The 114,134-nt window shown below is 69.5% G+C and carries 104 protein-coding genes (1 of these 104 running past the window's edge); 47 read left to right on the top strand and 57 right to left on the bottom strand.

Annotated features, from left to right (window positions below):
- Positions 1–496, bottom strand: the 5' portion of a protein-coding gene (locus IT184_04050; protein MCC7007967.1) for a 3-oxoacyl-ACP reductase FabG. 251 nt of this gene lie to the left of the window's left edge; the window shows 496 of its 747 coding nt (coding positions 1–496); the start codon lies at positions 494–496; the stop codon falls past the left edge of the window.
- 126 nt (positions 497–622) lie between these two features.
- On the bottom strand, positions 623–1,753 hold the full coding sequence (locus IT184_04045) for a hypothetical protein (protein ID MCC7007966.1): 1,131 nt from the start codon (positions 1,751–1,753) through the stop codon (positions 623–625).
- A 209-nt stretch (positions 1,754–1,962) separates the two neighbouring features.
- Between IT184_04045 and IT184_04040 the strand changes: the two genes are divergently transcribed.
- Positions 1,963–3,288 carry an NnrS family protein gene (locus tag IT184_04040; GenBank protein ID MCC7007965.1) on the top strand — a complete coding sequence of 442 codons (1,326 nt, stop codon included), beginning with the start codon at positions 1,963–1,965 and terminating at the stop codon, positions 3,286–3,288.
- Here the strand turns inward: IT184_04040 and IT184_04035 are convergent.
- Complete coding sequence (locus tag IT184_04035) at positions 3,280–4,359, bottom strand: 1-acyl-sn-glycerol-3-phosphate acyltransferase (GenBank protein MCC7007964.1); 1,080 nt, start codon at positions 4,357–4,359, stop codon at positions 3,280–3,282. The genes IT184_04040 and IT184_04035 overlap by 9 nt on opposite strands.
- Before the next feature lie 127 nt (positions 4,360–4,486).
- Positions 4,487–5,635 carry a c-type cytochrome gene (locus tag IT184_04030; GenBank protein MCC7007963.1) on the bottom strand — a complete coding sequence of 383 codons (1,149 nt, stop codon included), beginning with the start codon at positions 5,633–5,635 and terminating at the stop codon, positions 4,487–4,489.
- Positions 5,636–6,008: 373 nt separating this feature from the next.
- Here IT184_04030 and IT184_04025 point away from each other — a divergent pair, with 373 nt between their 5' ends.
- The 7 genes from IT184_04025 to IT184_03995 all read left to right on the top strand — a co-directional run bounded on the left by IT184_04025 (position 6,009) and on the right by IT184_03995 (position 12,084).
- Positions 6,009–6,443: a cupredoxin domain-containing protein gene (locus IT184_04025; protein ID MCC7007962.1), complete on the top strand. Its 435-nt coding sequence runs from the start codon at positions 6,009–6,011 to the stop codon at positions 6,441–6,443.
- Positions 6,440–6,910, top strand: coding sequence for a hypothetical protein (locus IT184_04020; GenBank protein ID MCC7007961.1), 471 nt, complete (start codon positions 6,440–6,442; stop codon positions 6,908–6,910). The genes IT184_04025 and IT184_04020 overlap by 4 nt, the downstream gene beginning before the upstream one ends.
- A 14-nt stretch (positions 6,911–6,924) precedes the next feature.
- Complete coding sequence (locus IT184_04015) at positions 6,925–7,803, top strand: hypothetical protein (protein MCC7007960.1); 879 nt, start codon at positions 6,925–6,927, stop codon at positions 7,801–7,803.
- Between the two features lie 270 nt (positions 7,804–8,073).
- Complete coding sequence (locus IT184_04010; protein MCC7007959.1) at positions 8,074–9,876, top strand: HAMP domain-containing protein; 1,803 nt, start codon at positions 8,074–8,076, stop codon at positions 9,874–9,876.
- A complete protein-coding gene (locus IT184_04005) occupies positions 9,854–10,489 on the top strand; it encodes a response regulator transcription factor (GenBank protein ID MCC7007958.1) in 636 nt (211 codons plus the stop codon). Before IT184_04010 ends, IT184_04005 begins: the two co-directional genes overlap by 23 nt.
- Positions 10,490–10,554: 65 nt before the next feature.
- On the top strand, positions 10,555–11,703 hold the full coding sequence (locus IT184_04000) for a tellurite resistance/C4-dicarboxylate transporter family protein (protein MCC7007957.1): 1,149 nt from the start codon (positions 10,555–10,557) through the stop codon (positions 11,701–11,703).
- A gap of 30 nt (positions 11,704–11,733) precedes the next feature.
- A complete protein-coding gene (locus IT184_03995; GenBank protein MCC7007956.1) occupies positions 11,734–12,084 on the top strand; it encodes a hypothetical protein in 351 nt (116 codons plus the stop codon).
- A 38-nt stretch (positions 12,085–12,122) separates the two neighbouring features.
- On the opposite strand, the gene IT184_03990 is transcribed toward IT184_03995, so the two are convergent.
- The 8 genes from IT184_03990 to IT184_03955 form a co-directional block, all read right to left on the bottom strand.
- Positions 12,123–13,499, bottom strand: a complete 1,377-nt coding sequence (locus tag IT184_03990; protein MCC7007955.1) for a NarK/NasA family nitrate transporter — start codon at positions 13,497–13,499, stop codon at positions 12,123–12,125.
- Between the two features lie 19 nt (positions 13,500–13,518).
- The gene (locus IT184_03985; GenBank protein ID MCC7007954.1) at positions 13,519–15,018 is read right to left on the bottom strand and encodes an alginate export family protein; all 1,500 of its coding nucleotides are present in this window, start codon (positions 15,016–15,018) and stop codon (positions 13,519–13,521) included.
- Positions 15,019–15,103: 85 nt separating this feature from the next.
- Positions 15,104–16,447: a NarK/NasA family nitrate transporter gene (locus IT184_03980; protein ID MCC7007953.1), complete on the bottom strand. Its 1,344-nt coding sequence runs from the start codon at positions 16,445–16,447 to the stop codon at positions 15,104–15,106.
- 12 nt (positions 16,448–16,459) lie between these two features.
- Positions 16,460–17,161 carry a respiratory nitrate reductase subunit gamma gene (narI, locus tag IT184_03975; GenBank protein ID MCC7007952.1) on the bottom strand — a complete coding sequence of 234 codons (702 nt, stop codon included), beginning with the start codon at positions 17,159–17,161 and terminating at the stop codon, positions 16,460–16,462.
- Positions 17,154–17,696, bottom strand: a complete 543-nt coding sequence (narJ, locus tag IT184_03970; GenBank protein MCC7007951.1) for a nitrate reductase molybdenum cofactor assembly chaperone — start codon at positions 17,694–17,696, stop codon at positions 17,154–17,156. Before narJ ends, narI begins: the two co-directional genes overlap by 8 nt.
- The gene (gene narH / locus IT184_03965; GenBank protein ID MCC7007950.1) at positions 17,693–19,183 is read right to left on the bottom strand and encodes a nitrate reductase subunit beta; all 1,491 of its coding nucleotides are present in this window, start codon (positions 19,181–19,183) and stop codon (positions 17,693–17,695) included. The genes narJ and narH overlap by 4 nt, the downstream gene beginning before the upstream one ends.
- Positions 19,184–19,201: 18 nt before the next feature.
- Positions 19,202–22,849: a nitrate reductase subunit alpha gene (locus tag IT184_03960; GenBank protein MCC7007949.1), complete on the bottom strand. Its 3,648-nt coding sequence runs from the start codon at positions 22,847–22,849 to the stop codon at positions 19,202–19,204.
- On the bottom strand, positions 22,846–23,706 hold the full coding sequence (locus IT184_03955; GenBank protein MCC7007948.1) for a cytochrome c: 861 nt from the start codon (positions 23,704–23,706) through the stop codon (positions 22,846–22,848). The genes IT184_03960 and IT184_03955 overlap by 4 nt, the downstream gene beginning before the upstream one ends.
- A gap of 271 nt (positions 23,707–23,977) precedes the next feature.
- Between IT184_03955 and IT184_03950 the strand changes: the two genes are divergently transcribed.
- Genes IT184_03950 through IT184_03940 form a run of 3 tightly spaced genes read left to right on the top strand, consistent with a single transcriptional unit; the run spans position 23,978 to position 26,357 of the window.
- On the top strand, positions 23,978–24,709 hold the full coding sequence (locus tag IT184_03950) for a DUF542 domain-containing protein (GenBank protein ID MCC7007947.1): 732 nt from the start codon (positions 23,978–23,980) through the stop codon (positions 24,707–24,709).
- A 42-nt stretch (positions 24,710–24,751) separates the two neighbouring features.
- Entirely contained in the window at positions 24,752–25,441 is a 690-nt protein-coding gene (locus IT184_03945) for a Crp/Fnr family transcriptional regulator (protein ID MCC7007946.1), read from the top strand.
- Positions 25,442–25,484: 43 nt separating this feature from the next.
- Positions 25,485–26,357 (top strand): universal stress protein, encoded by an 873-nt coding sequence (locus tag IT184_03940; GenBank protein ID MCC7007945.1) that lies wholly within the window; start codon positions 25,485–25,487, stop codon positions 26,355–26,357.
- A gap of 72 nt (positions 26,358–26,429) precedes the next feature.
- On the opposite strand, the gene IT184_03935 is transcribed toward IT184_03940, so the two are convergent.
- From IT184_03935 to IT184_03910, 6 genes are all read right to left on the bottom strand, one after another.
- Entirely contained in the window at positions 26,430–27,113 is a 684-nt protein-coding gene (locus IT184_03935; GenBank protein ID MCC7007944.1) for a DUF1080 domain-containing protein, read from the bottom strand.
- Between the two features lie 99 nt (positions 27,114–27,212).
- On the bottom strand, positions 27,213–27,539 hold the full coding sequence (locus IT184_03930) for a c-type cytochrome (GenBank protein MCC7007943.1): 327 nt from the start codon (positions 27,537–27,539) through the stop codon (positions 27,213–27,215).
- Positions 27,540–27,748: 209 nt separating this feature from the next.
- On the bottom strand, positions 27,749–28,795 hold the full coding sequence (locus IT184_03925; GenBank protein ID MCC7007942.1) for a DEAD/DEAH box helicase: 1,047 nt from the start codon (positions 28,793–28,795) through the stop codon (positions 27,749–27,751).
- Positions 28,796–29,030: 235 nt separating this feature from the next.
- A complete protein-coding gene (infA, locus tag IT184_03920; protein ID MCC7007941.1) occupies positions 29,031–29,249 on the bottom strand; it encodes a translation initiation factor IF-1 in 219 nt (72 codons plus the stop codon).
- A 96-nt stretch (positions 29,250–29,345) separates the two neighbouring features.
- Positions 29,346–31,928, bottom strand: a complete 2,583-nt coding sequence (locus IT184_03915; GenBank protein MCC7007940.1) for an AMP-binding protein — start codon at positions 31,926–31,928, stop codon at positions 29,346–29,348.
- 17 nt (positions 31,929–31,945) lie between these two features.
- Positions 31,946–32,590 carry a hypothetical protein gene (locus IT184_03910; GenBank protein MCC7007939.1) on the bottom strand — a complete coding sequence of 215 codons (645 nt, stop codon included), beginning with the start codon at positions 32,588–32,590 and terminating at the stop codon, positions 31,946–31,948.
- A gap of 48 nt (positions 32,591–32,638) precedes the next feature.
- Between IT184_03910 and nagB the strand changes: the two genes are divergently transcribed.
- The gene (nagB, locus tag IT184_03905; GenBank protein ID MCC7007938.1) at positions 32,639–33,436 is read left to right on the top strand and encodes a glucosamine-6-phosphate deaminase; all 798 of its coding nucleotides are present in this window, start codon (positions 32,639–32,641) and stop codon (positions 33,434–33,436) included.
- Positions 33,437–33,839: 403 nt separating this feature from the next.
- On the opposite strand, the gene IT184_03900 is transcribed toward nagB, so the two are convergent.
- The gene (locus tag IT184_03900; protein MCC7007937.1) at positions 33,840–36,503 is read right to left on the bottom strand and encodes an ABC transporter permease; all 2,664 of its coding nucleotides are present in this window, start codon (positions 36,501–36,503) and stop codon (positions 33,840–33,842) included.
- Positions 36,504–36,667: 164 nt separating this feature from the next.
- Positions 36,668–37,006, bottom strand: coding sequence for a PadR family transcriptional regulator (locus IT184_03895; protein ID MCC7007936.1), 339 nt, complete (start codon positions 37,004–37,006; stop codon positions 36,668–36,670).
- Positions 37,007–37,224: 218 nt separating this feature from the next.
- On the opposite strand from IT184_03895, the gene IT184_03890 reads away from it, so the two are divergent.
- Both IT184_03890 and IT184_03885 read left to right on the top strand, forming a co-directional pair.
- The gene (locus IT184_03890; protein ID MCC7007935.1) at positions 37,225–37,644 is read left to right on the top strand and encodes a MarR family transcriptional regulator; all 420 of its coding nucleotides are present in this window, start codon (positions 37,225–37,227) and stop codon (positions 37,642–37,644) included.
- 55 nt (positions 37,645–37,699) lie between these two features.
- Entirely contained in the window at positions 37,700–38,194 is a 495-nt protein-coding gene (locus IT184_03885; GenBank protein MCC7007934.1) for a DoxX family protein, read from the top strand.
- Between the two features lie 306 nt (positions 38,195–38,500).
- Here IT184_03885 and IT184_03880 read toward each other — a convergent pair whose 3' ends face one another.
- The gene (locus IT184_03880) at positions 38,501–39,709 is read right to left on the bottom strand and encodes a hypothetical protein (GenBank protein MCC7007933.1); all 1,209 of its coding nucleotides are present in this window, start codon (positions 39,707–39,709) and stop codon (positions 38,501–38,503) included.
- Between the two features lie 187 nt (positions 39,710–39,896).
- Between IT184_03880 and IT184_03875 the strand changes: the two genes are divergently transcribed.
- Entirely contained in the window at positions 39,897–40,580 is a 684-nt protein-coding gene (locus tag IT184_03875) for a type 1 glutamine amidotransferase domain-containing protein (GenBank protein ID MCC7007932.1), read from the top strand.
- A 104-nt stretch (positions 40,581–40,684) separates the two neighbouring features.
- Here IT184_03875 and IT184_03870 read toward each other — a convergent pair whose 3' ends face one another.
- The 4 genes from IT184_03870 to IT184_03855 are packed head-to-tail and all read right to left on the bottom strand — an operon-like array spanning position 40,685 to position 44,915.
- Complete coding sequence (locus IT184_03870) at positions 40,685–42,043, bottom strand: HD domain-containing protein (GenBank protein MCC7007931.1); 1,359 nt, start codon at positions 42,041–42,043, stop codon at positions 40,685–40,687.
- Positions 42,024–42,848, bottom strand: coding sequence for an SDR family NAD(P)-dependent oxidoreductase (locus IT184_03865; GenBank protein ID MCC7007930.1), 825 nt, complete (start codon positions 42,846–42,848; stop codon positions 42,024–42,026). The genes IT184_03870 and IT184_03865 overlap by 20 nt, the downstream gene beginning before the upstream one ends.
- Positions 42,849–43,790: a proline dehydrogenase family protein gene (locus tag IT184_03860; protein MCC7007929.1), complete on the bottom strand. Its 942-nt coding sequence runs from the start codon at positions 43,788–43,790 to the stop codon at positions 42,849–42,851.
- A complete protein-coding gene (locus IT184_03855) occupies positions 43,791–44,915 on the bottom strand; it encodes a 1-acyl-sn-glycerol-3-phosphate acyltransferase (protein MCC7007928.1) in 1,125 nt (374 codons plus the stop codon).
- Between the two features lie 52 nt (positions 44,916–44,967).
- On the opposite strand from IT184_03855, the gene IT184_03850 reads away from it, so the two are divergent.
- On the top strand, positions 44,968–47,775 hold the full coding sequence (locus IT184_03850) for an insulinase family protein (protein MCC7007927.1): 2,808 nt from the start codon (positions 44,968–44,970) through the stop codon (positions 47,773–47,775).
- A gap of 73 nt (positions 47,776–47,848) precedes the next feature.
- On the opposite strand, the gene IT184_03845 is transcribed toward IT184_03850, so the two are convergent.
- The gene (locus IT184_03845) at positions 47,849–48,340 is read right to left on the bottom strand and encodes a DUF4149 domain-containing protein (protein ID MCC7007926.1); all 492 of its coding nucleotides are present in this window, start codon (positions 48,338–48,340) and stop codon (positions 47,849–47,851) included.
- Positions 48,341–48,493: 153 nt separating this feature from the next.
- Between IT184_03845 and IT184_03840 the strand changes: the two genes are divergently transcribed.
- A complete protein-coding gene (locus IT184_03840) occupies positions 48,494–49,795 on the top strand; it encodes a beta-lactamase family protein (protein MCC7007925.1) in 1,302 nt (433 codons plus the stop codon).
- Positions 49,796–49,879: 84 nt separating this feature from the next.
- On the top strand, positions 49,880–50,311 hold the full coding sequence (locus tag IT184_03835; GenBank protein MCC7007924.1) for a hypothetical protein: 432 nt from the start codon (positions 49,880–49,882) through the stop codon (positions 50,309–50,311).
- On the opposite strand, the gene IT184_03830 is transcribed toward IT184_03835, so the two are convergent.
- On the bottom strand, positions 50,210–50,482 hold the full coding sequence (locus tag IT184_03830; protein ID MCC7007923.1) for a DUF3079 domain-containing protein: 273 nt from the start codon (positions 50,480–50,482) through the stop codon (positions 50,210–50,212). The genes IT184_03835 and IT184_03830 overlap by 102 nt on opposite strands.
- 118 nt (positions 50,483–50,600) lie before the next feature.
- On the opposite strand from IT184_03830, the gene IT184_03825 reads away from it, so the two are divergent.
- The 3 genes from IT184_03825 to IT184_03815 all read left to right on the top strand — a co-directional run bounded on the left by IT184_03825 (position 50,601) and on the right by IT184_03815 (position 52,026).
- A complete protein-coding gene (locus IT184_03825) occupies positions 50,601–51,149 on the top strand; it encodes a pyridoxamine 5'-phosphate oxidase family protein (GenBank protein MCC7007922.1) in 549 nt (182 codons plus the stop codon).
- A 96-nt stretch (positions 51,150–51,245) separates the two neighbouring features.
- Entirely contained in the window at positions 51,246–51,449 is a 204-nt protein-coding gene (locus IT184_03820; protein ID MCC7007921.1) for a hypothetical protein, read from the top strand.
- 70 nt (positions 51,450–51,519) lie between these two features.
- On the top strand, positions 51,520–52,026 hold the full coding sequence (locus IT184_03815) for a hypothetical protein (protein ID MCC7007920.1): 507 nt from the start codon (positions 51,520–51,522) through the stop codon (positions 52,024–52,026).
- On the opposite strand, the gene IT184_03810 is transcribed toward IT184_03815, so the two are convergent.
- Complete coding sequence (locus IT184_03810) at positions 51,974–52,423, bottom strand: hypothetical protein (protein ID MCC7007919.1); 450 nt, start codon at positions 52,421–52,423, stop codon at positions 51,974–51,976. The two genes, IT184_03815 and IT184_03810, sit on opposite strands and share 53 nt — an antisense overlap.
- A 68-nt stretch (positions 52,424–52,491) precedes the next feature.
- Here IT184_03810 and bla point away from each other — a divergent pair, with 68 nt between their 5' ends.
- From bla to IT184_03795, 3 genes are all read left to right on the top strand, one after another.
- Positions 52,492–53,349, top strand: coding sequence for a subclass B3 metallo-beta-lactamase (gene bla, locus IT184_03805; protein MCC7007918.1), 858 nt, complete (start codon positions 52,492–52,494; stop codon positions 53,347–53,349).
- 18 nt (positions 53,350–53,367) lie between these two features.
- Positions 53,368–54,843, top strand: coding sequence for a M20 family peptidase (locus IT184_03800; protein ID MCC7007917.1), 1,476 nt, complete (start codon positions 53,368–53,370; stop codon positions 54,841–54,843).
- 155 nt (positions 54,844–54,998) lie between these two features.
- Positions 54,999–55,811 carry an isocitrate lyase/phosphoenolpyruvate mutase family protein gene (locus IT184_03795; GenBank protein MCC7007916.1) on the top strand — a complete coding sequence of 271 codons (813 nt, stop codon included), beginning with the start codon at positions 54,999–55,001 and terminating at the stop codon, positions 55,809–55,811.
- Between the two features lie 18 nt (positions 55,812–55,829).
- Here IT184_03795 and IT184_03790 read toward each other — a convergent pair whose 3' ends face one another.
- Genes IT184_03790 through IT184_03780 form a run of 3 tightly spaced genes read right to left on the bottom strand, consistent with a single transcriptional unit; the run spans position 55,830 to position 59,146 of the window.
- On the bottom strand, positions 55,830–56,141 hold the full coding sequence (locus tag IT184_03790; GenBank protein MCC7007915.1) for a hypothetical protein: 312 nt from the start codon (positions 56,139–56,141) through the stop codon (positions 55,830–55,832).
- On the bottom strand, positions 56,134–57,159 hold the full coding sequence (locus tag IT184_03785; GenBank protein ID MCC7007914.1) for a hypothetical protein: 1,026 nt from the start codon (positions 57,157–57,159) through the stop codon (positions 56,134–56,136). The genes IT184_03790 and IT184_03785 overlap by 8 nt, the downstream gene beginning before the upstream one ends.
- Before the next feature lie 22 nt (positions 57,160–57,181).
- Positions 57,182–59,146 (bottom strand): M1 family metallopeptidase, encoded by a 1,965-nt coding sequence (locus IT184_03780; protein MCC7007913.1) that lies wholly within the window; start codon positions 59,144–59,146, stop codon positions 57,182–57,184.
- 110 nt (positions 59,147–59,256) lie between these two features.
- Between IT184_03780 and IT184_03775 the strand changes: the two genes are divergently transcribed.
- Positions 59,257–60,261 (top strand): dihydrodipicolinate reductase, encoded by a 1,005-nt coding sequence (locus IT184_03775; GenBank protein ID MCC7007912.1) that lies wholly within the window; start codon positions 59,257–59,259, stop codon positions 60,259–60,261.
- Between the two features lie 83 nt (positions 60,262–60,344).
- Here the strand turns inward: IT184_03775 and IT184_03770 are convergent, their stop codons facing one another.
- The 4 genes from IT184_03770 to IT184_03755 form a co-directional block, all read right to left on the bottom strand.
- Positions 60,345–61,544 (bottom strand): MFS transporter, encoded by a 1,200-nt coding sequence (locus IT184_03770; GenBank protein MCC7007911.1) that lies wholly within the window; start codon positions 61,542–61,544, stop codon positions 60,345–60,347.
- A 285-nt stretch (positions 61,545–61,829) separates the two neighbouring features.
- Positions 61,830–63,365: a uroporphyrinogen-III synthase gene (locus IT184_03765; GenBank protein ID MCC7007910.1), complete on the bottom strand. Its 1,536-nt coding sequence runs from the start codon at positions 63,363–63,365 to the stop codon at positions 61,830–61,832.
- Positions 63,362–64,297 (bottom strand): VWA domain-containing protein, encoded by a 936-nt coding sequence (locus IT184_03760; GenBank protein MCC7007909.1) that lies wholly within the window; start codon positions 64,295–64,297, stop codon positions 63,362–63,364. The genes IT184_03765 and IT184_03760 overlap by 4 nt, the downstream gene beginning before the upstream one ends.
- The gene (locus IT184_03755) at positions 64,282–65,160 is read right to left on the bottom strand and encodes a VWA domain-containing protein (protein ID MCC7007908.1); all 879 of its coding nucleotides are present in this window, start codon (positions 65,158–65,160) and stop codon (positions 64,282–64,284) included. The genes IT184_03760 and IT184_03755 overlap by 16 nt, the downstream gene beginning before the upstream one ends.
- 167 nt (positions 65,161–65,327) lie before the next feature.
- Here IT184_03755 and IT184_03750 point away from each other — a divergent pair, with 167 nt between their 5' ends.
- The 6 genes from IT184_03750 (at position 65,328) to IT184_03725 (ending at position 68,894) form a co-directional block, all read left to right on the top strand.
- Positions 65,328–65,576 carry an AtpZ/AtpI family protein gene (locus IT184_03750; protein MCC7007907.1) on the top strand — a complete coding sequence of 83 codons (249 nt, stop codon included), beginning with the start codon at positions 65,328–65,330 and terminating at the stop codon, positions 65,574–65,576.
- Positions 65,573–65,929: a hypothetical protein gene (locus IT184_03745; GenBank protein MCC7007906.1), complete on the top strand. Its 357-nt coding sequence runs from the start codon at positions 65,573–65,575 to the stop codon at positions 65,927–65,929. The genes IT184_03750 and IT184_03745 overlap by 4 nt, the downstream gene beginning before the upstream one ends.
- A gap of 30 nt (positions 65,930–65,959) precedes the next feature.
- Positions 65,960–66,886 carry a F0F1 ATP synthase subunit A gene (gene atpB, locus IT184_03740; protein ID MCC7007905.1) on the top strand — a complete coding sequence of 309 codons (927 nt, stop codon included), beginning with the start codon at positions 65,960–65,962 and terminating at the stop codon, positions 66,884–66,886.
- Between the two features lie 27 nt (positions 66,887–66,913).
- Positions 66,914–67,183, top strand: coding sequence for an ATP synthase F0 subunit C (locus IT184_03735; GenBank protein MCC7007904.1), 270 nt, complete (start codon positions 66,914–66,916; stop codon positions 67,181–67,183).
- A 143-nt stretch (positions 67,184–67,326) separates the two neighbouring features.
- The gene (atpF, locus tag IT184_03730) at positions 67,327–67,830 is read left to right on the top strand and encodes a F0F1 ATP synthase subunit B (GenBank protein ID MCC7007903.1); all 504 of its coding nucleotides are present in this window, start codon (positions 67,327–67,329) and stop codon (positions 67,828–67,830) included.
- 158 nt (positions 67,831–67,988) lie between these two features.
- Positions 67,989–68,894, top strand: a complete 906-nt coding sequence (locus tag IT184_03725) for a DMT family transporter (protein ID MCC7007902.1) — start codon at positions 67,989–67,991, stop codon at positions 68,892–68,894.
- A gap of 21 nt (positions 68,895–68,915) precedes the next feature.
- Here the strand turns inward: IT184_03725 and IT184_03720 are convergent, their stop codons facing one another.
- Entirely contained in the window at positions 68,916–70,049 is a 1,134-nt protein-coding gene (locus tag IT184_03720) for a DUF2029 domain-containing protein (protein ID MCC7007901.1), read from the bottom strand.
- Positions 70,050–70,222: 173 nt separating this feature from the next.
- Between IT184_03720 and IT184_03715 the strand changes: the two genes are divergently transcribed.
- From IT184_03715 to IT184_03700, 4 genes are all read left to right on the top strand, one after another.
- Positions 70,223–70,606 (top strand): hypothetical protein, encoded by a 384-nt coding sequence (locus tag IT184_03715; protein ID MCC7007900.1) that lies wholly within the window; start codon positions 70,223–70,225, stop codon positions 70,604–70,606.
- A gap of 256 nt (positions 70,607–70,862) precedes the next feature.
- Entirely contained in the window at positions 70,863–71,528 is a 666-nt protein-coding gene (locus IT184_03710; protein MCC7007899.1) for a hypothetical protein, read from the top strand.
- Entirely contained in the window at positions 71,525–71,713 is a 189-nt protein-coding gene (locus IT184_03705; protein MCC7007898.1) for a hypothetical protein, read from the top strand. Before IT184_03710 ends, IT184_03705 begins: the two co-directional genes overlap by 4 nt.
- A 204-nt stretch (positions 71,714–71,917) precedes the next feature.
- The gene (locus IT184_03700) at positions 71,918–72,433 is read left to right on the top strand and encodes a pyridoxamine 5'-phosphate oxidase family protein (GenBank protein MCC7007897.1); all 516 of its coding nucleotides are present in this window, start codon (positions 71,918–71,920) and stop codon (positions 72,431–72,433) included.
- A gap of 26 nt (positions 72,434–72,459) precedes the next feature.
- Here the strand turns inward: IT184_03700 and IT184_03695 are convergent, their stop codons facing one another.
- Positions 72,460–72,915 carry a ferritin-like domain-containing protein gene (locus IT184_03695; GenBank protein ID MCC7007896.1) on the bottom strand — a complete coding sequence of 152 codons (456 nt, stop codon included), beginning with the start codon at positions 72,913–72,915 and terminating at the stop codon, positions 72,460–72,462.
- Positions 72,916–73,266: 351 nt separating this feature from the next.
- On the opposite strand from IT184_03695, the gene IT184_03690 reads away from it, so the two are divergent.
- The 4 genes from IT184_03690 to IT184_03675 all read left to right on the top strand — a co-directional run bounded on the left by IT184_03690 (position 73,267) and on the right by IT184_03675 (position 79,831).
- Positions 73,267–73,479, top strand: a complete 213-nt coding sequence (locus tag IT184_03690; GenBank protein MCC7007895.1) for a hypothetical protein — start codon at positions 73,267–73,269, stop codon at positions 73,477–73,479.
- Between the two features lie 526 nt (positions 73,480–74,005).
- Positions 74,006–74,635 carry a PEP-CTERM sorting domain-containing protein gene (locus IT184_03685; GenBank protein MCC7007894.1) on the top strand — a complete coding sequence of 210 codons (630 nt, stop codon included), beginning with the start codon at positions 74,006–74,008 and terminating at the stop codon, positions 74,633–74,635.
- 13 nt (positions 74,636–74,648) lie between these two features.
- Positions 74,649–75,476: a hypothetical protein gene (locus IT184_03680; protein MCC7007893.1), complete on the top strand. Its 828-nt coding sequence runs from the start codon at positions 74,649–74,651 to the stop codon at positions 75,474–75,476.
- A 131-nt stretch (positions 75,477–75,607) separates the two neighbouring features.
- Positions 75,608–79,831 carry a PQQ-binding-like beta-propeller repeat protein gene (locus IT184_03675; protein MCC7007892.1) on the top strand — a complete coding sequence of 1,408 codons (4,224 nt, stop codon included), beginning with the start codon at positions 75,608–75,610 and terminating at the stop codon, positions 79,829–79,831.
- An 88-nt stretch (positions 79,832–79,919) separates the two neighbouring features.
- Here the strand turns inward: IT184_03675 and typA are convergent, their stop codons facing one another.
- Positions 79,920–81,758, bottom strand: coding sequence for a translational GTPase TypA (gene typA / locus IT184_03670; GenBank protein MCC7007891.1), 1,839 nt, complete (start codon positions 81,756–81,758; stop codon positions 79,920–79,922).
- Positions 81,759–81,998: 240 nt separating this feature from the next.
- On the opposite strand from typA, the gene IT184_03665 reads away from it, so the two are divergent.
- Positions 81,999–83,657 (top strand): NAD+ synthase, encoded by a 1,659-nt coding sequence (locus IT184_03665; protein MCC7007890.1) that lies wholly within the window; start codon positions 81,999–82,001, stop codon positions 83,655–83,657.
- A gap of 50 nt (positions 83,658–83,707) precedes the next feature.
- Here the strand turns inward: IT184_03665 and IT184_03660 are convergent, their stop codons facing one another.
- Positions 83,708–84,397 carry a class I SAM-dependent methyltransferase gene (locus IT184_03660; GenBank protein MCC7007889.1) on the bottom strand — a complete coding sequence of 230 codons (690 nt, stop codon included), beginning with the start codon at positions 84,395–84,397 and terminating at the stop codon, positions 83,708–83,710.
- Between the two features lie 119 nt (positions 84,398–84,516).
- Between IT184_03660 and IT184_03655 the strand changes: the two genes are divergently transcribed.
- Positions 84,517–84,861: a cupin domain-containing protein gene (locus IT184_03655; protein ID MCC7007888.1), complete on the top strand. Its 345-nt coding sequence runs from the start codon at positions 84,517–84,519 to the stop codon at positions 84,859–84,861.
- 29 nt (positions 84,862–84,890) lie between these two features.
- Here IT184_03655 and IT184_03650 read toward each other — a convergent pair whose 3' ends face one another.
- Positions 84,891–85,598: a DUF542 domain-containing protein gene (locus IT184_03650; GenBank protein MCC7007887.1), complete on the bottom strand. Its 708-nt coding sequence runs from the start codon at positions 85,596–85,598 to the stop codon at positions 84,891–84,893.
- A 114-nt stretch (positions 85,599–85,712) separates the two neighbouring features.
- Between IT184_03650 and IT184_03645 the strand changes: the two genes are divergently transcribed.
- On the top strand, positions 85,713–86,417 hold the full coding sequence (locus IT184_03645; protein ID MCC7007886.1) for a Crp/Fnr family transcriptional regulator: 705 nt from the start codon (positions 85,713–85,715) through the stop codon (positions 86,415–86,417).
- A 3-nt stretch (positions 86,418–86,420) separates the two neighbouring features.
- Here IT184_03645 and IT184_03640 read toward each other — a convergent pair whose 3' ends face one another.
- Positions 86,421–88,583, bottom strand: a complete 2,163-nt coding sequence (locus tag IT184_03640) for a dehydrogenase E1 component subunit alpha/beta (GenBank protein MCC7007885.1) — start codon at positions 88,581–88,583, stop codon at positions 86,421–86,423.
- Between the two features lie 129 nt (positions 88,584–88,712).
- Between IT184_03640 and IT184_03635 the strand changes: the two genes are divergently transcribed.
- Genes IT184_03635 through IT184_03625 form a run of 3 tightly spaced genes read left to right on the top strand, consistent with a single transcriptional unit; the run spans position 88,713 to position 90,640 of the window.
- Entirely contained in the window at positions 88,713–88,973 is a 261-nt protein-coding gene (locus IT184_03635) for a cupin domain-containing protein (protein ID MCC7007884.1), read from the top strand.
- Positions 88,974–89,004: 31 nt separating this feature from the next.
- Positions 89,005–89,571, top strand: a complete 567-nt coding sequence (locus tag IT184_03630) for a LemA family protein (GenBank protein MCC7007883.1) — start codon at positions 89,005–89,007, stop codon at positions 89,569–89,571.
- A gap of 40 nt (positions 89,572–89,611) precedes the next feature.
- Positions 89,612–90,640: a M48 family metallopeptidase gene (locus IT184_03625; protein ID MCC7007882.1), complete on the top strand. Its 1,029-nt coding sequence runs from the start codon at positions 89,612–89,614 to the stop codon at positions 90,638–90,640.
- An 81-nt stretch (positions 90,641–90,721) separates the two neighbouring features.
- Here the strand turns inward: IT184_03625 and IT184_03620 are convergent, their stop codons facing one another.
- The 8 genes from IT184_03620 to IT184_03585 all read right to left on the bottom strand — a co-directional run bounded on the left by IT184_03620 (position 90,722) and on the right by IT184_03585 (position 98,968).
- Complete coding sequence (locus tag IT184_03620) at positions 90,722–91,690, bottom strand: hypothetical protein (protein ID MCC7007881.1); 969 nt, start codon at positions 91,688–91,690, stop codon at positions 90,722–90,724.
- A gap of 136 nt (positions 91,691–91,826) precedes the next feature.
- The gene (locus IT184_03615) at positions 91,827–92,564 is read right to left on the bottom strand and encodes a rhomboid family intramembrane serine protease (GenBank protein ID MCC7007880.1); all 738 of its coding nucleotides are present in this window, start codon (positions 92,562–92,564) and stop codon (positions 91,827–91,829) included.
- A 58-nt stretch (positions 92,565–92,622) separates the two neighbouring features.
- Positions 92,623–94,197 carry a murein biosynthesis integral membrane protein MurJ gene (gene murJ, locus IT184_03610; GenBank protein ID MCC7007879.1) on the bottom strand — a complete coding sequence of 525 codons (1,575 nt, stop codon included), beginning with the start codon at positions 94,195–94,197 and terminating at the stop codon, positions 92,623–92,625.
- Positions 94,198–94,419: 222 nt separating this feature from the next.
- The gene (locus IT184_03605) at positions 94,420–94,866 is read right to left on the bottom strand and encodes a GatB/YqeY domain-containing protein (GenBank protein ID MCC7007878.1); all 447 of its coding nucleotides are present in this window, start codon (positions 94,864–94,866) and stop codon (positions 94,420–94,422) included.
- Between the two features lie 17 nt (positions 94,867–94,883).
- Positions 94,884–96,050 carry a glycosyltransferase gene (locus IT184_03600; protein MCC7007877.1) on the bottom strand — a complete coding sequence of 389 codons (1,167 nt, stop codon included), beginning with the start codon at positions 96,048–96,050 and terminating at the stop codon, positions 94,884–94,886.
- A gap of 8 nt (positions 96,051–96,058) precedes the next feature.
- Entirely contained in the window at positions 96,059–97,057 is a 999-nt protein-coding gene (locus IT184_03595) for a hypothetical protein (GenBank protein ID MCC7007876.1), read from the bottom strand.
- Positions 97,057–98,100: a GNAT family N-acetyltransferase gene (locus IT184_03590; protein MCC7007875.1), complete on the bottom strand. Its 1,044-nt coding sequence runs from the start codon at positions 98,098–98,100 to the stop codon at positions 97,057–97,059. The genes IT184_03595 and IT184_03590 overlap by 1 nt, the downstream gene beginning before the upstream one ends.
- A 31-nt stretch (positions 98,101–98,131) precedes the next feature.
- Positions 98,132–98,968 (bottom strand): class I SAM-dependent methyltransferase, encoded by an 837-nt coding sequence (locus IT184_03585; protein MCC7007874.1) that lies wholly within the window; start codon positions 98,966–98,968, stop codon positions 98,132–98,134.
- 47 nt (positions 98,969–99,015) lie between these two features.
- Here IT184_03585 and IT184_03580 point away from each other — a divergent pair, with 47 nt between their 5' ends.
- Positions 99,016–100,554, top strand: a complete 1,539-nt coding sequence (locus tag IT184_03580) for a hypothetical protein (GenBank protein MCC7007873.1) — start codon at positions 99,016–99,018, stop codon at positions 100,552–100,554.
- Between the two features lie 8 nt (positions 100,555–100,562).
- Entirely contained in the window at positions 100,563–101,351 is a 789-nt protein-coding gene (locus IT184_03575; GenBank protein MCC7007872.1) for a polyprenol monophosphomannose synthase, read from the top strand.
- A 10-nt stretch (positions 101,352–101,361) separates the two neighbouring features.
- Here the strand turns inward: IT184_03575 and IT184_03570 are convergent, their stop codons facing one another.
- The 8 genes from IT184_03570 to IT184_03535 form a co-directional block, all read right to left on the bottom strand.
- Entirely contained in the window at positions 101,362–103,071 is a 1,710-nt protein-coding gene (locus IT184_03570) for a glycosyltransferase family 39 protein (protein MCC7007871.1), read from the bottom strand.
- Position 103,072: 1 nt separating this feature from the next.
- Positions 103,073–104,680, bottom strand: a complete 1,608-nt coding sequence (locus IT184_03565; GenBank protein ID MCC7007870.1) for a hypothetical protein — start codon at positions 104,678–104,680, stop codon at positions 103,073–103,075.
- A 31-nt stretch (positions 104,681–104,711) separates the two neighbouring features.
- Positions 104,712–106,193: a radical SAM protein gene (locus tag IT184_03560; GenBank protein ID MCC7007869.1), complete on the bottom strand. Its 1,482-nt coding sequence runs from the start codon at positions 106,191–106,193 to the stop codon at positions 104,712–104,714.
- A 10-nt stretch (positions 106,194–106,203) separates the two neighbouring features.
- Positions 106,204–107,421 (bottom strand): radical SAM protein, encoded by a 1,218-nt coding sequence (locus tag IT184_03555; GenBank protein MCC7007868.1) that lies wholly within the window; start codon positions 107,419–107,421, stop codon positions 106,204–106,206.
- A complete protein-coding gene (locus IT184_03550) occupies positions 107,421–109,100 on the bottom strand; it encodes a glycosyltransferase family 39 protein (GenBank protein ID MCC7007867.1) in 1,680 nt (559 codons plus the stop codon). The genes IT184_03555 and IT184_03550 overlap by 1 nt, the downstream gene beginning before the upstream one ends.
- A gap of 64 nt (positions 109,101–109,164) precedes the next feature.
- A complete protein-coding gene (locus IT184_03545) occupies positions 109,165–110,667 on the bottom strand; it encodes a lipopolysaccharide biosynthesis protein (protein MCC7007866.1) in 1,503 nt (500 codons plus the stop codon).
- A 9-nt stretch (positions 110,668–110,676) separates the two neighbouring features.
- Positions 110,677–111,417 carry a class I SAM-dependent methyltransferase gene (locus IT184_03540; protein ID MCC7007865.1) on the bottom strand — a complete coding sequence of 247 codons (741 nt, stop codon included), beginning with the start codon at positions 111,415–111,417 and terminating at the stop codon, positions 110,677–110,679.
- 75 nt (positions 111,418–111,492) lie between these two features.
- Positions 111,493–114,134: hypothetical protein (locus tag IT184_03535; protein MCC7007864.1), on the bottom strand; the 2,642-nt coding region annotated here is incomplete at its 5' end.

The following is a 114,134-nucleotide window of genomic DNA, read 5'->3' as shown; positions in this document are numbered from 1 at the left end:
CCTTCGACGCCGCGTAGTGCGGGCCCACGACGCCTCCGAGCTGAGCGGCGACGGACGAGAGATTGACGATGCGCCCCCAGCGCTCCAGGCGCATGGCGGGCACGACGCGTTGCGTGACGAGGAACACCGAGGTGAGATTCGCCGCGATCAGGTCGTGCCAGTCCTGATCCGTGATCGACTCGAGCGGCCGCGGCCGCGTGATGCCCGCGTTGTTGATCAGCACCGACACGCTGCCGAGCGTGGAGGTGACCTCCGCAACCAGCGCGCTCGCCTCGCTGCCTTGCGAGAGATCGGCGCGCACCGCCATCGCCCGGCGGCCCAGCGCTTCGATCGCCCGTTGCACCTCGACGGCGTCGGCGTGGCGCTCACGGAAGCTCAGTGCGACGTCGGCACCGGCGTTCGCGAGCGCGATCGCGATCGCACGCCCGATGCCGCGGCTTCCACCGGTGACGAGCGCGACGCGACCGGCCAGCGGCGGCGGATCCAGAGCCGTCATGACACGCGATCATAATCTCGGATTGACGCGCGCGTCGCTCGGACGCGCCCCAGCGTGTGGCGTGCGGCGGCAGGGCCGCACGTCCGAAGCAGGCGTGCGATCCGTGCACGGGTGCGTCGACGGCCGTCAGCGATTGCCCTGCACGCTGCCTTCTGCGGTGGTGCCGGCGAGCGGCCGGCCGGCGATCGGGGCGAAGAACCCGACGACCAGCGCGTTGATGGAGAACGTGCCGGTGTTCTTCGACTGGAGACGTCCCGCGTAGGTGTACGGCCCGCTGGCGAAGTCCGTGCGCGTGAGCCGCGTCGCGTAGGACTGGTCTTTCGACGGCGACATGGAGACCGTCCCTCGGGATACGTTGTCGACACGGAAGAACAGCACGCCAGGCTCTCCAGGTCGCGGGGCCTTGAAGTCGCCGAACATTTGCCGCACTTTGGCCAGGTCGACCGTCTCGGAGACCTCCCCCGCCGTCCAGGCGGACGCGGGCATCTGGTCGGGGCCGTACACCGTCACGCGCAAGCCGGTGGACTGCCCGCGCAGCAGGTGGAGCTGGTCGGCCGACATGCTGATGCCAAGCGCGAACTCGGAGAACGCCGCGCCGTTGTCGCCGTTCCGCATCGTGACGGTCACCGGTCCCGCCGGCGCATTCGGCGGCAGCATCCAGTAGAGCGCTCTCGGCGTCTGCGCGAGGACCACACCTTCGACGCCGTTGACCTCGACGACGGACGGCCCCGAGAACGGCCCGCGAATCACCTGTACTTCGCCGGGCAACAAGACCGGCGACATCAAGTACGGCGACGCCGCGTCCGCAGGCGCCGCGAACGGACGCGCCGGACGCGACGTGGGCGTCAGGCGGATCGTGCCGATCGGCAGCTCGTCGCGGAGAAACGTCAGGGGCTGTTTCAGCACGTCGAGGCTCTCGACGCAGAAGGGCGCTCCGGCCGGCTGCGCAGGGCCGTCGCCGAACCGCAGCGTGATGCCATCCAGGAGCGACGCCCCACGAACGGGCTGAGCCGGGCGCTCGATCGGCAGCTCACCGTTCGTCATGTCGAGGGCTGGCGTCGGTGGCACGACCAGATCGGCCAGGACCCTGCCGCACGTCGGCAGCCGCTCGAGATCCGTGGCCGTGACGACGGTGACGGCCGTCACCGCTCGCGTGTCGATCTCGCGTTGGGCGAGCGCAGGGCGGCCGATGGCGAAGACGAGCAGCACGCCGATGGCAGCCGGCTGGCGAGAACGTGACGACGTGAGCGGTTTCATGCAGGTGGCGGCCTCCTGCCGCATCCGATCTATCGGCACCTGTCGCCGAAGATCGCGGGTTTGTCCTCCAGCAACGACCGGCACTCGGCCGCGGAGGATCCTGATCGTGGACGCCATCGACGCGACGTGAGTGCCGGTCAGCGGCGGCGCCATTCCGGCGCGCCGGCACGTGCGATCGTCCGCTCGACCGGCCATCCTGGACCTGACACATGCCGTCTCTCGTCGCCCGCTCCGCCTCCATCCGCGCGTCATCGTCGGCGCTGGCAAGGGAAACCGCACAGGCGCGGTTGCTCGTCGCCTACGTCGCAGTCGGCGTGTTCTTCATGCTGCTGCCGGGCACGCTCTTCGGCGTGATCAGCCTGCTGCAGGTCAGCGCGCGACAGAGCGTGTCGCTCGTGTCCGCTGCCCAGCTCCAGGCCCACGGCCACGCGCAGATCTTCGGCTGGGTCGGGACGTTCATCCTCGGCATCGGTCTCTATTCAGTTCCGAGGGTTCGAGATGGCCTCCGCACCGTCATCCATCTCGGCTGGACGGCCTGGGCGCTGTGGACTGCTGGTGTGACGATGCGCTGGCTGGCGACGGCGTACGGCTGGCAGTGGCGAGCGTTGCTGCCCGCGTCCGCCGCGATGGAGCTCGCGGCCTTCCTGATCTTCGTTCACCTCGTGTCCTCGCATCGCCCGCCGGGTGGCGGCGACGGCCGCCTCGCACCGTGGGTTCGGGTGGTCATCGTCGCGACGGCCGGATTCGGCCTGACGCTCGTCGCCAACGTTGCCGCGACCGTGTACGTGGCCCGCTGGGGAACGTCCGCCGCGATGCCACACGGCGCGGGACAGCGCGTGCTGGTGCTGGCGACGTGGGGCTTCCTCGCCCCCTTCATCTGGGGATTCAGCGCCCGCTGGCTGCCGATGTTTCTCGGAACGCGCCCGCCCATGTTCGCGCTGCTCTTCGCCGGCTTGTTCGTGACCTGGTCGGGTATCGCTCTGGCGATCGCGGACTCGATGCTTGCCGCGGCCACGCTGCTCGCCGCCGGCGCCGGTCTCGCTGTCGCCGCGCTTCGCCTCGTGGAGCGTCCGATCGAGGCGGCCAGGACGCGCGGCGTGCACCGCTCGTTCCCGTCGTTCGTGCGCGTCGCGTACGGCTGGCTGATCGCCGCGAGCCTGCTCGGGATCGCGGCGAGCGTCTGGGATGTCTCGGGCGGCATCTGGGGCGCGTCGCGACATGCGTTCACCGTGGGGTTCGTGTCCACGATGGTGTTCTCGATCGGGCAGCGCGTGCTGCCGGCATTCGCGACGCGTGTGCTCTGGAGCCCGCGGGTCATGTTCGCGGGGCTGCTGCTCCTGAACGCCGGCTGCCTCGTCCGGGTCACGAGTGAGGTCGTCGCCTACCAGCGCGATGCGGCCTGGGCCTGGGCCGTCCTGCCGTCGTCCGGCATCCTCGAGCTCTCGGCGATCGTGCTCTTCGCCGTCAACATGGCTGCGACGATGGCGTCGCCGGCAATCGGCTGCGCGCACGGCGCGGCGCCGCGTTCATCCTGAATCGTCCGGGCGCTCCTGGAGCGCGCCGCTGGCGCCAGCAGCGGTCACATCGCCGTCGCGTCCCATGGCCGCCGGCGCGACGATCTGTCGATACTCCTCCCGGACCGCGCGCCAGATGTGCTCGGCCCGCGCCGTCCGCCGCGCGTGCTTGTCCAGCGCGGCATCGCCGATGTGCTCCATGTCGATCTCGGGGCCAATCGCCAGGTGAATGCCGGCGCGCCGGATGTGGCGAGCTTCGCCAAGCTCGATCTGAATGCTCTCGGGAGGCGGGAGGAAATCGTAGGTCGCGAGCGCCATCGGGTAGAAATGGGACGGCCGGTGCGCCCGCCGCGCCATCAGGAAGTACATTTCGATGCTCTGGGGATCGAACGGCGCGATCTCGATGGCGCCGGCGGTCATGCGGTCGCGGCCGCCGCTCGGCGCCGCGTAGACGCACCGTCCGCCCGCGCCCAGCAGCTCTCGCATCCGCTCCATCGTCTTCTGGTTGTGGCGTTGCTTGATCGCTTTGCGATCGGGCGGATGCTCGATGTACCGCTTCGAGTAGATGCAGAGCAGGTTCCGGCCCATGCTGAACGGCACCGCGAGAGGGTCCGTCGTGACGCGTTCGCCCGCGACGAAGATCATGTCGCGCGCGATGGCCGGATAGGTGTCCTCGAGCAGGAGGCTGATGGCCTGCGGATCGCCTTCGGTCTGATGGTTGGCGAGCAGGATGACGTTCTCGCCGGCCGCGAGCTGAGCGGCGATCCGGTCGAGCTCGGGGAGCCCGCGAACGGAGGAACGCGAGCGATCGACGAGAGGGCGGAGGAACTCGAGGCCGAATCGATAGTGGTCGAACGGCGCGGTGATCTGCCCGTGATAGGGCTCGAACACGAACGGTGATTCGATCTGCGCCTCCAGTTGCTCGATGAACGTGCACCAGAGGTCGTCGGCCCGATCGCGCGGCAGCCCTGCGTTGGCCAGCGCCTCGTGATACTGGTCGTAGAAATGCTGGAGGATGGACCCGAACTGGGCAGGAAACCGTGGATCGGCAACGAGCGTCGAGAGACGTCGACGACTCGAGAGTCCGTCCACGGCGGCCATGCTACTCGCGAGCGATCCCTGCTACGCGATCACAGAGCTCGGCAGGTGGTTCCGCTCAGCCACGTCAGAGCAGCCCACTCGATGCCCAAACAACACGTCTCCAGATGTCCAGAGGTCATCAGGGTTCGAGCGTTGCGAGATACGCGAGCATGTCGACGATGTCCTCGTCGGTCAGGTTGGCGACGACCGGCTGCATGAGCGCCGAGTTCGTGCCGTGCCGGCTGCCGCTCTTGAAATCGTAGAGCTGCCGTCCCATGTAGCTCGGGGATCGTCCCGCGATCGACGGCACGACGCCGACGCCTTTCATGTTGGCGCCGTGGCAGATCCCGCAGGCGACGGTCTTGCCATTTCCGCCGGTCTTGACGAGCGCCTCGCCCTTCTTGACCGCGCCGGTCGGGACGTACGCGAGAAACGGCGTGCCTCCATCGCGAAGCTCCGTGGCCTCGTAGTTGGTCGACACCTCGACGATGCGGTTGCCGACCGGCTCGGTGCCGGCACCCTCCACGACCGCGTACATGACGCCCGTGTTTCTCGTCACCGGGACCATGTCGGCTTCGATGACCTTGATCCAGGGCTTCCGCTTGACCGATGCGAAGTACTCAGCCGCCGTGTGGATCTCCTCTTCCGTCGCGGCCTTGGAGATCGTGACCATGAGCGCCGGGCCCACGACCCTGGGCTCCGAGCCGAGCCGCTTGCCGTCGCGGAAGTCGTGCATCTGCTGGATCAGGTACTCGGCCGGCTGGCCCGCGAGCGGCGCGTTCTCAGGCTTGCCGAAGCCGTTGGCGAGATGGCAGTACCCGCAGGCTCTCACCTCGGGCCGCCGGCCGTGCTCGACGACGTCGGGCAGCGGCGGGTGCTCGTCGGGGTGCCAGTCCGCGATGCTGAACGAGTCGCGCGTCTGTGCCGCGGTGTACTGGCGCGGGCTGTTCGGCACGCTGCGGGGCGTCGGATCGACGGCGCCGCGGCCGCGCGCCGGCGCCGGAGCGCCTTGCGCCGCCGCCGGGCCCGGCGTCTGAGCGCCGGCCGCGCCGGCAGGCGCCCCAGCGGCTGGGCCGGAGGCCGCCCCGGCGGCAGAGCCAGCGGCTGGGCCGCGTCCGCCGCCGCGACTCGGCGGAATCGGAAACGCCCATGCGGGCACGGTCGATGGCGCGGCGGCCGCCGCCGGGGTGGGCGCGGACTGCTGCCGGGCGGCAGTCGGAACGGCAAATGGCGCCGCCGCGAAGCTCAGCGCGACGACGAGGATTCGACAACGTGGGGAGGCTGTCATGAGGCGACTCCGTTTGATCGACGTGCCGCGCGCGGCACTGCGTCGTACTGGATGAATCGTGGAAATGATACTCCTGTACCGGTCGGTCCGGCTGCCGCTTCCGATCATCTGTGCCGCCGCTGTCGCGTGCGCTGGGCCCGATGCTCGGCTCGCTAGAAGGCAGCGGGCCCTGTCCGGCCGCCCTCGGCCGATCGTCGTCGACTGCACCTGCCGTTCGCCGAGGCGGAACTGCGTAAGCGGCTTTCGCCGGCCGTAAGCGCGCGGCAGCTCTGGCGATCGATTTCACGTTTCAATTCTGGTACTGCAGTTGCTCCGTGATGCGGCGGAGCCTCCCGCGTGACGCGCGTGCGGGCGCCGCTCGAGGATTGCGGTCATGAGATCGACGTTCGCACCAACGGTTGCCGTGGAGCGCGCTGGTCTTCGCGCGCGGCCGCGGCTTCGTGTCGTCGCGCTGCTCGGCCTCGCGACGCTCGCCGGCGGTGTCCTGTCGCCGCCGATCACGGCGCGCCAGAAGAGCGAGCCGCGCGAGATCGCCGTCACCGCCAAGCGCTACACGTTCGAGCCGTCGCTGATCGAAGTCGAGCAGGGCGAGCCTGTGCGGCTCGTGGTCACGGCCATCGACGGCGTGCACGGGTTCGCGATCAAGAAGGTGAAGGTGGACAAGGAACTGATGCCGAACAAGGCGATGGCGATCGACTTCGTCGCGAAAGACGCCGGCGAGTTCCCCATCATGTGCACCGTGATCTGCGGCGAAGGGCACGCGCAGATGACCGGCACGCTGCGCGTGGTCGCGAAGGCGGCGCCGTGACGGCGAAAGGACTCGTGATGCTGCGAAAGACGCTGGCGACCGCTGTCCTGGGCGCGGCGCTCGTCGCGACGGGATGCGACGAGACGCTCGAGGACATCGCGGGGCCCTCGCCCACGCTGACGAAGACGTTAGCCAGCATCCAGGCGGAGATCTTCGAAGCGAGCGACAGCTCCGGTCGAGCCGCGTGCGTGCAATGTCACACGGATGTGGGACGGACGCCGCCGGCTGGATTGAACCTGACACGGAACGCCGCGTACAACGCGCTCATCGACGTGGCGAGCACGGAGAAGCCCGGCGCCGTCCGCGTCGTCCCGGGCGATCCCGACAACAGCTATCTCGTGCAGAAGCTCGAGGGCGCTCCGGGCATCGTCGGGCAGCGGATGCCTCGAGGCAGCGGTCCGTACCTCACCGAAGGACAGATGCTGATCATTCGCCGCTGGATCGCCGAAGGCGCGGCCAACAACTGATGAAGGAGCCCGTGATGCGTCGTCTTCCGCTCCTGACGCTCGTCGCGGCCGCCGTCGTGGCCATGTCGGCGCGCGTCGCGGCCGCACCTGCCGGCGATCCGCCGTCGCCTCAGGCCCCTGCGGCTGCACAGGCCGCACCAGGCCCGGCATCCGATCCGGACCTCGACTTCCAGCCGCTGCAACCGGACTTCACGCTCGTCAACCTGCCGACGACGCTGCGGCTGGCCCGGAATGCGAGCGCGTTTCGCGTCACGCACCGCTTCACGCGTCCGCTCAACCAGGGCAGCGTCGGCAGCCTGTTCGCCGACGCGCTCGGCATCGATTCCTCGGCGCAGATCGGCCTCGAGTACCGCTACGGCATCTTCCGCGGCACGCAGATCGGGTTCCGCCGGACGAACGACCGCACGATCGAGCTCTTCACGCATCAGAGCGTCGCAGAGGAGCGTGATGGACGCCCGGTCAGCGTCGCCGTCTTCGGCAGCATCGACGGCACGAACAACTTCCGCGGCAGCTACAGTCCGGCGCTCGGCGCGATCGTCTCGCGCCGCCTCGGCAGCGCGGCGATGGTCTACGTCACGCCGATGTGGGTGAACAACTCCAACAGCTTGCCGGCCGAGGTCGTCGACGACAACGACACGACCTTCGTGGGCATCGCGGCGCGGATCCGTTTGCGGCGAACCGTGTACGTCGTGGCGGAGGTGATGCCGCGGATCGCCGGCTACGACCCTGGCGACCACCAGGCGTCCATCGCGATCGAGAAGGTCGTCGGCGGCCACGCCTTCCAGTTGAACGTCTCGAACGGCATCGCGAGCACGATCGGATCGATGGCGCGCGGCGCGGGGACGAACGGCGACTGGTTCCTGGGCTTCAACATCTCTCGGAAGTTCTTCTGAGCGGCGGCGTCCGCCGCCGGACGAACGCGAGGCGCACGAGCCTCGCGCTTCCACCCGTATGACGTCGATCATAGCGGCGGCACACGTCGTTCTCTATGATGGCGGGGACTGCGCCACGCGCTTTCGGCGATGCGGCCGGCGTGCCGGCGTGCCGGCGGCGCTCGCGCGGGGCCGCGCGGCCAGGCATCGGCGGGCGGCCAGCCGCGCCGCCGAACCGAGGCGTGGTCGTCGGATCGGCGCATCGAGGCTCGGGCCGGAAGGGGAGATCGCATGCGCCGGACACGGAGGTCGCTCTGGCCGTTCCGGTCGCTTCGCGGCAAGCTGCTGTTCCTGATCTGTCTTGCGACGCTGCCGGCGGTGCTCTTCACGGCCTACGCCGCGGAGAACGAGCGTGAGGCGGCGCTCGCCCGAACCGAGAGCGATGCGCTGCACCTGGCGGGGCTGACGAGCCGAGAGCACGCGCACCAGATTCGCGGCGCGCGGGAGCTGCTCGCCTGGCTCGGCACGAGGCTGGCCCGCGAGGGGCCGCAGTCGAGGATCATCGGCGATCCGGACTTCCTGCCGGCGCTGCTCGCCGGCCATCCGCAGCTCGCGAACATCGGCGTGCTCTCTCCCGAGGGCACCGTGATCCGGAGTGCCTACCCGTTGGCGAGCCGCCGAAGCTGGCGCGACAACCCTGCATTCGCCGCCGCCCTCCAATCGACCAGCGTGGAAGCCGGCACCTACACGATTTCGCCCATTCTCGACCGGCCGACGCTGAACCACGCGTACGCGGTGCGCGACGGCGACGGGCACGTCACCTCCGTGGCGTTCACGGGGCTCGATCTCGATTGGCTGTCGGCGGTGGCCCGAGAGAGCGGACCTCGGGATGGAGGTTCGGTGATGATCACCGATCGGGCCGGTCGCGTGCTCGCCTACGGCGGCGACGAGATCGGCGGCGGCGCGCGCGCGCTCGACGTCCAGGGCGCGGCGGACATCGCGCAATCGGGGCATGGACGGATCGTCCCGATCGGCGGCGAGCACCGGTTCGTCGTCGCTGCACCGCTCGACGGCGCGCCCGGGCTGTTCGTCGCCGTCGCGCTTCCGTACGAACAGGTCCTCCAGGACGCCAACGCCGCGTTCTATCGCACGCTCGTCGGCCTGGGGGTGCTCACGCTCGTCACGATTGTCGCTGCCTTTGCGGCCGCGGAGGTAGGCTTCTTGCGGGCGCTGCGGTCGCTCGCCCGCACGGCTCAGCTCTTCGGCGCCGGCGATCTCACGGCGCGCGCCGTGGTGCCGCGCGGGCACAACGAGTCGGCGCTGCTGGCCGGCGCCTTCAACACGATGGCCGATTCGCTCGCCCGCCGGCATCAGGAAGCACTCGACGCGCAGGCGGCCCTCCGTGGCCTGACGGGCGCGCTCCAGGATGCACGTGAAGCCGAAGCGGCGAGAATCTCCCGCGAGCTGCACGACCAGATCGGCCAACTGCTGACCTCCATGAAGTTCGACCTCGTCGGCCTGACCGCGTCGTGCCCCGTCGACGAGCGCGATCGGCCCTGCGCGACGAAGCTCCGCGACGGCGTGGCGGCGATGAACGAACAGATCGCCACCGCGCTCGAGTTCGTGCGCCGCATCTCGTCGGAGCTGCGTCCAGGCGTCCTGGACAAGCTGGGATTGATTCCCGCCCTGGAGTGGCAGGCTCGTGAAGTCGAAAGCCGAACCGACCTCATCGTCCAGATCGAGGCGGACGGCGTTCCCGCGAACCTCGACGAGACCATCGCCGTCACGCTGTTTCGCATCGCGCAGGAGGCCTTGACGAACGTCGTGCGCCACGCGCACGCCCGGGTGGCCGATGTGCGCCTGTGCGCCATTCCCGGCGGCCTTCGCCTCGAGGTCCACGACGATGGCATCGGGGCCGACGCGGGGGCGCTCCAGAGCCCCACATCGCTCGGGATCATCGGCATGCGGGAGCGCGCGCGGCTCGTGAGCGGCGTGCTGGCGATCCAGAGCGCGCCCGGACAAGGCACGACGCTGACCGTGACGGTTCCGGTACCATCCATGGCGAGGGCCGATGCGCATCCTGCTGGCGGATGATCATCCGGTCGTGCGGTCCGGCCTGCACCGCATCGTCAGCCAGGCGTTCCCGACCGCCGAGATCGACGAGGCGAGCTCGTGCGAGGAGGTGCTCGAGCGCCTGCGCTCGTCGCCGGTGTCGGTGCTGGTCCTCGACATCGCGCTGGGCGAGCGCAACAGCCTCGACTGGGTCGACGAGTTCAGGCGGCTGCAACCCGGCCTCGCGATCGTCGTGCTCAGCATGTACGGGGAGCGGCAGTTCATCCTGCGCGCGCTGCGGATCGGCGTCTCGGCCTACCTGACCAAGGATCGGGCGCCCGAGGAGCTGCTGCGGGCGATTCGAAGCGTGCTGCAGGGGAAGCGGTACCTCGGCGAGAACGTGGCGGAACAGATCGCGGACTTCGTGGCGATCGGAGGATCGGGCGCCGACGCACCCCACGAGCTGCTGTCTCCGCGCGAGTACGAGGTGCTCCTGCTCCTCGCGGCGGCGCGCTCGGTCTCCGACATCGCGGCCACGCTCGATCTGAGCGTCAAGACCGTCAGCACCTACCGCACGCGGATCCTCGAGAAGATGGGCCTGACCTCCAACGCCCAGCTCATGCGCTATGCGCTCGAGCACCGGCTCGTGAAGTAGGGCGTGTAGGACGGACACCGACACGACGCCGCCGATCCTCCGACGATGGCGGCGGACGAACGCGGATGTTCGCGCCGCCGGGCGCGCGATACGCTGCTCTCGTGACGCGCGGCATTGCCGTCCGGAGCCATCTCGACGCCCGCCTGGCCGACCTGCACCCGGCGTATTTCGCGCTGGTGATGGCGACCGGCATCGTGGCGATCGCGTGCCGGGCGTCCGGACTGCAGGCGTTCGCGACGCTGCTCTCTCGAATCAACCTGATCGCCTACCCGGCGATCTGGGTCCTGTTCCTCGCGCGCGTCGTCCGCAATCCCGAGCGCGTCCGCGAGGACTGGGCGAGTCACCAGCGTGCGCCCGGCTACTTCACGCTCGTCGCGGCCACCGGCATGCTCGGCATGCAGGCCGTGCGGCTCCACGGGAACATCGCGGTCGCGACGGTGCTGTGGTGGGCGACCGTCGTGTTCTGGGCGGCCTGCACCTACACCGTGTTCACGCTGCTGACGATTCGGGAGCACAAGCCCGGCCTGGCCGACGGCATCAACGGCGGATGGCTGCTGGCGGTCGTGGCGACCCAATCGGTGGCGACGCTCGGCTGCGCGCTCGACGGCCGCCTCTCGATCGACCGCGATACCCAGTTGTTCGTGCTGCTCTCGTTCTGGGCGGGCGGCGGCATGCTGTACTTCTGGATCATCGCGCTGATCTTCTACCGCTACATGTTCTTCGGGTTCTCGCCGCGCGATCTGATGCCGCCCTACTGGATCAACATGGGCGCCGTCGCAATCTCGACCCTCGCCGGCGCGATGCTCGCCGATGCGGCGCGAGGGTCGGCGCTCGTCGGCCCGCTCCGTCCCTTCATCCTCGGGATGACGGTGATGTTCTGGGCGACCGCCACCTGGTGGATCCCGATGCTGCTCGTGCTGTGGATCTGGAGACACCTGCGTCATCGCGTGCCGGTCGCCTACGACCCGCTCTACTGGGGCCTGGTGTTTCCGCTCGGGATGTACGCGGTGAGCACGTACCGGCTGTCGGCGGCCCTCGGCGCGCCGTTCCTGGTCTGGATTGCGCGAGGCTTCGTGGTGGCGGCTCTTTCGGCGTGGTTGCTGACGGCGTTGGGGTTCGCGGGGCGGATGGTCTACATCGTGGTGCTCGGGCTGAAGCAGCGCGGCCGGCATCCGATGCCGCGCGCCCGCGCGTATCCGGCCATCGACTTGTAACGGGTTCGATTCCTGACTGGAGGCACACACATGGCGGCTTTCGGCAAGACCGATGCACAGGCTGACTCGTTCGTCGCCGTGGGACTGTCCACGACGGCCGATCTGCACGCCGAGGCGGAACGGCGCATGAGGCGCGGCAAGCGTCTCGTCATCGGCGGATGCGTGCTGTCGGTCGTGGGCGTGATCGCGTACTCGATCGCCTGCCTGACCGCGGGCGTGAACGAGAACGTCGGACTGATCCTGCTCGACCACCGCGCGCCGCTCGTCGCGCCCACGCTCGGCGTGATCGGTCTCGGCACCCTGCTGTGGCTCGTGGGCTCCGTGATGTACCTCGACGGCGTCATGGAGAGCGATCCGGACGGCCCGGACGGCACGTTCTGATCGCGGGCCGGACGAGGACGCGCGTGCCGAGACCGCGACTACGCCGGCCGGCTGCCGGGCGCCAGCCGATCGCCCGGCGACTCGAACTTGTGCTCCAGCTCCGGGCTCGCAGAGCGCAGGATGCCGAGGACGGTCCAGTGCATCCAGATGAACGACGCGGCCGTGACCACGAGCAGAATGAAGAACGTGGTCTGTGGAATCCCGGCGAGGCTGTAGCTGTAGGCGAAGAACGGCGGCAGGAAGAACCCGCCGAGCGCGCCGATCAGCCCGACCAGACCGCCAACCGCCCCGACGTCCTTCGGGAAGTACTCGGGAATGTGCTTGTAGACGGCGGCCTTGCCCACGCCCATGCCGACGCCGAGCAGGAACACGAACACAGTGAACCATCCGACGCCGAGCTGGAACTGCATCACCTCGCGGGTGCCGTCCGATTCGAACTGCTGCGGCACGTACAGCACGATGTGCCCGCTCGGCGCAGCGAGCATGATGAGCGACAGCGTCATGACCCAGAAGACGCCGTACATCACGCGCCGAGCGCCGAACCGGTCGCTCATCCACCCGCCGAACGGGCGCAGGAGGCTCGCCGGGAAGATGAAGAGCGTCGTCAGCAACGCGGCCGTCGCGAGCGGCAGGCCGTAGACGTCGACGTAGTACTTCGGCAGCCAGGCCGACAGCGCCACGTACGCGCCGAACACGACCACGTAGTAGAGGCTGAAGCGCCACACGCGCACGAATCTCAGCGGCCGCAGCAGCTCGTGAAGCGGCCGGCCGGCGCCCGGCTTGCGATCGTGGCTGGGCGTGAAGAACCAGATCAGCGCGGCCATCACGACGAGCATGGCGGCGTAGAGCACCGGCACGAACCGCCAGCCTCCGGGCACGAGCCCGCCCATCACGCCCGCCACCGGCACCATCGTGATGAGCGCCGGGCCGATGAGCTTCGTGACCGACGCCCCCACGTTGCCCGCGCCGAACACGCCGAGCGCGAATCCCTGACGATGCTTGGGGAACCAGGCGGAGTTCCAGGAGATGCCGACGTTGAACGAGTTGCCCGACAGGCCCAAGAGGAAGGCGTAGACCAGAAGTTGCGTGAAGCTCGTCGCCGTGGTGACGAGGTAGGTCGGGATCGATGTCAGCAGCAGCAGGGCCGCCATCACGCGCCGGCCGCCGAACTTGTCCGTCAGGATGCCGAACGCGAGCCTCCACACCGATCCGTTGAGGATCGCGACGGCCGCCAGCCAACTGAGCTGCACGTCCGACAGGCCGAACTCCTTCCGGATCGGAATGCCGAGCACGCCGAACTGGAGCCACACGGCGAACATCAGCGTGAAGGCGGCCGTCGAGAGCGTCAGGATGCGGTTTCGGGCGTGGACCTCGACGGGAGACTCGGTCGGGTTCAGAAGCTGGGGAGCAGTCATGGCGTGTCCTCTCGTGCAGTCAGAACTGCAGGACGTGTTCGAGATACCCGAAGGTCAGCGGCCGGGTGCCGCCCGTGAAGTTCTGCTTCACGACGTCGCCGCCGTTGAACACGCCGAAGTACCCGTTGACCGACCAGCGTGGGCTGAACCGGTAGTCCACGGCGCCCTCGGCCACGGTGCCGAGGTCCGTGAACCCGCGCGATGGCCGGCCGGCATAGCCGAAGACCGTACCGGCCTTCTGCGTCGCGCCGCTGCCGTAGTACCAGCGGTCGGCGGCCGTGGCGAGCGACAACCGGTGGACGTCGAGCCGCAGCGAGACGTTGGGCCGCGGGGTGGCGAGGATCTGCACGAAGCCGTCGTTGAGGTTCATGACGCTGTAGGTCGCCGACAGCGAGTACTTCCGCACCGTCGGCAGCACCTGGAAGAACGTGCCGTGCCGCGCGTCGGCCGCGTCCTTGTCACCGGTCGCGTGCGTGAAGCCGCCGCGGATCCACGGCTTCCACCGCGGGCTCGTCCACTGGACGCCGCCTTCGACCGTGATGGCACCGGCTCGATGAGCCTGGCCGTACCAGTCGCCGGTCTGCCACGCCGTCCAGACGAGGACGTCCATTTGACGCGCGGGCGACAGCGGATACGCCCCCACGAGCATGGTGCCGAGCGTCGTGATGTGCGCGTCCACCTGGGACGCCGCCTGGCCGGAGTTGTCGGGGCGCGCCGCGACCGCGCGGCTGTCGTCGTATCGGACGACGAACGTTTCCCAATCGCTGTGCCTGAGATGCGGACCGGGTTTGACGGCGACGGTGCCCGTCACCACGTTGACGCGACGGATGTGCACGCCGGCGTTGTCTTCGAAGCCCCCCTGCGTCGGCCGCATCACCGCTGCCGTCACGTGGTAGCCCTTCCGATCGACGTCCGTCCGGATGCCGTCGTATCCGCGCTGATAGTGGGACCACTCGAACTCGCCGAGCAGCTTCGAATCGACGCGCTGGCGTTTGACGGCTTCGATCTTCGCGTTGCCCGACGGCGACTCGGCGCCCGACGTGTACGCCATTCGTCCCGCCTGGATGGACCAGCCGGGCGACAGATCCTTGAGCCGCACGTTGAGGTAGCGCAGGTACAGGTGCCGGCTCGCCGCCGTTTGGCCACCCTGTGCGTAATAGAGCGCGCCGGTCCCCATCGGTCCAAGCGGCGCCGGCGCCCCCGCGTCCGCGGGCAGCCCCCCGAACTGAACGTACTGCGCCGCGGCGACGAAGTCGTACCGGCGGGTGTGCCGTTCGGCGCCGAGCTGCAGACGGTTGGCGACGAACGTGTAGTCGGGATCCGCCGCCGTGCCGGCGGGCGGTTGAAAGAAGCGCCAGGACTCCACGCGCGTCCAGTTGCGCACGTAGACGGTCAAGGCTTTCGGCGGTGTGCTGCCTCCGGTGCCGGCTGCTTGACCGGCCGCGGGCGAAGGCACGACGAGTGCCGCGGCCAGCGCCAGGGCGCCGGTCGCAAGCGTCGAACCACGACGGACTGACATGAAACCTCCGAGAGGGACGCGGAGCGCGCCGCGCAGGCCGGCGCTCGCCGGCCCGCCTCCCGCGGCACGCGTGCGGGCGCAGCGTTCAGCAGGACACTTCAGCGCCGCGCCGCGCGTAGAACCACCAGCAGAGCACCAGGTTGCAGGCGTAGAACGCCGCGAGCACGTAGAACGCCTGGTTGACCGATCCGAACCTGCCGAGCGACCAGTTGAACAGCATCGGCAGCACGAACGATCCGTACGCCGCGATGGCGGCCGTCCACCCGAGCACGGGACCCGCTTCGTGTCGCGGGAAGATCACCGGAATCATCCGGAACGTCGACCCGTTGCCGACGCCAGCGGCGAAGAAGATCACCAGGATCAGTGCAAGAAAAGGACCGAACGTGTCGACCGTCGTCGGCGCCGTGAACCAGGTGACGCCGATCGAGCCGATCAGCAAAAGCACGCCGCACGCCATGGTGACGCGCGCACCGCCGATCTTGTCCGAGATCCAGCCGCCGGGCGGCCGGGTCGCCGATCCGATCAAAGCGCCGAGAAACGCGTACTGCAGCGGATCGGGCGCGCCCTCGAGCTTGCCGAAGACCTCCCGGATGAGCAGCGCGAACACCGCCGACATGCCCGAGAACGTGCCGAAGGTCATGATGTACAGCGACGTCATGATCCAGTTGTGCTTGCGCCGGAAGATCACGGCCTGCTGGGAGAACGACGCTTTCACGGGAATGGATCGCAGGCCGATCGCCGCCGCCACCGTGAAGAACACGACCGGCAGGACCCAGATGAACGCCGCGTTCTGAATCCAGAGCTGCGCGGTCTGCGTGCCCTTTGTCCAGGTCAGCGAATCGCCGCCGAGGTGCCCGAACATCGGCACCGTCATGACGAGCGGCGTGAGGAACTGCACGAGGCTGACGCCGAAGTTGCCGATGCCCGCCTGCACGCCGAGCGCCGTGCCCTGGCGCGAGCGCGGGAAGAACAGGCTCGTGCTCGACATGAACGCCGAGAAGTTGCCGCCTCCGAATCCCGCGGACACCGCCAGCAGCGCCAGCGTCCAGAACGGCGTGTTCGGGTTCTGCACCGCGAGCCCCACGCCAATCGACGGAATCAGGAGTGACGCCGTCGCCAGCGTGATGACCGCCCGCGAACCGAACATCTGGACGACGAACGAGTACGGGATTCGGAGCGTGGCGCCCATCAGCCCCGGCAGCGCCGCCAGCCAGAACCGCTGGCCGACCGTGAGCGGGAACCCCAGCTCCGGCAGCCTGACGACGAGCGCGCTCCACATGAACCAGGTGCTGAACGACAGCGTGAGCGCGCCCGTGGTGATCCACAGCGTTCGGCGCGCGAGGCGCGCGCCGCCAGCCTCCCATTGACGCGCGTCTTCAGGATTCCAGATCACCGGAGCATCGAGCGCGCGCGTCGTGGAGTTGGCCATGGGGAGGCTCCGTCAGTGAGCAGTCGGCCCGGCGGCGCGGCGGTACCAGCGAACCACCTGCGGTTTGCGCCAGAGGTACGGATTGGGCACGACCAGCGCGTGCACGAGCCGGGTGAACGGGAAGAACAGGATCAGCAGGAAGGCGTTGATGACGTGCAGCTTGATCGCGAGCGGGAACACGGCGACGGCGGTCAGATCCGGAGTGAGCCGAACCAGCGACCACAGGTAGGGCGTGAGGATCGACGCGAACCACGACGAGCCCCAGGGATGGACCACGGCCGTGTAGACCCCGGTCAGGACCTGCAGCGCGAGCAGCGCGAGCACGACCCAGTCGGCCTTCGACGTCACGACCCGCACCGGCGGCGACGTCCGGCGCCGGCGGATGATCATGACCAGGCCGGCCAGCGTCAGCAGGCCGAACGCCAGGCTCGTGACCTCGAGGACGTAGAGTCTGAGCGGCTGCCGGTTCCAGGCCAGCAGGGCCGACGGCGTGAGAAACGCGACGAGATGACCGGCCAGCACGACGAGGATGCCGTAGTGGAACGGCACCATGCCGTAGAAGTGCTGCCGGTTCTCGAGAAACTGGGACGACAAGCTGGAGTAGGTGAAGGGCTGGCCCCGATACCGCTGGATTGACGCCAGCGTGAACGTGAAGAGCGCGACGTACGGCAGGACGCCGAAGAGCACGCCGTCGAGATAGATCGCATCAAGCATGGCTGACCTCCGGTGAGCCCGGCGCGTAGGCCGTGAGGACCTGCCGGATCGCGTCCATGGCGGCGACGAACGGGCTGCCAGCTTCGCGGAGGCCCGTGAGCATCTTGTCGATCGCCGGGAGCAGCGCCTTGGACACGAGCGTCGCCGCCCGTCCCGGTTCAACCCGGATGACCAGCGCGAGCAGCGACCCGAGATGATCCGGCAGCTCGGTGCCCTCGGGAATCGCATGGGTGCGGAGCTCGTCGCGCATGTCGACGAGGAACGCTCCCCGTTCGTACTCTTCGCCGAAGAGATGCCAGCCGACCTCGAGCGCGCAGCTCGGCGTGAGGTCGAACGTCTGCGTGAACAGCTCCTGCAGTTCGCCGACCGACCGTCCGTCCAGCGCCGCGACGAACGCCTTCAGCTCCGACATCGTCTCGACGCCGAGCTGCCGTGCCAGCTCGGCGAACGCCCGCACGTCGTCGAGGTAGTCGTCGCCGGGGTAATGGAGGAGCCGTCCGGCCAGCACGATCGCGCCCGCGCGCACGCCGCTCATAGTCCCCTCCGCGGGCCGGAAAGGAAGCCGAAGCCTGCCGCCTGTTTGTGCTCGTGCGGATCCTTGAGCATCTCGATCGCCTGCTCGCGGTGCATCGGCGGGATGACGAAGCGGTCGTCGAACGTGCAGAGCGACGTCAGCCGGTAGATGGCTTCGGCCTCGTCGGGCGTGCAGTCGGCTTCCCGCAGCATGCGTTCGGCCGTCTCCATGGTGATGTCGCCGACCGTGACCGCGCGCCGGTACCAGCGCACGGCCTTCTGCTTGCGCAGGGCGTAGCGGACCTGGCCGTCGTGCCCCGCTCCGAACAGGTTGGCGAGGAACTTCATCGGCACGCGTGCGGAGTCGATGTCGTGGAAGAAGTCGCCCGGCACGTGCTCGACGACCCCGTTCGTGCGCTGGGCCATCACGGGTGACATCGGCGGAACGTAGAACAGCATCGGCAGCGTGCGGTACTCGATGTGCGGAGGCAGGGCCACGCGCCAGACCTTCACGAACTTGTAGACGGGCGACCGCTGGGCGGACTCGATGACGTCGTCCTGGATGCCGTTCGCGCGCGCGGCCGCGATGACCGCCGGGTCGAACGGGTCGAGGATCATCGACCGGTGCCCTTCGACCAGATCCTCCTCCTTCATGGACGCGATGGCCTCGATGCGCGAGGCGTCGTAGAGCAGCACGCCGAGGTACCGGATCCGGCCGACGCAGGAGTGGAAGCAGGCGGGCGCCTGGCCGGTCTCGAGCCTGGGGAAGCAGAGGATGCACTTCTCGGACTTGCCGGTCTGCCAGTTGTAGAACGTCTTCTTGTACGGGCAGGCGGAGATGCACGACCGCCAGCCACGGCACCGCGTCTGGTCGAGCAGCACGATGCCGTCCTCGCCGCGCTTGTACAGGGCGCCCGACGGGCACGAGGCCACGCACGACGGGTTCAGGCAGTGATTGCAGATGCGCGGAAAGTAGAAGAAGACCAGCCGCTCGATCGCGAACAGTTGTTGCCGCTGGTCGGGCGAGAGCCCGTCGAGGTTCCGATCGTGCTCGGCGTACACGTTCGATCCGCCGAGGTCGTCGTCCCAGTTCGGGCCGGCTTTGATGTCGATCGGCTGGCCCGTGACCATCGACACGGGGATGGCCGTGGGCTGATCGTCACCCTCGGGCGCGTTGAACAGGTGCTGGTAGTCGTACGTCCACGGCTCGTAGTAGTCGTCCATCGTCGGCATGTGCGGATGATGGAAGATGTTCGTGACCGTGCGGGCCTTGTCGGTGGAGCGGAGCTGCAGCTTGCCGTCGACCACGTGCCAGCCGCCCTGGTACGACTCCTGGTCCTCCCACCGCGTGGGGAACCCCGTGCCGGGCTTCGTCTCGACGTTGTTCCACCACATGTACTCGGTGCCCTTGCGATCGGTCCAGATGTTCTTGCACGCGATGCTGCAGGTGTGGCACCCGATGCACTTGTCGAGGTGGAACACCATGGCGATCTGAGAACGGACGTCCATCATCCACTCCTTCGCGGACTACCACTTCAATTCCGGCAGCTTCCTCACGAGCACGTGCGTGTCCCGGTTGCAGCCGAGCGGTCCCCAGTAGTTGAAGTGGTAGGTGAACTGCCCGTAGCCACCGCAGAGGAAGTTCGGCTTGAGACGCGTGCGCGTCAGGCTGTTGTGTCCGCCGGCGCGCCGGTTGCCGCGCAGCGGCGATTTCGGCACGCCGTAGGTGCGTTCCGGCGAGTGGTACTGGATGCAGACCCCGCGCGGAATGCGGGCGCTGACCGCCGCCCGCGTGACCACGACGCCGTGATCGTTGTGGACCTCGACCCAATCGTTGTCGTGAATCCCGATGTCGGTGGCGTCCTTGTCGTTCATCCAGAACGGCTCGCACCCGCGCGAGAGCGTCGTCATCCGCTGGTTGTCACCGTAGGTCGAGTGGATGTGCCACTTGCCGTGCGGGGTGAGGTAGTTGAGCATCAGCGTCGGCCCGACTTCCTGGCTGACCCGGATGTCGGCGTACTCCGCCGGCTTCGGCTTGGGCTTGTAGCACGGCAGGTGCTCGCCGTACTGCAGGTACATCGGGTGATCGAGATAGAAGTGCTGGCGGCCGGTCAGCGTCCGGAACGGGACGAGATGCTCGATGTTGTACGTGAACGGCGAGTACGCCCGCCCGTCGGTCACGAGCCCCGACCACATCGGACTGTTGACGAACCGAGTGGGTCGGGCCTGGAGCGTCTTGTAATCGACGCGCACCGAACGACTGCCCTGGACGAGGTGGGCCAGCGGCAGGCCGACCCGCTTCTCCATGTTGGTGTAGGAGCGATGGGCCAGCTCGCCGTTGGTGACCGTGGCGAACTCGAGGATGATGTTGCAGGTGTGTTCGTCGTCCGCCAGCGAGAGGAACTTGCGCCCGCCCCACGCGTAGGTCGGCAGGCGCTTCAGCGCGTCGTCGTAGACGTCCTGGATGGCGTAGCTCGTGCCGTGCGCGCTCAGCCCGCCTTCGCGCGCGAGCGGACCGAACGAGCAGTACTGATGGAAGACGTCGCGGTACGTCCGATCCACCACGCGCAGCATCGGCATCGTCTTGCCGGGAATCGCGTCGCACTCGCCCGCGCGCCAGTCGGCGAGCGTCACCTGCGCGACCTCCGCCGCCGAATCGTGGGCGAGCGGTGAGGCCATCAGGTCCTTGACGACCTCGGGGAAGTGCGCCGGCGCCAGCTCCGAGAACTTCCGGGCGAGCGCTTTGAAGATCTGCCAGTCCGACTTCGATTCCCAGGCGGGGGGCACCGCGGCCGACAGCGGGTGGATGAAGCTGTGCATGTCGGTCGAGTTCAGGTCGGCCTTCTCGTACCAGGTGGCCGCCGGCAGCACGATGTCGGAGTACAGCGCCGACGTGTCCATCCGGAAGTTCAGGTCGACGACGAGGTCCATCTTGCCGACGGGCATCGTCTCGTGCCACACCACTTCCTTGACCGAGTCCTTCGCCAGCTCCTCCGCGATCGCGTTCGAGTGCGTCCCGAGGTAATGGCGCAGGAAGTACTCGTGGCCCTTCGAGCTGGACATCAGCGCGTTGCCGCGCCAGATGAACCACACGCGCGGCCAGTTCTCGGCGGCGTCCGGATCGTCGACCGCGAACTTCAGCGCGCCGGACTTCAGATCGCCGACCACGCGGGAGACGATCTCGGCCGGCGTCGAGGCGCCCGCCGCTTCGGCGTCGCGCACGACGTCGAGCGGGCTCCGGTTGAACTGCGGATAGAAGGGCATCCAGCCGCTGCGCACCGCACGAGCCTGGATGTCGATCGTGTGTCCTTGGGCCAGCGATCCTTCTCGCTGCCGGCGCGGCACCGTGTGGTAGTCGGTGAAGTCCTTCTCGTACCGCCACTGATCGGTGTTCACGTAGTGCCAGCTCGGCGCGTTCTGCAGGCGAGCGGCCGGGTACCAGTCGCGGCCGAAGGCGATCGAGCTCCACGACTCACCCGGCGCCAGCTTCTCCTGGCCGACGTAGTGGGCGAGGCCGCCGCCGTTCACGCCCACGCACCCGCAGAACATCAGCGCGTGGATGCCGGCGCGATACATCAGGTTCGCGTGGTACCAGTGATTGACGCCGGCGCCGATGATGATGGTGCACTTGCCCTTGGTGTACTCGGCGGTCGTGGCCCATTCCCGCGCGAACCGGATCAGCGTCTCGCGGCCCATGCCGGTGTACTTCTCCGACCAGGCCGGCGTGTACGGCTGCGACTCGTCGTCGTAGTTGGCGGGGTACTGACCCGGCAGGCCGCGGTCGACGCCGTACTGCGCCATGAGCAGGTCGTAGACGGTGGTCACGAGCACGGTCGATCCGTCCGCGAGGGCGACGCGTTTGGCCGGCACGCCCCGGCGCAAGGCCGACGCCTCGGCGAAGTTGTCGAGCTCGACCTCGATGACGGCGTCGGACCCGCCGAGAAACGTCAGCGCCGGATCAATCGCCGAGCCGTCGACGCCGTCCTGCAGGACCAGGTTCCACTTGCCCTGTTCCTGGCCCCAGCGGTGCCCGACGCTGCCCATCGGCATCTTCGGCCGGCCGGCGGCGGCGTCCCACATGAGGAACTTCCAGTCCTTCTGCTCGACGTCCTTATACGCGTCCATCCGGCCGGCGCGCAGGTACTGACCGGGGCGATGGAGGCCGCCGCCGACCTCCTCCAGCTCCACGAGGATCGGCGCATCGGTGTAGCGCTTCGTGTAGTCGATGAAGTAGGGCACCTGCCGCTGGTGATGCCACTCGGTCAGCAGCACGTGATTGACCGCCATCCACCAGGCGCCGTCCTGGCCCGCGTTGACCGCGACCCATTCGTCGGCGTACTTCGCGACCTGGTTGAAGTCGGGGGAGAAGACCCACATCTTCGTCCCGTTGTGGCGCGCTTCGGCAGCGAAGTGGCAGTCCGGCGTGCGCGTCATGTTCAGGTTGGAGCCCATGACGGCCAGCATCTTCGCGTTGTACCAGTCGGCCGATTCGTTGACGTCCGTCTGCTCGCCCCACGTCTCGGGCGACGCCGTCGGCAGGTCGCAGTACCAGTCGTAGAACGAGAGCGAGAGCCCGCCGGTGAGCTGCAGGTACCGCGCGCCGGCGGCGTAGCTGATCATCGACATCGCCGGAATGGGCGAGAAGCCGGCCACACGATCGGGACCCCACTTCTTGATCGTGTAGATCTGGGCCGCCGTGATCAGCTCGAGCACCGTCTCCCAGTCCACGCGCCGAAAGCCGCCCTTGCCGCGCGCGCGCTGGAAACGCGCCCGCTTCACGGGATCCTCGACGATCTGGCGCCACGCCTCGACCGGGTCCGTCGTGCCGGCGCGCGCCTCGCGCCAGAGATCCAGCAGCGCACCCCGGCCGTACGGATACTTCACGCGCAGCGGGCTGTAGAGATACCAGGAGTACGAGATCCCCCGCTGACAACCCCGCGGCTCGTAGGGCGGCAGCGTCGACTCGAGCAGCGGGTAGTCGAGCGCCTGCATCTCCCAGGTGACGATGCCGTCCTTGACGAAGATCTGCCAGGAGCAGCCGCCGGTGCAGTTGACGCCGTGCGTGCTGCGCACGGACTTGTCGTGCTGCCACCGGTTCCGGTAGAACTCCTCCCAGCTCCGGAGCTCCGGTTTCGACTCGTCCTTGATCCAGGCGAGGACTTTCTCCGCACTCATCGTGTGCCTCCCGACGTCGCCGTCTCGACGAGCCGGCGGCGGACCGCGCGGAGCCGGCCGCGCCAGTGAAATGCGAACAGCACGAGCCCGGCGATCGCGCCCACGCTCCCTGCCGCGAGAAACGCGAGCGACGGCCCGCTCGGCGACGCCGGCCGCGTGGCGGCGTCCTCGAAGTACGCCAGGAGCGCTTCGATTTCCTCCGGCGTGAACGCGCGTGCGGCGAAGAGGGACCGCATCGTGGTCGTCGCCGGAGCCGACAGCCACATCCCGAGCGCCTTGCGCCCCTTCAGCCGGTCGTAGACGGTCGTGAGATCCGGACCGAGCCGGCCACCGCCCATGCCCTCACCCGCGCCGGCGTTGTGACAGGCCAGGCACGCCGGTCCGCCGTTCTGGAGGCGTTCCGTGCCGTTGAACAGGCGCCGGCCGTGCTCGACGTCGGCGGCCGTGAAGGCGCGATCGGTGACCGACGGCCCGGCTGGCGCCTGGCTGGCGCCTCCGGCAATCATGTCGACCAGCGCCTCCGCCATCTGCGGCGTCATGCCCGCAATCTGCGGCATCACCAGGCCACCGGCCGCGTCGACCATCGCCTTGGCCGCTGGATCGCCGGCGTCGACGACCGCCTTCGGGTTCTCGATGAAGCGGATGAGCCACGCGCGCTCGTGACGCTCCGTGGCACCTTTCAAGTCCGGTCCGACGAGCGCGCCGCCGCCGATGGTGTGGCAGGCCGCGCAGTTCTGCTGGAAGAACGTCGAGGCGGGAGGCATCTGCGCCGCGGCGCTGTGTGCCACGCCGAGCGCCAGTCCGGCAGCCAGCAACGCCCGCCACCGCCAGAGGATCGTCACGTGAGGTGCGGTCACTCGTCGCTCCTTCCGAAGGGCTGCGATCACCGCGCTCGCGTGCCGCGTGTCGCGAATCGCCAGCACTGTAGGATTCCCTGGCGCGCCGCGATATGACGCCTGTCATATGAATCGCGAATCGCCCGTGCGTTTGCGGCCGGCCGGAAGATTCCTCGGCGACGCCGGAGGATTCCTCGACGAATATGACGGCCGTCATAACGCCCGTGCCGGCTCGCCCGTACCCTTCGCCCATGCCCGTCATGCACATCGGCGACGGCTGGCCGGGACTGCCGTGAACACGAGCTCCTCGGACCAGACGGAGCTCGCACGCCGGACGCTCGGAGAGCTCGTCGCCCGCGATTTCCGCGCGGCGACCGTCTTCGAACAGTTGGGCTTCGACTACGAGCGGTCAGGGCACCAGACGCTGCAGGAGGCCGCCGCTGCCAGGGGTGTCGGCGTCGATACCGTGGTGCAGGCGCTCCAGTCGGCCGGCCTGCGTGCCACGGGACGCGCCGGCGAGGGGCTCGACGAGCTGATCCGGCACATCGTCGAGCGTCATCACCAGTACGTCCGCGAGAGCACGCCGCGCATCCGCGGCTGGCTCGACAGCCTCGTCGAACAGGAGATCGACGCGCACCCCGAGTTCGCCGACGTCCGCGAGATCTTCCGCAGTCTCAGCGACGCACTCGGACCGCACATGGTGAAGGAAGAGCACATCCTCTTTCCGTTCATCCACGAGATGGCGGCCGCAGCCCGGGCGGGCACCCGGCCGTCGGCCGGCCCCTTCGGCACGCTGCTCAACCCGATTCGCGTCATGGAGGCGGACCACTTCGAGGCGGAATCGCTCATGACGAAGCTGAGCGCGCTCACGCACGGGTACGCCGTGCCGGCGGGGGCGAGCCCGACGCACAGCCGCTGCTACGAGGAGCTCGCCCGCTTCGAGCAGGATCTCGTCCAGCACGTCCGGCTCGAGAACGACGTGCTGTTCCCTGGTGCGATCGCGCTCGAAGGTTTGGCGAACTGACGGTTCGCCGGGCGGCCGCCATTCGCACTATGATCGGCGGGCGTGCTGCGCCCAGAGCCGTCCGTTCTCGCCCAGATTCCGCTCTTCCGCCGGGTGTCGGCCGAGGATCGGGCCCGCGTCGCCGCGGTGTCGTTCGTCCGCAGCTACGAGCGCGGCGACGCCGTCTTCGAGGAGGGGGACGCCTCCGACTACTTCTTCATCGTCATCACGGGACGGGTGAAGGTGTTCAAGCACAGCATGTCGGGCAGCGACGTGATCCTCGAGATGTTCGGACCCGGAGGGCCGCTCGGCGCCGTCGCCGCGTACGAGTCCCGGCCGTACCCGGCCTCCGCGCAGGCCATCGAATCGACCAGTTGCCTGCTGATACCACGCCAGGACTTCTTCCGGCTGCTCGAGGATCACCCGTCGCTCGTGCGCGGCCTGCTGGGCAGCCTCTCGATGCGGCTCGTCGAGTTGACGACAAGGCTCACCGACCTCACCGGCGGCCGGGCTGAGTCTCGGTTCGCACGGCTATTCCTGAAGCTCGCCGATCAGCTCGGCCGCCAGCAGGACGGCGCGCTCTTCATCCCGCTGCCGCTGTCGCGGCAGGAGCTGGCGGACCTCACGGGGACGACCGTCGAGACGTGCATCCGCATCATGAGCCGCTGGGGCAAGGAAGACCTGCTGCGCACGGAGAAGGACGGGTTCGTGCTCGTGGACCGCGCGTCGCTCGAGAGCCTGGCGGCCGGCTAGGCGCTGGCGGCGGCACGGCGCGCCGCCGTGGATGACACACCACATGGCTGGATCCAAGGCATTCAAGCTCCTCGTCGCCACTGATGGGTCCGATCGTGCGCGCGGCGTCCTCGCGACCGCCGCGAACTTCCCGTGGCCGGCACGAACGCACGTGCGCGTGGTGGCGGCGCGGCGAACCGGCGCGGCGTACACGTCATCGATGCTGCTCGCCGCGCTCGATCGGAGCGCCGAGATCGCGGCCGAGAACGCCCGGCGGACGCTCGCTCGCCGCTGGCCCGACGTCGAGGCGGCTGTCGTCGACACGCTGCCCGTCGAGGGCATCCTCGACGAGGCCAAACGATTCGCGGCCGATGCGATCGTGCTCGGCTGGCGTGGCCACGGCGCGCTGCAGCGGTTGCTCATGGGCAGCGTCTCTCGCGGGGTCGTCCGAGGCGCCACGTGTCCGGTGCTCGTCGTCCGTCGTTCGACGCGCGTGCGGAGAATCGTCGTGGCGTTCGATGGATCCGCCATGGCGAAGCGCGCGCTGGCGTTCGTGGGGAGGCTGACGCCGCCCCCGCACGGGCGCGTCGTGCTCGCGCACGCCGTCGAGTTGATGCCCGTGCCGTCGCGGACGTTCGTGCCCGGTGCCCGCATCGTGGTGCGCGAAGTGAAACGCACGAACACCCGCCGAGGCAAGGCAGCACTGCGGGCGCTCGAACAGGCCGCCGCAGCGCTCGAGCGGGCCGGATGGCAGACGAGCACCGTGCTCACGAGCGGCGAGCCGCTGCGGGATCTGCTCCGCACCGTGGCCAGCACGCGGGCGCAACTGCTGGTGGTCGGCGCGCGGGGCACGAGCGGCGCGCGCTACCTGCTGCTCGGCAGCGTAGCGGAGGGAGCCCTCAATCGGTGCCCCGTTCCCGTCCTCGTCGCGCGATAGCGCGACGGGTGATCTCGTCGCGCGATAGCGCGACGAGCGATCCCATCGCGCGATAGCGCGACGCGCCAGCCGTTACCGGAGCACCCGGATGCCGATCTCGCGCACCTGCACGAGCGCCTTCGCGCCGCTGTGGATCTGGATGCCGAGCTTACCCGCGAGCGGGATCGCGGGATCGGTTTCGCGGTAGTCCGTTCCCATCACGCCGTTGATCCAGGTCGTCATGCGCGGACCGTCGGCACGGATGATGTACTCGTTCCAGTCCTGCCGGCGGATGACGGGCCCGAGCGCGTCCATGTTGGACGGCGACAGCACGCGGTTGCGCCGCGATTCGTCGTAGAGGGCGCCCCACCAGTTCGGATCGCCGAAATCGCACTGGAAGCCGATCATCTCGGTCGACCCCGGCTGCCGCTGCGAGCGGATCTGGAAGCCGGAGTTCACGAACCCTTCGGTGCCGGTGAGCTTGATCTGGAAGCGGAGCACGAAATCCGAGAACTCGCGCGTCGAGGCGAGGAAGTAGTTCACGTCGACCGTTCTCGTGAGCGACCCGCCGGTCAGCGCGCCGTCCTGCACACGCCAGATGGCTGCGTCGCCTTCCCAGCCGGTGAGCGTCCGGCCGTCGAAGAGCGGCGTGAGCGTGCCGAGCGCCGGTGGCGGCTCGCCCTGGCTCGCGCTCAGCCGTCCGACGCCGCCGGCGATCACGAGCGCCAGCGCCGACGCGATGAGCAGGGCACGCACGCGAACGCGATACTCACGCATCGTCACCTCCAGCGGTGCCGGACAGCTTACCCCGACAAACACGACCGGCGTGGCGCGATGCACGCGCCACGCCGTCGGAACGACCGGAGCCCGAGTGCGTCAGGCCTTGGAGAGGATCCACTCCACGAGCGCCTTCAGGTCGGCGTCGTTGATCTTGTCGGGAGGGTTCGGAGGCATCGGAATCGCGCCGTAGACGCCCGTGCCGCCCTTGCGGATCTTGTCGGGAAGCGTCGCCGGTGCCGTCTTGTCTCCCTTGTGCTTCTTCGCGACCTCGAGATAGGACGGGCCGACCAGCTTCTTGTCGACGCTGTGGCAGATCGTGCAGCCGGCCTTGGTCAAGATCGCCGTCGCCTGCGCGTCGGTAATCGGCGCGGCCGCCGCGGACGACGCCAAGGCGAGCGCCCCGGCCATGGTGAATGCGAACATCCGAACTCTCATCGTCTTCTCCTTGTCGCCAGCCGTCCACGCGACCGGGCGCCCTTGCCTTGGGTGGGGCGCGATACCCATCGCCCGATCATACCGTGCGCGCCGGCACGTCGAACAAGGTCAGGAACGGTCGCCTATCCACGATGCCATCGGCGGCCGCGACGGCCGTATGATGGCCGTCATACGACGCGCGGCGTTCCTGCCGCCGCTCAGTCGCCGAGCAGTTGGAGGCCGAAGGCTTTCTCGATCTGCTCGAGATCCCGGCGCTCGTGAGGGTCGGCCAGCGTCAGCGCGTGCCCGGTCGCGTCGTAGCGCCCGGTCCGGCCGACGCGATGGACGTAGCTGTCGAGCCCGTGCGGCACCTCGTAGTTGACGATGAGCCCCACGTTGTCGATGTCGAGGCCGCGCGCGGCGACGTCGGTCGCCACGAGCACCCTCGTGCGGCCCGCCCGGAAGCTCTCGATGACCGCCGTCCGATCCTTCTGCGACCGATCGGCGTGAATGGCGGCCGCGCGCAGGCCGTACGACGCGAGCTGGCGCGCCAGCCGGTCGCAGCCGATCTTCGTGTTCACGAAGACGATCGCCGGCTCGTGCGCCCGCCGCAGGTAGCGCGCGAGGAACTCGGTCTTCTCCCGCGACGGCAGCACGCGCGCCTCGTGCGAGATGTTCTGCGCGGGCCCGCGGCGCGACCCGACCTGGAGGAACACGGCGCCTGGCGCGAGCGCGTCGGCGAACTGCATCACCTCGGCCGGCATCGTCGCGGAGAAGAGCAGCGTCTGCCGCGACGAGGATGGCGGCAGCGCCTCGGCGATCCGCCGCACATCCGGCCAGAAGCCCATGTCCATCATGCGGTCGGCTTCGTCGAGCACGAACATCTCGAGCTTCGAGAAGTCGCCGACGTGGCTGCGCATGTGATCGAGCAGCCGGCCTGGCGTCGCGATCACGACGTCTACGCCCGCCTTGAGCGCCCGCTCCTGCGGCTCGATCGGCACGCCGCCGTAGACCGCCACGCTCGTGATCGGCGAGTGATACGCAAACCCCTGCAGCTCGTCGTCGATCTGCGTGACCAGCTCGCGCGTCGGCGCGAGGACGAGCGCTCGCGTGACGCCCTGCGGCGTGGGGTGACCCTCGCGATGCTCGCGCAGCAAGCGAGCCAGCATCGGCAGCAGATAGGCCGCCGTCTTGCCCGTGCCGGTCTCGGCGCAGCCGATCACGTCGCGGCCGGCGATGGCGTAGGGCAGCACCGCGCTCTGCACGGGCGTCGTGCGCTCGAAGCCGCGCTGGTCGAGCGCGTCGAGCAGGCCGGGTTCGTCGAGCAGTGAGGAGAACGGGACGGGGGCGGGGTCGAACGAAGCGGACTCTCTGGCGGGAAGCGACGTCGTCTGAGCGGGCGCCTGAGGCCGTGGAGTCTTGGGGCCCCCGCCGCCGCGGCGTCGCCGCCGGCCGCCGGGAGGTGTGGGAGTGTGGGTACCGGTATTCAAAGGGAAGTAGCTATCGAGCGCGGAATGTGATGATGCCCCGAACCGGGTCATAGGGCGAGACGCCCACCGTGACCCGATCGCCCGGAACGACCTTGATTCTGAAGCGGCGCATCCGGCCGCTCAACTGCGCAAGCACCTCGTGACCGGAGTCGACCTGCACGCGATACAAGCCGCCGCTGTGGACGGCCACCACCGTGCCCTGGACGTCTATGAGGTCATCCTTGCTCAAGCCCTTGAACCCGCCAGCAGAAACGATTCCGCTTCATTGCGGAATCTAAATCTGCTGTCCTCTCATCCTATACAGCATAGCAGGTCCGGCCGGGCCTCAGAGCGCCCGGACGGCCGCTTCTACCCGGCGTGCCTCCGCGGCGTAGTCGTCGCCGGAGAGGGGCATGGCCGCGCCGAAGGCGATGCGCACCGGCCCGCGGCGGGGGAATCGCATCTTCTGGTGCAGCACGTTCTCCAGGCCTTCGATTCGAACCGGCACGACCGGCACGCCGAGCCGGACGGCGATCATGCCGACGCCGGGCATGAAGCGGCCGATCTCGCCCGACTGGGTCCGCTTGCCTTCGGGAAAGATGAGGATCGAGTAACCGTCGGCCACGATCTCGCCGATGTACCGCAAAGTCTGGCGCGTGCCGGCCTCGCGCTGCGGCAGCGGAAACGCGTTGAAGAACTCGCAGGAGAGGTAGTAGTTCAGGCTGTTCGTGAACCACTCGCGCCGCGAGTACTGGCCGGGGTTGAAGTGCGCCTTGAAGAACTCCTTGGCCATCGCCGGCGCGACGCGATACCGCCAGCGCGGCGGCAGCGCCAGCAGGATCGCCGGCGTGTCCATGTGGCTCTGATGGTTGGCGGCGAAGATGACCGGACCTCGCAGCGCGGCGAGGTGCTCGAGACCCTCGACCTTCATCTGCATGAAGATCCGTCCGAGCGGCAGGATCCACGTCGGCAGGCTGAGCCGGCGGAGCAGCCACGCGGGCCGGCTGCGGTTCCAGGACGGAAAGGCGATGGACGTCGACGGCGGGGCCGCCTGCGTGCCTGCCTCGGACGTGCGCGCCTCGAGCGATGCGCCGGGCACCGGCGCGTCGCTCTTCACGACGGCTTCGATCGATCCGACGGTCTTCGATCCGGCGAGCGCTCCCTCGTCGAGCGTGGTCTGAAACGCTTCCTCGAGCGCCATCATCAGCTCCACGCGGTCGAGCGAGCTCAGCCCCAGTTCCTCCAGCGTGGTCTCGGCGCGAACCTCGCGGCCCGGTGCGAACCGCTTGACGACGTCCGCAACCGTCCTCGCTTCGGCGGCCGAAGCCGGGACGAGCCCGCGCTCACCGGCCGCCCATCGCTGGATCTCGCGGCGCTTCAGCTTCTGCGTCCCTTCGGTCCGCGGCAGCGCCGGGCCCGGCCAGATCGACCAGCTCCAGACGCGCTGATGGTCCTCGAGGCCGGCGTTCGCGTCGCGTACGATCCGCTCGGGCGAGGCGCCGGGCGCCAGCACCAACACGGCGTGGATCCGTTCCTCGCCGCCGGCGCGCACGCCGACCGCCGCGGCATCGCTCACCTGCGGCAGCGCGCGCAGCGCGCGCTCGACGTCCTCGGGGAAGACGTTGAGCCCCTGCGCCGTGACGATCATCTCCTTCTTGCGACCCTTGATCACCAGCCGGCCCGCCGCATCCAGCTCGCCGATGTCGCCGGTGTGGAACCAGCCGTCCTCGAACGGCGATTCGGTCGCGCCGCCTGCGGCTCCGCCGTCGGGCGAGTGTTCCGGAACGTAGTACCCGGACGTGACGTTTTCGCCGCGGACGAGGATCTCGCCGTCCGGCGCGATCTTCACGTCGACGCCGGCGATCGGCGTCCCGACGGTGCCCTGCGATGCGCGGAACGGGTGGTTGAGCGTGACGATGGGCGCCGTCTCGGTGAGACCGTAGCCTTGGACGACCAGGAAGCCGAGCTTGCGCCAGAAGGCCTCGAGGTCGGGCGGTAACGGCGCCGCGCCGCAGACGATGCACCAGAACTTGAAGCCGAAGAGGCGATGGACGTCGCGGTACTGCCACCAGCGCCACAGCCAGTGTTTGCCTTGCAGCGTGTCGGCCGCCGCGGCGTTCGGGAACTCCCGCTCGACGTGCGCGCGCAGCACCTCCAGCACCTTCGGCACGCACACGAGCACCGAGACGCGCCGCGATCCGATCTGGCGAAGGATCTCTGCGGGGCTGAACCCGTGCGAGAAGACGACGGTGCCCGAGAGCATGGGCGGCACGAACGTGGCCATCGCCTGGCCGAACATGTGGCTGAGCGGCAGCAGGTTCAGGAAGCGGATCGGATGGAAGGGCCGCGCGTAGCGCAGGTACTTCCGAACCTCGCGCTCGATCGGCACGATGTTGGCGAGCACGTTGCGGTGCGTGATGGTCACGCCCTTCGGATCGGCGGTGGCGCCGGAGGTGAAGATGATCTCCGCCAGCGTCGTGCCGGTGATCGTGCGCGAGACCGCGGCGGACTCCGGCGCCGGTGCGACGCCGGGTTCGAGCGCGACGTCGCGGAGATTCCAGACGATGCCGGTGACGGGCTCGTTCAGCGTGACCTCGTCGCCGACGAGCACGACCTTCGACTGCACGATGCCGCTGATCCTGGCGACGAGCTGGGCGGACGCGCGATAGTCCACCGGCACCGCGACCGCGCCGGTGAGCAGGCACGCCCACAGCGCCGCGACCCACTCGCCGCGATTCTCCGCCCAGATGACGACCTTGTCGCCGGGCTCGATCCTCTCGGCGCGGAGCCTGGCGGCGAACCGCCGCGCCGCGTCCGCCAGATCCCGGTAGCTCACTTCTCGCACCCGGTAGCCGTCGTCGTGGACGATGAACGTATCGGAACGGCGGGAGAAGTCCTCGAAGAAGTCGAGGAGCGTGTCACGCGGCATGGCGGCTCGCGCGGGCGTCATCGGATCGAGATCCCGGCCGAGAGCACGCGCACGCGCGCGCGCTGCCGGCCGGGATACGCGTCCGTCGGGGTCTCCGGCCGCGTCTGGTAGAAGCGCAAGTCGAAGCAGAAGGCCACGTGGCGCGTCGCGAACCAGCGCGCGCCGGCGCCCATGTTGATCGTCATCCGCGTGGGCGGTGGGGCATCCGGAGCCTGCTCGGTGTCGTAGGTGTTCAGCGTCAACGGCCCCATGCCGGCGCTGACGTAGCTCCAGCCGTCACGGTGTCCGAAGTTGAGCGACACGGTGCCGGCAAGGCCCCGCATTCGTTGCGTGATCGGAGCACCGAGCGGCGCGCCGGTCTCCTCGTCGTTCTGCTGCGCGCGGGCGCGGGCGATGACGCCCTCGCCGCCGAGGCCGAGCGCCATCGAGCGGCCGCGCCAGACGAACAGGTGCACGCCGGCGATGCCGCCGAGCGCGCGGTTCGGCAGCTCCGCGGTGGTGACCGGCGGCGTGAGCTGATCGGCCGTGACCGGATCGCGGCTGAGGCCGCTGAAGAACCCCCGGACGTCCACGACTGCGATCGGCAGCGATTTCGGCAGTTGGGCGTGAGCCGGCACGGCCACGGCAAGCGCCGCCGCCGCCGCGAGGACGCACGTCTTCATCCGGTCGTCAGAGTACAACAGCGCGCGGCTTTGTGATGTACTTCGCGCATGGAGGTCATCATCCGTCCGACCGCTGATGCGGCAGCGGGGCTCGTCGCTCGCCTGATCGGCGCCGAGATCACCCGCCGGCCGGCGCTCGTCCTCGGCCTCGCGACCGGCCGCACCATGGAGCGCGTCTACGAGCGGCTCGTCGAGATGCACGAGCAGGAGGACCTCGATTTCGCCCGCTGCTGCACGTTCAACCTCGACGAGTACGTCGGCCTCGCCCCCGACGACGTGCACTCGTACCGGACGTACATGGACGAGCACTTCTTCAATCGCGTGAACATCGATCGGCGCAACACGCACCTGCCGAACGGCCTGGCCGCGGATCTCGACGTGGAGTGCCGGGCGTACGAGGCGAGCATCCGCGCCGCGGGCGGCGTCGATCTGCAGCTCCTGGGCATCGGGCGCTCGGGACACATCGGGTTCAACGAGCCGCTGTCGGCGCTGCGGTCGCGGACGCGCGTCAAAGCGCTCACCCGCGCGACGATCGAACAGAACGCCCCGGCGTTCGGCGACGCGTCGCTCGTACCGACGCGCGCCATCACGATGGGCGTCGGCACGATCATGGACGCGAGGCGCGTGCTGCTGCTCGCCACCGGCGCCGAGAAAGCCCGCATCGTCGCGACGGCCGTCGAGGGGCCCATTACCGCGATGATCTCCGCGACGGCACTGCAGCTCCACGAGCGGTGCACGGTGATCGTGGACGAGGACGCCGCCGCCGAGCTCCAGGGCGCGGACTACTACCGTTGGATCTTCAACAGCGAGCCGGAGTGGGAGATGTACAGAGAAGAAGATCCCTGAACATCGGGATATCGGGATATCGGGATATCTGAGCATCTGGGGACATCGGAACATCCGGGTATCTGAGCATCTGGGGATTTGGAGACCTGGATGTTCGCGGCGGGCTATTGGGCCTTCGCGACGTGCCGCGCGCGGCGGACAGCATCGACGCGGCATTCCACGTCTTGAAGAGCTCGCGGGAGATGGCGGTCGAGGCGAGCGCGGGCTCAACCTCCAGCAGGCGATCGACGCGTCGCGCGTCTGCCGTCGCTCCTGCTCATCGAGAAAGCCTCTGGTCAGGTTGCTGACCGGCCAGTCGCAAACCCGTCCTGACGTCCAATCACGCTTGCCGCTGGCGTATGTACTTCACGTCCTCGAACATGGTGCCCCGCGTTGATCTTGGGGCGACGTTCCGTGCCGATCGCTATCCGTCGCGTAGAACGCGGGCCGGGTCCAGCCGGGCGGCCCGTTGGGCGGGCGCCCAGGCAGCCAGGCAGCCGACGACGACGAGGACGGCCGCGGCGCCGGCAAACGTGGCCGTGTCGCGCGCGGGGAGATGAAAGAGCATCGACTCGATATACTGCGCGGCCCACAAGCCGGCCGTGAGGCCGAGCGCCAGCCCCGCGGCGAGCAGGATGCCGACACGCCGGAACACGAGCCGCACGATGCTGGACGGCACGGCGCCGAGCGCCATGCGCAGCCCGATCTCCGTTCGTCGCGCGCGCACGGCGTGCGCGACGATGCCGTAGAGGCCGACGCCGGCCAGGAGCAGCGCCAGCGTCCCGAAGAATGCCGAGAGCATGGCGACGAGCCGCTCCTGCGTGCGCGTCGCGCCGACGAGCTGATCGAACGTTCGGAACGTGAACGTGACCGACGGATCGACCTGCGTCAGCGCGCCGGCGACGTCGCGCTCGAGCGCTGCGCGCTGGCCAGGCGTCGCGGCCGCCACCGTCAGCGCGACACGGCGCGGGAACGGCGGACGCTGCGCGAGCGCGAGGTACATGGTCGGCACCATGCCCTCTCGCGGCCTGCGATACACGGCGTCGGCCACGACGCCGACGATCTCGAACCGCCAGTCGGGGCCCGTGTTGATCGACTGCCCGAGGGGTGGCCGGCCTGGCAGGAACCGGCGCACGAAGCTCTCGTTGACGACGGCCACCAGCGTGGCGCCACGACGATCGCCGGCGTCGAAATCGCGGCCGCTCAGCAACGGGATGCCCATCGTCGCGAACCAGCCCGGCGTCACGGCGTTGTGCCACACCATGAAGCTGCGATCGGACGGCGGCGCGGCCGAGTCGCCGACCCAGTTGTTCCAGCCGGCGCCGCTGATCGGCGTCAGTTGCGCGGCGGCTGCCGATCGCACCCCAGGCACGCCCGTCGCCGCATCCAGCATCCGCATGACGAGCGCGCCACGCTCCTCCGGCGGCACGCTGCTCTGGCTTAGGTTGGCGTCCACGATCAGCAGCGGTTCCGGGGTGAAACCGAGCGGCACGCGGCTGAGCGTCGTGAAGGTGCGCAGGAACAGGCCGGCCGCCACGACGAGGACGAGCGACAAGGCGACTTGCGCGACGACCAGCGCGCCGCGCAGGGCGAACCGGCGATCGCCGGCGATCCCCCGGCCGGTGTCCTTGAACGCCTCGGCCGGCGCCACGCTCTTCAGCCCGACCACGGGCGCAACGCCGGCAACGACGGCCGAGAGACAGGCGGCCGCCGCCGTGAACGTCAGGACCCGCCAGTCGAGCGCCAGATCGAGGACGATCGCGCCTTGCCAGGTGCTCAACTGCTGCACGAGCAGCGCGCTGCTCCACTTGGCGAACACCAAGCCGACCGCGGCGCCGCTCGTCGCCACCAGCAGGCTCTCGATGAACAGCAGACGAGCGACGTGCCAGCGTGTCGCGCCCAGGGCCAACCGCACGCTCAGCTCTCGGCGCCGCACCAACGCGCGCGCCAGCAGCAGGCTGGCGATGTTGGCGCACGCGATGAGCAGCACCAGGCCGACGGCAACCATCATGGCGAACAGCGGCGTCTCGAACCGCTGGCGCAACTCGGACTTGCCGGTGGCTGCCGGCACGAGCGTGAAGGGCTCGTCGAGATAGCGCGCGCGCATCGCCTCGGGCCAGTCGGGGATTGTTGCCGCGCGGATCCGCGGCTGCACGCCTCTGAGGGCCGCGTTCGCCTGCTCGAGGCTCTGGTCCGGCTTCAAGCGCGCGATGATCTCGACCCACCAGGTCGATCGCTCCGTCAACCAGTTGGCGCCGCTGTGCAGGATCGGCTGGACCGCGAACGGCACCATCAGGTCCGCGGTTCGGCCTACGTCGAGGCCGGCGAACCCCGCCGGCATGACGCCCACCACCGTGAACGGGATCTGCTGCAACGTGAGCGTGCGGCCGATGACGTCCGCCGCGCCGGCGAAGTGTCGCTGCCAGAAGCGATGGCTGATGACGACGACGGGCCCGTTCGGCGCGGCCGGATCTTCGTCGGTCGTGGTGAGCATGCGGCCGCGTACGGCGGTCACTCCAAGGACGTCGAAGAAACGGCCGCTGACGTACGCGCCGTCGACGAGATCCGTCTGGCCGCCCTGCGAGAGGTCGAAGGTTTCCTCTGCCCACGCGACGGTCCCGTCGAAGAGCGCGTCGCCGATGCGCCGGGCCTCCTCCCAGATGGGATACGTCCACGACCCGCCAGCGAGCAGCGCCAGGCCACCCGGATCGCGCACTGGCAGCGGGCGCAGGATCAGGCTGTTGAAGATCGAGAAGAGCGCCGAGTTGGCGCCGATGCCGAGGGCGAGCGTCCCGATGGCGATCAGCGCGAACACCGGGCTCTTGCGCAGCCCTCGAATCGCCGTTCGAATGTCGTGGCGCAGGCAATCCAGTGTGCGGAGGGCCCACACGTCGCGGGCATCGTCGACCGCCAGCGATACGTTGCCGAGCGCCCGCCGGCTCGCCCGGGCGGCGTCGGCCGGCGCGAGGCCGTCGCGCTCGAGTGCCTCCTGACGCAGCGCGCGATGCACCTCGATCTCGTCACGCAGGTCTGCGTCGTGCTGAGGACGCCGGAGGACGTAGAGCAGACGGCGGAGCAACGCGATCATGAATCGATGACTTCCTCGCTGAGGATTCGGGCCCGGTGCTCAGGGCGTCCCGAGCCACGCAGCAGCGTCGAACGCGGAAGAGCACCTCGCCATTGCCGGTCCCAGGCTCGCCACGACCACCGCCGCTAGCCGGCGACCGAATGACGAGCGGCAGCGCGCACGGCCTATGGCATCGCCAGCACGCGTTGGATGGCGCCGACCATGCGCTCGAATTCGGCGCGTTCAGCGGCGAGTTGCCTGCGCCCGGCGGCGGTCAGCGTGTAATACCGCGCCCGGCGGTTGTTGTCCGACGTCCCCCATGCGGCCTTCACCCATCCCTCGAGCAGGAGCCGCTGGAGCGCCGGATACAGCGCGCTTTCGCCCACGCGCAGCACGTCGTCCGTCGCCAGACGCAGATGCTCGACGATGCCGTAGCCGTGTTTGGCGCCGCCGAGGAGCGTCTTCAGGATCAGGAGCTCGAGCGTACCGGGCAGCAGGTCGGACGGCGTGTTGGTGAGACCCATCAGTTCCTGATGGGAATCTACGGGAAGACGTAACGGCTGTCAACTACCATCAATGGCTGAGGGGGGCAGAGACCCGGTCGAGAGCGTCACGGCGTGGTCCATCACGTCGCCCCCCCAGCGCGCACCGCCATGGCGATGCCAGGTCGCCGCTGCCATCGGCGAATGGCGGGCCAGGGTAGGCCCTTGCCGAAGTCAGGCCATCGCTGTATAGTACATACATGAAGAAATCGGCGGCGGTCGATCTCGCCACGCTGATGCACGCCGCGGCCTCCGCGCAGGACGACGTCGAAACGAAGCTGGGCGCGATCGGCCTGTCATGGGCGAAGTTGGCGGCGCTGAAAGCGCTGTCGGACGCTGGTGCGTCGTTGCCCTTGACCCAGCTCGCCGACCGTCTGTCGTGCGTGAAGTCGAACATCACGCAGCTCGTCGACCGGCTCGAGGCCGACGGGTTCGTCGAACGGCAGGCGAACCCGAGCGACCGCCGCGCCCGCCTGGCCACGTTGACGGCGGCCGGCCAGAAAGCCTGCCGCGAGGGGTCGCGGGTGCTGGAGGCGGCGGAGCGGAGTCTGCTGGGGACGCTGAGCGCTTCGGAGTCGCGGCAGCTCGCCGAGCTGCTCGCGAAGATTCAACGTCGGTGAGTTCGTGTGACATGTAGTTCAGTAGTGAACAGTCTATAGATAAAGAGGTGACGTGATGGATATCGGAATCCTGCTGTTGAGACTGACCGTCGGGCTCGTCCTCGCTGCGCACGGAAGCCAGAAGGTCTTTGGATGGTTCGGCGGGCACGGGCTCGACGGCACCGGGCAGTTCATGGAGATGCTCGGCTTCCGTCCGGGCCGTCGTCACGCGCTCGTCGCGGGCCTCGTCGAACTGACGGGCGGGCTGCTCCTGGCGGTCGGATTCCTGACGCCGCTCGGTGCCGCGCTGACCGCGTCGGTCATGGTGGTGGCCGCCGCAACGGTCCATGCGAAGAGCTTCTTCGTCACGAGCGGCGGCTTCGAGTTCAATCTGCTGATCGGCGTCGCCGCCCTGGCCGTCGCATTCACCGGTCCCGGCGCGCTGTCGCTCGACGCGGTCGTTGGCTACACGCTGGCCGGCGGCGCGTGGGGAGCCGGTGCCGCCGCCGTGGCGGTGCTGGGCGCGATCGCGCAACTGGCGCGCCGGCAACGCGTCGCCGCGGCGGCGTAGCGTCCTCGCGGGAACGCGGCGAATGCCCTGAATCGGCATGCGCACGGAACGGCGCGAACGGAAGAAGGCTGGTCAGGCCAGGTATCGGCGACGACACACGGCGGCGTGGCATCGGACTTCGGCGGGACCGACGTCATGCCACGCGCTGTCCGCTTCAGGCGGCCGGCCGCCCATCAGGCGTCCGGCCGCGCGTCGGGCCCGTGCGAAGCCTCGACGAACCTCTGGAGGTGCTGTCGCGCAACCCCACGTGACGTTCAGCTCTCGCGGACCTGTCCAATCTCAGGCGGCAGCCGCACATGGAGCCGGCTACTGCAGCCACGCCAGCAACGCGGCCTTGTCGATCGACTCGAGCAGCCGCGCGTTGGCCGTGCACCCGCCGACGTGGAGCACCGCTCGATCCGGAATCAGGCACGGCTCGAAGTGCGTAATGGTCAGCACCTGCGGCGCCGATCGCGGGAGCGCCGGGTTGAAGAGTTTCCAGTTCGGGCGCACGAGCGGGTCGCAACCCGAGGCCGGCGCACGACGGAAACGCGCGAGAGACACCGGCTCGCGGCTGGCGTAACAGGCGGGCGCCGCCTTGTCGGCCGCTGAGAGTCCGGCGGCCGTCGTCCTGACGTCGGCGAGGTCCTGCTCGCTCTTCGACACCACCGCCTTGGCGCTCGCGATTTGCGGCAGCAGCGTGTCGGCCTGCGTGTCCTTCGCGGCTTCCGCCTTCGTCATCTTCTCCATGAACGCCGGATCCTTCTGCAGCGGCGCGATCTTCCGGTACTGCGCCAGGCGCTCTTCGCGCTTCTTCGGATCCTTCATCTCGTCGTACGCCGCCTGAAGCCGGGCCGCCGCGCCGCGCTCGTCCACCAGCCGGCGATCGATGCCGCGCGCCACGAGCTCCAGCGTCTCGGCAAACGTCACCGAGGTCCAGATTGGTGCGGCGTTCTTCTTGATCACGAGCGTCTCGCCGTAGCGCGAGAAGCCGAGCACGTCTGGCTGCGGCGCGGCGAGCCGCGCAACATCGACATCGAGCTGCTCGAACTCCGGCACACGACTGCCGGAGGACGCGAACAACGGCTGCGACAACTGGTTGACGAAGAACAGGAGCTGCGCGGTTTCCCCGGTGTCGTCGCGCTTGGCAGCGGCGCCGCTGCCGAATTCCATCACCGGATAGGCGCCGAAGTTCAGCCACGCCGGCAACGGCCGCACCGTGAGAGCCGGCTCTCCTGCGCCCGACGATGAGGGGGCCGCCTCCGGCTCGAGGGCGCCCGCCGTTTCCACGCTGAAGCCAATCGGGTTCGTGAACCCGACGGTCTTCTTGATGATCGCGTTCAGCGCGAGCAACTGCGCCTCGAGCTCCTTGACGTCGGCCGGCCGCGCGCCGAGCATGCGCCGGTCATCCGGATAGGCGATGAACTTCCACGGCTTCCAGGTGCCCGGCGAATCCGGCAGATAGCGATACTGCGCGACGAGCACTGCGGAAGCCCACGTGGCGAGCAGGAAGGCGGCGACGAGAGTGTGGCGCACGATGCTGACTCCTCGGGCAGGCGGCGAACGCGGGTGCCCGGGCGAGACCCTATCAGAGTGCGACCGGAATCGAGAATCACTGCTCGTCAGCGCCGGCGGCCGGGACCGACACGCGGCGAAGGCGAACAACCGGAGAGGCCAACGCGTTGCGCCCGACGCTCCACGGCCGCAGGAGATACTGAGGACGATGCCTCGGCGCGTTCTCCACGTCGTCAGCAACGTCGCGCACTACGCCGATCCCACCCAGCCCACCGGCCTGTGGCTGTCGGAATTGACGCATGCGTACGACGTCTTTGCCGCGAAGGGATACGAGCAGCGCATCGTCAGCCCGAAAGGTGGTGTGTCGCCGCTGGAGCCGCGCGCGCTCAGGTGGCCGCTCATGGACGCATCGGCGAGGAGGTGGTTGGCAGATACGTCCCGTTCCGCGTTGCTGTCGGCGACAGCCCGGCCGGGCGAGATCGACCCGGCGCACTACGATGCGATCTACTTCACTGGCGGCCACGCCGTGATGTGGGACTTTCCCAACGACGAAGGGCTCCAGGAAACCACGCGCGCCATCTACGAGCGCGGTGGCATCGTGTCTTCGGTCTGCCACGGTTACTGCGGCCTGCTGAACACGCGGCTCTCGGACGGCACGCTGCTCGTGGCCGGCAAGCGGATCACCGGTTTCTCCTGGCGGGAAGAAGTGCTCGCGGGTGTGGCCAGGAAGATGCCGTACAACGCCGAGGCCGAGATGAAGCGGCGCGGGGCGCGTTACGAGAAGGCCTTCCTGCCTTTCATGTCCTATGTCGTCGTCGATGGCCGGTTGGTGACCGGCCAGAACCCTTGGTCCGCCAGGGCGACTGCCGAGAAGGTCGCGGCGCTGCTCTGAACGCTGACGACGGACGCGGCGGTCCGTATGCTGCGCGTCGTGTGGGACGTCGGAGCACATCCGACAGGCTCGTCCTGCCGTGGACCGAGTCTCCGGCGTGATGGCTAGACGAGCGTCCGTGCGAGCGCGATGCCTTCGTCCGTCGTCGTGAACTCGCCGTCGAGCTGCCGCTCGTAAATCCGTTTCAGCAGCTCGCCCATGCGGGGGCCGGGGTCGACGCCGAGCGCGACGAGGTGGCGGCCGAGCACGAGCGGCGCTGGAGGCCGATGCTCGACGCCGAGCGACCGCGCGCGCTCCAGGAACCAGGCCATTGCCGAACAGTCGAACGGGCCGGCGCGCCCCCGGCAGTCGGCTTCGGCGAAGCGGGCGAGCAGCTCGAGATCGACTTTCTGCGCCAGACGACGGAACGCGCCGTCGGTGACGGTCGGCGACTTCTGGAACGCGCCCGGTCGCATGTGCTCCGTCACGAGCCCGAGCACGGCGCGGCGGACGTCGTATCCGTCGAGGGTGTGGATGTTCAGCCGGTCCAGCAGCGCGGTCGTGGCCGGCACGCCCGCGATTTCGTGGCCGGGCGATCGGAGCCGGCCCTCGATGATGGCCGTCGTCGCGGGCTTGCCGACGTCGTGACAGAGCGCTGCGAGCATCATGGCTGCCGCGGGCCCTCGCGGCAGGCCGTCGATGCGCCGCCGCGCCTCGTCGACGACCATCAGCGTGTGCGTCCAGACGTCGCCTTCCGGATGCCACTCGGGATCCTGCGGGCAGCCGGCGAGCGGCACGAGCTCCGGGAGCAGCCGGCGAATCACGTCCAGATCCCAGGCGAGCCGCAGGCCGATCGACGGCCGCTCGGCCTGGAGGAGCAGCTTCTCGAGCTCGCCCCAGATCCGTTCGGCTGGCAGGTCGTCGAGCGGCGTGGCGCGGCACACCGCGGCCGTGTCGGCGTCGAGCGTGAGCTCGAATCGCGCGGCGAATTGCACGGCGCGAAGCACGCGCAGGCTGTCGTCGCCGAACGTCCGGCGATCGACCATGCGGAGCACGCGATCGGCGAGATCGCGCCGGCCGTCGAACGGATCGAGAATGTCGCCGGTGAGCGGATCGCGCGAGATCGCGTTGACCGTGAAGTCCCGGCGGCGCGCGGCCTCGTCGAGCGAGAGGTGCGGATCGCCGTGCACCGCGAACCCCTTGTGTCCACGCCCGATCTTCGACTCGCGGCGCGGCAGCGAGACGTCGACGTCGCCGATCTTGAAGACGGTGAAGCTCTCGCCGACGGCGTCGACCCGGCCGAACGGCTCGAGCAGCGCGCGAAGGCGCTCGGCCGGCACGCCGAACACCTCCAGGTCGAGGTCCTTCGGCGTGCGGCCCAGGAGCTCGTCGCGCACCCATCCGCCGACGATGTAGGCACGGCCGCCGGCCGAGGCGACGGCGCGCGCGATGGCGACGGCGAGATCAGGAGTGCTGCGGCCCATGCGTCGCAGGGTCCGGCGTGCGCCGGCGGCCGAACCGGCGCATCAGGCGATCCGCCTGCGCGGGCGCGATCACCGACAGCACCGACAGCAGCCACGCGGGCCGGTACGGATAGACCTCCGGCCTCGGCGACACCATGCACCGCACGATCGCGCGCGCGACGACGTCGGCTGATTGGCGTGGCCCCTTGCCGCGCACCGTGTGGCCGAAGTCGCGCGCGATGGCGTCGTGGAATTCCGTGACCGTCGACACCGGGTAGACGATCGACGCGCGGAGCGGCGTGCCCTGGAACTCGGCGCGCAGTCCCTCGATGAACCCCACTTGTGCGGCCTTCGTCGCCGAGTACACGCTCGAGCCGCCGACGCCGCGCCGGCCCGCGATCGACGACACGGCGATGATGTGCCCCGCCCGCTGCCGGCGCATGACGACGAGCGCCGCCCGCGCGGCGTAGAAGGTGCCGAGGACGTTCACCTCCACCAGCCGGCGCATGGCATCCGGCGGCGTCTCGTCGAGCAGGCCGTGATAGCCGATCCCCGCATTGCACACCATGACGTCGAGGCGGCCGAACGCCGCGATCGTGCGATCGACGAGCGCCGCCATGTCGGCCTCGCGCGCGACGTCGCCGGCCACGGCGATCGCCTCGCCGCCTCGTCCGCGCACCTCGTCGACCAGCCGGGCCAGCCGGTCCGTTCGGCGCGCGCAGGCCATGACCCGCGCGCCGGCGGCGGCGGCGGCGCGCACCGTGGCCTCGCCGATCCCCGAAGAGGCACCCGTGACGGCGACGACCTTCGACGACAGCGGCGGCACCTAGTCCTGCTGTTCCTTGAACAGGCTCTTCATCACGAAGCCGACGTTGGCCGGCCGCTCGCCGAGCCGGCGCATGAAATACGGAAACCACTCGGTGCCGAACGGCACGTAGACGCGGACCGGATGTCCGTCGGCGGCCAGCGCGCGCTGCAGATCGCGGCGGATGCCGTAGAGCAGTTGGAACTCGTACGCCGTGCGAGCCAGGCCCCGTTCCGTTGCGAAGCCTCGCGTGGCCTCGATCATCGCCGGGTCGTGCGTGGCGATTGCCGGGGAGTGGCCGGCGGTGAGCAGCATCCGCATCAGCTCGACGAACGCGCGGTCGACGTCCTCCTTCTCCTGGAACGCCACCTCGCGCGGCTCGCGATACGCGCCCTTCACGAGCCGGACGCGCGTGCCGAGCTCGTTCATCCGCGCGACGTCGCCCGGCGATCGCCGGAGGTAGGCCTGGATCACGACGCCGATGTTCCGGCAGCCGATTCCCCAGAGCGACTCGAAGACGTCGAAGGTCGACTGCGTGTAGGCCGACCCTTCCATGTCGATGCGCACGAAGAAGTCGGCCTGCGCGGCCACGTCGAGCACCCGCCGCAGGTTGTCGGTGCACGTCGCGCGGTCGATGTCGAGGCCGAGCTGCGTGAGCTTGACCGACAGGTTGCGGCTGATGCCCGCGCCGGCGGCCGCCTCGATGATGGCGCCGTAGTCGCGCGCGGCGGCGAGCGCGGCCTCCTGCGTCGCGACGCGCTCACCGAGGTGGTCGAGCGTCACGATCAGGCCCTGGCGCTCCAGCTCGGCCGCGGCGGCGATCGCTTCCTCCATCGTCTCGCCGGCGACGAAGCGCCGCGCGAAGCTCCCCGGCGTGCGCATGCCGTAGCGCGACGCGACGGTCTTCAGAAGGGCACTGCCAGCCAGCGTTGCGAAAGCCGCTCTGGACAGCGTCTCGATCATCTAGTGTGTCGTCCTCGCCCGGCGGAGCAGGTGCTCGATCGTGCGCGCGTAGAAGCGCAGCACGACGCGGTCGCGCACCCGGATCCGCGCGCCGTCCGCCACCACCACGGCGCGCTCGGCGAGCCTCGCCAGGCCGTCGTCGACCGCCTCGCGGCCGTCGCGCGTGGCCAGATTGGCGTGCTCCGCCGCGAGCAGCGCGACGAGATCGCGGACGCGCGCCACGAGATCCGATCGGGTCAGCCCCGGGCGCATGGCGGCGGCGACGAGCGCCGTGGGCAGGACTTTGTACAGACCGCCGATCGCGTCCTGCACGCGGTGCGTCAGCGTGACGAGGCTGCGGCGCGAGTCCGGCTCGTAGTCGGCCATAGGAATCGGCGCGCCGAACGTGACGAACGCGCGCGACCGGTAGCCGACCGCGTGGCGCGCCATCTCGGCGACCTCCTGGGCGAACGGGCGCTTGCGCCGGCGCGTCGCCTCGCGCGAGATGATCCGATCCTCGAGCACGAGGTCGTAGGCGATCGCCATCGGCACGATCGAGAGCGACGCGCGATCGGCCTGCAGCGCCGCCTGGAGCAGCCCGGTCTTCGGCGGCTTCAGCTCGCCGCTGTAGCTCCGGCCGCCTTCGGGGTAGAAGAGCAGATCGCGGCGATTGAGCAGCTCTGCGACGTACGCGCGCAGCGTCACGAGGTACAGCGGATCCTTGCTGTTCCGGCGGATCGGGATGGCGCCCGTGACGTGCCGGTGCAGCAGGCCGAGCGGGCCGCCGAACAGGTTGATCCCCGCGGCGGTGAGCGGCGGACGGAAGCCATGATCGTCGAGCACCAGCGGCTCGATCAGGTAGTCGAGATGGCTCTTGTGATTGGAGACGTAGAGAATGCGCCCGCGCGACGCGGCCGCGCGCGCGAGCTCGAGGTGCTCGGGCACGCGCTGCACCTTCCGCAGGATCGGATACAGCGGATGCTGCAGCGCGCGGTAGAACCGGTAGCGCTGCGTCGTGCGCAGTTCGTCGAGATAGGCTTCGATGCGCTGCTGCGGGTCTTCGTCAGCCGTGGCGGCCGGATCCCGCAGGTACTTCGCCACGTCGTCGCGGGCCAGGACGGCGCGGGCAATGTCGTCCGGTCTCACGGAGCACGACTATAACAGACCGTTCCGGGCGGCTCGGCCGCATAATGCGGGGATGAATCATCAGGGCATCGCCGCGCTGACCGCGGCGGCTTCGCTCGCGCTCGCGGCGGCCGCCTGCCATCGCTCCGGATCGTCGTCATCGTCGTCGGCGGCCGACACGCCGTCGATCGCGTACGAGAAGTACACGCTCGGCAACGGCCTCGAGGTGATTCTGTCGGAGGATCACCGGCTGCCGCTCGTCGCGGTCAACGTCTGGTACCACGTCGGCCCCGCGAACGAGGCGGCCGGCCGCACGGGGTTCGCGCACTTGTTCGAACACATGATGTTCCAGGGGTCGAAGCACGTCGCTGGCGACGGCCACTTCCGCTACGTCGAGGCCGCCGGCGGATCGACCATCAACGGCACGACCGACTTCGATCGCACGAACTACTTCGAGACGCTCCCCTCGGACCAGCTCGAGCTCGGCCTCTGGCTCGAGTCCGACCGGATGGGATACCTGCTCGACACGGTCGACCTCGCGAAGCTCGCCAACCAGCAGGACGTCGTGCGGAACGAGCGGCGGCAGTCGGTCGAGAACCGGCCGTACGGACTCGCGCAGGAGCAGGTGTTCCAGACGATCTTTCCGCCGGGCCATCCGTATCGCGCGAACGTGATCGGCTCGCACGCCGACATCCAGGCCGCGAAGCTCGACGACGTGAAGGCGTTCTTCGCGCAGTACTACGCGCCCAACAACGCCAGCCTCGCGATCGTCGGCGACATCGACGTGGCGGCGACGAAGCGGCTCGTCGAGAAGTACTTCGGCACGCTCGTCCGCGGCGCTGACGTCCCGAAGGCGCGTGCGGCGATGCCGTCGATCTCGGGCGAGCAGCGCATCGTGGCGAAGGATCGGATCCGGCTGCCGCGCGTCGTCATGGCGTGGGTGAGCCCGGCGTTCTTCTCGCCCGGCGATGCCGATGCGGACGCGGCCGCCGGCGCGCTCGGCGGCGGACCGTCGTCGCGGCTCTACAAGGCGCTCGTGTACGAGAAGCAGATCGCGCAGGACGTGACGGCGTTCCAGCAGTCGATGGGGCTCGGGTCCGTGTTCCAGATCGTCGCGACCGTGCGCCCCGGCCATGCGCCCGACGAGGTCGAGGCCGCGCTCGACGCCGAGCTCGATCGCTTCCGGCAGGCCGGCCCGGACGAACGCGAAGTCGAGCGCGCCCGGAACACCTTCGAGACCGGAATGCTGCAGGGGCTCGAGCGGCTCGGCGGCTTCGGCGGCGTCGCCGATCTTCTGAACATGTTCAACCACTATCTCGGGGATCCCGGCTACCTGCCGAAGTACCTCGAGGAGCATCGTCGCGTGACGCCGGCGAGCGTGAAAGCGTTCGCGGAGCGCTATCTGCGTCGCGACGCGAGGGTCGTGCAGCACGTCGTGGCCGGCGATCCGGACCTTGGCCAATCGGTGCCGACGCCCCCGCCGCCGAAGGCGTCCGCCGGTGCCGGCGCCGAGGCCGTGAACGCCGATGCGCCCTGGCGCGCGACGCCGCCCGCTGCGGGCGCCGCGCGCGCGATCGCCGTGCCGCCGGCGCGTTCCTTCACGCTCCCGAACGGCCTGACCGTCGTCTACCACGTCCGCCCTGGCGCCGCGACCGTGACGGCGCGGCTCGCGCTGAAGACCGGCAGCGACATGAACCCGCCCGACAGGCCAGGGCTCGTGAACTTCGCCGCCAGCATGCTGAGCCAGGGGACGACGTCGCGCGACGCGCTCACGCTCGCCGACGATCTCGCGCAGCTCGGCGCCTCGCTCAACGCGACGTCGACCAAGGACCAGGCGTCCGTCACCGTGGCGTCGCTCGCGCGCAACTTCGCCGCCGCGCTCGACATCGCGGCCGACGTCGCGCTCCGCCCGACGTTCCCCCAGGCCGAAGTGGAGCGGCAGCGCGCCAGCCGGCTGGCGAGCCTGGCCGCGGCGCGCCAGAATCCGGGCACCGTCGCGACGTCGGCCGCCACGCTGGCGCTGTACGGACCAGCTCACCCGTACGCGTACATGGAGCTCGGGACGGAAGAGGCCGCAAAGGCGACGTCGCGCGACGATCTCGCCGGCATCTGGAAGAAGACGTTCGTGCCGGCCAACGCCGCACTGGTCGTCGCCGGTCCGATGGACGAAGGCGAGCTGCGGCCGCTCGTGGAGCGCACGTTCGGCGGCTGGCCGTCGGGCCCGGCGGCCGCGCCGGCCCCCGCCGCTCCCGCCACCACCGACAGCCGCGTCGTCATCGTGAACGTGCCGAAGGCGCCGCAGACGCAACTGGTCGTGACGAGCCTCGGCGCGCCGCGCTCCGCGCCGGACTACCCGGCCACTCTCACGATGAACACCGTGCTCGGCGGCCTGTTCTCGAGCCGCATCAACCTCAACCTGCGCGAAGAGCACGGCTACACGTACGGCGCCTCGTCGCAGTTCCTCTTCCGCAAGACACCGGGCCCGTTCTGGGTGACGACCGGCGTGCGGACGGACGTCACGGCACCGGCGGCCTCGGAGATCCTCGAGGAGATCCGTCGCATGGTGAGCAGCCCGCTGACGCAGGAGGAGCTGACGCTGGCGCGCGACGCGATCGTGCGCAGCCTGCCGAGCGACTTCGAGACGAGCGGCAGCACGGTGGCGACGCTGAGCGATCTGGTCGTCTACGGCCTGGGGCTGGACTACTACTCGAAGTTCCCCGGCATGATCGCCACGGTCGGCATCCCGGACGTCCAGGCCGCCGCCAAGAAGTACCTCGCTCCCGGCCCGTTCATTGTCGTCGCCGTCGGCGATCGCGCGGCGATCGAACCCGGCCTCCGAACACTCAACCTCGGCAAGCTCGAGGTCGAGCAGGAGCGTTGATCGTGAAGCGCGCCGCCGGCGGCGCGTCCGGTGGTCCCGTACTTCCCGATCTCGTGGGCCCGTACTTCCCAGTCTAGTGATCCCGGACTTCCCAGTAGATGAGGCCCACGCCGCCGACGATCGTGAACAGCATCAGCCCGAACGAGAGGGCGTGCCACCGTCCGAACGAGATCTTCCGCTGGTCGTCGTCGGCGAGGGCCGCAATCGGGCCGGCGACGCTCCGCCGGATGCCGTCGATGCGCGGCGTGATGAGCCGGGCGGTGACGATGCTGGCGGCCAACATCGCGGCGGCGATCCACAGGCGCACGAAGAACCAGCGCGGCCTGGGCCCGAGCAGCGCCCGGACCACGAGCGAGACGATCAGCATGCCCGCGGCCGCCCACGCTCCGAACTGGAAGCGCTGAAGCACGTCTCCGAAGAGGAGGCCGGCGAGCTCCCGTCCCGCCTTGGGATCGCGAAGCTGGAGCACCTCGAACAGCGTCGGCGCGGTGAACGCGCCGAGCACCACGAGGCCGCCAGCCCAGAACGCCAGGGCGAGCACGGCCAGCAGGCGCAGCATCGACATGGCCGGATTATGCAGTACCGCGCCGCGTTCGGCCGAACCACGCCAGGATCGCCCGGCCGTCAGCAGCGTCGAGGGCGCGCGCGGCCGGCGGTCGCCGGCACCACGGGCCGGCGTTTTCTGCTACCTTCCGCGCTGCGGAGGAGAGAGACATCGATGACGCGCCGTCTGATCGCGACCGCCATCACGGTTCTGCTCGGCATCACGCTCGTGATCGCGCAAGCCGGTTCGCGCGCACCGGCGTTGGCGCCGCCGGCGCCGCGTCCTGTGCCGGCCGGCACGGCCAGCGGGCTCGACCCCGCGCGGCTCGCCCGGCTCGATCGCCTGCTCCAGCAGTACGTCGACGACGAGCGGATCGCCGGCGCCGTGGCGCTCGTGCTGCGCAACGGCCGCACGGCGTACGAACGCGCCGTCGGCTGGAGCGACAGGGAGGCCGGGCGGCCGATGGCGGCCGATACGATCTTCCGCATCGCGTCGCAGACGAAGGCCATCACCAGCACGGCGATCCTGGCGCTGTACGAAGAGGGCCGGATCGGGCTGGCCGATCCGGTCAGTCGCTTCATCCCGGCGTACGCGGCCACCACCGTGATCACGAAGAGCGAGGCCGGCCTCGCGACGGTGCCGGCGCGGCGTCAAATCACGATTCGCGATCTGCTGACGCACACCGCCGGCATCTCGTACGGCACGTCGGCAGACGTCGCGGCCCAGTACGAGGCTCGAGGCCTCGGTCCGGCGGCCGGCTTCGGCTGGTACACGGCCGACAAGGACGAGCCGGTGTGCGACACCATGGAGCGGCTCGCGTCGCTGCCGTTCGTCTCGCAGCCGGGCGAGGCCTACGTGTACGGCTACAACACGGACGTGCTCGGGTGCGTCGTCGAGCGCGCCTCGGGGATGTCGCTCGACGAGTTCGTGCGGAGCCGCGTCACCGGCCCGCTCGGCATGACGGACACGCACTTCTTCCTGCCGGCGGATCAGCGCGCGCGGCTCGCGGCCGTGTACTCCAGCGGAGCCGGCGGGCGCATCGTGCGCGCCCCGGACGGCGCGCGCGGCCAGGGCCACTACGTCGACGGCCCGCGCCGGAGCTACGCGGGCGGTGCGGGGCTCGTGTCCACCGCGCGCGACTACGCGCGCTTCCTCGAGATGATCCGCAACGGCGGCGCGCTCGGCAGCGTGCGGATCCTCGCCCCGCGCACCGTCCAATTGATGACCACCAACCAGATCGGCACGCTGCACTCGACCACGGGCCTGGGGTTCGGCCTGGGCTTCCAGACCACCGACCGGTACGGCGCGAACGGCATGGACTCGGTCGGCGCGTTCGGCTGGAGCGGGGCCTACGGCACGATGTACCGCGTCGATCCTTCGTCCGGTCTGACGATCGTGCTGATGTTGCAGCTCATCCCGAACGCCACCGACATCCAGACGAAGTACCCGACCCTCGTGTATCAGGCGCTGCCGTGATCGCCGTACGTCCAGGCCCGGCTCGTCGCCGCTATCGAACGGCGATCGTCGATCCGAAAACCATGAACGACCATGAGGATCGGCATGCCGGCAACTTCGAACGCGACGCGGACCATCGTCTCGAGCGTGACCGCTGCGGCACTGTGCGCCGCCGGCGCCACGTTCGCTGCGCCACAGAACCCACCGTCGGCCGCGTCGGCTTCCCAGAGTGAGCCGTTCCGTGGCCGGGGCAACGAGCCGTTCTGGAGCGTCGAAGTCGTCGGCACGATGATGACGTTCAAGCCGGCCGACGGCGCGACCATCACCGCCAGCCCGGTGGCCGTCGAGCAGATGAGCGGAGGACGTCGATACGTCGCGCGCGCGGCCGGCCAAGCGGTCGCGACCGTGACCGTGCTCGATCAGCCCTGCACGGACTCAATGAGCGGTCAGCCGTTCCCGAGCCGCGTCACCGTCCAGATCGGTGCCTTCGAGGCGCGGGGATGCGGTGGCGCCGGAAGGACAGAGACCGGGCGCTGAGGTCTCGTTCCGTTCCCGAGACCAGTCGAGCCAGTCGTCGCCGAAGAGCTCGACCGGATGAGGCGTTCGGATGGTGCCGTTGCCGCAGGCCAGGTCGTCGGCCGGGCAGAGCTTCTCGCATCCCCAGCAGACACGCTCTGGCCGGCGAGGGTGGAGAAACGTCTCTTTCACAACAGATCCACTGTAGCGGAGACTGCGTCTTTCGGGGCATGACCGTCGTCATGCCGGCGCGTGACACGGCGCGTGCGGTGGGCGTGTCGGCCATAGAATGGGACGGAGCAACGCCGTCATGGGCGACGTTCATCCTGGCATCGACAACACGCTTCGAGCGTTCATCGAAGCGCAGCACGTGTTCTTCGTGGCGACGGCGCCGCTGTCGGCCGAGCAGCACGTCAACGTGTCGCCGAAGGGGCTCGACGCGCTGCGAGTCCTCGGCCCGCATCGCGTCGCCTACCTGGATCATCACGGCAGCGGCGCCGAGACCGTCGCGCACCTGCGGGAGAACGGACGAATCGTGCTCATGCTGTGCGCGTTCACCGGCGCGCCGCGCATCGTGCGCCTGCACGGCCGAGGCCGCGTGCTGACGCCCGACGCCGGCGACTTCCAGACGCTGCGGCCGCTGTTTCCGCCGGCGCACCAGGGCCGGACGATCGTCGACGTGGAGGTCACGCGCGTCTCGACCTCGTGCGGATTCGGTGTGCCGCTGTACGACTACGTGGACGACCGCTCGCAGCTCGTCGACTGGGCGCGCCGCAAGGGAGACAGCGGGCTGCGCGACTACTGCCGGAGGAAGAACGCGGCGAGCATCGACGGCTTGCCCGCGATGCCGCCCGACTAGCGCCTGCCGCGGTCGTGCCCGCCGGCTGGCCCGAACGTTCGGCGAGCCGTGGGACCGGTGTCGCGCGCGCGTGAGGCGATGGGTGTGAGAAAGGGGATGACGGTCATGCTGATCTTTCTCGCGTGGTGCCTGCTGTTCGTGATCGCGTGGCCGTTCGCCGTCCTCGCGCTGCTCGTGCTGCCGATCGTCTGGCTGCTCTCGATCCCGTTCCGCCTCCTCGGCATCGTAGTCGAGGCGCTGCTCGCGTTCGTCCGAGCCGTGCTGTTCCTGCCGGCCAGGCTGCTCGGCTATCGGGCGTGAGCTGATCGACCCACGCCCGCCTCGCGATGCATTAGAATCGTGCGCCGATTCTTCCGTCGCGAGGGCATCGATGATCCTGACCAAAGCTGAACTGATCGCATCGCTCCAGAACGAAGTCCGCATCCTGCTCCACCTGGCGAGCAAGGTGGACCGCCATCACCTCGAGTACCGGCCCACGGCCAAGCAGCGCAGCGTGCTGGAGCTGCTGCGGTACCTGAGCTACATGGGGCCCGAGCTCCTGTCGGCCGCGAAGGCCGGCGCGTTCGACCCGGCGCACTGGACCGCCGTCCAGAATGCCGCCGCGGCGCGCGACTTCGACGCGACGGTCGGCGCCATCGCCGCGCAGTCCGAGGAGTACGCGAGGCTGCTCGACGACATGTCCGATGACGACTTCCGCACGAACGTCACGGTGTTCGGCCGCACCTCCAGTCGCGGCGCGTTCATCGTCAACAACGTGCTGTGCGGATGTGCGGCGTACCGCACCCAGCTCTTCCTGTACTTGAAGGCGTGCGGACGGGAAGAGCTCAACACGATGAACCTTTGGGCCGGCATGGATCCGACGCCCGTGCCTGCCTGAGACGGACCCGGCCGGCGCCGCGCGCGCGCGGCGCCGCGTAATCTATCTCGCGGACGGCCTGTTTGAGCGCCGCGTCGCTCGTTCGCCTCCGTGCCTTCGTGGCGGCGTCCGATGCCTGCGCGATGCTGCGCTCCATGTCGGCTCGGTAGGCATCGACGGCCGTCCGCTGCTGTTCCAGCTCGCCCTTCAGTCGATCGACCTCGCTCACCGCGCTGCGCTCGCGGAAGGCGAGCCACTCCGCGGTCTTCACCGGCACCCAGGCGGGCGCGCGTCCCGGCGTGAGCACCACGCCGCGCAGGGACGCGTAGTACGTCTCGGCGTCGACCTCCGTCGGCCGAGACGCCGGGGATGCACACCAGAGGCGCTGGGGAGCGTCTCGTCGCGTTCGTTGTAGCATGCCGCCGTTGGAGGCGTGACGTGGCTCAGAGATGGACGCGACGCGTGATTTCATCGATCGCCGTGGTGATGGTGACGGCGGCGGCGCCCGCGGCCGCGGCGGCGCAAGCCGATTGGACCGAGCCGTTCCCGCCGTTCCGCATCGCCGGCAACCTGTACTACGTGGGCAGCCGCGGCCTGGCCAGCTATCTCATCACGACGCCGGCCGGGCACATCCTGATCAACAGCAGCCTCGAAGCGAGCGTGCCGATGATCCGCGCGAGCGTCGAACGGCTCGGCTTCGCGTTCGGCGACATCGAGGTGCTGCTGATCAGCCACGCGCATTGGGATCACGACGCCGGCAGCATGGCGGTCAAGCAGGCGACCGGCGCGGCCTACATGGTGATGGACGCCGACGTGGCGGTGGTCGAATCCGGCGGCCGCGCCGACTTCCAGTACGGCGCGAGCCACACGATGCTCTACGCCCCGGCGAAGGTCGATCGCATCCTTCACGACGGCGACACCGTGGCGCTCGGCGGTACCACGCTCGTGGCGCGCCTGACGCCCGGCCACACCAAGGGCTGCACGACCTGGACGCTGACCGTCGACGACGATGGCCGGCGCCGGCAGGTCGTGATCGTCGGAAGCCCGAACGTGAACCCGGGATACGCGCTCGTTGGCAACGAGGCGTACCCCGAGATCGCCGCCGACTTCGACCGGACGTTCCGGGTGCTGCGCTCGCTGCGCGGCGACATCTTCCTCGGCGCGCACGGCAGCTACTTCGACATGGAGGCGAAGTATGCCCGGCTCGAGGCGGGCGGCCGGGCCGTGTTCGTCGATCCCTCGGGCTACCGCCGCTTCGTGCGGGAACGCGAGCAGGCGTTCCGCGCCGAGCTCGTCCGCCAGCGCGCCGCGGCCGCGGCCGCGGCCGCGACGCGCGTCCGTTGAACCATGCCGCGCGGGCCGATGCGCGCGGTCGCTCGTCTGGCCCTCATCGGGATCGCCGCGGTCGCCGCGATCGTGCTCGTGCGCACCGCCGTCTTCACGGCGGACGACCCGGCCGTCGAGCCGGCGCCAACCTTCGCGCTCCGGGCCGGCGCGGCCGAGCGGCTGGCAACGGCGATCCGCATCCCGACCATCACGCCCACCGCCGGCACACCTGCCGACACGGAGCCGTTCGCCGCACTGCACGCGTACCTCCGCGCGGAGTACCCGCTCGTGCACGCGGCGATGCGGCGCGAGCCGGTGGGCGACGCGTCGGCGCTCTTCACCTGGGCCGGGAGCGATGCCACGCTGGACGCGCTGCTCCTGTCCGCCCACGTCGACGTCGTGCCCATCGAGACCGGCGCCGGCGCCCGATGGACGTATCCGCCGTTCAGCGGCGCCATCGCGGATGGGTTCGTCTGGGGACGCGGCGCCCTCGATGACAAGGCGTCGGTCTTCGCGATCTTCGAAGCGCTCGAGAGCCTGTGTGCGCGCGGGTTCCGGCCGGCGCGTACGTTGCTCGTCGCGCTCGGCCATGACGAGGAAGCCGGCGGCGCGGCTGGCGCTGCCCGCATCGCCGGCCTGCTGCGCCAGCGGCGCACGCGCGTCGCCGTCGTGCTCGACGAGGGAGGCGTCATCGCGGACGGCCTGCTGCCCGGCCTGCGCGACCCGGTCGCGCTCGTCGGCCTCGCCGAGAAAGGCTCGGTGACCGTGCAGTTGACCGCGCGTGGGCCCGGCGGCCACTCGTCGATGCCGCCGGCCAACGGCCCCATCGGCGCGTTGAGCGAGGCCATCGCGCGTCTCGAAGCGAACCAGATGCCGCCGCGCCTCGCCGGGCCGACGCGCGCGCTCTTCGATCGCATCGGGCCGCGGCTGCCGTTCGTCCAGCGTGCCGCGATCGCCAACCTGTGGCTCGCCGAGCCGCTGCTGTTGCGCCGGCTCGCCGCCTCGCCGTCCACCAACGCCGCCATCCGGACGACGACGGCGGTGACGATGTTCGATGCGGGCGTCACGCCGAACGTGCTGCCCGCGGAGGCGCGCGCCGTGGTGAACTTCCGCGTGCTGCCGGGGGACACGACCGGCGCCGTGCTCGAGCACGTGCGGCAGGTCGTCGCCGATCCGGCGATCGCCGTGGCACCGGTCGGTCCGGCATTCGAGCCGTCGCCCGTCTCGTCGACCGGCTCCGGCGGCTACCGCGCGCTCGCGCGCGCGATCCGCGCGACGATGCCGGAGGTCGTCGTCGCGCCGTACCTCGTGCCAGGGGCGACCGATGCGCGCCACTACCGCGATGTCGCGATCGATGCGTACCGCTTCCTGCCGCTGCGGCTGACGCCGGCCGACGTGGAGCGCCTGCACGGCGTGGACGAACGGGTGTCGATCGCGCAGTACGAGCAGGCGATCGCCGTCTATCGGACGCTGATCGAGGAGTATGCCGGCGCCGCGGCGCCAAGCCGGTAGGTTCGCGCGGATCGCGCCCGCGTCATCGTCAGTCGTTCCGCGCCTGCTGAGCAGGCCGTTCGGATGGCACGCGGCAGTGAACGGATGCTACCTCGACTCCGAGGCGGCAGGTCTGAAACGTCGAGCAGAGGAGGCAGAGGAGGCAGAGGAGAACGATGAGCGATCAGGGCACGGTGTTTCGCGCGCTGCACTCGTCCGGGTGCTTCGTCATGCCCAACCCGTGGGACCTCGGCACGGCGCGCGTGCTCGCGCAGCTCGGGTTTCGTGCGGTGGCAACGACGAGCTCGGGCTTCGCCTGGTCGCAGGGCCGCCAGGATCACGGTGTGCCCGTCGAGGAGGTGCTGGCGCACCTCTCGGCGATGGCGCAGGGCGTCGCGATTCCGGTGAACGCCGACTTCGAGGCCGGCTTCGCCGACGATCCCGACGAGGTCGCCAGGCACGTCTCGGCGGCCGCGGCGACCGGCATCGCCGGCCTTTCCATCGAGGACTCGACGCTGGCCGACTCGCGTCAGCTCTACGCGCTCGCCCATGCCGTCGAGCGGGTGCGCGCGGCGCGTGCGGCCATCGACGCGAGCGGCCGCATCGTCGTGCTGACGGCGCGATCGGAGGGCTTTCTCGCCGGCCATCCCGATCTGGAGATGACGATCGAGCGGCTGACCGCCTTCGCCGAGGCGGGGGCCGATTGTCTCTACGCGCCCGGCGTCCGCAGCCTCGAGGCCATCTCGCGCATCGTCCGCGCGGTCTCGCCGTTGCCGGTCAACGTGCTCGTCGGATCCGGCTTCACGACCGTGGCCGAGCTGGCGGCGCTCGGCGTGCGCCGGATCAGCGTCGGCGGTGCGCTCGCCCGGACCGCTTGGGCGGCCACGATCGCCGCGGCGCGCGAGATCGCCGAGCGCGGCACGTTCACGAGCCTCGACGCGGCCGTGCCGTCGTCCGAGATCGACGGGCGATTCGCCAGCGAGAAGTGAGCCCGCCTCGTCGCGGGCTCACTTCCGCTCGATCGTCAGGTACAGCGGCGCGACGCCGAGCAGCGAGAGGAAGCCGAGCGTGAAGCGCGTCGCGCGATTGGCCACGGCGAACTCCACCGACTCGCCGGGCTGAACGGAGAACGGCGTCTTCTTCCAGACGAGCGTGTTGTTCGTCCTGAGCACGTGCTCGCCCGGATCGACGGTGAAGGTCACGGTGTCGCCGAAGAGCAGCGTGGCCTTCGGCCCATCGTCGATCGAGACGATGACCTGGCGCTGCTGGACGTCGTCGGCCGACGTGCGGGCGATCGTGACGCGAGCCTGGTCAGCCATCGACGCGCTTGCGGAGATTGTGGATCGCCTCGACGGCGGGCGAGTCCGGCCAGATTGGCGCCGGCGCCGCCGTGAACGTCGCGTGGGCGAACTCGCCCTGGAAGAAGACCACCTCCGACGCCATGAAGGCGAGCCGGGTCCAGACGCGGCACAGCAGGTAGAGCTCGCCGCCGGCGAACGCGAGCCAGAGCGGCGCCGACGCGGACGGCGCCGTCTGCAGCCAGAGCCGGGCGACGACCATCGCGGCGAGGACGTTCAGCAGGTAGAGTGCGGCAACGCGCCGGAACCGGCGCCTCACGAACCTGACGGATGCTGAGAGGGCGCCGATCGCGCTGTGCCGATCCTCGACGACCATGCGCACCTTGGCGAAGTCGGCGATGACGTTCACGGTCGCGAGCGCCGCGGCGAACGTCAGGTACAGCGCGCCGCGCAGGATCACGGCCTGGTGCTCGTTCGCCAGATCCCTGGTCAGCCGGTCGTACGCCGAGCTGAACAGCAGGGGACGGAACCAGCGGAAGAGCGCCCAGTACGCCAGCCCGATCGGCACCGCCAGCCGGAGGAATCGAAGGAAGTACACGCCGGCCGCTGCGAAGAACGCGGCCGGACGCACGGGGCGCGCGCGCGCGACCCGATCGAGGATGCCGCCCGACAGGAAGGTCCAGAGGACGAGGTACGTCGCAATGGCGCCGGCGAGCGCCGGCTCGATCGGTTCCGCGTCGGCGAATCGGCTGAGCGCCGCCAGCGTGCCGCCGAACCCGAGGATGTCGTGCGTGAACGTTCGGCCGAGCCCGGGCGTGCTCGACGAGAACTCGAGCGCCCAGGTCTCGTTCCATCCGCTCAGCGCGCGCTCGGCTTCGGCGCTTGCGCCGAGGTGGCGTTCCATCGACGCGCGGAGCGCGATGGCCAACGGCAGCGCCGTCAGGAACGTCAACACCATGACGCTGGCCGTCAGCGCCGGCGCGCGCACGACGCGCCGCCAGCCTTCGAGGAAGGCGCCGATCACCGTCGCGCGGGCCACCGAGGCCGCTGGCGCCGTAGCTTCAGACGAAGAAGGCATACGTGAGCAGCACGGTCTGCGCCCAGGTGAGCCAGCGCAGCGCCCAGGCGCCGGCGGCCTCGCGTGCGCGGGGGCGGGCGCTCCACGTGTTGTTGGTGTAGTTCAGATCGAGCGTGAGCACGCGATCGGGATCGATCGCCACCTCGCGGACCGCGGCGGTCCGGACGAACGACATCGCCCGCCAGCGCGCCGCGTCGTTCCATCGCTCCCGCACGGACGATCCGTCGTCGAACGTGATCCGGACGTCGACGGGGAACACGCCGTCGGCGAGCCGGCGGGCGACGACCGTGGTCCGAATGAGACCGTCGTCGATCGGCTCCGACGTGACCTGATCGACCGCGTAGTCGAACGACGCGGCGCTGCGGTGGACGGCGTCGAAGAACCACGTCAGGTCACGGCCGCTGACTTCCGCGACGACGGCGAAGAAATCAGACGGCGCGGGATGCCGATAGGCATACCGGCCGTAGTAGGTCGAGAGCACGCGGCGCATGGCGTCCCAGCCGATCTGCCGTTCGAGCGACGTCAGCCACAACGCCGTCTTCGCATACGTCACGTTGCGGGCCGTGCCGGGCCAGTACTGCCAGGTCGGCGCCGCCGGCGCGTCCCAGCTCGGGCCACTCCGATAGCTCATTAGCCGGTTGCCGTGCAGGTCGCGCGACCACGGCACGTCGGCGAACGGCCAGGCGACCATGCCGCCGAAGTAGCGCTCGACCGCGGTGAACCGTCCAGCGAACGCGTCCTCGATCACGCGGGCGGTCACGTAGGTCGTCACACCCTCGTCCATCCAGGCATGCTCGACTTCGTTCGTGCCGACCACACCGTGCCAGAACTGGTGGCCGGTCTCGTGGACGATCACGCCTTCCGGATCCATCGACGTCCACGGCGACACCCATCGAGCGCCCGCCGTGATGAGCGTCGGGTACTCCATGCCGCCCGTGTCGTTTCCCTGCACGTTCGGGTTCATCACCGTCACGGGATCGACGACGGTGAGGTGTCCGTAGGGGTACGGACCGAACCATCGGCCGTACGACGAGAGCGTGGCGCGCACCGCCGTGTAATGGCGCTCGACCTGATCCGCGTGCTCCGGTTGGAGCAGGAGGCGGACGTCGACGGGCGGCCGCCCGGGCTCTTCGATCTGGCGGCGCACGTCGACGAACTGCGGGCTCGTCGTCCAGGCGAAGTCGTGGACGTCGGCTTCGACGTACTGGTGCGTCGCGGTGCCGTCGGCGTTGTCGACGCGCGCGCGCTCGACGCCCGTGGCGCCGACGATCCATCCGCCCGGCACCGTCAGGCTCACGTCGTACGCGCCGTAGTCGGCGTAGAACTCGGTAGCCGCGTGGAACTGGTGACAGCTCCATCCGGCATCCTCGAACACGCCGATCTTCGGGAACCAGTGCGCGATGAAGTAGTACTGCCCGAGGACGCCCGTGCGCGCGACCGGGCGCGGCACCCGCGCGGTCCACGCGAGGTCGAGCTCGAGCGTTTCGCCGGGAGCCGCCGGACGTGGCAGCGGCACTTGCAGCACCGTCTGATCCTGTTCGTTCCCGTCGTCCGGAGCGATGTACCGCGCGTCGGGCAGCAGGTCCTCGCGCGTCTCGCCCTGCACGAGCGTCAAGGCGGTGAGGTCGATCTGGCCGGCGTCCTCGGTGCGGCGGGGTGCCGCGGGCTTTCGCGAGACGAGGCGGTGTTCGCGGAACCACGACGAGCTCGGATCGCGCCAGGCGTTCCAGTACATGTGGAAGCGAAGCTCGGTCGCCGGTACGCCGGCTGCGTTCCGCCACGTGAGGCGGCCGCGGCCTTCGATACTGCGCGTGGCTGGCGTGAGCGTCGCGTGGAGCGTGTAGCTCGCGTTGCGGGGCGAGCGCGGCGCCGCCGGCTGGCTCCCGGCCGGCCCCGGCCACGCGGCGACGAGCGCGGCCACGACGACGGTCCGGCGCAGGACGGCCATGAACGGCCCACATCCTACTTCAGGGGCGTGCCGCCCGCCGAACCGCGACCGCCTCGACCGCCTCGCATAGAATGTGCGCCGCATCACACGAGGGCGGAGGCGGCGGACGGATGGCGCGGATCAAAGTGCTGCACGTGGGCGTGGGACCGATCGGTGCCGGGATCGTGCGCCAGGTCGTCGGCCGGAAGTGGCTGAAGATCGTCGGTGCGGTCGACGTCGATCCCGACAAGGTGGGCAGGGACCTCGGCGAGGTGGCCGCCGTCGGCCGGCGCGTCGGCGTCAAGGTGACGTCCGACGTGGCGAAGACGATCCGCGCGGCCAAGCCCGACGTCGCCATCCTGTGCACGCAGTCCTCGCTCAGAAAGGCGCTCGGCGAGTTCGAGGCGGTGCTCGCGCTCAAGGTGCCGATCGTTTCGACGACCGAGGAGCTGGCGTACCCGGTGAAGCGCAACGCGGCCACGGCCCGGCGCATCGACGCGCTCGCCCGGAAAGCGCGGGTCGCCGTCCTCGGCACCGGCGTCAACCCCGGCTTCGTCATGGACGCGCTGCCGATCGCGTTGACGAGCGTCTGCGATCGCGTGGACGCCATCCAGATCGATCGCGTGCAGGACGCGCGGGTCCGCCGGCTGCCGTTCCAGCAGAAGATCGGGGCCGGGCTCACGCCAGACGCGTTCGAGAGCCGGGTCGAGACCGGCACGGTCCGCCACGTCGGCCTCGCCGAATCGATCTCGATGATCGCCGACGCGATGGGCTGGAAGATCGACCGCATCACCGACGAGATCGGGCCGAAGCTCGCCGAGACGCGCGTCTCGAGCGCGTTCATCACCGTGGAGCCCGGCCAGGTTGCCGGCATCGTCCAGGACGGCGTGGGGTATCGCGACGGCAAGCCGGTGATCCGGCTGCACATGGAGGCCTACCTCGGGGCGCCGAAGTCCTACGACGCGGTCCGGATCGACGGCGTGCCGCCGATCGCGATGACGATCACCGGCGGTGTGCACGGCGACATCGCGACGGTGGCGATGGTCGTCAACTCGATCCCCAAGGTGCTGAACGCGCCACCCGGCCTCCGCACGATGCGCGACATGATACTGCCGGGCTTCGAAGGGCGCGCGTAGCGGCGCGCGACACACCACGACTTGGAGCGCAGGTTCGTCGCCCGTCGGCGACGTTGCGCTCCGAGCCACCCGCGCGCGACCGTTCATCTCTCGCGTGTGATTTCTCGAGATGGCCGACGTGATTCGCCGTCGCGGGAGCGGCTCGTGGGAGCCGTCACGATCCATCCGGAAGAGAGCGGCACCACGCACAGAAGCGCGGCGAGCATCCAGAACGCCGGCTCGAGCCCGTACGCGTCCGCGACGAATCCCATCGCCGCTGGGCCCACCAGCACCCCGGCATAGCCTGTCGTCGTCACCGCGGCGATGGCGAGGCCCGCGGGCATGCTCGTTTGCCGGCCTGCGTGCCTGAACAGTATCGGGACGATGTTGGCCGCGCCGAGACCGATCAGGACGAACCCCGTCAGAGCCACCGGGACGACCGGCACCGCGAGCAGCACGACGAACCCGGCTATCGCGAGGCCGCTGCCCCAGAGCAGCGTCGGCCCGTCGCCGAGGCGCGCTGTGAGCGCATCGCCCACGAGGCGGCCGGCCGTCATCGCGATCGCAAACAGCATGTAGCCCACGCCTCCTCGCGCCACCTCCACGAATCCGGCGCCGGTGATGAGCAGCGCGCTCCAGTCCAGCAGCGCGCCCTCGACGAGGAACGTGACCGCCGCGAGGCCGGCGAGCAGCAGGACGATGCCGCGCGGACGCACGAAGAGAGGCGCATCGCCTGCGGTGCCGGTCGCACGCAGCAGGCGGGGCCGCGCCGCGGCCATGGCGAGCACCATCAGCACGGATGCCGCGGCCGCGCTCTCGACCGCTCCCGTGCCGAACGACAGCAGGATCGTGATCACGGCGGCGCCCGCGAACCCCCCGATGCTGAACAGCGCGTGGAATCCTGACATCAGGGGGCGCGGCGCATCGCGTTCCACGTCGACCGCATGGATGTTCATCGCGACGTCGAGCGATCCGAGCGCGGCGCCGAAGAGCAGGAGCGCCGCGGCGAGCGTGAGCGGCGTCGCCGCGAGCGCCAGCACCGGCAGCATCGCCGCCAGCCCGAACCCGCTGACGACGATGATCGGCCGGCTGCCGAGCCTGGCGCTCAGGACGCCGGTGACGAGCATCGCGAGCACGGAACCGATGCCGAGGCACAACAGCAGCGCGCCGAGCACGCGATCGTCGACGGCCAGACGGTCCTTCGCGAACGGCACGAGGGGCGCCCAGCACGACAGACCGAATCCCGCGACGAGAAACGCGAGGCGGGTCGACAGACGCGCGGCTGGCGTATCAGCGGACGACATCAGGTCCTTCGCGCGTGACGATGCATCGCGCGGCCGCTGCCCGACCGATCAACCGTGGCCACGAGATCGCCCGCTGCCCGCGCCATCGGTCCTACGGGCGGAGAGGCGGACGAGCGGGCGCCGGGACGTGCCAGCAGTTCGCCGCAATGGAGCGGAGTCGTTTCTCCTGGCGGATTCCAAGGCGACGTGCCTCGCCGAGGTCGATCATCGGTCGCCGCGGGTTCCGGCCGACGCGCCTGAGCGAACCGGAGCACGGAGGTCTCGCGAACGAGCACGTCGAGCTGGTCAGGTCGCTCGGGTCAGCGCGTCCACGAGCTTCCTGACCAGGCCCTCGACGGTGTAGGTATCGGCGACGAGCGGCTGGCGAACGCCGAGCTCGATGGCGGCCCGCGCCGTCACCGGACCGATCGTCACGACCGTCGTCGTGTTGAGCAGATCGGCCGCCTGCTCGTGACCGATGAGCGACGCGAAGCGCTGGACGGCGGTCGGGTTCGTGAACGTGACGGCGTCGACGGTGCCGTCGAGCAACATTGCGTAGAGCGCCTGCGCGGCCGGCGAATCGGCGGGCGCCGGCTCGGTGCGGTACGCCACGAGATCGGTCACGGCAGCGCCGCGGGCCGAGAGATCCTCGCCGAGCGTGCTGCGCAGATGATCCGGCCGCACGATCAGCACGCGCGTCGCCGACAGCGAGCCGTTCGTGCCGATCGCGTCGGCGATGCTCTCGCCGCCAGATTCCGGCAGCGTGACGTCGGGCTTGATGCCGGCCGCCAGCAGCCGCTCGGCGGTGGACGCGCCGACGGCGCAGACGGCCGCGCGGCCGAGCGCGCGCACGTCCCGCGGGCCTCGCGCGAGCGCCGTCATGAATCGCGCGACGGCGTTGGCCGACTGGAAGATCAGCCAGCGATAGTCGTCGACCGACGAGAGCGCGCGATCGATGGCCTCGGGATCCTCCGGCGGCGCGAGCCTGAACGTCGGCGCCTGCACGACCTGCGCGCCGAGCGACTCGAGCATGTCGACGAGCTCGCGCGCCTGCTCCTGCGACCGCGTGATCACGATCCGCCGGCCGAACAGCGGCCGCTCGTCGTACCACCGCAGGTACTCGCGCAGCCGCGTCACCTCGCCCACGACGAGCAGCGCGGCGCCGGGCGGCGGCTCGACGCTCGTGGCCGCCAGCAGCCCGCCGATCGTGCCGGCCACGGTCTGCTGCGCGGGCTGCGTGCCGTGGAACACGAGCGCGGCCCCGCCGTCGGCCGGGGCGCCGTGATCGACGAGCGCCTGCAGCATCGCGGGAACGAGCGAGCCGGCCGCCAGGCACGCCCACGTCCCCTGCAATTCGGCGAGCGCCGGCCAGTCCACGTCCGGCAGGCGTCCGAGCCCGTCTTCCGATCCGCGGATCAGCACGAGCGTGTCCCCGGCTTCCGGGTACGTGAGCGGGATGCCGGAGTAGGCGGCCGTACCGACGGCTGCCGGAACGCCCGGCACGATCTCGAACGGCACCTGCTGCTCGTGGAGGAAGAGCGCTTCTTTGGCGCCGCTGTCGAACACGTACGGGTCGCCCCACTTCAGCCGGGCGACGACGTGGCCGTCGCGGGCCTTCTCGGCGACGAGCATCGAAAGCGCGTCCTGCGCCGTCTCCCGCTCGGCCGGCGCGCCGGCGAGAATCCGCTCGGCATCCGGCCGTGCCCAGCGGAGCGCCGGCTCCGCCGCGCGATCGTAGACGACGACGTCCGCTTCGGCGAGCAGTTGAACGCCGCGGGCCGTGACGAGCCGCGGGTCGCCAGGGCCGGCGCCGATGATGAAGACGCGCCCGCGCGGCGTCACTGGGCTCTGCCCGGGCCGAAGTAGCCGGCGCGCGCGCGGACGACCGTCTCGGGACGCGTGACGCGCACGGCGATCTGCCGCCACGCGCCGTCGCGTTTCAGGTTCTTCGTGTTGTAGCCCAGGAAGTACTGGTTGGCCAGCTCGTCGGCGACCTGCAAGTACACCTCCGGCAACTGCCGGACGTCGTCGACGAAGAAGACCCGGCCGCCGGTCATCTGCGCGAACGTCCGCAGCGCGAAATCGCCCTGGTTGAAGCGGCGGACGCCCGGCGTCGTCTCCTTCTCCCGCAGACCGATGGCGTAGATCATGACGCCAGATTCTTTCACGGCATCGGCCACGTCGTCGTACGTCTTGAGGCTGGTGTTGTCCTCGCCGTCCGAGAGCAGGATGATCGCCTGCCGCCGCAGGTCATCCGGCGATTGGCTTTTCACCCGGCGCAGCTCTGCCAGCGCGACGTAGACGGCCGTGTAGAGCGCCGTCGATCCGCCGGTTCTGATCGAGCGGATCGCGCGTTCGAGCGCCTGCGCGTCGTTCGTGAACGGCTGGCGGATGCGGATGTCGCTGCTGAAGTCGATGATCTGCGCGACGTCGTGCGGCCGGAGCGTGCGCGCGAAGCCCACGGCTGCCTGCTGCGCCACCGTGAGCTTCTCGTCCATGCTCACGCTCGAGTCGACGAGCAGCGACAGCGCGATCGGCTGCGGCTCGCGCGAGAAGACGGAGATCTCCTGCGGGACGCCGTCCTCGAAGACCTGGAAGTCGTCCTGGCGGAGGTCGGTGATCAGCCGGTTGCGCGCGTCGGTGACCGTCACGGGCAGCAGCACCGAGTCGATGCCGGTCCGGAAGACCTGCGCATCCGGCTCGGCGCACAGGGCCGTCAGCAGGACGAGCGTCGACACGAGCGCGCGCGGCGGCGCCGTCATGGTGCGGGCCATCGCGGCGCCGAGAGGCGCAGCGCCTTGTTGCGGCTCTCGACGGCGAGCCGCGTCGGCGGAATCAGGGACTCGGGGCGCCCGTAGGTGACGTCGTACCGCCCGAGCATCGCCGCCGACAGCGTCGCGAACGCCGACTCGAGCGCCTGGCCCGAGAGGATTGGCACGTTGAGCCCGCCGCTCCAGCCGGTGACATCGCTCACGACCCGCGCGCGCTCCTGCTCCGCCGTGCCGTCGTCGGTGCCGGTGCGCTGCAACTGGATCGTCCAGAGCGACGCGCCGGCGTCGCGCAGCGCGTTGGCGACGTCGGTGTGCCGCTGGTTGCTGAACACGGGGCTGCCGTCCATCACGAACGCGACGATCGCGGGCTGCACCGCGCCGAGCTTGCGCAGGGCCTGGGCGCTCTCGGCGATCGCGTCGAAGAGATAGGCGCCGCCGCCGGGCCGCGGGATGACGCGCTGAATCGCCCGCTCGAGGGCGGCGTCGCTGCTCGTGTAGGGCAAGAGCGAGGTCGGCCGCTCGGCGTAGGTGATGATGCTGATGGCCGGCGGCGAGGGCTGGCCGGTGAGCCCGAACGCGAACGCCTTGAGGGCCGCCCGCAGGTTCGTCAGCACCGGCTGCACGCCGGCGGTGTCGTCCACGAGGAGCGCGACGTGGGTCGGCGGCGGGGCGGGCGCCACGCGCAAAACTTCCCGCGCGACGCCGTCCTCGCGGATCGTGAAGTCGGCGGGGGAGAGCCCGGACACCGGCTGATTCTTGCCGTCGGTGACGCGCACGAACACGTGGCGTTCGACGGTCGCACGCTGGACGGCCGGACCCGCGGCCCGCGGCGCGGCCAGCGCGGCCAGGATCAGGACGGTGGTCATCGTCGTCGTTGGACGCATCACGGGTCTCCGTGGGGGCTTCGGGCAGTATAGCGGTCAAGCGCGATGGCTGTGGGGTTCGCGGGGGCGGACGCGGCCGGCAGGGCGTTTTGTGGTATACGTGTACGGCTCTAGCGGTCGCCGCGAGGCCTGATGAAGGCGAGGCCTGGATGAAGGAAGATCGCCGCAATCGCTCGCTGGCCCGATCCATGCGGATGTTCCAGCGAAGCCTGGAACGGGCCGGGCCGGCCGCCGCCGCGAGCTACTCGCTCATTGGCGCCATCCTGCTCTTCGGAGCCATCGGGTACGGCATCGACCGGTGGCGTGGCTCCGCGCCGTGGGGCTTGGCCGGGGGTCTGGCGTTAGGGCTCGTGATCGGGTTCTATCAGTTGGCCAAGGCTGTCTGGAAACCGCGATGAAGTGGCTGTGGGCGACGACGGTCGTGTGCCTGGGGATCTGGGCGGCGGCGAGGGCTGCGAGCCCGGGCGTTGCGCCGGCCGTGTTCTTCGGCATGCTCGGACCGCTCGTGGCGGTCGCGGTGACGTGGGTGCTGGTCGAGCGTGCGGCACGGGTGAACCCGGCCGCGACGACCGGCGTCATGATGACGGCCTTCGCCGCGAAGATGGTGTTCTTCGCCGGCTACGTCGTCGCGGTCGTGCTGCTGGCCGGCGTCGATCGCACCGTCTTCGGCCTGAGCTTCGCCGGCTACTTCATCGGCCTGTACGCGATCGAGGCCGTCATGCTGCGCCGGCTCATGGCGCGCATGGCCTGACGCGGCAGGCGACCGCTTCCAAGGAGTTCGATGTTCGAGCAGGGCCACGTCCCGGAACCGCAGACGGCTGCCGAGGGGTTCAACGCCGGTGAGGTCATCATCGGCCACGTCTCCAACAGCTCTCGCGAGCACCCGCTCATCCATCTGCCGACGATCTTCGGCATCGACATGTCGGTGACGAAGCACGTGTTCATGTTGTGGCTGGTGGCGGCCGCGCTCTTCCTGATCGTGACGGCGATCGTGCGCCGTTACGTGCGGCAGGAGCGTCTCGTGCCCACCGGCGCGGCCAACGTGCTCGAGCTCGTCGTCGAGTTCATCCGCGACGGCGTCGTCCGGCCGAACGTCGGCGGCAAGTGGACCGAGGCGTGGACGCCGTTCTTGCTGACGATGTTCCTGTTCATCCTCGGCGCGAACCTGATCGGGCTGATTCCCATCTTCGACGTGATCGGGCTCGTCGATCACTACGTGCTGCACACGGCCGAAGGCTCGTTCGTCAAGCGCCTGATCCACGGCAGCTCGACCGCGACGGGCAACTTCAACGTCACGGCCGGCCTCGCGGTGGTCACGTTCTTCGCGATCATCCTGGCCGGGACGCGCGTCCACGGGTTCGTGAAGCACTGGGCGAACCTCGTGCCGCACGGGTTGCCGAAGCCGCTGTACGTCCTGCTGATTCCGATGGAGATCATCGGCATGCTCGTGCGGCCGTTCGCGCTCACGATGCGACTCGCCGCGAACATGACGGGCGGCCACATCGCGATTCTCGCGATCATGTCGTTCGTGTTCATCTTCGCCGAGTCGCTCGGCGCCACGCCGGCCATCGGCATCGGCCTGGGCTTCTCGCTGCCGCTGTCGGTCGGCGTCTCGGGGCTCGAGATCATCGTCGTCCTCGTGCAGGCGTACGTCTTCACCTTGCTGTCGGCCGTGTTCATCGGCATGGCCATTCACGCGCATCACTAAACGGTTCGTTTACCTCAGGGGGATTGAATGCTGGATGTGTTGGTACTCGCGCAGGAATCCGCGGCGGCGACTGCGAACTTGAGCTTGGGCTATGCGGGCGCCGGTCTCGGTCTTGGGCTCGCGGTCATCGGCGCCGGGCTGGGCATCGGACGGCTCGCGGCCGGCGTTGCCGAGGGCGTGGCGCGGCAGCCGAGCGCGGCGGGTCAGATCAGCGGCGCAACGAACCTGCCGCTCTTCCTGCTCGAAGGCGTCGCGATCCTCGCCGAGGTGTTTTGTCTGCTGATCGTGTTGAAGTAGCAGCGGCTCAGGGCCTGAGGCTCACGGCTTGCGGTGAGGCGCACGGTGTCCATCGGGCGGAAGCCCTGCGGCCCCCGAGCCTCGAGCCATGAGCCGTACGCCGTAAACCGTAAGTGAAACGCGTTCGTTGAGGACCCACTGACGTGAACAACCCGCTGGTACAGCCGGATCCCGGCCTGTTCATCTGGACCATCCTGACGTTCCTGGTCCTCGTGGCGCTCTTGGCGAAGTTCGCCTGGCGGCCGCTGCTCGCCGCGCTGGACCGGCGGCATCAGCTCATCGCGAAGTCGGTCGAGGACGCCGAACGGGCCCGCCAGGAGCTCGAGCGCGTCCGGCAGGACGCCGCGAAGCTGCTCGCCGACGCGAGGATCGAAGGCGAATCGATCGTGGCCCGCAGCCGCACCGCGGCCGAACGGCTCGGCGAAGAGATGCGGCAGAAGGCGGCCGCCGAGGCAGCCGGCATCCTCACCAAGGCCGAACGCGAAATCCAGCTCGAGACGTCGCGCGCGATCGAACAGGTCCGCCGCGAGGCGGTGGAGCTGTCCGTGGAGATCGCGTCCAAGATCCTCCATCGCGCGGTGACGCCCGAGGACAACCGCGCGCTCATCGAAGACACCATCAAGCAGATCGGTGGCACCCGCCACTGACGTCACAGGCTCGCCGCAAGAGTGCCCACGGGGCGCAGCCCTCGGATCCGCGATGAACGAGTGGCGGCGAGCGACCCGGCGGCGCGGCGCGGGGCCTGTGGGGTCCCCGCAAGCGACGCCGTGGGGGTGTCCGCGGGGCGAAGCCCCTCGGATCTGAAATGACCGCGCTCCTCGTCCTGATGGTCGTGATTTGGGGCGTCAACTACAGCGTCCTCAAGCGCGCGTTCCTCGAAATTCCTCCGCCCGTGTTCGCCACGCTTCGGCTGGCGATCGCGTCATCGGTCTACCTGGCGATGATCGCGCTCGCGCGGCGTCGCACGCCTGGCGGCGCGACGACCGGGCTCGCCGCCATCTTCTACACGCCGCACAAGGTCACGGCGCAGGATCGCCGCGACCTCGTGTGGCTCGGCTTCTCCGGCCACTGCCTGTATCAACTGTTCTTCGTCGGCGGGCTGGCGAGGACGACGGCGTCGAACGGCGCGCTGATCTTCGGCACCACGCCGGCGGTCGTCGCGCTGGCCTCGGCGATCATGGGGCACGAGCGCGTCGGCCTCGTGCACTGGCTGGGCGCCGCGCTCTCGGCCGTCGGCATCTACTTCGTCGTCGGCCACGGCGCGTCGCTCGGATCGAGCACGCTCGCCGGCGATCTCATGATCGGGGCCGGCGTCGTCTGCTGGGCGGCCTACACGATCGGGGGCATCCGCCTGATGGCACGCCACTCACCGCTCTTCGTCACCGGCGTGTCGATGGCGATCGGCACGGTGCCGTACGCGCTCATCTCCCTGCCGGACTTCGCGGACGTCCAGTGGGGCGCGCTGAGCGGGGCGGTCTGGGGTGCGTTGCTCTTCGCGTCGCTCGGCGCGTTCTGCTTCTGCTATCTCGTGTGGTACGCAGGCGTGCAGCGCCTCGGGCCGTCGTACACGGCGATGTACTCGAACGCGATCCCGCTCGTGGCGATGCTCGTGGCCGCCGTCTGGCTCGGCGAGCCGCTCACGGTCCTCAAGATCGTGGGCGCCGCGCTGGTCGTCGGCGGCGTGGTGCTGACGCGGCTGCAGCGATCGTGAGTCTCGGGATTCGGACCGCGCTCATCCCAACTCCCGCCATCGCAGGTGCGTGAGGGCGACGGCCACGCCGATCGCCGCGACGCTGACGATCGACAGCGCCATGAACCGCGCGTAGAGCGCGCGGCCCATCAGGTCGAAGATCGTGAGGCCCATCAGCGCGAGCGATGCGGCCGTGGCGATGCGCCATTCGGGGCCGACCTCCTCCCAGCGGTCCAGCAGGCAGACGACCGCGGGCGTGCCGAGCAAGAGCACGTAGTCCCAGCCCTGGGGCGAGAGCAGCGGCACCACGAGCATGAGCATCGCGAACTCGAGGTAGTCGGGGTTCGTGATTTGCCGGCGCCGGACCCACACGACGGCCACGAGCCCGAGCACGACGCCGATCGTCACGGTCGTGAGCGCCGTGGCAATCTGGCCGATGCCGAGCCACTTGGCCCACATCGCGGCGAGCGAGACGTTGTCGGCGCCGAGCAGGTTGTTCTCGGTCGTCCCCGTCACGGCCTGGAACCAGTCGGCGAGGAGCTGGATGTTGCCGCCCCAGCCGTAGAACAGCGCCGGCAGCAGCAGGCCCGCGACGAGGACGACGACGGCGGCGAGAACGGAGGCGGCACCATAGGTGAACGCGAGCCAGGGCAGCAGGAGGAGCGCGTACGGCTTGACGAACGCCGCCAGCCCCATCAGCACGCCGGCCGCCCGCGGCGCGTCGATCTGCACGGCCAGCAGCGCGCCGACGAGCAGCGTGCCGAGCAGGATGTTCGTCTGGCCGAGCATCAGCTCGTGGGCGTAGAACTTGGCCATGAACAGCACGGTGAGCCAGAGGAGGACCTTCTCGGACCGGCGGCGCTCGGGGAGGGCGCGCACGGACCAGCGCAGGAACGCGGACAGCAGCCCGGCGGAGAGCGCGAACCAGATGACCTTGGCGGCTTCGTGGTCGACCACGGCGAAGGGCGCCATCGCGAGGGCGAAGGCCGGCAGGTACTTGAACTGGTAGTGGCCGTCGCTCGCGCGGTACAGCGGCTCGCCGGTCAACGCGCGCTCGGCCGCCGTGCGATAGACCTCGAAGTCCACCATCTCGCGCTGGATCCTGGTGCTGTAGAGGAGCGCTGCCAGCCCGAGAAACGCGAGCGGCCAGACGAGCGGCTTGAGCCAACTGGGCACGATAGACCGATTCTGTCCGATTCGGGCCGGCGAGCGAAACGGCGCTGGGCGATCTGCCGAGGTTCCGCGCCTGAACGACGGCCGGGACACGAGCCAGACTCGTTCTTCGCGTCTATGCCGGTGAGGTCGAGCGCAACGGCGTGCTGATTCGATCCGTCCTGAGCGGTGCACGAATGCCGGCTTTCAATACGCTCTACCTGATGTTCGTCCAGCAGGTTGTCGCACCTGGCGCCGGGAAGCCAATTCCAGGCGTCTTTCGTCTCTTCAACGGCGCGATTTTCGAACGGACCGATGGGCGTTTGTCTGCGCTGGCGTTCAACGGCTTCGGTGCGTTTCGCGGGATGACGGACCGCTACGCGGACGTCGTGGTCGAAGCCCGGCTGTCGATCATCGACTCGCGCGTCACGGCCGACGGAACGGACGTCGTCACTGACTACAACATCGTGCCGCTCGAGATCCTGGCCGGTGACCTGAAGAGGGAAGGGCCTCCAGGAGACATCGTGCCTTTCATGCTCAGAATAGCGGTGGCGAGGTCGTCGTCGACGGGATCACGGTGAAGGAAATCAATCCGCACATCCAACTGGCCGCAAACGACCGATCGCACTACATCCTGTTTCTGAAGAGAGAAGTCGTCGATCGTCGAGAGCCAGGCGTCTACCGTGTCGTAAACCTTGGTCTGTTCAACGTGTCCGGGCCAGCCGTCACGCCAGGAGTCGGCGATGCGTCTGCAGTCTACAGGCAGTTTCCGAAAGACCACGGCGCGCTCGTTCGGCGAATCGCGGGGCGCGCCAAACAGTAGTTCCGAGGTCTGACATGAGATGCGCAACTCTCAGCCTACTGCTGTGCCTGTCGCTTGCGTGGCCCGTCGTCGGTCAAAGCAGTTCGCGACCAACGATCTCACGCCAGATCGAATCGTCGCCTCCACGTCCTGGTCAACCCCTCATGTTGGTGAGGCTGATTGAGACCATGCCGATGTCGCTCGACGACATGACACGGCGGTCGACCGCAGTCGTGGAGGGCATACTGAGCAACGCACGGACCTATATCGATGAATCCGACACCGACGTTCTGACGGACTTCGAGATCATCCCGATGCGGGTTCTTGCCGGGTCGCTGACGCCGGTGCAGGTAGCCGCCGGGGCAAGAGCCACGGTCGTCCTTCGCGTGAACGCGGGCGAGGTCGAACGCAATGGCGTGCGGATTCATTCAGGACTGGCCGGCCTGGAGATGCCGATCGTCAACACGACGTACGTGATGTTCCTCCAACCGGCGACCTCGGACGGCGCCAAGCCCGTGCCAGGTGTCTATCGGTTGTTCAACGGCGCCATCTTCGAACGTGCAGGTGACCGACTTGTCCCCTTGGCACAGGGTGGATTCGGTGCGTTTCGCGGGATGACGGACCGCTACGCGGACGTCGCGGCGAAGATCGCGGCCGCCCGCGCGACGATGGGCCCGCAGACGAATCCTCCTGGACGGTGAAAACGCGCTATCTCGGTCGAAGCCGGATCGAGAGCGCGCGGACGTGTCACGCGGTCACGAGCGTGTCCGCGTCGCGCATCGCCGGCACGGTGGACGGCACGCTGCCACCCTATCCCGGAAGCCCAGCGACGGGCGTCAGCGGCACATTCGATCTGCCCTTCGACCATCGCACGCTCTGCGGCTGACCGGACGCGCGGCCGTGCCGTGCGGCCGCGTACGATCGCACCCGAGCACCGATCCACCGCCGACTGCCTTCAGCGGTACGTCGACGCCGACGCAATCGCGGCACGGCCCTGAATCCGAACGGACCCTCGAGGCGTACCGCACGGCGATGACGCGCGACTCCCGCTTGGCTGACGTTGGCGCACGATCTGCACCCAGCCCGAGCTATGTCCGGTGACCTGAACAAGCTCTACGAACACATCGACGACATCGAGATCGCCATGATGACGACGCGGCGGCTCGATGGTCACCTGCAGTCGCGGGCGATGGCCACGCAGAAGCGTGCGGCCGGCGCGGATCTCTGGTTCGTCACGCTCGACGGCACGCCGAAGGTGCGCGACCTCCTGGCGGACCCGCACGTGAACCTCGCGTACTACAAGGATCGGACGCGCGAGTGGATCTCGGTGTCGGGCCTCGCGGCGCTGACGCGAGACCGCGCGAAGATTCACGAGCTGTACGCGCCGGAATGGGCCGCATGGTTCCCGAAGGAGGGCGACCCTCGCGACGGCACGAAGGACGACCCGCGCATGGTGCTCATCGGGGTCACGATTCACGCCGCCGCGTTTCTCGAGATGAACGAGCCGCAGCCGGTGGTGCTGTTCGAGCTCGTGAAGGGTTGGCTGACCGGGAACACGCCCGACGTCGGGCAGATGCACCACGTGACTCCGCCCCGCCCGACGTGATCGCGCCGACCCCGCGGCGTCCGCGCCTACGACAGGTGAGGCACGTCGATGCCCAGCGCGGTGGCGAGATCGATCTGATGCTCCATCTCCTGGCGCAGGATCTCGCGGAGGTCCTCGGCGATGCCGAACTCGCCCAACGCTTCGGCCTGTTGAAGCCGCTTACGGTACTCCCGCACGGTCTCCGTCTCGTTCTCGAGGTCGGCGCGGAGCATCTCTTCAGCCTTCTCGGTGACCTTCACCGGCTTCGGCTTGGCCACCGGCGTGCCGCCGAGGTAGTCGATGTGTTTGGCCACCTTGAGCGCGTGACTCAGCTCCTCCGAGGCGTGTTTCTGGAGCTCCTCGGCGATGGCCATGTACGCCGCGCCCTTGAGCATCTGCGAGTACACGATGTAGGCGATGATCGCCTGGTACTCCCTCGCCAGATCTTCGTTCAGCCCGTCGATCAGGGCCGCTCGCGCCTTCGTGGTGTCGGTTGCCGTCATCGCATCCTCTCGCTGGGGCTCTCCACAGCCTCCTTCAGCCGCTGCCGATAGTCAATGCCGAGCGTCGAGCGCGGGTCCTGTCGTCGGACAGCCCCACGTGGTGCTTGGTACCACGCGCGTGATCACAGGCGTCGCCTGCACGCCACGCGGGGCGGCCCCGTCCGGCGCCACCCTCGCCGCGGGAGTGTTGAAACGCATCCAAGCCGTAAGCCAGCCATGTGCACCACGCGGATCGCCGTCTCGATCGCCCGATTCTGTCGCCGGATCGGCCGCCGCGCGCGCCAGATCGCCGGCAACGGGCCACCGATCAGCGGCGATCGCGATCGGATCGCGCGCAACTGGAGCGGCAGCATGGCGATCGGGATCCCGATCATCGGATCGCGTGACCCGATCGCGCGAATCGGCGACCGACGCCCGCCTTTCCTTCGCCTCATCAGCGCCCTCGGCAGCGCCGGTGAAGTGTCACGGCGTCAAGACGTTGCGGTGCGCGGGTTCGCGATGGCGATGATCGACTGCCCCGATGCCGAATCGCGGATGGGTGGCAACGCCGCCGCGGTCACCTGAACGCCGGATCAAGGCACGTGGACAGGCTCCCAGCCTCGCACGCACGCGCGCGGGCGTTGGGTGGACGCGCTGCGGATGTCGTACGGACGCGAGATCGAGTCGAGTGAACCGCCCGTCGGTCTCTTGTCGTGTGGCAGCGAAACTCGTACGTGTCCGCCGCCGGTTTCGTACGTCACGAGATCGAAGGGTCACGCTCGCCCGACCTCGACGCTGACAGCCTGCCGACCATCGGGCTCACGGTGCTGGAGGCCCTGGGCCTGCTCGGTTTGATTCACACGCCGCGACTTCTCCCGGTCCCGGACAGCTTGCCGCCATCCGCTCACTCTGACGGCGACACAGCGCCAGCCGCTCGAGAGGGAAACGCACCCACGCAAGGCGGGCAGTCTCCCTGGCGAATGGGACAAGTCCGTGCCGGCGAAGACTGCGCGCCTTGGTACGCGTTGGGCGCACCCTTGCGTCTAGAACATATATGTGGTACTCGTCGTGCACAAACAAGAGATATATGTTCCTTCAACGGGGCGCTCTCATGCCCACCTTCATGCGTTGGCTGGCTGTACTGGTCATCGCGCTCACCCTCCCGTCGCCAGTTCAGGCAACGCCGTTGGTCCTGGACTTCGAGGGCCTGGGCGAGTTCGACGCCGTGACGACGCAGTTCCCAGGACTGACGTTCTCCAACGCCACCGTCCTGACCGCGGGCAGCTCCCTCAACGAGCAGGACTTTCCGCCCAAGTCCGGCGTGAATGCCGTGTTGGACGACGGAGGTCCCCTCACGATCGCGTTCAACACGCCCATTGCGGCCTTCGGCGGCTACTTCAACTACATCGCGCAGTTGACGCTGGTCGCGTTCGACAGCGCCAACAACCCGCTGGGCTCGGTGACTTCCGCCTTCTCGGCCAACGGCCTGGAGTCTGGCGAGCCTGGCAGCGCGCCCAATGAGCTGCTGCAACTCTCGTCGCTCCTGGGCATCGCATCGGTCGTCATCACCGGGGATCCGGCTGGCGGGTCCTTCTTCATCGACGACGCCACGATCACCCCGTTCGACGCACCGACGCCGACTCCGGTGCCCGAACCGAGTTCTCTACTGTTGGTCCTTGGCGGTGCCTCAGCACTCCTGGCGCGACGCCGCAGGGGAGCCGCAAGCCAGCCTCTGGACTGACCACATCAAACTTATGAAGAAAGCTCTCGTTTCGGCAGGTCTCGTCGGGGTCGTCCTCGCGGCCGGGGCCGTGGCGTGGCTTCAGGCCGCCGCTCCCCAGATCGATGCGGTGAGCGTCAACCCCGCGTACATCGTCATCAACACGCCGACCACGGTCGTGTTCACGGCGAAGATCACGGACCCGTCGCTACAACCGACTGGTCTGAACCTTCTCCAGACCGATGCCGGCGGCAAGACCCTGAGCACGGTGGGGGTCATGAACGACACGGGAACGAACGGCGACGCCGTCGCCGGCGACAAGATCTTCAGCCGCAGCGTGTCGCTCAACCAGGCTGGAGTGGGGCAGCTGTACTACAGAGTCTCCGCGCCGTTCAAAGGGGTCCTGGCCAGGACGTTGTCGCCGGTGATGACGGTCACGGTCGACCCCGTGAAGCTCCCGCCGGATCCTGGGGAGGCTGGAAAGCAGACGCTCGAGGGGATTGATTCGGACGAAGACGGTGTTCGAGATGATATTCAGCGATTCATCATCATCAACTACCCAGATCGCACTCAGCAGAACGGTCTCACGCAGTTCGTACAGTCTCTGCAGTCCCTAGTCGTCGAAGCGGGACAGCCACAACGGACCGCTCTCCATTGGCTAGCTGTCATGGACGCTGAGGAGTGTCTGATCGATCGATTCGGCACGAGGGATTTCAGAGTCCCGCGTGAACTAGTTCTCGCGCGCCTTCTGAACACAGAGGCTCGTAATTCGGCTTATATGACGGCGAACAGGTATCCGCCGCCAGCACCTGATACTACCGACACCATCCCACCGAGATTCTCAACCTGCCGAACCTATTGAACTCGGCACAGCGCGGAGGACGTGTGACAGCCAGCACTAGGCGCACCTTGCTCGTTATGGCCTCGCTGCTCCTCGGCGCCGTACGCCTTGCAGTTGCCGAGCCCTGCGGTCCACCGAGGGCAGGTGTTCTCTTGATCAACGGCATCATGACGAACTGGCACGACCTCGATACCAATCGCCGTCAACTGAGGAAGCAACTCGCAGAAGTCCTGGGCTGTGAGGTGGTAGTTCTTCCTGGCCACAACACGACGGCTGATCTCGTTGCTGATCTCGACGAGTCCGTGAAGCAGAAACTGCGCGAGGAGGGGTACCCAGTAATTGATCCCGCTGATTTCAGGTTGCTGGTGAGGCTGGGCGTGGACTATGTCTCAGGCAATTACGTGGACCTCGGCGTCAGGGCGACGAAGTTCTTTGCAGATGAACTCGCCAAAAACTGGGTGGAACTCGAGGGCGCCAGAACAGATCAACAGCAAATTGATCTTGACACGATGGTTCAGCAAGCACTCACCATGATGGTTGCTGGACTCCGAGTCGTAGTCGTCGGTCACTCGCAAGGCAACTTTTTTGCCAACGAGGTGTACGACGCAATCGTGCGAACGGGGCCTGGGTTAGCCGCGAAGATGGAAGTCGTTGGCCTTGCGACTCCCTCGAGTCGAGTTGCCGGCCGGTCCGGCAACCCGGTGGAGTACACCACGCTCAACGCGGATCCTATTCACCACGTTGTGTTCAACGCGCTTGATCCAACAACGAGCGCTCCGACTTGCGAAGCGACTACGCTTCCTGGGAGTATTCATTGCCACTTTCTTGAGACTTACCTTGCGAAGGACGAGCCATGGCGAAGGTTGTTGTTTCACCTGCTGGCCGGAACAAGACGCGCCGCAGTAGACGACACCTACTCCGTGGGGGCAGATCAGACATTTGTAGCTCCGACCGGAACACTTCTTCTGAATGATAGGGTTCCGCTACCGGCGAGTTCAGTCTCATTCCTCAACGCACCGTCCTTCATTCAAAACACGGGAGATGGCGGATTCAGGGTACATGCAAGCAGTCAAAATATCGGCCGAACGCAGTTTGAGTACATCTACACGACAATAGCCGGGCAGAGCAATCAGGCTACGGTTACTGTTGATGTCGTCGGCACTCCGCCGCCCGAACCGGTTGAGAATCTGGCGCCCATTGCTCATTTCGTCGCCAGTCATGAAACTGCGACCGTGGCAAATGGTCAGACGCTGAACGTGATCACGGATCGGACGACTGGTGAGGCGCGCGTCACCTTCACCGACCAGTCGTCAGATCCTGACGGCGATTCGATCGCATCGCGCACGTGGACCGCTGATACGCCCTGCACGCCGGGCGGTACGCCGCCGTGCCTTCTGGCGAGCGGCGCCGCCACCTTCACCTGGGGCTTCCGCGCGGGAACCTACGACATCACGTTGCGCGTGACCGATGGACACGGCGGAGAAGACACCGCCACGGCGCGGATTGAGGTGACGGCTGCCGACCCGGGAGCGCGTGTCTGGCCGATGAACGGCCACGACGCCCGCCGCACGAGTCGCAGCGGGTCCGCTGGGCCGGCCACGCGGCCCACGAGCCCCCACTGGGTGTTTCCGACAGCGGAACCCGTGGTCGGAGGGCTCTCCGTCTCGGCGGAAGGTCGACTGTATTTCGCAAGCGACAAGTTCTACGCGCTCGGGAGCGACGGCCAGGTGTTCGCGCAAGCGCCTGTAGCGGCCGTCTCCGGGAAGGCCCAGCCGGTCGTGACGTCCGCGGCCATCGACGACGTCAACGGGTTCGTCTATTTCGGGACCTACAGCCCGGGCGGTGGGTGGGATCTACTGCGATTCAACAAGGATCTGTCGGCTCCGATCGTGTTGGAGCATGGAGACCAGCAAGACGGCCAGCCGAGCGATGTCATCGTCGACGATCAAGGTGGCGTGTTCTTCTTCGTCAATCACCGATCGGGAGCCGTGGCCTATGCGCTCGGTTCGCATTCCTGGACGTCGACGGTGTGCACCACGCGGTGGGCAGGTGCGCCGGCCATCGGCGCTGACGGTCACGTCTACGGCGCCTGTCCTGGCGTTGGGAACCTGAAACTCGACCGAACGACCGGCGTCGAATTGGCACGTGGTACCGCCAGTGGTACGGAGCTGATGATCGACGACACCGCCCATCTCTGGGGCGGGTTCCAGCAGTTCACCGGCGTCATCTTCATTGGCGGATTTTCGAGTTGGAATCCGGATCTGACGTTGGCGAGCGACTCGTGCTGCGGGGAGTACACCACGGGCCGAGCGAGCCTGTTTCCGGACGGCACTTCCACGGTCCGCACCGGGTACGCGTTTCAGGACGATCGGATTCTGGCCGCCAGAGGCACCGATGTCTGGAGCATGCAGGTGGCCCGCCCCGGCATCTTCACCACCGATCCATCCGTGGACGCCTCAGGTCGGGTGTTCGTCGGCGCGAACGCTGGACTGTACGTTCTCAGGCAAGTTGATGGCACTGTCGATTGGACTTTTGCCACGCCGTTTCCGGTGACCGGCCAGCCGGTCATCGCCGACGGCGCCGTGTACTTCGCCACGACGAACGGAAGCGTCTACAAACTGCGCCAGCAGGCGGGGCCCCAACCGACGGGGCCGACCATCACGGCTGTCGAGCCGCTGACCGTCTACGCGGGGCTGACGGACCAGTTGATCCGGCTCTCCGGCACCGGCTTCAGTTGCCCAGAACCAAGCGTGGCCACGGCATGCTCCAGCGTCGAGGTCTATCTGGACGGCAGTCTCCTCGCGACACTACAGGCGCCAGGGCAGGTTCAGTCAGTGGCGACGGCTTCGATGAAGCTCGCGGTGACCTTTGGAACCCCCGGCGTCTACAGCCTGGTCGCCGTAAACCCGGACGGGTCGAGGTCGGTGCCGTTCGACATCAGCGTTCAGACGTTCCAGCCGGCCGTAGCATCGAAGCCGTCAATCGTCGCCTTCGACGGCAACCTGGTACCCCAAGTGGCTGGGAGGGGCTTGGTCGGCTTGGTCAGTGACCGACACGGCAATCTCCTGACCCTGAAGATCGCTAGTCCCTGCGGTGACTCTGCCTGCCGTCTCTTCACGCTTCTGTCGCTGAGTCCCTACGGGTCCGTGAACTGGGAGGCGACCGAGGGAGAAACTGAGGGGGCGTCGGGGTTTGGGGGCGACTTCCAGGCGCCGCTGATCATCACGCCGGGGGCCGACGACGACGTATTCCTGCAGACCTCGCGCATTCACGTCGGCGGGTATCGGTCCGGCGCCATGTTCGGCAACTGGCCACAGGCGGCCGTCGGCGATCGGTTCACCGGCCGTCTGCTGGTGGACGAAACGACCGGGAACGTGTTCGTGACCACCGCGCCAGCGTTCCCCGGAGCCGAGTTCGGGGCAACGGTGTTCGATCGGAACGGGTCGCCGTCGCTGCTCCTACCCGGCACCGTCGGCACGTGGTATCGAGGCGCGGGTGGCCACCCCTATCTCGTCAACGGCCTGAGCCTCACCCGCTACGATCGCGAAACCTTGGCGCCCGCCTGTTCGAGCTCTCTGCCGGACTTCGTGCGGTTCAGTTCGACAGAAGGAATCTTCACCACCGACGGGACGACCATCTACAGGACCGACGCGAACTGCCAGACGACCGCGCTCGCGACGGTGGCCGGCGTGAGCTTCTCCATCTACACTGTCCATGGCGATCGACTCATCGGACTGTCCCGTCCCGACCTTTTCGGAACACCTGGAACCCTTACCGGAGTCAACCTGGTGAACGGCACGGTGTGGACGCAGGGGAGCCTCCAGTTCAACGGTGACTCAATCGGGAGCCAAGGCGATACGATCTACATGCTGGTCCTTGATCGGGCCGACGGACTGAAGCAGAAGGTTGCGATTCTGGACGCGCGCAGCGGTTCGATTCTCGCCAAGCTGAACACGTCCGGCTTCTGCGAGAACAATTGCCACCTCGAGGTAGCAGCGGACGGCCGAGTCTATCTGCAGGAGTCGGGCTCGTCCAAGGTCTTCCGCGTGCCGCGCGTCATCCATGCGGGCGGTCACACGAAGCTTGAGTTCTTCAACGTGGACGAAATGCAGACCTTGAGAGTCAACGGGCAGCTTCTCGCAGAAGAGACGGGCTCCCGAAGCTTCGAGTTGGCGACGCTGCTCCAACCCGGTCTGAATCTCGTCGAGGTCGAGGTCGTCAACGGAGCAGGTTCGTGGTCGTTCGGGTACAACCTGCGAGTTGATGGTCAGACTGCCGTCTCGGTCAGTTGTGGCCAGAGCGGAGGGGCCGGCTGTGACGGCGACAGCCAGAAACTCGGTACGGTGCTGCGCGAGTCGTTCCTGATCCTGAAGTGACGAGCGCCTCGCCCCAAGGAGGGCGCGTCCTGTAAGCGGCGGCACCGCGCGCCTGCTCAGGCGCGCGCGGAGGGCACGTGTCGAAGCTCTACTCGGCGCGCCTCGGACGCATGTTCGCGGCGAGCACGCGCTTGCGCAGCCGGATGTTCCCCGGCGTGATCTCGACGAGCTCGTCGTCGTTGATGAACTCGATCGCCTGTTCGAGCCCCATCTGGCGCGGCGGGATGAGGCGGATGGCCTCGTCGGCCGTCGACGCCCGCATGTTCGTCTGCTTCTTCTCCTTGGTGATGTTCACGTCGAGGTCGTTCGGCCGCGAGTTCTCGCCGGCGATCATCCCCTCGTAGACCTCGACCGCCGGCTCGATGAACATCTCGCCGCGTTCCTGCAGGTTGGCGATCGCATAGGCCGTGGCCTTGCCGGGCCGGTCGGCGACGAGCGCGCCGTTCGCCCGCGCGGGAATCGGGCCGTGCCACGGCTCCCAGCCGTGGAGCAGATGGTTCATGATGCCGGTGCCGCGCGTCTCGGTGAGGAAGAGCGCGCGGAAGCCGATGAGGCCGCGCGCCGGAATCCGGAACTCGAGCCGCACGCGCCCGCTCCCGTGGTTCACCATCCGCGTCATCATCCCGCGGCGCTGGCCGACCTGCGCGATCACGACGCCCTGGAACTCCTCGGCGACGTCGATGACGAGGTCCTCCACCGGCTCCATCCGCGCGCCGTCGATCTCCCGCGTCACGATCTCGGGCCGCGAGACCTGCAGCTCGTAGCCTTCGCGGCGCATCATCTCGATCAGAATCGACAGTTGCAGCTCGCCCCGCCCGAAGACCTTGAACTGCTCGGGCAGGTCGGTCGGCTCGACGCGGATGGAGACGTTGCCGACGAGCTCGCGATCCAGGCGGTCCTTGATCTGCCGCGACGTGACGAACCGGCCGTCGCGGCCCGCGAACGGCGACGTGTTCACGCCGAAGATCATCGACACGGTCGGCTCGTCGACCGCGATCGTCGGCAGCGGCACCGGCTGTTCGGCCTCGCTGATCGTTTCGCCGATCATGATGTCCTCGATGCCGGCGAGGCAGATGATGTCGCCGGCGGCCGCCGCGATCGCCTCGACGCGCTTCAGCCCCTCGAACGTGTACAGCTTCGTGACGGTGGTGCGCCTGACCGAGCCGTCCAGCTTGCAGACGCCGATCGGATCGCCGACCTTCACCGTGCCGTTGAAGATGCGGCCGATGGCGAGCCGGCCGAGATAGTCGCTCGCGTCGAGATTCGCGACGAGCACCTGGAGCGGCTTCGACGCCGAGCCGCGCGGCGGCGGCGTGTGCGTCAGGACGGCGTCGAAGAGCGGCCGCAGGTCGGCGCCAGGCTGCTCGAGGTCGGTCGTCGCAGTGCCGGCGCGGGCGTTCGTGAACAGCACCGGAAACTCGAGCTGGTCGACCGTGGCGTCGAGATCGATGAAGAGGTCGTACACCTCGTCGAGCACCGCCTTCGGGCGCGCATCGCCCCGATCGATCTTGTTGACGACGACGATGGGCGGGAGGCCGCGCTCGAGGGCCTTCCTCAGCACGAACCGCGTCTGCGGCAGCGGACCCTCGGACGCGTCCACGAGCAGCATCACGCCGTCCACCATCGAGAGCGTCCGTTCGACCTCACCGCCGAAGTCGGCGTGGCCCGGCGTGTCCACGATGTTGATGAGGTGCCCCTCGTAGTGGACGGCGGTGTTCTTCGCGAGGATCGTGATGCCGCGCTCGCGCTCGAGCTCGTTCGAGTCCATGACGCGCTCGTCGACGCGCTCGTTCGCGCGGAAGATCCCGCTCTGGTGGAGCAGGGCGTCCACGAGCGTGGTCTTGCCGTGGTCGACGTGCGCGATGATGGCGACGTTCCGGCGAAGCGGGTTGGCGACCTCCTGCGAGCTCGGGAGCGACGAAGACATCCGCTCAGTATAGCGAACGTCCGCGGCAGCCCGCCCGTGCCCGGTTTCGGCGCCCGGGCCTGACTGACTTCGGGACGCTCGTCCTGGGCGGCGGTTTCGCCGGCACGTTCGTGGGCTCGCCGCGCATCACGATCGATCTCGACGCCGCCTGTACGCGACCCGCCGACGATCTCCGCGGCTCGTGCGCGCGTGGGCGCCGCCCGTCCGCGCCATCGGCTATCATCGCGCGGACGACGGACGATGCGGCTGACGATCGCGCAGTTGAACTTCACGGTCGGGGCGTTCGACGCGAACTTCGAGCGCATGCGGTCGGCCATCGCGCGCGCCGAGGCCGATGGGTCGGATCTCGTCGTGTTCTCCGAGCTGGCCACCACCGGCTACCCGCCGCGCGACCTGCTGTGGCACCCACGGTTCGTCGACGCCAACCTGGACCTGCTCGACCGCGTGGCGCGCCTGTCGACGGGCCGGCTCGGCATCCTGATCGGGTTCGTCGATCGCAACACGTCCGCGGAAGGCAAGCCGCTGAGGAACGCGGTGGCCCTCTGCCAGTCCGGCCGCGTCGTCGCCCGCCGCTACAAGTCGCTGCTGCCGACCTACGACGTCTTCGACGAGGACCGCTACTTCGAGCCGGCCAGGGACGTGTCGCCGGTCGACGCCGGCCCATGGAAGCTGGGGCTCACGATCTGCGAGGACGTGTGGAACGACCGCGACGTGCTGCCGAGGCGCCTGTACCATCGCGACCCGGTCCGCGAGCTGGTCACGGGCGGCGCCGACGTGCTGGTCAACATCTCGGCGAGCCCGTTCACGCTCGACAAGGCGGGCGAGCGCCGGCGGCTGATCGAGCGTGACGCCGTGGAGCACGGACGCTTCTCGTTCTACGTCAACCAGGTCGGCGGCAACGACGATCTCGTGTTCGACGGCCGGTCGATCGGGTTCGGACCCGACGGCGCCGAGCTGCTGCGCGCGGCCGAGTTCGAGGAAGACATCGTCACGATCGACGTGCCGGTGGGGCAGCCGGCGGCCGCGGCCACGCCGGTCCTGCGGACCGTGTCGGCGTCGGAGCCAGAGGCGGCCTACCGTGCGCTCCGCCTCGGCCTCGGCGACTACGCGAGGAAGTGCGGCTTCTCGGGCGCGATCGTCGGCCTCTCCGGCGGCATCGACTCGGCCGTGACGGCCTGCCTCGCCGCCGAGGCGCTCGGGCCCGAGCGCGTGCTCGGCGTGGCGATGCCGTCCCGCTACTCGTCCGATCACAGCCGGCGCGACGCTGCCGAGCTGGCCGCTGCGCTGGGCATCGAGTTCATGGAGGTGCCGATCGACCCGATCTTCCAGGCGTACCTGAACGTGCTGGCACCCGTGCTGCCCGGCGGCTGCACGGGGCCGACCGAGGAGAACCTGCAGGCGCGGGTGCGCGGCGCCGTGCTGATGGCGTTCTCCAACCAGCGCGGCTGGCTCCTGCTCTCGACCGGCAACAAGTCCGAGCTGGCGGTCGGCTACTGCACGCTGTACGGCGACATGGCGGGCGGGCTGGCGGTGATCAGCGACGTGCCGAAGCTGCTCGTGTACCGGCTGGCGGACCACATCAACCGCCGCGGTGCCGTCATCCCGCAGTCGACCATCACCAAGCCGCCGAGCGCCGAGCTGCGACCCGACCAGAAGGACACCGACAGCCTGCCCCCGTACGACGTGCTCGATCCGATCATCGCGGCCTACGTCGAACAGCACCTCGACGCCGAGGCCATCGTCCGGCGGGGGTTCGACCGCGCGGTCGTCACGGACGTGATCCGCCGGATCGACGGCAGCGAGTACAAGCGCCGGCAGGCCGCGCCGGGCATCAAGATCTCCTCGAAGGCGTTCGGTACCGGACGGCGGTATCCGATCGCGGCCAACTACCGGTATTGAGACCGCGCGAGACGCGATTCGCGTCCGACCGTGCCGGCCGGACGACGGGGTCAGCGCGTGAAGCGAAAGGCGGCTTCGTAGATCACCGGCACGCGCCCGGTCGGCATCGCACCGGGCCGTGGCAGGTTGTGCTCGGCGAACGGCACGCCGGGGTCGAGCGCGAATCCGGCCCGGCCGAGCTCGTCCAGCAACTGCTCGCGCGTGAGGAAGCACTGCGGCGCGCCGGAGAACTGGGTGAAGACGAAGGGCTCGCCCGGCACCGGCGGCGCGTCGGGCGGCAGCGTGTTGCGCGAGAACGTGAACACGAACAGCCCGGCGGACGGGCGCGCCACGCGTGCGGCTTCCGCCACGGCACGCCGGAACTCGCCGCTCGACCGGGCGAGGTTCCAGATGCCGTGCGCGACGATCAGATCGAACGATGCGTCGGGCGCCTCGAGCGCGTCCATCGGCGACAGGGCGAGCCGCACCCGATCCGCCACGCCGTGCTCGGCGACGCGATCGGCGGCCGCCTCGAGCATCGGCCGCGACCAGTCCAGGCCGAGTACCTGCCAGCCCAGCTCGGCGAGCGGCACGGCATTGCGCGCGGCGCCGCAACCGATGTCGATCGCGGCGCCGTCAGGCGTCCGCCGCAGCTCCGCCGCGGCGAAGCCCATCAGCGTTTCGTTCGGCGGCGACGCGCGGAAGCCCGAGACGGTTTCGGGCCGGCTCCACGAAGATCCGGCGAGAGGATCGCAAATCATGTGGTCATCATGCGGCAGCGCGCGCTCGACGGCGTTGCGCTCGCGCAACGTGTTGCCACGTGCCGCCCTGTAGCATCGGATCCGCGCCGAACGTTCCGGCGCAGCTCCAGGAGGATCGCATGGCCGCTCCGTCTCCCACGATTCCCGCCGCCGAGGCCCTGCCGCTCCACGATCTCGTGAGCCCGACCGCCCAGGGCATCGCGAGCCGCGTGCTCGCGAAGACCGCCGGCGGCAACGTCACGCTGTTCTCGTTCGATGCGGGGCAGGAGCTCAGCGAGCACACCGCGCCGTTCGACGCGCTGGTGCTCGTGCTCGAGGGCGCGATGCAGCTCACGATCGGCGGCCGCCCGGTGGCCGCCACTCCCGGCACGATCGTGCGGATGCCCGCCAACGTGCCTCACGCGCTGGAAGCGCTCGACGCCACGCGCATGCTCCTGATCATGCTCAGGGAGCCGAAGGCGTAGATACCTTTCGAACGGCGGGTTCTGCCGCGTCAGCGGCGCGGCGCGGGCGTGAGGCCGAGCGCGCGGCGGAACAGGATGTCGTCCTCCAGGTGGACGTGAAGGTCCAGCAGCCGATCGAACTCGCCGAGCCCGTGATAGAGCCCGCGAAACGTGGCGCAGGCCCCGTCCGGCGGCGTGAACCGATCGGTGACGACCCGGATCTGCTCCATCGCCCATTCGACGCGCCGATGCTCCCGCTCCATCGCGTCGATCGCTTCCCTGATCGGAAACGCCGCGGCCGCTTCAGGCCGATCGGCCGCCGCGGCGATCGCCGGGAAGAGCACCGCCTCCTCGCGGCGCATGTGCTGGCTCAGCGCATCGGCCATGAACCCGAAGAGCGTCTGCAGCTTGCCGAGCGTCTCGCCCATCGTGTCGCCGTGCCGCTCGACGACCTTGTCGAGCATGCCGTCGAGCCTCGGCAGGTCCTCGCGATGGTGCGCGTGATAGCGCTCGAGGATGTGGACGATGAGCGCGTCGATCGGCGCGTCGTGCCAGTCGTCGCGTTCCTGGAATCCAGCCACCGCGGCGCGCAGCTCGTCCAGGAATGCATCGAGGTCGAGCTGCTCGTTCTCGCAGATCTCACGCACCGCCACGCGCCCGCCGCAGCAGAAGTGGATCGCGTGGCGCTGCAGCACGGGAATGGTGGCGGGCGCGTCGTTGACGAGCTCCATGAGGGTGGTGTCGGCGGTGATGTCCACGGGCGCTCCTTCGGGTGGCTGTCCGGCGGCGATGTTCTGCCCACTCTAGCCAGCGGCCCGTCCGCGGTCTTTGCGCCATCGCAAACTCTTCGCCGCGCGTAGTACTGTGTGCCCATGTCGCCGGACGACGGGGCCGGCCGCTCCCGGCTGTTCGAGGGCGTGGCCGACGCGGAGCGCGCGGCCTGGCTGCAGGCGTCGAGCGTGAGGGACTGCGCGCGCGGCGAGGCCGTCGCCCGTCAAGGCGAGCCCGCCGACGCGCTGTTCCTCGTCGTCTCGGGCATGCTCAAGATCCTGCAGCTCACGCCGGAGGGCGCCGAGGTGCTCGTGCGCTTCGTCGGGCCGGGCGAGCCGTTCGGCGGGGTCGTCGCCATCGACGGCGCGTCGTATCCGGTGACGGCCGTGGCGGTCGATCGGACGCGGCTGCGCGCCTGGCCGACGCCGACGCTGCGGCGCCTGCTCGCCGGCACGCCGCAGGTTCGCGTCAACATCATGCGCGAGATGGCGACGCACATGACGGACGCGATGACTCGCGTCCAGGAGCTGGCCACCGCGCGCGTCGGCGCCCGCATCGCGAGCGCGCTGCTCCGGCTGGTGCGCCAGAGCGGCCGGCCGACCTCGGACGGGCTGCTGCTGCCGTTTCCGCTGACGCGCCAGGAGCTGGCACAGCTCAGCGGCACCACGCTCTACACGGTGAGCCGGACGCTCTCGCGCTGGCAGCAGCAGGGCGTGCTGCGAACGACCGGCCGCCGGCTGCTCATCTCGCGGGCGGCGGCCCTCGAAGCCCTGGCGCACGTGGACGCCACGGACGGAGAGCCCTGACCGTCAGTATCGTGCGGTCTCGAGCACGGCCGCGAGGATGTCGTCGGCGCCGGGCAGGATCGCTTCCTCGAGGTCGGGGTGATAGGCGACCGGCGTGTCGAGCGCGGCGACGCGCCGGACCGGCGCGTCCAGGTGCTCGAAGTGCTCGTCCGCGACACGCGCGGCGATCTCCGCGCCGAAGCCGCACGTGAGCTGGTCCTCGTGGGCGACGACGATGCGGTTCGTGCGGCGGACGGCCGCGCCGATCCCCTGCCAGTCGAACGGCGCGATGGTTCGCGCGTCGATCACCATCACGCTCACGCCGTGCTTCTCGGCCTGCTGGGCGGCCACGAGCGCGCGCTGCACCACGGCGCCCCAGGTGACGACCACGACGTCCGTGCCGGCGCGCCGGACGACCGACTTGCCGAAGGGGATCATGTAGTTCGATCCCGGATACGGGCTCTTGTTGTAGGTCTGGCGATAGAGGTGCTTGTGCTCCAGGAAGAGCACCGGGTCGTCGCTGCGGATCGCCGTCCGCAGCAGCCCCGCCGCATCCTCGGCCGTCGACGGATAGACGACGCGCAGGCCCGGGCAGTGCGCGAAGATGCTCTCGCCCGACTGGCTGTGGTACACCGAGCCTCCCCGGAGGTAGCCGCCGATTGCGGCGCGCACCACCATCGGGCACGAGAACATGTTGTTCGATCGGTAGCGCAGCATCGAGATCTCGTCGCGAAGCTGCATCATCGCCGGCCAGATGTAGTCGAAGAACTGGATCTCGACGATGGGCTTGAGCCCGCGCGTGCCCATGCCGCAGGCGCGGCCGACGATGGCCGCCTCGGCGAGCTGGGAATTGAACACGCGCACCGGGCCGTGGGCCCGCTGGAGCCCGAGCGTGACCTTGAAGACGCCGCCCTTGCCCTGCACTTCCTCGAGCGCATCGTGCCGCGTCGCGTCGGCGACGTCCTCGCCGAAGACGACGATCGCCGGGTTGGCGGCCATCTCGTCCATGAGCGTGCGGTTGATGGCGGCGACCATCGTGTCGGGATGGCCTTCGGGCCGGGCGACCGACTCGAACGCCGGCGACGTCGGGTCCACGTCGGGCGAGTACACGTAGCGGGTGACCGTATCGGGCGTGGGCTTCGGCGCCTGGATGGCCGCGTCGGCCGCCTCGGCGACCTCGCGGTCCACGTCGCTCGCGATCGCGGCGAGATCCGCGTCGGTCAGGACGTCCCGGCTTCTCAGGTACGCCGCGAACTTCGCGAGCGGGTCGCGCCGGGCTTCCTCGGCACGTTCGGCAGCCGTCTTGTACGCCCGCTCGTCGTCGGAGTGCGAGTGCGAGTAGGGGCGGATGACGGTGGCGTGCACGAGCGCCGGGCCCCGGCGCTCGCGGCACCAGGCGGCGGCGTCGCCCATCGCGCGAAAGCTGTCGGCCACGTCGGTGCCGTCGCAGCGGACGACCTTCAGGTGCGGGAAGCTCTCGACGAGGTGCGAGATGCTGCCGCCCGGCGTCTGCGCTTCGACGGGCACGGAGATCGCGTAGCCGTTGTCCTCGACGAGGAAGATCACCGGCAGCCGGCGGAGGCACGCGCCGCCGAGCGCCTCCCAGAACTCGCCTTCGCTCGTCGCGCCGTCGCCGACCGAGACGTAGGTGATCTCGTCGCGCCGGAACTTCGTCTCGCGGTCGGCGATATCGGGGATGTGCTCGTAGAGGTGCGCGGCCTCCGCGCAGCCGATGGCCTGCACGCACTGCGTGCCGGTGGCGCTCGACTGCGACACGATGTGCCGCGCGCGGTCGCCCCAGTGCGACGGCATCTGCCGGCCGCCGCTCGTCTTGTCGTCGCGCGAGCCGACCGCCGCGAGGAACATCTCGAGCGGCGTCATGCCGAGCGTGAGGCAGAGCGCGCGGTCCCGATAGTACGGATAGAACCAGTCGTGGCCCGGCCGCAGGACGAGGCCGGCCGCGACGAGGATCGCTTCGTGGCCGGCGCCGCTGATCTGGAAGTAGATGAGGCTCTGGTTCTTGAGCTGGATTTCCTTGTCGTCGATGCGCCGCGACAAGAGCATCGTCCGGTAGATCCAGATCAGATCGTTCCGCGTGAAGCTGTCGAAGGGTCGCGTACCCGCGGGCGCGGTGGGCTTCGGGGGCCGAGGATCGACTCGGGCGGTCGAGATCGTACTGGTCTTCATCAAAGACAGGCCCCAGCCGGCGCGTGCCGACGCCAGCGCAACCGCTCGATTATACTCCTGGACTCCGTCATGACTCGGCGCGTCACTCTGTCCAGATGGGACGACATCCCGCTGGAAAAAGTCTCGGAGATGGTGGCACGCAAGGTCGTGTCCGGGCGCGACGCGGCGCTCGCGCAGGCGTACTACAAGAAGGGCGCGATCGTGCCGGTGCACGCGCACGACGCGGACGTGATCGTGTACGTGCTGCAGGGCGCGCTGCGCGTGGCCGTGGAGGGCGAGGACGTGACGGCGCGCGAAGGCGACGTGCTCGTGATCCCCGCCGCCGCCAGCCACCAGGCCGAGAGCCTCGACGACACGTTCGTGCTCACGGTGACGCGGCCCCGCGACTGATACTGTTTGCGACGCTGCTCAGGAGGTTCCCGTGGTCCTTCTCGTGCTTTTCGGCATCCTCGTCGTCGCCGCGCTGTGGGTGGTGGCGGCCTACAACCGTCTGATCGGGCTCAGGAATCAGAAGGACAACGGCTGGAAGCAGATCGACGTGCAGTTGAAGCGGCGCCACGATCTGATCCCGAACCTCGTCAACACCGTCCGCGGCGCCATGGAGTTCGAGCGCGACACCCTGACGATGGTGATGGAGGCGCGCGCCAAGGCGATGGCGGCCGTGAGCCCGGCCGACGCGAGCCGGAAAGAGGGTGAGCTGACGCAGGCGCTCGGCCGGCTGTTCGCCCTCGCGGAGAGCTACCCGCAGCTTCGCGCCAGCGAGAACGTGAAGATGCTGCAGGAAGAGCTGGCCGGCACGGAGAACAAGATCGGGTTCGCGCGCCAGTTCTACAACGACATCGCCACGCGCTACAACATCGTCCGCGAGTCGTTCCCCACGAACGTCATCGCCAACGCGTTCGCATTCCGGGCCGCGGAGCTGTTCGAGATCACCGACGCGGCCGAACGCAGCGTGCCGCAGGTCGACCTGTCGATGAAGAAGAGCTGAGCGCAGCCGCGGCGCTGTCGCGACGCGCCGTCTCACCGCGATGAACATCCTCGAGCAGCAGGCGGCGAACCGCCGCCGCACCTGGGCGGTCATGGCGCTCTTCGTCGGCGTCCTCGGCCTCGCCGGTGCGGGCGTCGACACGTTCGTCGTCGGCAACGGCGGGCCGTTCGTTCCGGTGGCGACGCTCGCGGCCATCGGCATCGGCGGCGCCCAGGCCTGGTGGAGCCTGCAGCACGGCGATCGATCCGTGCTCGCGTCGTCGACCGCCGTCCCGCTCGCCGATCGGCTGTCGGCGTCGGCCGACGATGACGAGCGGCTGAGGTACCGGCAGCTCGACAACGTCGTCGAGGAGATGGCGATCGCCGCGGGGCTGCCGAAGCCCGCGGCGTTCGTCATTCCGGACGCCGACCCCAACGCGTTCGCCACCGGACGCGATGCCGCGCACGCCTCGATCGCGGTGACCGACGGGCTGCTCCGCGCGCTCTCGCGCGAGGAGCTGCAAGGCGTGGTGTCGCACGAGATGGCGCACATCCGCAACCTGGACATCCGGCTCATGACCGTCGTCGCCGCGCTCGTCGGAGCGGTCGCGCTCCTGGCGGACTGGTCGGCGCGCGGGATGCGGTTCGGCGGCGTCAGGCGTCCGTCAGGACGAAACCGCGACGGCCACGGCGCGGGCGCTCTTTTCTTCGCCGTCTGGATCGTCGCGATCGTGCTGGCGCCGGTGGTCGGGCGGCTCCTCGCGCTCGCCGTCTCGCGCCGCCGCGAGTACTTGGCGGACGCGACCGGCGCCGAGCTGACCCGCAACCCGCTGGCCTTGGCCTCCGCGCTCCAGAAGATCGACGGCGCCGCGGCGCCGACGCCATCGGTCAAGCGCGGCACGGCTCACCTGTGCATCGCCGATCCGCTCGGACGGCCGATCGACGATCGCGAAAGCGGCTGGGCGGAGCTGTGGGCGACGCACCCGCCGATGGCGAAGCGGATCGCCGCGCTGCGAGCGATGGGGTACGACGGGCGCAGCGGCGTCGTGGGCGCTCGGGGCGAGACGTCTGCCTCGCGGCAGCGCCTGTAACGTGTGACGTGCGAGGGCCGAATTGCGGACGCCGATGGCTTGCTGCGCGAAGCCGTCCGCAGCTCGATTTGAGCGAACGCGTCAGTTGGGCGCGGCGTCGATCAGCCGGCCGTCCGTGAGGAACCGTTTGTAGTCCGTGTAGGTCGTCACGGTGCGAAGCCGCGGTGTGCCGCCGTTGCGCATCACACGGAACTCGGAGGATTCGAGCGGCAGCACGAGCGACTCATCCGGGTCGCGGAACGTGACGCGGCCGAAGCGGATCGAGGTGTCGGAGCGCTCGAGCGTCAAGTACGGCGCCGCGCCCGGGCGCCTAACGAGCGCGGCCGGCAGGCGTAGATCGATCATGCCGGGCAGGCGGTGATCCAGCCGCAACACGTCCCCCGATGCGCGGTCGATCCAGAGCCGGCCCCGCCGGCCGCCGGTGACGTCGAAGCTGACGCAGTCCTCGACGCCGTCGACGGTCTTGACGTCCGCGCGAACCTGGCCGAGCTCGCGGTAGTCGACGAGCGCGGCGAGCCGACCCTCGACGCGAGCGGTGCCGGCGAGCGAGAACGCGTACTCGTCGCGCCGCGCGGGCAACAGCATCGACAGCGGCTGCGTCTCGGTCGCCTCGAGCTCCGGCGTCGTGCAGCGGTTCCGGTCATCGGGACGGGGCGCACGGCCGTTGACCTTCAGGACCTGCCGGCGCATGGTCGCCTCGACCGCCGCGCCACCGGCGCCCGGATCCCACGAAACCCGCAGCTCCGACTCGACCACGCGCCCGGGCCCGCTGTTCGAGAGGCTGACGGTGAGCGGCTGCATCACCACGCGTTCCAGGCACACCAGCCGCTCGGCGCGCGTGAAGAACTCCGCGACCCGCAGCCCGGCCATCGTCAGGAGCGCCGACAGATCATCGCCCGCCTGCGCAGGCACTCCGGCCGCCGGGCGCAACTCGGCCGCCGCACGCAGCCCGGCCGCCGGCCCCGCCGCCCCGCCCGCCAACGCCCCAACGACCACCCAGAGCCCAATGCCCACGCGTAGAAACACGGCTGTGCGCCGATTATCGGGCATCACGGCATGGCTCAGGGCTTACGGCTTGCGACTTCGGTATGGCTTAGGACTCAGGACCCGGGACTCAGGACTCAGGACCTCCGGACCCGGAGGACCCGGAGGACCCTGGACCCGGGACCCGGGACTCGGGACCGCTCTAATGCTCCCAGCGTCCCCGCCCGCCCTTGTGGATGTTGAACCGGCGCCGCATCCGTTCCATCCGCCACCGCGTGACGCGGTACCGCAGTTGCGCGCGCAGCTCGTCGGGACCCTGGAGATAGAACCATCCCACGAGGAGCCCGCCGAGGTGGGCCAGGTTGGCGACGCCGCTGCCGCTCGCGCCGATCGCGGAGAAGAAGGCGAGCGCGCCGATGATGAGGACGAAGATTCGGGCCCGCAGCGGGAAGACGAACATGAACAGGATCTGCCGGTGCGGGAACAGCATCGCCCAGGCCATGAGCAGACCGTAGATCGCCCCCGATGCGCCGATCGTCGTCGTCGCGTACGTCCGCGCCGCCCAGCCGAACGGCAAGAGCGAGACGAGCAGCGTGCACACGCCCGCGCCCACGCCGGTGAGGAAGTAGTACTTGGTGAACGCGGGCGTGCCCCAGCGGCGTTCCAGCTCGACGCCGAACATCCAGAGCGCGAGCATGTTGAAGAGGATGTGCGAGAGCGCGTAGGGCGAGTGGACGAACAGGTACGTCGCGAGCTGCCACACGCGGCCCGCCCCGAGCACGTCTTCAGGCGTGAGCCCCAGGAACCCGACGGTCGGTCCGGGCGCGACGAACGTGAGCAGGAAGACGACGACGTTCGCGATGATCAGGACCCTGACGGCGGGCGTGATCGGGCCGGGACCGAACTGGACGGCCGCGCCGGACGGGGCATAACGTGGCATCGGACGATGCTACCAGACGAGGCGGGGCGTGCCGGCCGGTCGACTCGTCGAGGCGTCGCTACAGGCCGGCCTTCGCGCGAACGCGGGCGACGGCCTGACGGAACTCGTCGATGTGCAGGATCCAGGCGGCGGCCGCGAGCGTGCCGATGCCCGTCGCGATGGCGCCGCCGACCCTGATGCCGCGCGCCACGAGCGTCGGCGAGGCGAACCGTGCGTGCAGCCAGCCTTCGACGAAGTAGGTGACGAGGCCCATCAGCGCCGAAGCGAGCGCGATCTTCGCGAACGAGACGCCGACGCGCCGCGCGTCGATCCCGTCGAGCCGGCGCGACAGCAGGTAGAGCAGCGATGCCGCGTTCAGGTTGGCCGCGATCGCCGTGCCGAGCGCGAGCCCCTGGAAGCTCATCACCGAGTAGAGCGAGAGGTTCAGCAGGAGGTTGATCCCGATCGTGGCGAGCGCGACGATTACCGGCGTGCGCGCGTCGCGCATCGAGTAGAAGCTCGGCGAGGCCAGCTTCACGATCGAGTAGCCGATGATGCCCGGGGCGTAGAAGAGCAGGGAGCTCGCCACCTTGGCCGTGTCCTGCGGGCCGAACGCCCCCCACTGGTAGATCAGCTCGACGATCGGCGTCGAGAGCACCATGAGCCCGACGGTCGCCGGGACGCTCAGCACCAGCATCAGACGGAGCCCGCTCGAGAGCGTCCCGCGCATGTCGGCGTAGGCCTCGCTGGCCGCGTGGCGGGCGAGGTCGGGGATCGCGGCCGTCGCGATGGCGACGCCGAAGATGCCCGTCGGCATGTACATCATCCGGAACGCGTACTGGAGCGCCGACGCCGCGCCCTCGACCCGCGTGGCCAGCCACGTGTTCACGAGCAGGTTGATCTGGGCGGCGGCGACGCCGATGGCACCCGGCCCCATCAGCATCAGCACCTCGCGCAGGCCGGGGTCGCGCGGATCGAGCGTCCAGGCGTGGCGGTAGCCTTCCCGCCGCAGCAGCGGCCACTGGGCGGCGATCTGCGCCACGCCGCCCGCCATCATGCCGACGGCGAGCGCCATCACGGGTTCGATGCCGATGCGGCCGAAGAGCGGCACGAGCGTGACCGTCGCGAGGATGAACGCGACGTTGAAGACGGCCGGCGACATGGCCGGCACGAAGAACTTCCGCAGGGCATTCAGCATGCCCATCATTGCGGCCGCCACCGCGATGAGCAGCAGAAACGGCATCGTCAGGCGGGCGAGCGCGACGGTGAGCTCGAACTTGCCCGGCGTGGCCTGGTACTCGCTCGCGTAGAACCGGACGAGCGGCTCGGTGAACACCATCCCGGCCACCGTCAGCAGGCCGGTGACGACGAGCAGGCCGTTGATGACGTTGGAGCCGAGCCGCCACGCCGCGGGTTTGCCGCCGGTCTGCAGGTACCGCGCGATCGTCGGCACGAAGGCCGCGCTCATGGCGCCCTCCGCGAACAGATCCCGCAGCAGCCCGGGAATCCGCGTCGCGACGGCAAAGGCATCCGCCGGCGCCGACGTCGCGAAGAAATACCCTTGGACCACGTCGCGAACGAGGCCCAGCATCCGGCTGGACAACGTCGCGGCGCTGATGATCCCGGCCGACTTGGCCAGCCGCTGAGAGCTCACGAGCGGCCTGTCCGGATGGGCTTGTCGAGACCGATGTCGAGGCTGATCACGAACGGATTACGGGAAGAGACGGTGGGGGCGGCCGCCGACGGGCGAGAGCGTGCCGGAAAAAGAAGGGGCCTCAACCCCTGTAGTTGAGGCCCCTGCCCGGAGGATGGATGAGAGGCGTTTCGCTGCCTTCATTCCGTTAGACGTGAGGTCATCGAAAAAGTTTGCCGGCGATCAGCCGGCTAGCTTCTTTTTCACGGCCTCGCTCAACGCGCGGCCGTCGACGGTCGCGCCGGCCAGGCTGGCGGCGACGGCTTTCATGACCTTGCCCATGTCCTTCGGCCCGGTGGCGCCGGTCTCGGCAATCGCGGTGTCGATGGCGCGGGCGATGGTGGCCTCGTCGGCCTCCGGCGGCAGATAGCGCTGGAGGAACGTGATTTCGGCCGCTTCCTTGGCCGCCAGCTCCTCACGGCCGCCTGCACGGAACTGCTCGACCGAGTCACGCCGCTGCTTGACGAGCGAGTTGACGACCTGCACCGACTCGGCGTCGGTGAGCGGCCGGCCCTTCTCGACCTCGCGGTTCATCAACGCCGCTTTGAGCATCCGCAGCGGGCCCAGCGCGGCCTGGTCCTTCTGTCGCATCGCGTCGGCGATGTCCTTGGTGATCTGATCGACCAGCATGACGGCAGCCTCGGCGGCTATTGTCGCAGAGATGCCGGACGCTGGGCCAGAACGCGCCGGTACACGGCCAGATAGGCGGCGTCGACCGCGGCCCGGCCGAACCTGGCCTGGAGCAGGTCGAGCGTGGAGGGCCGGACGCGCCGGGGCGAGGTCAACCTGTCGGCCAGCGCGGCCGCGAGCGCGTCCGTATCCTCTCGCGCAACGACCGCGACGTCGTCGCCGAAGAGGCCGTGCAGTTCGACGCCGCCCGGGTGATCGGCCGAGAGCACGGGCGTGCCGGCGGCGAGCGCTTCGACGGCGACGGTGGGGAGCGCCTCGAGCAGCGACGGCAGCACGAACAGGTCGGCCGCCGCGGCGTACCGGGCCACGTCGTGGTTCGGAACCAGGCCCGCGAACGTGACCTGGCGGGCGACGCCGGCGCGCTCGGCCCGATGCTCCAGGCTCTCGCGGAGCGGGCCCGTGCCGCAGATGACGAGGCGGATGTCCGTGCGGCCGCGCGCGACCTTGGCGAAGGCGTCGATCAGGAACCGCTGGCCCGCCAGCTCGTGCAGGCGTTTGACGTTGAGCACGAGCCGCGGTTCGGCGATCCCCAGCTCCTGGCGCAAGCTGGCGCGCTGCGCCGCGTCCAGCGGCACGAACGCGTCGTCGACGGGCGGGTAGATCACCGACAGCCCCTGCCGGTCCAGGCCGAGCGTTCGCGCGCGATCCAGCAGCCCCTGGCTGTAGAACGTGACTTCCTGCGCCCGCCGGTACGCGCGCGTGAAGGGATCGATCGGCCAGCGCGGGCGGTAGTGCCAGATCTCCGTGCCGTACAGCGTCAGCACCACCGGCAGGCCGCGCCGGTGTGCCCACGCGGCCGCGACCTCGACGATGAGGCCGTTGCTGTGGAGGTGGAGGAGGTCGGCGTCGCGCGCGTGCGCGTCGAGCGCCCGCGCGATCGTCCGCGTTCGCGTGAGCGTGTCGAGCCGCAGGGCGCGGACGGCGGCCGAGCGCGACCGGCGCAGCGGCAGCCGACAGACGCGGCCCGGCAACTCGGCGGGGGCGAGGCTGCCTTGCGCCGGCTCCAGCGACAGGAATCGGACGTCGTCTCCTCGCGCCGCGGCCCAGCGGCCGAGGTGCGCCGGCAGGATCGCGTTGGCCGCCTGGTCGGGCGGCAGGTGCGGCGAGACATGGCAGATCCGCATCGCCGCCGTCATCGGGCGGCGGCCATCCGCTCGTACGGCGCGCTGACGAATGCCGTGCGGTACTCCGCGAAGGTCATCGGCCTGGCGCCCAGCTCACCCGTCGCGAACCCGATGAACCGCTCGAGCCGATCGAAATAGCGGCGCAGCTCGTCGTCCGTCCGGTTGTAGGGACTGCCCCCGACGATGGCCTCGCTCGAGTGAAAGAGCACGTTCAAGAGCGGTACCCGGCGCGCGACGAGCTGCCGCGCGAGGTCGATCATCTCCTCGGCCGAGCTATAGGACGGACGCAGCCATCGCACGCGCGCGATGCCGGCGACGCGCAGCACGCGCTTCGTGGTGTAGGGCCACGGCGCGCGGCCGTACCATCGCTCGAGCCATGCAGGCACGCGCCGGTTCAGCGCCGCCGAGACCGGCAGCTCGAGCAGCGAGCTCGTTCCGGGCCGCGTCGGGTCGTCGTAGGACAAGTAGTACGGCGCGAGCGGCGCCCCGACGAAGTCCGGCCCCTGCTTGTGCGCCTCGTAGAAGAGCGGCGTCACGCTCGATTCGACGAGGTAGCCGCAGCGTTCCAGCGACGACACGTGCGCGGCTGCGAAGCCGAAGCGCCCCGAGCGATACGAGACGGGCGGCGCGTGCACGGCGTCGGCAATCGCGTCCGTCAGCGCACGGAGCTGCGCATCGAATCGATCGAGCGGCAGCGACAGCGCGTACGGATGCCGGTCCACGTCGCCGGCGTCGCACGGCGGCGTCTCCCACGCGTGGTGGTGCGCGCCGATCTCGCAATCGCCTCGCGCGGCCAGATCTCGAAGGATGGCCGCCGACCGGTGATCGCGCGCGACCGGATACGTGACGACGTACGTCGGCCTGACGCCGAGCCCCGTGAGGAACGCGTGCAACCGCGGCAGCGCGTAGATGTTCTCGAACGTCTGATGCCGCCGCGCCTGGCGATCCCACTGGTTGTCGCCCTCGGTGTCGATCGCGACGAGGAGCGCGGGGCCCGGGCCGGCCATCAGCGGTCCTGATCGGAGTCGCCGAGCGTGACGTGCCAACTGTCCGTGTGCCGGTAGAAATCTGGCGGCACGTCGTCGGCGTTCACCTTCGCGACGAACTCCATCGTGGACTTGACCGGGTAGTAGCCGGATCGGCGGAGCAGCTTGCGGAACCGCTCGTCGAGCGCGAACGTGCGGATCTTGTCGGAGTCGGCGTTGCGCGCTTCGCGGTCGACCCACCGCAGCAGCGTCAGGAACCCGGTGACGTCGTCGGGCGCCGTGAGGAAATCGACGAGCAGCGTGACGCGGCCGCGCGGCTCGCGCACGTGCCGGTACACCACGTAGCCGGCGGGCCGGCCGTCGCGCACGAGCGCGGCGATCGAATACCGCACGTGCGGGGCCTGGATGTACTTCCAGTTGAGATAGGCCGCATCGCGCCGCACGGCGAACGTGAAGTGCTGCCGCACGCGCTCCCAGAACTCCGTGAAGGCGTCGTCGAAGTGGCGGATGAGCTGGACCTCGCCTTCGAGCGGCCGCGACCGCGCCACGAGCCTGACCCAGGGGTACGTCACGTACGACACGAGCCGGTTGAGCCCCGTCGGCCAGCCGGGCTGCCGCAGCGCGCGGCGGCTCAGCGGTTTGACCAGGCAGGGCACGGGCCCGACGTCCGGCCACGACATCTTGCGGAAGAGGTTCGACGAGGCCTCGGAGAGCCCGAGACCCAGCGATGCGCCCGTGTGGCGATCCCACGTGCGAAACAGCGTGTCGCCGAGGCCCTGCCGCTGCCGTTCGGGCGCGACCATCACGTCCATGCCCCAGGACGCGTCGATCTCGCGGTTGCCGAGCCACAGCCGCACCGGCATCGTCGCGTACTGCCCGACGACGGTCGTGCCCTCGCGGGCGAGCCAGATGAGGGGGCCTTCCGGCGGGACGTGCGGGTTGTACCGGTACTGCCAGTCCCAGCGGAGGCGGTTCGCCTCCGCGGCGTCGGGGCCGAAGACACGCCGGTACAGCGATTCCACCTGACGGCGGTCTTCCTGGCGATAACGGCCGATCTCTGGCATGTCTCCCGGGGAGCCTTCCCTGACGCGCCGCTCAGGCGGCGGCCAGCACGTACTCGATATTACTGATCAGCGCGTCCTGGGTGATGCGGCTGTTCTTCAGCCACTGGCCCACGACGGGCGGCAGCTTGCGCACCGTCGACGTCACGTGCAGTTCCTCGCGGACGACCCTCAGGCCCGCGGCGGCAATCTGCGCGCGCAACCGGCGCACCCGGACCCGCTCGAGCAGGTCGTCCTCCTTGGCGATGCCCTGCCTGGCGTCGCGGATGAACGAGTTCTCGTGGGCGGGCTCCTTGAGCAGCCCGGGCGCGCGGCGCGCGATCGAGCGGAACACCCGGAACGCCGCGGCGCGTCCGATCAGCAGGTGCAGCGGAATCGGCAGGCGCAGCCTGGGCAGGTGCGCGCCGGCGAAGGACAGGTACGGCGCGGTCGACAGGAAACAGCGGCCGCCGGCGGCGAGCACGCGCCGGCACTCGCCGAGATAACGGGCGGCATCGGCCACGTGCTCGATGACGGCGTGCGACAGCACGAGATCGAACGAGTGATCGGGAAACGGCAGGTGCATGCCGTCCGCCTGGACGAACACCAGGTTCGCGAGCCCGCGCTCGCGTCCGAGCGTCACGCCCGCGTTCACGAACCGCGGCGCCGGATCGATGCCGACGACGAGCGCCGCGTGCTCGGCGAGCGACAGCGGCATGCCGCCGCCGCCGCAGCCGGCGTCGAGCACGCGGCCCGCGATGTTCACGCCTGCGCGTTCGAGGAAGGCCATCACCTTGGCGCTCCGGAAGTACTCGAAGAGCGCGTAGTCGTATTCGGAACGGAACCGCCGGTCGGCGTGCGCCTTGATCAAATCATCGCGAATTTCCCGCATGCGGCGCATGAATTATAGTGCGTCTGGCGGGGGCTCCCGCCCGCCCCATGCCGAGTGCGCCGACCCGTTCACCGCGCGCGCGCGCGATTGCCGTCCGCCTGTTCCTGCTCGCCTGGATCGTCTACGCGTTCACCGCCGGCGGCAGCTTGACCACCACCGATGCCTCGGTGACGTTCGACGTGACCGAGCAACTGATCGAGCACGGCACCGTCGCGCTGTCGGGCAACCTGCTCGGCAACGAGGCGGAACGGGGGAGCGACGGCCGGTACTACTCGCCGTTCGGGATCGGCCAATCGCTGTTCAACGTGCCGTTCTACCTTGCCGGGCGCGCCGTCACGCAGGCGGGGTTCAGAATCGGCAAGCCGGACACGATCCCGAAGGCGGCCGTGGCGATGAGCCAGACGCTCGTCGGCGCGGCGATCGTGGCCGGCACGTTCTGGCTCGCCGTGCTGGTCACCGGACGGATCGACGCCGCGATCGGCGCGGCGCTCACCCTCGCGTTCGGCACGCTCGTGTGGCCCTACGCGCGGTTCGGATTCAACCAGCCGCTGGCCTGCGCGACGCTCCTCGCCGCGGTCATCCAGGCGCACACCGCGGTGCGAACCGGATCGGTCAGAGCGGCGGCCGCGAGCGGCGCGTGGCTCGCCGCCAGCCTGTTGACCCGCCACGAGATGGCGCTGGCGGCCGCGCCCATCGGCGCATGGCTCCTGCTGGCCGATCGCAAGGCGCCCGCCCGGTTTCAGCGGCTGGCGGTCTTCACTGCTGCCGCAGCCTGCGGGCTTGCCGCCTGGATGGCGCTGAACGCCTGGCGCTTCGGCAATCCCTTCGATCCCGGCCTGCTGCGCGATCCGGTTCCCGGCTTCGGCAGCTCGATCGTCTCGGGCCTCGCCGGCCTGCTGTTCAGCCCCGGCGCGTCGATCCTGCTGTACTCGCCCGTCGTCGTCCTCGGCGCCATCGGCATCGCGAAGCTCGCGCGCCACGATTCCGCGACGGCGCTGTGGCTCGCGTCGTTTCCGATCGCGTTTCTCCTCTTCTACGCGACGCTGGGCAACTGGCTGGCGGGCCGCTCGTACGGCTCGCGGTATCTCGTCGTCGTGCTGCCCTACCTGGCAGTCGGCTGGGCCGTGTGGCTCGAGCGGATGCCGGCCGTCGCGCGAGCTGGCGCGCTCATCGCGGTCATCGGCGTCGGCGCCGTCGTCCAGTTGCCTGGCGTGGTCGTGGACTACGCGAAGGTCAGCGAGGACGCCGCGCGCCGCGCGACGCCGTTCACGACCGAAGAACGGCAGTGGGACTGGCGCGCGTCGTCGCTCGTCCTCGGTGCGCGGGCGGCCGTCCGCGCGGTGCCGGCCAACGTCCGCTACCTGACCGGACGCGAGACGCCACCGCCTGTCGTCGGACCGCGCGACGACGAGGACCGATCGTTTTCGAGGCAGTTCGCGTTCAGCCTCGACTTCTGGTGGATGTACCTCTACTACCTTGGCGCGATCCCGCGAGGCGCGGTCGCGGCGATTGCCGCGGCGTTCCTGGCGGCAATCCTCGCGATCGCCCGGCGGCTGCGAGCAGAGGCCAGGCGCGCTGAACTATAGTGCTGCCCGTGTCCGCGTCCGAGACGTCCCTGCCCGATCTGAGCCTGGTGGTGCCGACCTACAACGAGCACGATCGGCTCGAGGAGCTGACGACGGCGCTCTTCGACGTCACGTCGCGCGCCGGCATCGCGCTGGAGCTCGTCGTCGTCGACGACAACTCGCCGGACGGCACGGGCGAGCTGGCGGATCGGCTCGCCGCGACGCGGCGCATGCGCGTCGTGCACCGCGCCGGCAAGCTCGGCCTGGGCTCTGCGGTCGTCGCCGGCTTCCAGGCCGCGTCGGCGGCGACGCTCGGCGTCATGGACGCGGACTTCAGCCATCCGCCGGCGCTCGTGCCGCGCATGCTGGCCGCTTTTCGCCAGTCGCAGGCGGACGTGCTCGTGGCCAGCCGCTACATTCCCGGCGGCAGCACGCCGAACTGGCCGTTCAAGCGCCGCGTGCTGTCGCGTTTCGGCTGCCTGCTCGCTAGGCCGCTGTCGCCCATCCGCGACGCGGCGTCCGGCTTCTTCCTCATTCGGGCCGACATCGCCAAGCAGATCACGATCAAGGCGGGAGGCTTCAAGATCTGCCTCGAGCTGATCGTGCGCGGCAAAGTGCGGCGGCTCGTCGAGATTCCGTACCGATTCGACGATCGCGAGCTCGGGGAGAGCAAGATGAGCATGCGCGAAGCGTCCGGCTACCTCGTGCAGCTTCGCGATCTCTACCGGCTGAGCTGGTCGGCGCCGCGCCCCGCACGCGAGTACCGCAGGTTCACGCCCGCCGAAGTGGACGCGATGACGCGCGAGGCGCAGCGCTGAGGCGCGCCGGTCATCGGCCGCGCCGGCCGAACTTGTCGACCAGCACGGCCCGATCCGGTGCCGGCGTCTCGTCCACGTCGAAGGTGGCGACGACCGCGCGGTCCGGGTAGTGCGCGAGGAGCCTATCGATGAGCCCCGAGCCATCGGAGCTCTCGTAGCCGACGCTGGGCAGGTCGTACGTCAGCACGAACCTGATGTCGTCGCGCTGCAGCCGATCCTCGTAGTTGCCGAAGCCGTTGCCGATGAAGATCGGTTTGATCCGGTTCTCGAGCGCCATGCCGTTCGCGAGCTTGCCCTGCACGAGCGTGCCCGCCGGCAGGAGCCGGCCGAGCGAGACGGACGCGTCGTAGTTTGTGGTGTGCGCGGCCTGCGCGAAGCGGACGAACGTGATGAGGTCCGACACCATCGCGATCGCGACGACCGTCGTCGCAGCGGCGACGGGCACGCGCGGGCGCGCGATCCAGCTCGAGAACCGGGTCCATCGGAGCGCTGCTGCGGCGGTGGCCGCGAGCGCGAGCGCCGCTGACAGCCGCACGGCCACGCGGTAATCGCCCGCCTCCACCGACGTCTGGAGCCACGGCCGCAGCAGGCTGCCGAAGGCGATGTAGGCGGCGAGCGCTCCGATCGGTGCCACGAGCCACGCCGCGCGTCCGCTCAGCCACCGGTCGCGCGAGTCGCCGGCTGTCGCGTCGAACAGCCAGAGCGCGGCGAGCGCGGCGAACGCCGGCACGAACATCACGTACCGCCGCGCATTGCCGGAGTCGTGTACCACGAGCTCCGCGAGGCCGACGACGACCCAGAGCACGAGAAGGCGCTCGGCCGGCGTCGCGCGCGGCCAGCGGACGACGAGGCCGACGAGACCCGCGAGGCCGGCGAGCACGATTGGCAGCGACCGGCTGAAGACGTCGTGCGCGAGCGGCAGCCACGACGCGCGATCCACCAGCGCCCGGACCGAGTACTCGGGCTTGCGCGTGACGCTCATCTGCCAGTTGTAGAAGCGGTACTCGGTCCAGTGCGGCAGCACGAACAGCAGCCCGATGACGGCGAAGGTCAGCGCGAGGCCGGCGAGCGTCCACCACGCCGCACGTCGCGCGGCCGGGCTGGAGGCGAGCCGCGGTGAGGGCAGCAGCATCAGCGCGGCGTTCAGGAGCAGCGCGGCGACGAAGAACGCGGCCGCGGCCTTCGTGAACCAGGCGAGGGCGGCACAGGCGCCGGCGACCGCGGCCCATCCGGCACGGCGTTCGGCCGCCGCCGCGGCGGCCCACGCCGCGACCAGGCACGCCGTCATCGTCGTCTCCATCATCGCGGCGCGGTTCCACATGACGAAGACGTAGTTCGTGGCGAGCAGGGCGCCGCCGGCGAGCGCGGCCCGCCGGCCACGCAGCAGGCCGACGCCGATCATCAGGCAGCCAATCGCCACGAGCCCCGAGGCCACCGGCACGGTGCGCGCCTGCCAGAGGCCCACGCCGAAGGCGCTGAAGGCGCCGTACTCCAACGCGGTGAACACCGGGGCGACGAAGACGGGATTCCAGTTGTCGGTTCGCCAGACGCCCCAGAGCACGCGGTTACGGGCGTTGTGCGTCCAGGCTCCCTCGTCGTGCCACACGATGCCGACCGCCGCCGCCGGCGGAGGGTCGGCTCTCAGCCAGCTCGTGCGCAAGACGGCTGCGAGGACGAGCACCGCGACCACGCCGATCCACCACCACCGCGAGCGCGCCATGTCAGTCGTTGCGCCGCCAGACGCTGAAGAGCGGCGTCTCGGCGTCGAGCGAGTAGTGGGTCGAGAGCCAGGGCGAGAGAAGCGGCGACGAGAGGAAGAAGGCGGCCGAATCCGGATCCATCGGTCCCCAGTCCTTCTTCTGCAGCACGACGAGGGCCGGCGGCGTGGCCTGAAGGTCGCGCAGCAGGCCGGCCGATCCGTAGCCGGGCCGATCGGCCGCGAACTCCACGACGACCGGGCGGCTCCAGAAGAAGCGGGACGCGCTCGAGCGCCCGGCGTTCACGTACACGGCGGGCGCGAAGCCGAAGACCAGAATGCGATCCGGCGACGTGGTCGTGGCGGCCACGCGCGACGTCAGCCGATCGATCTCCAGCGCGTCGTACTTCTGGGCGCCCGTGAACCGCTGCAAGTACGTCTCGCGCGGCATCGTACCGCGAATGTACTGGATGTCCCAGGCGAGGTTGTCGGCGAGCTGGGGGAGCGTTGCCCACCGCGCGCCGACGAACGACGGCGCTTCGACGCCGACGCGCCAGACGCCAACCGCGAGCAGGAGCACGACGAGCGCCGGGCCGACGCGCCGGACGGCCCACAGCGCGGAGAAGCCGTTCGCCCCCGCGAAGGCCAGGGCCGGCACGGCCTGCACGAAGTACTGCGGGAGGTTGCGCGCGCCGTTCGTGGCGATCGACAGCACGGCGGCAGCGATCCAGGCGCATGCCAGGATGGCACGGGCATGTGCCCGTTCGCGCCTGAGGGCGATGAGCGCCATCGCACCGGCGAGGCCGAGATACCAGAGCATGTCGGCTCGCCCGCGCTCGAGCGGGATTCCGAGCATGTACCGCATCACCGAGAGCGGGCCGCTGTACGTCTCGCCGGAGTACTGCAGGTTGTAGTCGAGCGTGGCCATGCGCAGCGGTTCGAGCGCGCCGTGCGCCGCGAAGTAGACGAGCACCACCGTCGAGACCGCGGCGAAGCCGGCGGCCAGCCACGCCAGCGCGGCGCGGATCTCGCGCGTGTCGCCACGCGTGGGCCAGAGCAGCGCGGCCGTCACGGGCAGCGCGTAGGCGAGCGCGTTGTACTTGAGCCAGAACGCGGCGGCGACCAACGCCCCGGCACTCGCGGCGGTCCGCCACGTTCGTGGCCGCGCCGCGGCGAAGACCAGGGCGAACACCACCGCGGGCGCGATGAAGCTCTCGCACTGGCCGCGCACGTACACGCCACCGAGCCGCGAGATTGCCGGATGCCCCCAGAGCAGCGCGAGGGCAGCGGCGATCCACCCGATCGCGGGAGCTGCCGTGCGGCGGCCGAGCGCGACGAGGCCCACGGCGAGCAACGCTGCCGCCGCGAGGTCGGCCACGGCCGTCGCCGATGGCCTGGGCCACGCGAGGCGGACCAATGCGTATACGAAGAAAATGCCGGGAGGCTTCTGGTCCCAGGCGTCGACGTACGGCACGGCGCCTGCGAGGATCCGTTCGCCGACGTACTGATAGAGGTACTGGTCGCTGCCTGCGGGCTCGACGAGCGCCGGAAGCCGCAGAGCGAGCAGCGCGACGATGAGCAGCGGCCATCGCCAGGCGCGGCGCGGCGGTCCGTCCGGTGCGCGACGGGTCATGTCCGACACCGCGGTTCGGCCGGCGGGCTGCCTAGGCGGCGCGTTGGCGGACCTGTGCGACGGGCGGCGGGCTGGCGACGTTCGCGCCGAACAGCACGCGCGACGCGACGTGCCAGGCGATGTCCCACTTGGTCACGGCCAGCCGCACGACGTCCCCCAGATGACGCCACAGGTACGCGGGACGGAGGTAGAACCGCCGCCTGGCGCGGTTGATCGCATCCATGACCACGCGCTCGTTCAGGCCGTTTCCCGACATCAGGTAGTACGAGTACTCCATCCGCGACCAGTCCTCGCTCACGAGGAGACCATCGCGCTTGGCCTTGGTGTAGAGCTCCGTGCCGGGATAGGGCACCGCGGGGTAGAAGTTCGCGAAGTCGGGCTCGAGCTCGATGGCGTAGTCGACCGTCCGCTGGAGCGATGCCGGCGTTTCGCCCGGATAGCCCAGGATGAAGAACCCGAACGATCGGATCCCCGCCTGCCGCATGTTCTGGATGGCGGCCCGGATCTTCTGGCCCTCGAGCCGCTTCATCATGTCCTTGCGCGTCTCGTCGGACTCGGTCTCGATGCCGAGCGCGAGCATCCAGCAGCCGGCCTGGCGCAGCCGGGCGACGAACGCCGGATCGGTCAGGTTGTCGGCCCGCGCGTTGCCGAACCACTGAACGGGGAGCTTCCTGGCGATCAGCTCGTCGCAGAACGCGCTGAACGTCTTCACGTTCAGCGTCACGGTATCGCCCCAGAGATAGAAGAACTTCAGCCCGAACGTCCGGTAGCCGTGCTCCAGCTCGTCGACGAGCGCCTTCGCGCTCTTCTCGCGGAACTTGTGGCCTTGATGGATGGGCGCCACGCAGAAGTCGCACGAGTAGGGGCAGCCGCGCGACGTCTCGACCAGCACGTAGGGCTGATCCACGATCGGCAGCCGGTACGAGTCGACGTCGAGCAGATCCCACGCCGGGTACGGCGCGGTGAGAAAACCGGCGAACGTGCCCTGGGCGCGGTGCGAGACGACGTCGCGGCCGCGGCGGAACGTGAGGCTGGGGATCGTGTCGAGCGCGTCGAGGCTGTCGAGCCTCGCGAGCGCGATGATGCCATCCTCCGGCTCGCCCACGAACATGCCGTCGACGGCGGCCGCCCGCGCCATGGACTCGGCGGGCGTACAGGACGCGTGCGGGCCGAAGCAGAACAGCGGTGCGCCGTACCGCGCCTTGATCTTGGCCATCTCGGCCACGTCCGCCTCGAGCGTCGGCGTGGTGCTGGGAAAGAGCACGAGCGTGGGCTCGAACCGCTCCGCGTCGAGCCGGCGCACCAGATCGTCGACGGTCTGCTGCGTCGCGGTGAGATCGACGACCCGGACGTCGCAGCCTTGCGCCCGGAGCAGCGCCGCGCCGAGCGCCAGCGTGTAGGGCGGCTTCGTCGTGCCGAGCACTTCTTCCCGTTCCTGGCAGCGGCCCTGGCGCGTGAACGCGATGCCGCCGACGAGCGGCGGGTTCACGAAGAGGGTTCGGGCACCGAGCATGAAGATCCTGTCAGGAGGCGTCCACCGCCGCGAGCGGCTCGTCGACCGGCGCGGTCGCGGCCGGCCGCGGCGCGAGCTCGACCTTGCAGCAGCGGCGGCAGACCGGAAAGATACCATTTTCGACGAGCGTCCGGCGCATGGAAACGTAGCGGGGACCGGTCCACACCTCCTCGAGCGATTGCGTGGTGAGATCGCCGACTTCGACCCGGATGAACGGGCAGAAGTACGCCTTGCCGCTGAACGAGACCCGCGCGTACAGGAACGGGTACAGGCATCGTCCCTCGAGCGCCTCGCCGGGGGTGTAGTACGGCGTCACCAGGTCGCCGCGCACCTTGGGGCGCATGTCGAACCGGATGCCGCGCCGGTGGCACTCCGACGCGAGCCGGGCCACCTGCGTGCGGACCCGTTCGGGATCCAGGCCCGTGTCGCGCGTGACGAACGTCGAGATCACCGACGGATCGCCGATCCCGAGCAGGCGCACGGTCTCGTCGACCTCCTCCGGCGTGCTGTACATCAGGTGATTCAAGCCGATCGCGTCCACGCCGAGCTCCTCGGCGACGCCGACCATCTCGTGGAGCGCGTCGAGCGTCTCGTGCGCGACGGTCGTGTTCACGCTGACGCGAAGCGGCGCGCCGGTCTCTCGCGCCGCCGTCTGCAGCCGCCGCAGCCCCTCGGCCGTCCGCGCGAACGTCCCGTTGACGCCCCGCGCCCGGTCGTGCAGCTCGTTCGGCCCGTCGATCGACACGCTGATGTGTTTGAGGAAGCCGGCGTGCGCCAGATCGGCCAGTGCCCGCGCGCGCTCCGGCGTGATGATCGTGCCGTTCGTCGTGAGATACCCGCAGACGTAGCCCTTCTGCCGGAAGACGTCCATCACCTGCAGGATGTCCTTCCGCATGAAGATCTCGCCGCCGGTGAGGCTGACCTGCAGCCCGTCCCGATCGGGGAACGCGCGCTCGAGCGCGTCGAGCGGTAGCTCCTGGCGCCACTCCCCCTCGATGTTCAGCAGCGTGCCGACGTAGCAGAACTCGCAGTGCAGGTTGCAGCGCATCGTCGCTTCGTACACGACGCCCATGGGGAGACGGCCGGCGTGGCCGTCGCGCCGCTCGAGGAACGCGTTGATCCGGCGGGCGTAGCTGCCTCGCCGATAGCGCGCCAGCGCGCTCGTGAAGAACGGGACGCCGCGCAGGCGGCGCGCGACCGCTTCCCGGAGCCGTGGGGACCTGGCCATCAGTCGATCGTCCAGATCTCGACGATGGGCCCGGGTCGCTCGAGCTCGGCGGCGATCCGCGTGCTGCTGTTGTGGAGAAACGGCGGGACGGCCTGGCGGCGGTCTGGGCTGGCGTCGTGCCGGTACGGCGAAAACACCGCGGCCAGCCGCCCTTCCCGACGCAGGGCCGCGCTGATGGCGACCATCGACACGTCCTCGACATTGTACCGCTTCATCACGACGCACGTCACCGCGAGGCGCCGCAGCGGCTCGAGGCTGCCGGCCTGGTCGAAGGCCGCCGGCTCGACGTAGATCTTGTCGACGTCGAGCCCGCCGGCCCCGAGAAAGAGCGTCCGGTAGGCGGGCGACGGATACGGATCGAGGCGCAGTAGCCGGGTGAACTTGACGGAGGCACGCGCCGGGTCGCCGAGGTGCGCGCGAAGCGCCTCCTCGAGCGAGCCGCGCGACTGGCGGAGCTGCACGCTGTAGGGCTGCACCAGGATCGACGTCCCTTCCGGAAGCGTCCGCTCGATCCACTGTTGCGCCAGCGTGCGGGTATCCGCCTGGCGGAAGAACAGCCCGACACGGACGCTGCTCCAGCCGGCCTCCAGGCCGGCGCCGGCGAGCAGCGCGACGCCCGCCACGCGCCAGATCCGGCGGCGATGGCGCAGCGTCCACGACACGGCGGCGCCCGCGAGCAGCAGCATGAAGGGGAGGACCGGGTTGAGGTAGCGGCTCGCCGGAACGGTGTTGGCGATGAAGGCGATGAACGCGAGCGAAAACGCGAGCGCCACGATCGCCGTTCTGGCGCCGGATCGCAGCGTCACGATCAGCCCGCCGGCGGCCAGCACGCACGCCAGTCGCCCCGCCGCGTCGCGCGCGAGCCACCCAAGGTAGTACTCCGCGGCGCCGAACGCGCCGGTCGAGGTGGTCAGCCGATCGATGACGATGGCCCGGTTGGCGGAGATGTCGTCGAGCGCCCTCATCGGCTCCAGTAGGAGGAAGGGGGAGCCGGCGAAGAAGACCAGGGCGGCCGCGCCGCCGACGAGGAGCAGCCGCCGGACCCTCGCGGCGACAGACGCGCGATCGGCCTGCGCCGAAAGGGCGCCGATGGCCACCGGCAGCGTGACGAAGACCGCGTAGTAGTGCGTGGACATCGCGAGGCCGGTCAGGAGCCCGACGAGGATCCAACGGCGGGAGCGCGCCGGGTCCGACCAGGCGCGCAGCAGCGCGAGATGGGCGAGCACGATGAGCAGCGTCACCGGCACGTCGTGCTTGACGTAGTGCGCGTCGGTCACGGCCAGCGGTGCGAGGCCGAGCAGCACGGCCGCCGACAGGCCCGCGCGCGCGTCCCACAAGCGGGCGCCGAGGTGCGCCGTCGCCCAGACGGTCAGGACGCCGCAGGCGGCCGTGAGGCCGCGGCCGACGAGGTAGATCGACGTCGGGTCCACGAAGAACGCGCGCTCGAACGCCGCGAGCGAGCCGAACATCCCGAGCAGCCGACCCGCGACGAACCAGAGAGCTTCGCAGGCGAACAGCGCGTAGAAGTACAGGCTCGGATACAGGAAGTTGCGCGGGTTGAACTGCGTCTGCGCCAGGCCGACCGCCCGGTTCATGATCGCGACTTCGTCCGGGTTGTGCACCGCGGGCAGGCCGTAGGCGAGCCCGAGGCAGCGGACGAGCGCGGACAGGACGAGCACGGCCCCGAGGATCAGCCGCCAGCGGCGTCGTCCCGCGGCCGAGGCGCCCGGCGCCGGGGGTGGACTAGAGCCGCGCACTGGTTCCGTCAGGCGATCTGCGCCACCCGCGTCCGCGAACGCGCGTCACCAGCTCGACAAGATACGCCCGCTCGGACGGGCGAAGGAAGCCGCTCCACCACAGCATCAGCGCATACGCGATCACGGCCGTGCCGCCGCGCACGACGAGCCCTGCGAGCGGTGCCATCGACGGTACCGCCCAGCGCGCGAGCAGCGCGGCGCCGAGCCCGGCCACGACGACCCGCGCGATGCGCGCCGTCTCGTAGCGCATCGGATAGAACCGGTGCGCGAGCGCGCCCGCCAGGCCGGCCTGCACGGCCGACGCGAAGAGGAACGCGAGCGCAGCGCCGAGCGCGCCATGGCGCGGCATCAGCCAGACGCCGCCGGCCAGCACGGCCGCGGCCGCCGTGAAGGTGGCGACCGGATAGAACTCGGTGCGGCTCGTGAGATTCAGGCCGATGGACGTGAGCAGGTAGACGCCCTGCAGCGCCATGCCGAGCGCGATGATCGGCAGCAGATCGGCGGCGCGCAGGTAGTCCGGCGTGAGGACCACGAGCACGACGTCGTGCGCGACGGCCGTCATCGCCGCCACGAGCAGGGCGAGGACGGCGACGCCGTAGGTTGCGACCTTGGCGAGCGTGATCTTCCCGTCCGGCTCGCGCGCGGCCGCGTAGTAGAACGGCGCCCACGCGGTCTCGAACGCGCCGGTGAAGAACTTGATCGCCGTGCCGAGCGCTTGGCCGTTCTGGAACACGCCCAGCTCCGGCTGGGTGATGTACCGGTTGAGCAGGAGCTTGTTCCCGCCGTCGAGGATCTGCTGGGCCATCCCGTGCGGCACTCGGGGCAGGCCGAAGCGGAGCGCGCGGCTGAGATCGTCCCACGAGAACGTGAACGCGACGAGCGGCCGGCCCCATCGCCACAGCACCGGAAGGAGCAGCAGCGTGACGGCGAGATCCGCGAGGTACACGCCCGTGAGGCCGAGGCCGAGCCAGATCACGAGCGCGATGCGGAGCACGACCGTGCCGACGCTCCTGGCGAACGTCAGGGCGCTGTACGCGACGGCCTGCCGCTGCATGCGCATCGAATGGAACGGCAGGAACGTGGCGGCGATGAGCCACGTGTTCGCGAGCATCAGGTTCGCGGCGGGCAGGTACTTGGCCGGGTCGTCGAAGAGGCGCACCGCGACGAACGGCGCGGCCGCGAACGCGCCGGCGAACACGAGCGTGTTGGCGGCGAGCAGGAACCACAGGATCGTGCTCGCCAGCCGGGGCCGCCGCTCGGCGTCCTCGTGGTAGTAGCGCATGAACGCGCCGTCCAGCCCCCATCGAGACAGCACCTTGGCGAAGGCTTCGATCGCGCCGAGCAGCGCCAGGCCGCCGAAGTCGAGCGCCGTGAGGAAGCCGCCCTTGACGTACACGGCGAGCAGCGCGAAGTTCACGACCTGGATGGCGACGTCGCCGGCGCCGTAGATCGCGACGCCTGTCGAGAGCTGCTTCAGCCGATCGCGCATCGCGAGCCGCTACACGCGTTCGAATCGCAGCACGTTCAGGAAACACCAGCCCGGCACCGGCAGCGCGACGGTCAGCGCCCGGTGCAGCCACCGTAGCCGCGCGGGCTGACGACGAATCAGGCGCGTCAGCACCGGGACGGTGGGGAAGATGCCCCGCCGCTCGACGAGACGGAATCCCGCGCGAGCCGCCAGCCGCAGGAACTCCGCCACCGGACGATCGCCGGGATGCTTCTCGAGGCTCGCGGTCCGGATGAGCCGGCCGGTCAGAAGGAAGTGCACGCGCGACTGGAGGTGCGCGAGGTTCGGCACCGTGACGAGCAGCTCGCCGCCCGGACGCAGGACGCGATGGAGCTCGCCGAACGCGCGCGGCTGTTCCTCGAACGTGAGGTGCTCGAGCACGTCGAGACACAGCGCGACGTCGAACCGGCCATCGTCGACCGGAAGGGCCAGGAGCGACGCCTGCTGCACGTGGGCGGAGCTGTAGTGCGGATCGACGCCGTGCATCGCGAGCCGATCGTGGAACTCCTCGACGAGCACGCCTTCGCCGCAGCCGGCATCCAGCACGGCCGTCCCGCGCGGCAGGCGCTCGAGATACGAGCGGACGATCCGGAGCTTCGCGAGGTAGGTCGGGTAGAACTCCCAGGACGGCGACGGTTGCCGATGGTAGTCGCCGCGCTCGAGGTACGCGCCGCTCCTCGAGGCAGCCGGGACGGCGTCGGTGGGCGGGCCGGCCTGCTGCTCCTCGGTCATGCTGATCATTGCGGCATACATCGGGCGGCGCCGGACTGGACGTCCGGCCGCCGCCCCACGCGGACGTCGCCGGCGCTACGGCGCGATCTGGTAGACGGTCGAGCGAATCCGAGTGTAGTTCATGTTGTCGAGGAGCAGGAACCGGCCGAGGTTCGGGTCGGCCACCGAGGTCGTCGCCACGGCGCTCGTGCCCGACGGGCAATCGGTCGCACCGATGAGCGCGCCGCTCGCGCTCAACTGCTGCGCGCACGCCAGGCCCGACCACGTGCCCATCGTCAACATCATCGTCTGGGTCGCGCTGTTGTAGGCGACGCTCGGCAGGCCGAAGCCGCCGCCGTCGACCGCGCTGTTGGTGCTCTGCTTGAGCAGCGTCGCGGTCCCGAGCGTGCCGGTGGGCCCGACGGTCTTGCCCCAGATCGTCTTGAAGTCGCGGATGAACGTCACGAGGAACTGGCCCGTCGGCGGGCTGAACACCACGGCGGCTTCGCCCTCGATCGGGGCGCTGTCGACGACGAAGGAGTTCGCGCCGACGGCCGCCGCGGCGCCGTCGACGAAGCGGCCCCAGATGGTGTTGCGGCCGCCGTTGTTGTTCCCCCAACTGTAGCCCACGACCAGGCAGCGGCCCGTCGTGTTGCAGGCGATGTGCGGATCCGACTGGCCGTCGGTCGTGTCGGTCAAGAGCGTGCTCGGCGTGACGATCGTGCCGTCGGGCGCCAACGCGGCGACGAACGACTGCGGCGTCGGGTTCGGGGCCCACACGTGCCAGGTGACGAGGAAGACGCCCGCGCCGGGCGAATAGGCGATGCCGGCGGAGTTGCCCGGATCGCGGAACGTTGCCACCGGAATCTCGCTCGTGAGGAACGCCGGGCTGCCGGCGTTGTAGCTGAGGAACCGCGCGGTGCGCTGATGCGACGTGGCGCCGAGGACCTTCGTGTAGGCGACGAGGAAGCGCTGCTGCTCGGGCGAGTAGACGACGCGCGCCCAGCCGGCCTGCTGGCTGCCGGTCGAGATCGCGAACCTCGCGCCGATCGGCCCGCCGTCCTGGCCGACGAACTGGCCGTTGACCGGCCCGCTCGACTGTGTGCCCCAGACGACGAGGTAGACGTTGTTGATCGAATCGAACGCCGCGTCGAATCGCACGAGCCGCCGTGAGTCGTCCGCGACGGTCGTCGGCCCCAACGCTCGGGTCAACGTGCCGGACGGCGGCGCGCCGCCGCCGCCCCCGCCGCCCCCGGCGGGCGCGACCGTGACGGTGGCGGTGGTCGAGTTGGCGGTGCCGATGGCGTTGCTGACGCGGACCCAGTAGCTGGTCGTGCTCGTCAGCGCGGGCGTCGTGTAGCTGGCGGCCGTCGCGCCGCCGATCGGCGAGGCCGTGCTCGGGCTGGTGCCGAGATACCACTGGTAGCTCAGCGGGGTCGTGCCGGTGGCCGCGACCGTCAGCGTCGCGGTGGCGCCGTTGGCGATCGACGGGCTCAGCGGCTGCGTCGTAATCGTCGGCGCCGTGCCGGCCGGCGCGACCGTGACGGTGGCCGTGGTCGAGTTGGCGGTGCCGATGGCGTTGCTGACGCGGACCCAGTAGCTGGTCGTGCTCGTCAGCGCGGGCGTCGTGTAGCTGGCCGCCGTGGCCCCGCCGATCGGCGAGCCCGTGTTCGGGCTGGTGCCGAGATACCACTGGTAGCTCAACGGGGTCGTGCCGGTGGCCGCGACCGTCAGCGTCGCCGTGGCGCCGTTGGCGATCGATGGGCTCAGCGGCTGCGTCGTGATGGTCGGCGCCGTGCCGCCGCCTCCGCCGCCGCCCGCGCCGCTGCCCACCTGGTAGATCGTCGCCCGGATGACGGCATACGCCTGGTTGTCGAACATCGCGAAGCGGCCGCGGCCCGGGTCGGCCACCGCCACGGTGTAGTGCGTCGCTTCGAAGCCGCCCGGCACGCAGTCGGTCGCGCCGGTGGGCGTGCCGCTCGACGTGAGCTGCAGCGCACAGGCCTTGCCCCACCAACTGCCCATCGTGAGCAGGAAGCTCTGCGACGTGCTGTTGTAGGCGAGGCTGGGCAGGCCGAAGCCGCCGCCGTCCTCCGCGCTGTTGGTGCTCTGCTTGAGCAGGGTCGCGCTGCCGAGCCCGCCGTTGACGTCGACGGTCTTGCTCCAGATCGTCTTGAAGTCGCGCACGAAGGTCACGACGAACTGGCCGGTCGCCGGGTTGAACGTGGCGGCGCCGTCGCCTTCGATGGCGGCGCTGTCGACGACGAAGGAGTTGGCGCCGACGGCCGCCGCGGCGCCGTCGATGAAGCGGCCCCAGATGGTGTTGCGGCCGCCGTTGGTGTTGCCCCAACTGTAGCCGACGATGAGGCAGCGGCCCGTCGTGTTGCACGCGATGTTCGGGTCCGACTGGCCGTCGGCCGGGTCGGTCAGAAGCGTGCTCGGCGTGACGATCGTGCCGTTGGGCGCCAGCGCGGCGACGTACGACTGCGGCGTCGGGTTCGGCGCCCACACGTACCAGCTCACGAGGAAGACGCCCGCGCCCGGCGAGTAGGCCACGCCGGCGGCGTTGCCCGCATCGCGGAAGGTCGCCACGGGGATCTCGTCGGTGAGAAACGCCGGGCTGCCGGCGTTGTAGCTGAGGAACCGCGCGGTGCGCTGATGCGACGTGGCGCCGAGGATCTTCGTGTAGGCGACGAGGAAGCGCTGCTGCTCGGGCGAGTAGACGACGCGCGCCCAGC

Source organism: Acidobacteriota bacterium (genome assembly GCA_020853395.1).
Lineage (GTDB): Bacteria > Acidobacteriota > Vicinamibacteria > Vicinamibacterales > SCN-69-37 > JADYYY01.
This window is presented reverse-complemented; position numbering and strand designations above follow the sequence as displayed.

Coding starts and splice junctions, on each gene's coding strand:
- IT184_04045 (MCC7007966.1), bottom strand. CDS start 1,753: ATGAAACCGCTCACGTCGTCACGTTCTCGCCAGCCGGCTGCCATCGGC.
- IT184_04040 (MCC7007965.1), top strand. CDS start 1,963: ATGCCGTCTCTCGTCGCCCGCTCCGCCTCCATCCGCGCGTCATCGTCG.
- IT184_04030 (MCC7007963.1), bottom strand. CDS start 5,635: ATGACAGCCTCCCCACGTTGTCGAATCCTCGTCGTCGCGCTGAGCTTC.
- IT184_04025 (MCC7007962.1), top strand. CDS start 6,009: ATGAGATCGACGTTCGCACCAACGGTTGCCGTGGAGCGCGCTGGTCTT.
- IT184_04015 (MCC7007960.1), top strand. CDS start 6,925: ATGCGTCGTCTTCCGCTCCTGACGCTCGTCGCGGCCGCCGTCGTGGCC.
- IT184_04010 (MCC7007959.1), top strand. CDS start 8,074: ATGCGCCGGACACGGAGGTCGCTCTGGCCGTTCCGGTCGCTTCGCGGC.
- IT184_04005 (MCC7007958.1), top strand. CDS start 9,854: ATGCGCATCCTGCTGGCGGATGATCATCCGGTCGTGCGGTCCGGCCTG.
- IT184_04000 (MCC7007957.1), top strand. CDS start 10,555: ATGTTCGCGCCGCCGGGCGCGCGATACGCTGCTCTCGTGACGCGCGGC.
- IT184_03995 (MCC7007956.1), top strand. CDS start 11,734: ATGGCGGCTTTCGGCAAGACCGATGCACAGGCTGACTCGTTCGTCGCC.
- IT184_03990 (MCC7007955.1), bottom strand. CDS start 13,499: ATGACTGCTCCCCAGCTTCTGAACCCGACCGAGTCTCCCGTCGAGGTC.
- IT184_03985 (MCC7007954.1), bottom strand. CDS start 15,018: ATGTCAGTCCGTCGTGGTTCGACGCTTGCGACCGGCGCCCTGGCGCTG.
- IT184_03980 (MCC7007953.1), bottom strand. CDS start 16,447: ATGGCCAACTCCACGACGCGCGCGCTCGATGCTCCGGTGATCTGGAAT.
- narI (MCC7007952.1), bottom strand. CDS start 17,161: ATGCTTGATGCGATCTATCTCGACGGCGTGCTCTTCGGCGTCCTGCCG.
- narJ (MCC7007951.1), bottom strand. CDS start 17,696: ATGAGCGGCGTGCGCGCGGGCGCGATCGTGCTGGCCGGACGGCTCCTC.
- narH (MCC7007950.1), bottom strand. CDS start 19,183: ATGGACGTCCGTTCTCAGATCGCCATGGTGTTCCACCTCGACAAGTGC.
- IT184_03960 (MCC7007949.1), bottom strand. CDS start 22,849: ATGAGTGCGGAGAAAGTCCTCGCCTGGATCAAGGACGAGTCGAAACCG.
- IT184_03940 (MCC7007945.1), top strand. CDS start 25,485: ATGGCTGGATCCAAGGCATTCAAGCTCCTCGTCGCCACTGATGGGTCC.
- IT184_03935 (MCC7007944.1), bottom strand. CDS start 27,113: ATGCGTGAGTATCGCGTTCGCGTGCGTGCCCTGCTCATCGCGTCGGCG.
- IT184_03930 (MCC7007943.1), bottom strand. CDS start 27,539: ATGTTCGCATTCACCATGGCCGGGGCGCTCGCCTTGGCGTCGTCCGCG.
- IT184_03915 (MCC7007940.1), bottom strand. CDS start 31,928: ATGCCGCGTGACACGCTCCTCGACTTCTTCGAGGACTTCTCCCGCCGT.
- IT184_03910 (MCC7007939.1), bottom strand. CDS start 32,590: ATGAAGACGTGCGTCCTCGCGGCGGCGGCGGCGCTTGCCGTGGCCGTG.
- nagB (MCC7007938.1), top strand. CDS start 32,639: ATGGAGGTCATCATCCGTCCGACCGCTGATGCGGCAGCGGGGCTCGTC.
- IT184_03900 (MCC7007937.1), bottom strand. CDS start 36,503: ATGATCGCGTTGCTCCGCCGTCTGCTCTACGTCCTCCGGCGTCCTCAG.
- IT184_03895 (MCC7007936.1), bottom strand. CDS start 37,006: ATGGGTCTCACCAACACGCCGTCCGACCTGCTGCCCGGTACGCTCGAG.
- IT184_03890 (MCC7007935.1), top strand. CDS start 37,225: ATGAAGAAATCGGCGGCGGTCGATCTCGCCACGCTGATGCACGCCGCG.
- IT184_03885 (MCC7007934.1), top strand. CDS start 37,700: ATGGATATCGGAATCCTGCTGTTGAGACTGACCGTCGGGCTCGTCCTC.
- IT184_03875 (MCC7007932.1), top strand. CDS start 39,897: ATGCCTCGGCGCGTTCTCCACGTCGTCAGCAACGTCGCGCACTACGCC.
- IT184_03870 (MCC7007931.1), bottom strand. CDS start 42,043: ATGGGCCGCAGCACTCCTGATCTCGCCGTCGCCATCGCGCGCGCCGTC.
- IT184_03860 (MCC7007929.1), bottom strand. CDS start 43,790: ATGATCGAGACGCTGTCCAGAGCGGCTTTCGCAACGCTGGCTGGCAGT.
- IT184_03850 (MCC7007927.1), top strand. CDS start 44,968: ATGAATCATCAGGGCATCGCCGCGCTGACCGCGGCGGCTTCGCTCGCG.
- IT184_03845 (MCC7007926.1), bottom strand. CDS start 48,340: ATGTCGATGCTGCGCCTGCTGGCCGTGCTCGCCCTGGCGTTCTGGGCT.
- IT184_03840 (MCC7007925.1), top strand. CDS start 48,494: ATGACGCGCCGTCTGATCGCGACCGCCATCACGGTTCTGCTCGGCATC.
- IT184_03835 (MCC7007924.1), top strand. CDS start 49,880: ATGCCGGCAACTTCGAACGCGACGCGGACCATCGTCTCGAGCGTGACC.
- IT184_03825 (MCC7007922.1), top strand. CDS start 50,601: ATGGGCGACGTTCATCCTGGCATCGACAACACGCTTCGAGCGTTCATC.
- IT184_03820 (MCC7007921.1), top strand. CDS start 51,246: ATGACGGTCATGCTGATCTTTCTCGCGTGGTGCCTGCTGTTCGTGATC.
- IT184_03815 (MCC7007920.1), top strand. CDS start 51,520: ATGATCCTGACCAAAGCTGAACTGATCGCATCGCTCCAGAACGAAGTC.
- IT184_03810 (MCC7007919.1), bottom strand. CDS start 52,423: ATGCTACAACGAACGCGACGAGACGCTCCCCAGCGCCTCTGGTGTGCA.
- bla (MCC7007918.1), top strand. CDS start 52,492: ATGGTGACGGCGGCGGCGCCCGCGGCCGCGGCGGCGCAAGCCGATTGG.
- IT184_03800 (MCC7007917.1), top strand. CDS start 53,368: ATGCGCGCGGTCGCTCGTCTGGCCCTCATCGGGATCGCCGCGGTCGCC.
- IT184_03795 (MCC7007916.1), top strand. CDS start 54,999: ATGAGCGATCAGGGCACGGTGTTTCGCGCGCTGCACTCGTCCGGGTGC.
- IT184_03790 (MCC7007915.1), bottom strand. CDS start 56,141: ATGGCTGACCAGGCTCGCGTCACGATCGCCCGCACGTCGGCCGACGAC.
- IT184_03780 (MCC7007913.1), bottom strand. CDS start 59,146: ATGGCCGTCCTGCGCCGGACCGTCGTCGTGGCCGCGCTCGTCGCCGCG.
- IT184_03775 (MCC7007912.1), top strand. CDS start 59,257: ATGGCGCGGATCAAAGTGCTGCACGTGGGCGTGGGACCGATCGGTGCC.
- IT184_03770 (MCC7007911.1), bottom strand. CDS start 61,544: ATGTCGTCCGCTGATACGCCAGCCGCGCGTCTGTCGACCCGCCTCGCG.
- IT184_03760 (MCC7007909.1), bottom strand. CDS start 64,297: ATGGCCCGCACCATGACGGCGCCGCCGCGCGCGCTCGTGTCGACGCTC.
- IT184_03755 (MCC7007908.1), bottom strand. CDS start 65,160: ATGACCACCGTCCTGATCCTGGCCGCGCTGGCCGCGCCGCGGGCCGCG.
- IT184_03750 (MCC7007907.1), top strand. CDS start 65,328: ATGAAGGAAGATCGCCGCAATCGCTCGCTGGCCCGATCCATGCGGATG.
- IT184_03745 (MCC7007906.1), top strand. CDS start 65,573: ATGAAGTGGCTGTGGGCGACGACGGTCGTGTGCCTGGGGATCTGGGCG.
- atpB (MCC7007905.1), top strand. CDS start 65,960: ATGTTCGAGCAGGGCCACGTCCCGGAACCGCAGACGGCTGCCGAGGGG.
- IT184_03735 (MCC7007904.1), top strand. CDS start 66,914: ATGCTGGATGTGTTGGTACTCGCGCAGGAATCCGCGGCGGCGACTGCG.
- IT184_03725 (MCC7007902.1), top strand. CDS start 67,989: ATGACCGCGCTCCTCGTCCTGATGGTCGTGATTTGGGGCGTCAACTAC.
- IT184_03715 (MCC7007900.1), top strand. CDS start 70,223: ATGCCGGCTTTCAATACGCTCTACCTGATGTTCGTCCAGCAGGTTGTC.
- IT184_03710 (MCC7007899.1), top strand. CDS start 70,863: ATGAGATGCGCAACTCTCAGCCTACTGCTGTGCCTGTCGCTTGCGTGG.
- IT184_03700 (MCC7007897.1), top strand. CDS start 71,918: ATGTCCGGTGACCTGAACAAGCTCTACGAACACATCGACGACATCGAG.
- IT184_03695 (MCC7007896.1), bottom strand. CDS start 72,915: ATGACGGCAACCGACACCACGAAGGCGCGAGCGGCCCTGATCGACGGG.
- IT184_03690 (MCC7007895.1), top strand. CDS start 73,267: ATGGCGATCGGGATCCCGATCATCGGATCGCGTGACCCGATCGCGCGA.
- IT184_03685 (MCC7007894.1), top strand. CDS start 74,006: ATGCCCACCTTCATGCGTTGGCTGGCTGTACTGGTCATCGCGCTCACC.
- IT184_03680 (MCC7007893.1), top strand. CDS start 74,649: ATGAAGAAAGCTCTCGTTTCGGCAGGTCTCGTCGGGGTCGTCCTCGCG.
- typA (MCC7007891.1), bottom strand. CDS start 81,758: ATGTCTTCGTCGCTCCCGAGCTCGCAGGAGGTCGCCAACCCGCTTCGC.
- IT184_03665 (MCC7007890.1), top strand. CDS start 81,999: ATGCGGCTGACGATCGCGCAGTTGAACTTCACGGTCGGGGCGTTCGAC.
- IT184_03660 (MCC7007889.1), bottom strand. CDS start 84,397: ATGATTTGCGATCCTCTCGCCGGATCTTCGTGGAGCCGGCCCGAAACC.
- IT184_03655 (MCC7007888.1), top strand. CDS start 84,517: ATGGCCGCTCCGTCTCCCACGATTCCCGCCGCCGAGGCCCTGCCGCTC.
- IT184_03645 (MCC7007886.1), top strand. CDS start 85,713: ATGTCGCCGGACGACGGGGCCGGCCGCTCCCGGCTGTTCGAGGGCGTG.
- IT184_03640 (MCC7007885.1), bottom strand. CDS start 88,583: ATGAAGACCAGTACGATCTCGACCGCCCGAGTCGATCCTCGGCCCCCG.
- IT184_03635 (MCC7007884.1), top strand. CDS start 88,713: ATGGTGGCACGCAAGGTCGTGTCCGGGCGCGACGCGGCGCTCGCGCAG.
- IT184_03625 (MCC7007882.1), top strand. CDS start 89,612: ATGAACATCCTCGAGCAGCAGGCGGCGAACCGCCGCCGCACCTGGGCG.
- IT184_03620 (MCC7007881.1), bottom strand. CDS start 91,690: ATGCCCGATAATCGGCGCACAGCCGTGTTTCTACGCGTGGGCATTGGG.
- IT184_03615 (MCC7007880.1), bottom strand. CDS start 92,564: ATGCCACGTTATGCCCCGTCCGGCGCGGCCGTCCAGTTCGGTCCCGGC.
- IT184_03605 (MCC7007878.1), bottom strand. CDS start 94,866: ATGCTGGTCGATCAGATCACCAAGGACATCGCCGACGCGATGCGACAG.
- IT184_03600 (MCC7007877.1), bottom strand. CDS start 96,050: ATGCGGATCTGCCATGTCTCGCCGCACCTGCCGCCCGACCAGGCGGCC.
- IT184_03595 (MCC7007876.1), bottom strand. CDS start 97,057: ATGGCCGGCCCGGGCCCCGCGCTCCTCGTCGCGATCGACACCGAGGGC.
- IT184_03590 (MCC7007875.1), bottom strand. CDS start 98,100: ATGCCAGAGATCGGCCGTTATCGCCAGGAAGACCGCCGTCAGGTGGAA.
- IT184_03585 (MCC7007874.1), bottom strand. CDS start 98,968: ATGCGGGAAATTCGCGATGATTTGATCAAGGCGCACGCCGACCGGCGG.
- IT184_03580 (MCC7007873.1), top strand. CDS start 99,016: ATGCCGAGTGCGCCGACCCGTTCACCGCGCGCGCGCGCGATTGCCGTC.
- IT184_03570 (MCC7007871.1), bottom strand. CDS start 103,071: ATGGCGCGCTCGCGGTGGTGGTGGATCGGCGTGGTCGCGGTGCTCGTC.
- IT184_03565 (MCC7007870.1), bottom strand. CDS start 104,680: ATGACCCGTCGCGCACCGGACGGACCGCCGCGCCGCGCCTGGCGATGG.
- IT184_03560 (MCC7007869.1), bottom strand. CDS start 106,193: ATGCTCGGTGCCCGAACCCTCTTCGTGAACCCGCCGCTCGTCGGCGGC.
- IT184_03555 (MCC7007868.1), bottom strand. CDS start 107,421: ATGGCCAGGTCCCCACGGCTCCGGGAAGCGGTCGCGCGCCGCCTGCGC.
- IT184_03545 (MCC7007866.1), bottom strand. CDS start 110,667: ATGCGCGATCGGCTGAAGCAGCTCTCGACAGGCGTCGCGATCTACGGC.
- IT184_03540 (MCC7007865.1), bottom strand. CDS start 111,417: ATGACCGAGGAGCAGCAGGCCGGCCCGCCCACCGACGCCGTCCCGGCT.